This is a genomic window from Planctobacterium sp. AWM4_229, from assembly GCF_056160305.1.
On record NZ_JBSWWX010000006.1, the window covers coordinates 288,356 to 403,698 of the forward strand.

Here is a 115,343-nt window from a genome sequence, read left to right on the forward strand (position 1 = left end):
TTATGAGGGATGTCGATTCTCGCGTTTTACCGAAGGAGAAGCTGATAAGCTCAAATCACTGCCTGCTTATAATTTTGCCGTAGGTCAATGGCAATGTGGTATCAAGGCAGACAAAGATCATCACGTTTACGTTGAGCACCACGCCTATTCTGTACCTTATCAATACGCCAATAAGACTATGGATGCCAAAATCATGGATGATACGGTAGAGATATATCACGAGAGGAGCATTGTAGCGATCCACTCGAGATCTGATGTCATTGGTGGAGCAACTACTGACGTTGAGCACCGTTCTATCGCTCATCGTAAGTTTGCTGAACAAACCCTGCATAAATTTGAGCAATGGGCGGAAGAAATTGGCGAGGCAACACTGCAACTTGTGCGGGCGCAATTTGACAACAAGCCTGTCTACTCTGTGTCTGCATCCAGAGCCTGCATTGAGTTAAAAAAACTTGCGAGTCGATACGGTAAACATCGTTTTAACAATGCAAGCCAGTGCGCTTTGAATATTGGCTCAACGACTCTCACCAGCGTGAAGTCTATTCTGGAGAGCCATATCGATGAAGCGGAGCAGAACTTACCTGAGTAGCGCAAACTACCGCTGCATCAAAATGTCCGTGGTGCTGACTACTATGCCAATGGGAGAGCACCATCATGAACATTGAACAATTACAACTTCTGCTGCAAGAGCTGCGTTTACCGGGAATGGCTGAAGCATTGGAGCAGATATCTGCAACACCTTCTCTGAGAAAAAAGTCGTTTGAAGGGCAGTTATTTCATCTGCTGGATGCTGAAAAACGTTACAAATCCAGAAAGCGGCAGGAGCGACTCAGAAAGGCAGCAAAGATTAAACAGTCACAGGCGGATCTGGTAGATATCGATTATCGGCAACATCGAGGTATCGACAAATCCTACATGGAAAGTTTGATTCAGTGTGATTGGTTAGACAACTATCAACATCTTATTTTTACGGGAGCTACGGGCACCGGAAAAAGCTGGTTGGCGTGTGCTTTTGGCAATGAAGTGATCCGGCGCAATCAATCTGTTATCTACAAACGATTTGGATTGCTTCTCGAAGAGCTTGATATCGCCAGGCGGGATGGCTCTTTACCAAAGCTGAGAAATCAGTTAGCCAGAGCAAAATTGCTTATTCTTGATGACTGGGCGATGGTGCCGTTAACCGATATTGCTCGTCAGCAACTACTGGATTTAATTGAAGACATTACAGGCTCTGGCTCTTTGATTATTACCTCTCAATTACCTGTAGCGAAATGGCACGAGTACATTGGTGAAGCAACGTACGCCGATGCCATTATGGACCGCATTGTGCACCGCGCTCATAAAATTGAGTTACAGGGTGATTCCATGAGGCGACTCAATAAAGTCGTTGGAGGTTAATCATGACTGACGAGATTGTAATTGATGAGCTGGAAACACTGATAACCCCTATCGATGTAGATGAGCTTTACTTGCAACAGCTTTTTAGCATTTATCATCAACGCCTGATTGCCAACAAGGATGCGTGTGTAAAGCTTAAGCGTCGAGGTATCGATAAGAGCCTGATTGTACAGCGCCAGATTGGACTGTGCGACAGAAAGCTGAATCGTTATGTACAGCCATCAGACTGTCCTGACGGTGCCGGATTTCGAGGTGCGCTTCGCAGAGCGGGGCTAACTAAAATCAACGGCCATGAGTTATTCCGTGGTTGTGTGGTTGAGCCTGTGTTTGATGCACAAGAGCTGGTTGCAGCCTGCGGCATAAAGCTCATTTGTCCCAGTCGCCCGGCTCCAAGAATTATCCAGTGGTATCGGCGTAAGGTATATGCCCGCCCTGTTCAATTCAGGCTGATGGTCTGGGGAGCGCGTTATGTTGCTGACTAAGCCAAAGATACCGCTGCTCAGCAGCTGCATTTCCTATTATCTGTCGCTGTGTCTGGCAAAAGGACAAAGTGCAAATACGGTGACGGGCAAGCAGTATGCATTGTCGCTTTTTGAACGCTGGGCAGCACGCTACGGTATAGAACGCGCTGACGGTATCGATATTGATGTACTGGATAATTATCAGCAGCATCTCCATCTTTACAGAAAGCCACGGGACGGTGAGCCGCTGGCAAGGGCAACCATACGGGACAGATTGACAGCGGTAAAAGTGATGGTACGCATCTTGTTTACCAAAGGCGTGTTACCCTGCAACAAAACAGAACAGTTCGAACTTCCTAAAAAAGGACGACGATTACCGAAACCAATCCTCAGTGAAAGTGAGGTCAGGCAGGTACTCAATCAGGCCTGCTACTATGGCGCTCGTGGTATCCGTGACCGGGCCATCATGGAAACGTATTATGCAACTGGCATGCGCCGTGCTGAGTTACAAAGACTGGCACTGGATGATATTGACTTTGAGCAGTATCAGATTCGGATAAATCAGGGAAAGGGCTTTAAAGACCGATACGTGCCAGTTGCCAGAGGCCCCTGCCTCTGGATTTACCGCTATATCCGGGAAGTACGTGGTGGCCTGTGCAATGAGAATTCAGGAAAGGTGTTGTTTCTGGCCAATAACGGTAAGCCATTTCGGGTTGCTCAGTTATCTGAGCTTGTCACCCGATACATCCGACTTTCTGATATTCGCAAGAGTGGCTCTTGCAATCAGTACCGCCACGCGGCAGCAACACATATGGTAAACAACGGGGCTGATATCCGGCATGTGCAGGAGTTCCTGGGGCATGCGGACTTATCAACAACTCAGGTATATGTGCACGTGAGCATGGCGAAATTAAGGGAGGTATATCAAAGGACGCATCCGGCGGCATTAACTGATAATGGTCGCTTCCGAGACGAAAGCGATCATACTTAAATCACGCAAGAAAGCGCAGGAATACGGATGTTAACTCATGAACACGTATGCCTATTAGACATAAATGAAAGGCTATGTTATAGTCAGGTCATAACATATTGGAGGGAACTCTTGGACGCTGGTTTGAGAAACCTGTTGGATCTGCATGGAACCGAGGTTCATAGAGACGATGGTTATTGGTGGAAAATTGAAGTTTGGGAAACTCATATAACCAAAGAACGACCACATGGAATTCGTTACAACCTGACATTGCATAACAAATATAACAAACGCGTGTTTGGTATGGATAATTCGCACGGTGTTAAGCCCCCAAAGAAAAAAGGCTTCACTGGTAAAAGGCGAGATTATGATCATGTTCATAAATCTGCCTGCGATAAAGGAACGCCTTACGAATTTGTAGACTGTAGCACCTTACTGGAAGATTTTTTCAGTGGTGTAGATGATACGATTAAAGCAATAGAAGGTAAGTAGTTATGAAAGCAAGAATCGGCATTATGTCTGAGCAACTTGTACGTGCCAGAGTGCTTGCGATTGCTCAAGGTAAATATAAGCCAGCGGAAGATGAACCAAAGGTTTGGTACACATCTTTGAATGCTATTTCTCAGATACTCAATCCTGAGAACATTGCGCTGCTAAGATTAATTGATGAAGAAAGACCGGAGAGCCTGTCTGCATTAGCAGATTTATCAGGCCGTAAGAAATCGAATCTGTCAAATACTTTGAAATCCCTGAGTGAAAAAGGTTTTGTGCGTCTTGAAAAAGGTGAAGGGAGAAACCTAAAACCAGTGGCTTTATATACAGATTTTGAGATTATCACTAACAAAGAGTTAGAAGACACTCTCGCTGGTTTGGATCAGCGAGCAGCATAATCAGAATTTGAAATAATGTTTAAGAAGCTCCGCAAGGAGCTTTTTTTTGCTCTTTGAAAAATTGTTCCCTATCTCACACGATTAACTCATATGAACGGTCGGGTGTACGATTATAACCTTGGGCGGTTTTTGAGTGTTGATCCGTTTATCCATCTTCAGGGAGATAGCCAAGGGATAAATCCTTATTCCTACATCATGAACAACCCGTTAGCTGGGACTGATCCAACGGGATATGTTCCAATTATTCCTGTTTTAGTATGGGCTTACACAACCTATGAGACTGTCAACGACGCAAAAGACACATACGATAATTATCAAAATGGTGAAATCGATGGAAGTGATGTGGCTGGCGCAATGGCATCCAGCGTTGTTGAAAATACTATAGGTAAAAAACTCAAGGTTGCTAAAGAAGGGATTGAAAAAGCGCGGCAAGCATTTAAGGGGAATCGTGACAAGCCGGATACATCGATTCAAAATTCCAATAATGCATCGAATACTGACAGCAGTGGTGCCAAGGGAAATGGGGCTGAATCAACGCAAACAGCTAGTAATGCCCCCAAATCTGAATCAACAGCTGATATTGGTTCTCCTAAAGAAATTTCTAAGGCAAAGCGACGAGCTTCTAGGGAGGCTCAAAGGAAAGCCGGAATTCCTACATCTAAACCAGGGAAAAATTCTCAGAATCCGGGGGGACAGAACCAGCCTCGACATCAAGTTAAGGAAGGAGCTGATGGTAAACCTGATTCAGCAGGGGTTGTAGATGGTAGAGGAGACCATAATAATGGGGAAGGTCACACTCCTTACCATGTTGAAGCTGGTGAACTTAAATCGCCAGCAACTAATAAACAAGGGACTCCAAGGATTAAGAACAATAAGGGTAAGTCAAGTCAGAAAGTAAAAGTGGAATATGAAGATGATATTAAGCCGTAAACTAAAAAAAAATTGGCTCCTTTTAAAGCGAGAAAGGCTAAAGGTTGAAGATGAACTTACTAATAACTTGTCTTCGATTTTTGAAAAATCTGACTTTGAAAGATTTGATAGTGATTTGTCGATAACCCTCTGGGAGCGTTTGTGCAGATTATCTATTGACAACAAAGGTAAGTTGGTGGCGAATGGTGCAAAATATTTCGATGCTCCTAAGCCTTATGCTGAATACTTTAGTAAAATCAAGCAGTCCTTTTCTCACTGTGAGAATGAAGAAGTATATGTCTTGCCTAGCAACTGGGTTTATGCCGGTGGATTTACAATAAAATTAAAATCGCTAATTGAAAAATTAGACGAAGTGCTTTTTGCAACAGATGACGATTTGCAAATTTATTCTTCTGAACTTAACAATTCAATTATACTTTCGGGCGATAGACATGGAGAATTTTTATATCTATTAGAGGTTTACTGTCTAGGTAAAGAGTGGGAAAACCTGATTGGATAAAGGCAAAAATAGTTAACAGAATACCCGTCCTAAACTTCAAGAAACCCGCACTTGCTGCGGGTTCTTTTTTGTTCGTTTATTATTCGCAGTTTCACCAGCCGGAATAAAAGGGGTCAGAGCCGTTTTAAATGGTCTATACTGAAAGGTATGGGCCATTTTTGTTTTTGGAGAGGGTATCATGCCAAGAAAACCGCGCGCTTCAGCGGCTGGGGTGCCTGAGCATGTCATCCAAAGAGGTAATAATCGACAGGTTATTTTTGCCTGTGAGGATGATATGAAATGTTACGTCACCTGGTTAAAACAATACGCTAAAAAGTATGATGTTAAGGTTCACGCCTGGGTGTTGATGACCAATCATGTGCATTTGCTTTGTACGCCCTCAACAGCAACAGCCATATCGCAAATGATGCAATCTCTGGGGCGCATGTACGTGATGTATTTCAATAAGGCCTACAAACGAACTGGCACGTTATGGGAAGGTCGATATAAGTCCTGTCTGGTACAGGAGGAAACTTACCTTCTGCAACTCTATCGTTATATCGAGTTGAACCCAGTACGTGCCGGAATGGTGGAGGATCCGGCTGAATATAGCTGGTCGAGTTATCAATGTAATGGCTTAGGTAAAAAGAGTGAGTTGCTGACTCCTCATAGTTTATACCTTGCCATGGGGCAGAATGAGCAAGACAGACAAAGCAGTTACCGGGAACTGTTTCAACATCACGCTGAGGGTAAATTGTTGGAAGATATTAGAAAAGCAACAAATAAAGGCCTTGCACTGGGAAACGAAAGGTTTATCGCTGACATTCAGGCAATCACTGGCAAACGATTAACGGCAGGTAAAAGAGGGAGAAAAGTCGGCTGGAGGAAAGCAAGCAAAGAGGAATGATAAATAAAACGGCTCTGGCCCTATTTATATGCTATTTATATGACCCTATTTATACTATTTATAGAATGATATCAATTTAATATGGCAGAGTCGTTTGATTTTGCGGATTGTAATGCTTTTGTTTGGCGGTCAATTAAGGAGTTATTTTTCCAGATTTTGTAGAGTTGTGATTGATGAATGTTTGAGTAAAAAAATTCAAACTATCGCCAAATCTAAGGTAAAATCTGCGGCTATCTATTATTGCAATGAAGAACATAAGGACAGATCATGAAAACACTAATATTTGCAACGGCAGTGATGCTTGTATCTTTTTCCAGCTACGCAGGCTGGTCCGGAACGGGCAAAGTGGTTTCTTTAACTTCTCACAATGGTATGCACGTGATCAGCACAACCATTGAGGATATAACATGTGATGGCAGTGGCAAGTTTTGGTGGCCAACCAATGATGAGGATTCCGATGATATGTTGGCTATTGCCTTGGCTGCATTGATGGCTGAAAAAGATGTGCGCCTTGTGCATAATACTGAAACGCCAGAATGTGTCTTCAATGTATTTAATAAAGCCACGCATATTCAAATCAACGCCAATTAAAAAGCTTCCTTTTTACCAGTAAGTAGTTGCCAGGATATTTCGAGTCTTTCAATGGTTAATAAAACATATAAAGTTTTTATAGTGCTATTAAGTATTTTGCTAATGAGTTGTGCAACTCAACCCCAGTTATCGAACCGTGTAGAGGTTAAGTGGCCAGAGCCTGACAGATTACGTTTCTCGGGCAAAGGTTCTGGTGCTGGCATGATGCTTATGTCGTCTATGGGGCCAGCGGGTATTGCCGTTGGCATCGCTATAGATGAAGGCATAGGTAAAGAGATTGAAGAGCAGCTGTTGGCTGATGGATTCGATTTCAAATCCAACTTTCGCTCACAGCTAGAAAAGGCTACGTCAGCACCCGCTGAAGCGCCAACGGTTAGTGCAATTTCTGTTCTACGCTATGGTTTTAAAACCTTTGGTCGCGCAGATTTTTCAGATCCCATTGCCCCGGAAATTCAGCTGCAATTTGTTTATTCGGACGGTAGCAGTAAGCAAGTGCGGTATCCTGAAGATTTTGAGGATGACGTTGTCCTGATTTCTTTAGACAATGCAAAGAGTAAAACGTCCGTTGCTGGTAGCGCTCTGGAAGCCGCGCTGTCAACCGTTTTAGCAAAAGTGTCCTGCCATAGTTGTGCAGAACATTAATATTAAAGGAATGTTTAAATGACAAAGCAATTTTGGAAACCCATTTTTACGACAGTGATTCTAAAAGTTCTATTACTTGCTCCGCTCACTTCAAACGCTTCGGCGTATTGCACATTCGAGGAAGTCACAAATGTACGAACAGGCGGTAATAATGACTCGTCATGTTACATGTCTGTCAAAAATGGGGAAATAGGTGTCTCGCAAATTAAAATCTGTGAAAACAGTGATGGATCTGCAAGTGATCGGAACTTTGCGATTGCGACGACGGCGCTTGTAGCGAAAAAGCGGATTCAAATCTATTCGCAAAGTATTTCGAGTTGCGACGAGATAACCAAGTGGTTTAAAGATGTGACTTTACTGACATTATTGGCGGATTAAATTACATATGTCGGGGTTAGTTTCAGTAAACCTTACACCGTCGAGATTAAAGGTGGAGAGCATGTAGAGCTTATCTAAAAACAGGTTTGTGAAAAATAAAACGGCACTGGCCTTCATAACTTAAACTTTAATTCAGGAGTACATAATGAAAACAATTAAATTATTAACTTTTTTAGGCATGTTCTTGTCATGCAGTGCAGCGCAGGCTGTAAACGTTTGGACTGATGATAATGCCTGGGGAGAGGGGGTGGATGTCGCCCATGTTTATCTGCAATTTCTCAATGAACGAGTCGTATTCAAAACGAGTGATGGAACAAGCTATTCCTATTCCTGGGATTCTGAACCAACTGAGCAAGAAGCTATTTCTACCAACGCGCAAGCCGTTTATTCAATGCTGCTAACCGCCTTTGCCAGTCAAAAGAATGTGAGTGTGTACTACGATAACGAATCCAGTGTCAGAAACTTCACGCTGATCAATATTCACAAGTGATTGTTGTTGAATTTAAACAGCCCTTCGTTCAACACCTTTTCAATCTAGATCGGGATCTGTATGAAATTCGGTTTAATGTTACTGAGTGTTTTGTTAAGTAGCGGCGTGTCGGCTGCGACTATTTCTTCAGATTGGGTAAAGGTGAAGAGCGTACGGGCCATTGTTGACGGTAATGTATACCTTGAAACAGAATCTATTGCTATGTGTGAAACTGATACTTTCTTACTGAAAGTAGACAGTGAGCTTGCCAGTGCCAGTTATGCCGCTTTGCTTGCTGCAGCCACTTCAGGCAAAGATGTGAAGCTGCAAACCTGGAAAACCTGTGCCGAAAACGACGGCTGGGGAACTGAAGTGCAAGCCATAACGGTGCAATTTTTCTGATGAGTTTGTTGCCGATTAAACAGCTTTGTAATCTAAAAAGTTTGGGACACCTATGAAAAAACTAATTTTTTTGATGCTATTTTGTTTTGCTGCTTCGGTTTCAGCGAGTTCATGGACGGGGAATGTAATAGTGGAGGAGATCTATCCTTCGCTGGATACACAAAGCGTCCTGTTTAAATTTACCAATATGCAGAATCCGACGGAGTGCAATGGTTTTAACTATTACATCTTGAAAAAAGATAACCTGATGTTTGAACAATTGTTTGCCTTGCTGATGTCTGCACAAGCCAGAAAGAGCTCGGTCAATGTGCGTTTGCACGGCTGTGGTGGCAACAACAATGAGTTTCCATTGATATACACCCTAATATCGCAGTGAATCCAGTTGGGGCTCGGGGTTAGGTGAGCTGAAACCTGACACCGTCCTCATTTGCATTGGCAATCAGTGTTCCGTGGAGAATTAGCGGCTGTTTTTAGTTAAAAACGGCACACGCCCAGTGATAACGATTGAATAGGCGAAAAAGCCTAAAGCCGAAAAGATAAGAGTGCTGATACCAATTTCTGTCCACTGAGCAGTTGCCAGATTGTAAAGCAAAAAACCAATAACCATCAGGGTGGGGCTGGCGCATAGACCGATCATAACTCGGACATTGGCGGGCAGTTTGGATTGTGAGACTGACATAATAGATTCAATAATTTACCAGCGCTCAGCTTAATCTGGATTGCGCTTAAATTCCAGGACAAAGCAGGTTCCATGGCCATATTCACTTTCGCAATAGATGCTACCTTTTAGGCGCACATCGATCAGATTCTGAATAACGTGTAAGCCCAGCCCTTTTGCGCCTTTGTTTCTGGCAGTGGTATAAAACGGATCGAAGATGCGTTTTAGTTTATCTTCCTGAATACCGCAGCCATTGTCTTTTACTTCGATGCGAAGCTTATCTTCTCGCTCAGTAACCAGTATTTCGATGCGCCCGCTGAGCCGGCCTTCGAAGGCGTGAATGAGCGCGTTCATCAGCAAATTTGTGAGAATTTGTGCGATGGTACCAGGATAATTGTCCAACCATAGCTCTTTTGGACAAGTGAACTGTAGTTCAATATTTTGCGCTTTGAGTTGTGACTTAATACTCAGAGCAATTTCTTCGATGTAACTGTGAAGTTCAAATTCGCGGCGCTGATCAGACACTTGATCCACCGCAACCTCTTTGAAGCTGCGCACCAGTTGTCCGGCTTTTTCCAGGTTGTTTTGGATGAGGGCGGCATTTTCACTGATTTGTTCAATGTGCTGACGCATTTCGGTTTTTCTGATTTTGCCTTCTAACAGGGATATTGCTAATCCCGTGCTATTGTCTTGTAGTGTCGATGCTGCGGTGATACTGATACCCAAAGGGGTGTTGATTTCATGAGCAACCCCTGCCACCAGGCTGGACAAAGCGTGGAGTTTTTCTGATTCGATGATTTGCTTTTGGGCTGCAACTAATTCATCACTGCGCTGCTGCACCAGGCTTTCTAACTTGGCTTGTTCACGCTTTAAAGCGCGAGTGCGCAGCTTTATCCATATCAGGACTATGCCTAAAACGAGCGCGACGCAAAGGATTTGGAACCAGTGGCGTTGCCAAACAGGGGGAACAAGAGCAATGTGCAGTGACGCCGGCTTTAAGCTCCAGATACCAGCGCTGTTGGCTCCTTTTACCTGAAACTGATATTCACCCGGTCGCAACCCCGTAAAGCGTATCGTGGGTTCGAATATAGGAGCCGACCAATCGTCATCCAAACCGAGTAAGCGATATTGGTAGCGGTTATTTTGGGGGGCCACTAAATCCAACGTGGCAAAATCAACTCTAATCTCCCGTGTTGCAGAGGGCAAAACTAACGTTTGATTATCTTTTGGGGATTGCAGTTTTTGAGGTTTACGGTCTATCCAAAGTTGCGTTATATGTGTTTTTGGGGGAGCCTTTTGGGTGTTCAACTGAGACAGGTTTACGGTGGTATAACCACCACGACCACCGAATACAAAATGGGCTCTGTTTAAACTTACTTTACTGTTGCTGCTGAATTCAAGACCGTGTAAATCGTTTGTCTGAGAATAATTAACAAAATACTGTTCTTTGCGACGGAATTCATGCAGGCCAAAATCCGAGCTGAGCCAGAGGTTGCCGTTGTGATCCTCCAGCAGGGCACGGATATTAGTATTAGCCAAGCCGTCCTCCACATCATAATGAATAAAGTTAGCGTTTTGTTCGTCGAGACGATCTAAACCGGCCTCTGTGGCTACCCAAATTTGATTGTCACGGGTTTGATAAATATCGTTGATACTGTTACTGGATAACTCAGCTCCTCCGAGATCACGGTTCTCGTAGCGAATGAATCTTTCTTTAAAGGGAACATATAGGTTTAATCCACCGCCGTTCGTTCCTATCCAGATGCGCTTTTGACGGTCTTGATATATTTTTGTAGCGGCGTTATAACTCAGTGAAGTCGGCTCATTAGGGACATTTTTAAAGTGTTGAACTTCGCCATTTTTTACTTTTACGACGCCTTCCAGTTTTAATGCCAGCCACATCGCACCATCATGATCAAAAAACACTTGGGAAATACCAGGCGAATTGATACCCGGTAAACCGTGATAGCGTTCCACTTCTCTGCGGTTTTTGGTAATACTAAACAGCCCGTCCTCAGAGGCTAACCAAAGTGAGCCATGACGGTCTTCTGTGATACCCCAAACTCCCTTTATGTCCAATGTTTTGGTGGGGTAAAACGGTTCTGGCGCACTACCTGTGGACTGTTGCAAATAGAGTCCATCTTGGGTACCTATCCATACTTTTTCTGTACTATCAACGTAAAGGCTCAATACTTGAGAGAGGCTGCCAGCCACCCCTTGTTTATCGATGTATTGGGTGGTGGCACTGAACAAGCCCGGTTTAAACTGGATTTTTGCCAATCCTCCGTAGCGTGTGGCAACCCACAATAAGCCATTGTTATCAAACCGTATGGCGCGTAAATCATCCTGGCTCAGGATGACAAAGTTCCCTTCAGAAGTAAGGGGTAAAAAGCGCTTCTTATCGGGCGAAAACAGGTACAGGCCTTTTTGTGCACCTACCCAGATATGGCCGTTTGCATCCTCCTGGATGGCAGTAATACCCGAGTGTATGGGAGTATTTGAGGGTTCATAAGCACTAAAAACACCCGTTTTACTGTTAAATTCGCCAAAACCTATTTCCGTGCCTACCCAAAGTCGTCCGGCTCGGTCAGTGTATAGTCGGCGAATCAGGGAGTTGTTCAGGCTATCGGGCTGTCCCGGTGTGTGGTAATAGCGTTGGAAGCGACCTTGCTGTCGATCCGTGAGTTTGTTTAATCCGTCACTGGTGCCAGCCCAAATATAACCTTCGGCATCTTCAGTAATAGACCATACCCGGCTATGGCTGATACTTTGCGGATCGCTTTTATCGTGTAGGAAGCTGCGAAAGCTTTTATCCTTTTCGTTGAAAAGCGCCAGCCCACCGTTGTAGCTTCCAACCCAGATCCGCCCCTGTGAATCTTCATATATGGTTTGTATTCTGTTGGAGCCAATACCATTCCCATTGCCATCATTTTTGAAAACTGCCAGCGCTTGCAAGTTTTTGTCATACAATGCCAGGCCTTTCCCCCAGCTGCCTAACCAAAAACGGCCCTTGCTATCGATAAAGGCGTTACTGCTATCGGTAGTTGCTATGGTGAAATCGCTTGCTCCCTCGGCACTGAAGGTGTTGAATCTGACGCCGTCGTAGCGCACCAATCCCTTTGGGGTGCCCAGCCATAAAAATCCTTTTTCGTCCGTCATTAATGAATAGACACTGGCAGCAGGCAAGCCCTCGGCTACCGATAACCTCTCAATGGAGGTAAATACCGCCTCATTGGCAATCGCGCGCAATGGCAGCCCCATAAAAAAGGAAATAAACAGTGTTATCACAAGATAAGAAGTAAAGCAGGGTTTAAAAACGCGCAAGGAATATGTCACCAAGGTTCAGATGTCTATCATTTATCCTAGCAGACAATAGTATCTGAACAAGATTGTGCTTTTGTGACGTGATAGGTTACGACGCAATCACGATTGATTTGGTAATAGCCTCTTTTTTTGCTAAACCTCAAACCCGATAATTATAAATGAGTTTATCGGGGTTTAAGTTAATGATCCGAACTAAGTTTCCGCTTTCCTTCAAATTAAGTTTCTTATTCTCAGTCGCTAAATATGTAATAAATAGTTACTAAATTGGTCGGAGGATGAGTGTTACTTCTCTATTTCGGTTCTTCGTATTGCTGAAGGTATGATTTTGTGATTAAAGTTATATGATTTTGTAACTATTTACTTGGTAAACCTTTATGCCTTTTTTATTCCTTAAAAAATACATTGCTGGTTGCTGGTCATTTAAGAAATTGCTGTTTTTTTTGATGTTGCTGCTAGGCTTTTCAGTGAACGCTCAGGAGAATCCTTGGGCCAGTTGTGTTTCTGCAATTGATTACACGCATGCGCCAGGCAGTTCTGAAGAGATACGAGTTTTTGATAAATTTCAGCGCGATATAACCCACGCGGGAATTGCGTTGATGGATTGGGAAGGGTTTGTCGATAATCCGCATTTTGAGTTCACATTACATCCTCCTGAAGGTGTGGTTTTTCCAATATCGGTAGAGATCAGGGCGAATGATGCACCGCGACTTTATTTGTTACAACGTAATCGTTTTGAACACCCCTATGATATATGGGATTACTTTTCGGTACACAATGAAACCGGACCGCTTTGGGGAGTTGAACTGAGAAGTTGGAAAGGGGAAAACATATTAGGTGGGGTGTCTCACGATCTGAGTGATGAAGCTCTCCGGGAAATAGGGTTAATTCGAGAATACCGTGTTTTTTATGAGCATGACTTTCCATTGCGATTGTTCACAGGTATTCACCCAGACAGAGAAGCAGGGGATGAGCAGTATCAATTGCAAATAAAAATGGTTGATCAGGAAGTCAAAACCTACGAGCAAACTGTCAATGTATCCGTTTGCGATCAAGATATCCCCGACAGGGAGGTGGAATTTCAGTTTCATTTGGACTATTCGGCAGATTTTGATGGATACCTGGAAACCACAACTGATGGTATGAAGGTCAAAGAGGGGCATGAACGAATTCTCAATGATTTGGCCTATTTTTTTGAAGATATGCAGTTTGATACCATCGAAGAAGGGGGCTGCAGCGCGTTTGTTAATTGGACGGTGGAAGATCAACCGGGATATAAAGCGAACAGCAAAGCATATAGCAATGGCTACTATCTTTTTATGGCTTCTCATAGTGGTGGTGGTGGACTTTCAAGTACTACAGTACACACTTCCAATGGTGAAGCTACAGATTTTCCAGCTTGTGGTTTTTGGGGCACCAACCCTAGAGATGAGCTGAGTACTTACGTCAATACTCGAATTTACCTACCTGAGGATGATTGGTGGCGCACCAGTACTTATTTTAAAGTTTGGGGGCGAGACGGTGAGTGTTTAGGCGATTCGCTAGGTGATCCAGGAAACGGCTGTATTGAATGCCCAGATGATGAAGAATGGTGTGGTCATATACGGGGGGATTTCTACTGGCCAAACTTGCACGAACTCAATCATGGCCTAACCATGAGTACGGCTTGGCCCCGCTGGAAAGAATGGTTTGATAGTGACACCTTATGTATCGATGATGAAGCCTCGATAATGCAATTTGGCTCGTGTTTACCCATGTATAAAACTGATCACGTTGTGACCTCTGGTTTGCGCACTGAATCCAATAAGCCACCCGATATTGGGCGTACTATGTTCAAGCGCTACGATTTGTTGCTGATGCAAGCTGTGGGTTGGGAACTGAGAGATACCACCATGCTTACAGCTCTCTCCATTTATTCCAGTGAATTTGAGCAAGGTCAAGTTGGAGAGACGTACGAAGCACAAGTTGAAATAATGGGGGGGATCCCGAGTTATGTTGTTCGAGTTGTATCGGGCTATTTACCACCGGGTTTAAGTCTCAATAGTTTCAATGGGAAAATTCAAGGTACACCAACTCAAGCTGGAGATTTTGATTTTGAAATCGAAGTACTGGATTCAGATCAATACAATGTGCTGAGAAGAAATGGTGTTAAAAAACAGTTCAATATGGTGATTTATGATTAAGAAGCAGAAATTAAATCGCCTTAGGCTCATTTTCATTGGGTTAACAATGTGTTTTGGGACATCTGTTTTGGCGGCGAGTCCTGAAATATTATCCCCTTTGGGTCCGGAAATCTTAGAGTCAGAATCTGAACCTCTTGGGGAAGGAGCGCTAGTTACGTTTCGTTGGAGTCACCCACCCGAAGCGGATGTCAACGACTGGGCAATATATGTAGGCAGTACGGTAGGGAGTTGGGACTATCGACGCATTACCCACATGAATCGCTATCATTACGTCTATGAAACGTTACCGGAAGAAGAAGCACTTAAAGTGGGTATCCCAGCCGATGGTCGAACGATTTATGTCCGTTTTTTCTGGATAACTGAGGAAAATGGTACACAGTATACCGACTTGGAATACATTACTCCCAAATACAATGTAATAGACATTGATGGCGATGGATTGAGCGAGTTTATGGATGAGGATGATGACGGTGATGGTGTTAACGATGTGGATGACGCTTTTCCCAATGACGCTACCGAGACATCTGACTTTGATGGTGACGGCATTGGAGACAATGCGGATCTTGATGATGACAACGACGGAGTTGCAGATATAGACGATTGTGAGCCTTTGGATGCTAGCAACAGTGAAAACTGTGCAGAACCCGGCGATGGCAACGACACAGCATTCACCGCTTATGATTACACCGGGGATGGCAAAGCCGATGTAGGGGTGAGACGAGCCAGTAATTTTTATCAGTATATCGCCAGCTCAGATGATGGTGACATTTTGCGTCACCAGTTTGGCCGAAGTAGTGAAGATATTAGCGTCAGTGGTGACTTTGATGGGGACGGTATTGCAGATGTTGCCGTTCGTCGTCCCTCGAATCAAATGTGGTACATCTTGAATTCCTCCGACAGCGAAATCCAACGCATCAATTTTGGATTGCAAGCGGAAGATATCCCTGTACCCGCTGATTACGATGGCGATGGCATTACCGATATCGCCGTGAGACGTCCTTCTAATCAAATGTGGTATATCTTGAATTCCTCCGACAGCCAAATCCAGCGTATTAACTTTGGTTTGCAAAACGAGGATATTCCAGTTCCCGCAGACTATGATGGCGATGGTAAGGCCGATGTCGCTGTGCGGCGGTCGTCAAATCAAATGTGGTATATATTGAATTCATCAGATGGCGAAATTCAACGCATTAATTTTGGGCTGCAAGAAGAAGACATTCCGGTACCTGCGGATTACGACGGTGATGGCAAAGCCGATGTTGCGGTGCGCAGAGCGTCGAATCAAATGTGGTACATATTAAATTCTTCTGATAATGACATTCAGCGCATTCGATTTGGCTTACAGGAAGAAGATATTCCGATTCCTGCTGATTACGATGGCGATGGTAAGGTCGATATCGCTGTCAGGCGGCCATCCAATCAATACCAATATATTCTGAGAAGTAGTGATGGCGAAATTGACAGAGTGTTGTTCGGCAGAGATGCCACCGATATGCCACTTGCTGCACCCGTAATGACCAGAATGTCAGCCACCGTAAATTAATATCTTAATAACAGGGAGCGACCGCTCCCTGCATTCCAGACTCTTGCCTCGCTTATTTGTCCTGAACGACAAGCAATAGCGCCTTCGATTGTCGTATACAATCTCTTCTCATTGGTATGCCAAAAATGCATTTTGGTATAGCCAGATCTTGTTTTCCTGACCGATTTATTACTTATTTAATTGATTCATTGATAAAACTCTTGCCTTGTTAAGTAAAGAAATGGGGTGGTTGAACATGCTTATTACCAAAGATGAATCTGTACATTTAGTAATGGGCCACCCAACTAATGTTTAATTTTTACCTTCTTAAAGTGTTGATATTATTGGTTTTTTAATTTCTTTTGTCTTTTTTTTACTAACGCTTTTCATGCTTTTTAATAAATTTCTTTCGTCACGTGTTAACCGATTACTTGATTGGTATTATAAATTGGTTGACAAAATGGTAATACAAAATTACTGTTTTAACGTGTCTCTATGTGGCGACTAATGGTAAGCATATTGACTGCAAAAGAATGAATCGTATTTTTTGCGTGTGGTTGGCCAGGTTTGTAAGCCGAAGTTTGAAAGACGCAGAAAGTGAAAAGTGCAAGTGTAATCAGGAGTAATTCATGTCTAAACCTGTTATTGGTTTTATCGGTCTTGGCCTTATGGGCGGCAACATGGTGGAAAATCTGCAAAACAAAGGATATCCACTGATTGTTATGGATCTGAACAAAGACGCTGTCGCAAAATGTGTTGAGCGAGGCGCACAAAGCGCAGCTTCGGCACAAGAGCTGGCTGCGGGTGCAGATATTGTGATGTTGTGTTTGACCACTTCGGAAATCGTCGAAAAGGTCATTTACGCTGAAAATGGCATCTTGGCAGGCATCAAACCCGGCGCAGTGTTAGTGGATTTCGGAACCTCCATTCCCGCATCCACACGTAAAATTGGGGCTGACCTGGCGCAAAAAGGCGTTGGCATGATTGATGCTCCACTTGGACGTACCCCAGCGCATGCGAAAGATGGGCTGCTCAACATTATGGCCGCCGGTGAATTGGACACCTTCAACAAAGTTAAACCTGTACTGGAAGACCAGGGGGAAAATGTCTTTCATCTTGGTGCACTTGGCGCAGGGCATACCACAAAGCTCATCAATAACTTTATGGGTATGACAACCGTTTGCGCAATGTCGCAAGCGTTTGCTGTGGCACAACTTTCAGGTGTTGATAAGCAGCAACTGTTCGACATCATGTCTACCGGGCCTTCCAGTTCTCCCTTTATGCAGTTTTGTAAAAACTATGCGGTGGACGGCGTCAGTGATTTGGGCTTCTCTATCGCCAACGCCAATAAAGATTTGCATTACTTTTTACAAATGCTTTCAGATCTGGGCACCCAATCGGATATTGCCCAAGGTAGTTCAGGCTATCTGCAGGCAGGCGTCGACGCTGGAATGGGCCGAGGCAATGTGCCTGAGATTTTCGATTATTTCCTGAAACTCGAAAAATAATAGTTCTGCCGTAACAAGGTGAAGTGGTCGCTATGCAGTTGCTAAAAAGTAAGATGTTGAAGTGGTTTTGGTTGTTGGGTTTTCTGACCTGTTCGGCGACCGCAAACGAGTATTTTGTTGCGGATCAACAGGCCTATCAAAATATCCTGCCAAAGCTGGTGGCAGGGGATACCGTGGTACTCAAAAACGGTGTTTGGCAAGATTTCGAAATCTTGTTTGAAGGTCAGGGTACTGCCTTTGCGCCGATTAAATTGCAAGCCGAAACTAAAGGCAAGGTGATTTTGTCCGGGCAGTCCAATCTGAGGTTAGCAGGACAGTATTTACAGGTTTCTGGCTTGGTGTTTAAACAAGGGTATACGCCTACCAGTGCAGTGATTGCTTTTCGTCGCGATAAAAACAATCTGGCCTTTCGCTCGCGGGTAACCGAAGTGGTTATTGATAACTACAATAATCCCGACAAGCAAGAGTCGGATTATTGGGTAGCCCTGTACGGTCAATACAACCGCTTTGACCACAACCATCTGGTGGGTAAACGCAACAAAGGGGTAACCGTCGCTGTCAGGTTAAACAGTGCGGATAGCCAGAACAATTACCATCAAATTGATCATAACTATTTCGGCTATCGCCCGGTATTTGGCTCTAATGGTGGTGAGACATTGCGCATCGGCACCAGTCACTTCTCTTTGACTGACTCCCACACCTTGGTGGAAAACAATTACTTTGAGCAAACCAATGGCGAAGTAGAAATCATTTCGGTGAAATCGGGTAAAAATATCTTGCGTGGCAATGTATTTTACGAGGCGCGTGGCACGTTGACCTTACGCCATGGCAACGGGAATCTGGTGGAAGACAATATTTTTATTGGCAACGGGGTGGATCACACGGGTGGGATCCGCGTTATCAATAAAGATCAGATCATTCGCAATAATTATCTAGAAGGGTTAACCGGTTATCGTTTTGGTAGTGGATTTACCATCATGAACGGTGTGCCTGACTCGCCCATCAATCGCTATCATCAGGTAGAGAATGCCCGGGTGGAACACAACACTTTTATAAATGTTCAACACCTACAACTGGCGGCCGGAAGTGATGCTGAACGCAGTGCGGTACCGATCAACAGTCAATTGACTGATAACCTGGTGTTTAATGAGTCTGGCGTTCAACCTTTCACCGTATTTGATGATGTCAGCGGAATTAAGATAACCGAAAACGTTGCCAATAGTGCTCCTGTTGCTGCTGTAGATCATGGTTTTGAGGTACGAGAATTAGCCATGCAACGGCTAGACAATGGCTTGCTGTATCCGCTGTCCGAGCAAATTCAATCAGGTGTTAGTCGAGATCTCAAGGTCTTGAAAAAATCAGACGTGGGTGTGGGCTGGTACTCTAAAACGCCAGCTATCATTGCTTTTGATTCCGGTAAGGTTATTCCGGTCAGTACCACTTCTGAAGCGCTAATGTCTGCGGTTGTACAAGCTAAATCGGGTGATACTCTGCTGCTGGAACCCGGTGCGTACATCGTACCTAAATTGATCACTATTGATAAAACCCTGACCATCAAAGCCAAACAAGCCCAACAAAGCATTCTTTCATTTGAGCGCAGCAGTTTGTTTGAGATCCGGGATGGCGGCAATTTAAAGCTGGATGGTCTGACGTTATCTGGTGTACACAGTCCTGATGCGGCGGGCAATACGCTTCTGCGCAGCAAAAAATGGGGCATGGTGCACAATTATCGTTTGCAGGTGCTCAACTGTGTGATTGAGGAGTTAAACGTCAATCATAGCTTTGATTTTTTTGCCACGGGCAAGGGCGCGTTTGCCGATGAAATCATTCTGATCAACAACGACTTTAGTGACATCAGTGGCAACATTTTGCGTCTTAACAGTGAAATTGAAGATCTGGGTATCTACAACGCTGAATATGTCACCTTGCAGAACAATCGCTTTAGAAATGTGGCCGGAGCAATCGCGGCACTTTATCGGGGGGGCACCGATGAAAGCACATTCGGTCCACATTTCACCTTTGACAACAACCAACTTGAAAAGGTGGGCTTTGGTAAACGCAATAAACAAAAAGCCAGTGTATTTTTGCACGGCGTACAGGTGGCCAATGTTACCGCTTCGCGCTTTGAGCAGTCTGCCCCTATTGTTATCGAGCACACCGTTGGTGAACCGAAATCCCGCATCGTCGGCAATGAGTTTATTACTACTGATGCACCTGAAATAACTGAGCTACGGGTGTCTGGGCCACACACTGCCGTGTTGGAACAGAATCAGATTATTCAGTCGTCTGAGGAGAACCGCTAAGATGTACCAAGCGCTGGCCAGGTTGATGAAAAAATCGCTACAGGCGTTGGTTTTACTCTGTCTCGCTGGCTGTGTTTACACGGCGAGTGTGCAGGCTCAACATCCAAATCTGGTGCTCACCAGCGAAGATGTGCGCGCAATGCGAGAGGCTGTAACTCAATCAGGCGGTTTCGCTGAGGCTTATCAGGAACTCGTTAGTCAGGTTGAAGGCCAAATGTCCCAACCAATCCAGGTGCCCACGCCACAAGATGGCGGTGGCGGTTACAGCCACGAACGGCATAAGAAAAACTATCAGCTGATGCACAACGCGGCGGTGTTGTATCAATTAACCGAAAACACCGTATATGCGAAGTTTGTTGCTGATATGCTGCTTCAATACGCCGCAATGTATCCCGATTTGCCGCTGCACCCTAAGCGTAAAATGAATTTTCAAAATCCCGGAAAGTTGTTTTGGCAAAGCCTCAATGAAGCGATGTGGTTGGTGTATACCATTCAGGCTTATGACATGATCGCTGCAAGCCTTGAACCAGCTGAGAATGCATCTATCACGCAAAAGTTATTGCGCCCGATGGCTTTGTTTTTGTCAGAAGGACAGCCTTCCACATTTGATAAAGTACATAACCACGGCACCTGGGCAACGGCTGCAGTGGGCATGACAGGTTATGTTTTAGGTGAGTCTGAATGGGTAGAGAAGGCATTATATGGCTTGGACAAATCGGGAAAGTCCGGTTTTTTAAAACAGCTGGATGAATTGTTTTCACCTCAGGGATATTACAATGAAGGGCCTTATTACCAGCGCTTTGCGTTGTTGCCTTTTATCACTTTTGCTCAGGCAATCAACAATAATCAACCCCATCGGGATATTTTTAAACATCGCGATGAGGTGTTACTTAAAGCTATCGATACCACTGTTCAGCTCAGTTACAACGGTTTGTTTTTTCCTATCAACGATGCCATCAAATCAAAAGGGCTAGACACGATTGAACTGGTGCACGGTGTGACACTGGCTTACAGCATGACAGGTGATACCGGTTATTTGGATATCGCACAAAAACAAGGACAAATTGTACTCACCGGAGCTGGCTTAAAAGTGGCACAGGCCCTGGAAGCGGAGTTAGCTACGCCTTATCAGTTCAAATCGGTGGCCTTTGGTGACGGTGCTGATGGCAAACAAGGTGCACTGGTAGTAATGAGAAGTGCTGACGCCAATCAACCTGGCGCAAACAATGGCAGTGCTGTTTTGTTTAAACCCGCTGCCCAAGGCTTAGGGCATGGTCACTTTGATAAACTGACCTGGCAGTTTTATCACAAAGGCGCAGAAATCGTATCTGATTATGGCGCAGCGCGTTTTCTGAACGTTGAAGCTAAATATGGCGGGCGTTATCTGCCTGAAAATACCAGCTACGCCAAACAAACAGTGGCTCACAATACCTTGGTGGTGGATGATACCAGCCACTTCAACGGTGAGTTGGACAAGGCCAATCGTCATCATCCCACTCTGAAGTTATTTGCAACAAACCAGTTTGGCACGGTGGCCAGTGCTCAAATTGATAGTGCTTATGCCGGGGTGAATTTAGAGCGCACCATGGCGTTATTGGATATTGCCGGACAAGCTAACCCTGTGGTGCTGGATATTTTCAATGTGAGCAGTGATAGCGCACGTCAGTTAGATCTGCCTGTGCACTATCTCGGGCAACTGATCAGCAGCAACTTTAAACGCCATGCCTGTACCAGTCAGTTATCGCCCTTAGGCAGCGCCAACGGCTATCAGCATTTGTGGCTCAAAGCCCAAGGTAAGCCTGGTAAAGGTATGGCTAAGGTCACCTTGCTCAATGACAACGGCAGTTTTTATACTTTGAGCACCTTAACCCAAGGCGATGAGCAGTTCTTGTTTACCCAAATTGGTGCGAACGATCCGGACTTTAACTTGCGCAATGAGCAAGCCGTAATCCGTCGTGTTGAGGGAGTCAAACAGCATACTTTTGTTTCTGTTTTCGAACCTCATGGGGACTATAACCCAAGCAAAGAATACACCCTTGATGCCAGTAGCAAACTTTCTGCAATCCATTATGAGACAAGAGGTGAGTTACTTCTTGTGCACCTTGTTCTCGATGGCACTGACTACCTGATAGCGATAGATAAGCGCAAGCGAGCAGAAGGTGTCAAAACCGCATTTAAATTTAAAAATCAATCCTATTCACTCAGTGGCCCCCTGGCGGTCTACCTGATGAACAATGACCTGGAGTAAGTGTTATGCAAAAGCAAAGTGAGCATTTCCTGTTTGCAAATGAGACCGAAATTGAAGACTTAGGAGGCGGCCTGAAGCGGCAAATGTTGGGCTACAATCAAGAAGTGATGGTAGTGAAGGTCTGGTTTGATAAAGGCGCTGAAGGTTACGTGCACAAACATCGTCACTCCCAGGTTACCTATGTCGAATCAGGGGAATTTCACTTCAGTATTGACGGCGAGGTGAAAGTACTTAAGCCAGGTGATAGCTGCATGATCCCACCTTATGCGGAACACGGTGCGGTATGTCCTACCGGTGGTGTTTTGATTGATACTTTCAGCCCTGCTCGGGAAGACTTTTTGGAGGCATAAGCTGTGAAATTTCAAGGTTTACGTTGGTGGGTGATAGCGCTCATTGCTATCGCCACCATCATTAATTACATCGATAGACAAGCCTTAAGTGTGCTGTGGCCAGATATTGTCGAAGATTTATTCCCTGATGAGTCGGCGCTGGAGCGGAAACAGATTTACGCTAACATCTCAGTGGTGTTTGTGTTTGCCTATGCGTTTGGACAAGCGATATTCGGTAAAATTTTTGATTGGGTGGGTACCCGTATCGGTTTTGTGTTGTCCATCGGTGTCTGGTCTTTGGCCACTATTGCCCATGCGTTTGCGCAAGGCGTAATGAGTCTGAGCATATTCCGCGCTATTTTAGGTGTGGCAGAAGCTGGAAACTGGCCAGGTGCGGCTAAATCCAATGCCGAATGGTTTCCCACGAAAGAGCGGGCTTTGGCACAGGGTATTTTTAATTCGGGTGCGGCCATTGGCGGCATTATTGCCATTCCTCTGATTGCCTATCTGACAGTTTATTTTAGCTGGCAAATGGTGTTTGTGGTGGTGGGCTCTTTGGGTTTCATCTGGCTGTTGCCGTGGTTAATTTTAGTTAAAGCGCCGCCGGGTAGCCATCCCTGGATCACTGAAGAAGAGAAACAGTATATTCTCACCGGACAAAAGGTCACTACTGAAGAAGTTGTGCAAGATGCTGCTGAGCAAGAAGAGTATTGTCCTGATTTGCGAGAGTTATTGTCGCGCAAAGAAAGCTGGGGCGTGATCATTGCGTCTGCGGCAATAGATCCAATCTGGTGGCTCTTTGTTTTCTGGATACCGATTTACCTCAATGAAGTCTATGCCATGGATGTTCAGGCCATCGGTATTTATGGCTGGGTGCCTTATGTCGGTGCTATGTTTGGCGCCTGGTTTGGTGGCATTCTGGCACAGAATCGTTTGAAGGCAGGCTGGGACACAGATAAAACCCGTAAACTTACAATTACCCTTGGTTGTTTGATCATGCTTCCCGCGTTGTTGGCAATGGCCAATCCTGGTGAGCCCGAAATTGCGGTATTGATCATGGCGGTGATCTTGTTTGGATTTCAAACGGCTATTGGCAATGTACAGACGCTACCCAGTGATCTGTTGGGCAAAAAAGCGGTGGGCACCTTGGCGGGCTTTGCTGGCATGGCAGCCAAACTCGGTGCGGTGGGTTTAACTTCATTGGTGCCGGTATTAACTGCGGATGGCAATTACACTTCTGCCTTTGTTATTGGCGCGACCTTGGCGATTACTGCGGTGGCGGCTGTATGGTTCTTGATCCCCAAAATTACACCGCTGAGCAAGGTGAAATAGCACCATGAAAACCATCTATTTTATGGGAGAGTGCATGATTGAGCTCAAGCCCATTGAACAGACGCTGATGCAACAATCCTTTGCTGGTGATGTGTATAATTCTGCGGTGTATTTGAAGCGCAGTTTTCCAGACATCAACTGCGCCATGGTCACGGCTGTAGGCGTAGATGCTATGAGTGATAACATGCTGCAGGTTTTTGCCCGGGAATCGTTGGACACGCAATTTGTTTTTCGTCATCCGGAAAAGGTCCCCGGTTTATATCTCATAGCTACTGATGTGTCTGGTGAGCGCAGTTTTACCTATTGGCGCAGTGATTCAGCAGCCCGAAAAATCCAGGACTTCTTAGTGCCCGAGGCGGTGCGACAGCTTGCAAGTGGCGACATGTTTTTTCTCTCCGGGATTTCACTGGCGGTGATTGAAGAGTCGGCGCGGGGAGGCTTTTGGCGAACTCTTGAGGGACTGAAACGCGCCGGTGTCAAGATTGTTTTTGATCCCAATTATCGCGCCAGACTGTGGCGTGACAAAGAGCAAACCAGAAAACAATACGACAGTGCTTTTCGCCTTGCGGATATTGTTCTGCCCGGATTAGAAGATCTCAGCGAGTTATATGACTTTGATTCAATGGCTCAGGTACTGAGGTTTTGCCAAGGCTACGATATTACGGAAATCATCATTAAAAACGGTCCAGAATCTGTGGTTTCCTGGTGTGATGGTCGCCATGCTGAGCATCAAGTCACACCTGTTGAGAAGGTCATCGATACCACATCAGCTGGCGATGCATTTAACGGCGTGTACCTGGGGGCGCGGCTTTCGGGTATTACCCTGGATGCAGCAGTGCAACTGGCCGCAGCGGCTGCTAGCACTGTGATCCAGCACCCGGGGGCTATTGCGCCAAAACAGGCTTTTATTAATGCCATGCAGGAGGCCGGACTGACACCTGCTTAATACGCATAAGCACCTTTAATCCGTCGAGCCATCGGCGCAATCAACACACAACAAAGAGAGAACGAACAATGACCTGTTTTTCGGAACTGATGTCAGGGCAATCGCTATTGCCAATTATTCAGGCCAATACCCCAGAGGAAGGTATCAATATAGCGCATGCGATGAGCAATGCCGGACTTAATTTAGTAGAGGTGGTGTTGCGTACAGAGGCGTCGCTTGAGGCGATTGTGGCAATTAAGCAGGCGCTGCCTTCTCTCAAAGTCGGCGCAGGTACGGTGACTGATGAGGGGTTATTAAGGTCCGCTCTTGAGGTAGGTTCTGATTTTATCGTGACGCCCGCGGTGTCCGAAAAATTATTGGCTGCATTAGCTATTACCGAGGTTCCTGTGTTGCCAGGCGTATCTAATAACGGTGACATTATGTTGGCTAAAGAAGCCGGGTTTGAAGAATTGAAGCTCTTTCCGGCGGAATTGTCCGGCGGTGTGCCTTTCCTGTCAGCTGTGGCGGCGGTATTCCCACAATTGCGATTTTGTCCCACCGGCGGTGTAAAGCCCGCTAATCGACGAGACTACCTTGCGCTGAGCAATGTGTTTGCTGTGGGGGGAACCTGGGTAGCAACTCCGGCATGGGTGCAACAACAAGACTGGTCTGCAATTACTACTGCGTGCCAAGAGGCCCTTAACTAAATCTATAGAAGAGAATGGTTATGAATCTGAGTCAAATTAAACCCGGCGTTGTTGTTTCTCAGCAAGTGACAGAGGTCTATCAAGACGCCCGAACAAAACAGTACGCGATTCCCGCGGTTAATGTCATTAGCACTCAATCAATCAACGCAACGCTGGAAGCTGCCCAGGCAGCCAACTCCCCGGTGATCATTCAGCTGTCCAATGGCGGGGCACAATATTTTGTAGGTAAAGGACTGACTTTACCGGGTCAGGGCACTGCTGTTCTGGGCGCGGTGGCAGCGGCCAAATATGTGCATGAAGTCGCTGCCAGCTACAATGTTCCGGTGATGCTGCACACGGATCATGCCGCTAAAAAATTGCTGCCCTGGATTGATGGATTATTGGACGAAGGCGAACGCTTTTTTGCTAAGACAGGTAAGCCACTGTTTAGCAGTCACATGTTAGATTTGTCAGAAGAATCGCTGCAAGAAAACATCGATATCTGTACCCACTACCTCAAAAGAATGAGCCAAATGGGTATGACTTTAGAAATTGAACTGGGCTGCACCGGAGGCGAAGAAGACGGGGTCGACAACACCCATCTTGATAATTCTGCCTTGTATACACAACCAGAAGATGTGGCCTATGCTTACGAGCGCCTGAGTGCTATCAGCCCACATTTTATTATTGCCGCGTCATTTGGCAATGTGCACGGTGTATATAAGCCAGGCAATGTACAACTTACCCCTTCTATTTTGCGTGACTCGCAAACTTTTGTATCTGAAAAGTTCCAGTTGCCCGCCAATAGCCTCAACTTTGTCTTTCACGGTGGCAGTGGTTCTGAACCTGAAAAAATTGCTGAAGCCATTGGCTACGGTGTGGTGAAGATGAATATCGACACCGATACACAATGGGCTACCTGGCAAGGGGTGTTGCAGTATTATCAGCGACACGAAGCCTGGTTGCAGGGACAAATTGGCAATCCGAATGGGGCAGATAAACCCAATAAGAAATTTTACGATCCCAGGGCATGGTTACGCCAGGGAGAATGCGCAATGGTGGCGCGTTTGCAGCAGTGCTTCACTGATCTCAACTGCCAGAACAGGTATGTATCATGCGCAGACTAATACCCGTATTGAAACAAGATGGGGTCGACAGCGAATTAATCATGCTGATCCGCACCATTTTAGCTGCTACCAAAGAAATTGCATTTCGCGTCAGTCAGGGAGAACTGGCGGGCATTCTGGGCTCGACACTGAACGAAAACATTCAGGGTGAAGTGCAGAAAAAGCTGGATATCGTTGCTAATCAATTGCTCAAAGAAATTTTATTAGATGATGAATCGGTCCGTGCTATCGCTTCTGAGGAGGAAACTCATGTGGTAGGCGGGCACCCGCAAGGTGCTTACATCGTGGCCTTTGATCCGCTGGATGGCTCATCCAATATCGATGTTAATGGTCAGATAGGCACGATTTTTACTGTATATCCGGCCCGTGACGATGTGCCCTATGATGATGAACGCCAATTTGCACAACCCGGAAAACAACAGGTTTGTGCCGGCTATGTATTGTATGGACCTTCGTCGATGTTGGTGATGAGTACCGGCGGACCGACGCGCTGTTATACCCTGGATAACACCCATGGTGGTTTTTTACTCACCCAAGAGCAGTTACAGGTGCCCGACGACAGCCGTGAGTTTGCGGTAAATATGGCGAATTACCGGTACTGGGGGTATCGCACTCAGCGTTACTTTGATCAGTTGTTATTTGCGTCTGAGGCATACAAAAACAGTTCTATTCGTTGGAATGCGGCCATGGTGGGGGATATGCACCGGATATTAAGTCGCGGTGGATTGTTTCTGTACCCTGAAGACGAACGTAATGGCAACCAAAACGGCAAAATTCGATTGCTTTACGAAGCTAATCCTCTGGCTTTTTTATTGCATCATGCGGGTGGAAAAGCCACAGCACAAGGATGCGACATACTGGCTATGCAACCTCAGACATTGCACCAAAGAGTGCCGGTAGCCGCAGGCTCAGCCAAGCAGGTTAACGACTTTAACAACCTGGTGACAGTGGAGTCAGCAGCATGTTAAATCGGAAATTCGCCGCCATTATATTGTTCGTTTTATCCTGCCAGGTGCCTATTGCCAATTCTAATGAGAGTGCCATAGCGAAATCTCAAGATAAGGCTTCAGCGGAAGCAATGCCGCAAAGCCATATTCAATTGGGGGCGGGGATACTATTAGGTGACTGGTCCGGGTTGACGGCGGCCAATAAACCTGGACAGAACTTTGACCTACTGGGGTGGAGTTTAACCTTACCGACGGATCTCAATGAGGATGGCAAAGCTGACCTTATCTTTGAAAAACCATTGAGTAACGGGTTCGAATTGAGTCCCTTGTTCTACACCGCGAAAGACGGCGGCATGGTGTTTGCCAGTCCAAATCAGGGGGCCAAAACCTCAAAAAATACCAAATACCCCAGAACCGAGCTTCGAGAAATGCTGCGCCGTGGCAACACCCGTATTAAAGTCAAAGGGATCAGTAAAAACAATTGGGTATTCAGCTCTGCGCATGGTTCAGTAAAGCGCGATGCGGGTGGCGTTGGCGGGACGTTAGAGGCTACGCTGGCGGTAAATCGGGTATCTGTCACGGGAGATAAATCCAAAGTAGGGCGAGTGATCATTGGTCAGATACATGCCACAGACGATGAGCCAATTCGGCTTTATTACCGCAAATTGCCGCACCACGAACGAGGCTCAGTCTATTTTGCCCATGAAATCAATGGCGGCGACGATATATGGGTTGAAGTGTTAGGGTCCCGCTCCAGCTCAGCGGATGATCCCGAAGAGGGTATCGCGCTGAACGAGAAGTTTAGCTATAAAATATCTGTCGAAGATGAATCCCTCTATCTCACCCTGATACGTCAACAAAAGCCCAATGTTCACCAGCATCTGGACATGAGCAACAGTGGCTATGGTGACAATAGTCAATACATGTACTTTAAGGCCGGAGTTTACAATCAAAACAATGGGGGAGAGCCGCGGGACTATGTACAAGCTACCTTCTATCATTTAGATACCAGCCATTAAGTCATCTATTGTATTTATGACCACATCACATGGCATTGACTAGAACTCAGGAGCGGTTTATCGCTTCTGTGCACACTTGTCAGACACTGCCGCACTCTGCGCTATCAATCGCTCGCCTTTCCTTCTCAATTTATTGGTAATAACCACATTCCCTATTGGTAATTGTCGCCACTTAATTTCAAATACCAATAAATGTTTTCCTTGTAAAAAAATTGTTAGTTAATTGGTGCGAAAAAGTGGTAATTGTTAAATTTGTATGTTTATACTGTCCAATAGGTTAACAATTGAAGTGGTAAAAAACCTTAAATTGGTAATAACAAGCGATTTTTTAAAATTCATCATTGCAACCAAATTATCGGGTTTCCACAGATCAGTAATACAGAGAAGAAACGCATTATGAACTCTAAAAGGTTTGCCTTGTGTGCCATTGCCCTCGCGCTGGCAGGGTGTGGTACAGGCTCAGACTCAGACAATAACCCCAACAGCCGGGGTTCAATCGCTTTGCAAGGAATTGCACAAACAGGTGAAACCCTCACTGCAACCGTATCTGATCCCGACGGAATCTCTGGTGCAGTGAGTTACATCTGGTACGCCGATGGGGAAATCATCGAAGGTGCCACTGGTGCTTCTTTTACGCTTACTGATGCGCAAATTGGTCTTCCAATTACCGTGCAGGCATTTTACACAGATGATATTGGTATTAACGAATCTCATATCAGCACCGCGACAGATGATGTGGCAGCGATTCCTTTTGAGGGCAGTGTTTCTATTTCAGGCGATGCACTGGTGGGCGCAACCCTAACCGCTTCAGTGAGTGACGATAATGGCTTGGAAAATGCGGTGATTGCCTATCAATGGTATGCCGATGACATGATGATCATTGATGCTGTACAAGCAAGTTTGCTGCTTACCGAGCAAGAGTACGGCAAGGTGATAACTGTTCAGGTGAATTACACCGATGACCGTGGTTTTGCTGAATCGTTACAGTCAATGGCCACTGATGTGGTATCTCGTGTTAATACGCCGGGTAGCGTGGTAATTGTTGGTACCCCAACGGTGGGTAACGTATTGCAGGTGGAAGTTGAAGACGAAGACGGCGCAACGGGAGATATCAACTATCAATGGTATGCCAATGGGGAAGCTATCGCTGGCGCAGAATCTGCCACTTATATTGTTGAGTCTGATTATATTGGCCAGGTGCTGACAGTCATGGCGATCTATGTCGACGACAACGGTTTTGCAGAGGAAATTTTGTCAGAGCCTACTATTGAAGTGGCGAGTGTGGCTGTTGATGAAGCCGGTAGCATTGTCATTATCGGAGATAAACCTTATCTGAGCTCCGCTACTTTGATGGCACAAATCAGCGACAACAATGGTGTCGACGAAGCGAATGTCACCTATACCTGGTTCGCTGACGAAGTGGCAATTGAAGGCGCCACCGATAACTCTTTTACTCCTGCAGAACAAGCCGGTGCTGTAATTTCGGTTATGGCCAGCTACACAGATAATGACGGCTTTAGTGATTCGGTGAGCGCGACCTTAGACGGCGTTATATTTACCCAAGTGGTATCGGATGTAACCGCCCTTACCAATGCTGTGAACAGTGGTTTATCCGACAGCAGTGTCATTGGGCTGAATAGCAATGTTTACAGTGAGCTCGATGAAATTAGTTTGACTACCGGTGTGGTGCTCAAAGCGGTGGAGGAGCAGACTCCGGTGATCACTGGTGAAATTTGTATTCACGTCGCAGATGGGGTCAGCGGGGCTGGTATTGAAGGGATTGCGTTTAGCGATATTGATATCAAGCCAGACTCCATCTGTGCAACAGAGCAAGATGCGATAATTTACTCTGAGGGTGACAACTTTGTCTTTACCCAAAATACCCTGTCAGATGATCAGTCAGAGTTAAATCAAAGTGAGATGCATTGGTTAATGATTGCGGGCAGTGATGCACTGATTGAGCGCAACAGCTTTTCTGGCCGCAACAATGCAGAGAAAGGGGCGGTGATTAAACTGGCTTCTTCTGGTTCAGGCCATGTGATCCAATACAACTTGTTTAGCAACAGCAGCGACAACCCGAATTTTGACGATTCCAGTTTGTACCTCATCAATTTGGGCAGTACCACAGGTAGCGATTCGGCGGACATGGCTAATTTCACGGTGCAATACAATCGCGTTGAAAACTTTGTCACCGGGCGTCGCATGATGCGAGTGCAAACCAGCGGTGCCACAATTCACGGTAATACGGTCGTCGACGTGAACGGCGGGATTTCTCTGGAAGATGGCGGATTTAATACGGTGACGGATAACATCATTATTCGCACCACGGACATCGATAGCTCCAATGACAGACCCAGCGGTGTTTTGATGACACCCATGGGACATAAGGTAGAAAATAACTACATAGCCGGGATCCGCTCTACTAACAAAGAGGCGGGTGGTATCGTGTTTACGGCTAACCCATTCTCGCAAGCCGATGGCGGTGTACCTAACGCGGGCAACCAGACCATTCTTGATGGTACTGGTGACTTAACCTTGTCGGTAAAAAACAATACGGTGTTGAACTCCATTCAACCCATCGTGTTCAGCACGGAAATAGGCTCCAGAGCGCCAGTTGGGGATTGCGATGAGCTGACGGCAGATAATTCTCCGGTATTGTATGGCTTGACCAAGAATTTCTTTGTCATCGATTTTGACGCCAACTTGATTGCCAATGGACTAAATGATGATCCGCTAGCACAAGGCTTATTCTTGCCCTTTGATGCCAGTAGCAGTGATCACTCCTTCGAATACGATTGTGACTTGATCAACCACAACGAATCACTGTTTTCCAATAACTTTGGGTTTAGTGATAGTTATGCCTCTGGTGATGTGGAAGACGACTATTGGGTGGATATCCGAGAGATGAACGGCAACGGCAGCTTTGACAGTGATGGCGCAATCGATCAAGACCCTGCAGCCAATGGCAAAGAAGCGCCTGAGCTTGTTACCGCTGACAACACACTAACCGAGACCGATCCAAATGGTGCACAGGCGATTGCCGGGGCTAAAGGCCTATACTACATCACTGCGGAGCAGGTTGGCGCGGGTTCCACCTGGACGGCCAGTGATGATTAAGAGTGCGGCAATGAATTTTAGTGATTTCCTTTTTTTAAACGACAGTTTGCCTTTAGTGAACGCAATCAAGATATCGGAGTAGCTACCATGTCGTTTCCAATAGAACAATTAAAGACGAATGTAACCAATACTAAATTGACACTTTCTCCTGTTGCCAAAAGTTTGAAAATTTGCCTGATGGCAAGTATGGCCAGTTTTGCTTCCGGCGCTTTGCACGCTCAGGAAAATCAGGCTGAAGTAGAGCAAGAAGAAGCCGAAGTGATTGAGGTGGTGGGTACCCGTAAAACCATTCAGGATCAAATCTCAATCAAGCGCGAAGCCACCACGGTGGTGGATGGCTTATCTGCTGAAGATATCGGTGATTTACCGGCATTGTCTATAGGTGAAGCCTTAGAATCCATCACCGGTGCCGCGTCCCATAGAGAAAATGGCGGTGCCACTGAAATCACCATACGCGGCCTTGGTCCGTTCTTGAGCGCCACCCACATTAATGGCCGCGAAGCCACCAATGGCAGCGGCGATCGCTCGGTGAATTTTTCTCAGTTCCCATCAGAACTGGTGAAAAAAGTAGCTATTTACAAAACCCAGGACGCCTCAATGATTGAAGGTGGGGTTGCCGGTGTGGTTTCCCTGGAAACCCTCAGACCTTTGGATTTTGGCAAACAACGGGTGCAGGGTGAGGTAAAATTAAACTACAACCCTGATGAGCAGAATGTTGAAAATTCGTTGCAAAGTGACTTGGGGTATCGCGGTACGTTCAGTTATGTTGATCAATTCCAGTTGGATAACGGTCAGGAAATCGGCTTGTCTTTTGGTGTTCAGCGCCAGGATATTTCCCAGCCTGAAGCCGAATATCGCAGCTCAAGCCCCACCGGTTCTTCTTTGTGGGCTTGCCTTAACGACCCGTACAATACCAATGAAGGTTTTTATCGCAGTAGTGCTGGCGATTGTGAAGATCAGGTGAGCGGCAGTCGCAATCAAGGCTACAATACTGATATCGACCCGGCCACCGGGCAGGCGGAAAGTGCCGGTACTCCTTATGCGTGGACCGGCAGTAGCCGTAGTTATCGCCAGAACGAAACTTCGGATGAACGTGATGCGCTGTTTTTTGCCGTACAGTATCAGCCTCGTGATGACTGGGAAATTAATCTGGATGCGCAGTTCTCGGATCGCATTCAATCTGAAGCGCGACATGATCTGGTATGGCTACAAAAACGCGCTACGCCGGGCGTTACCGGACCTACGTTGGTGACCAATCAAGTGGGCGGAATCTTACATTGGGAGGGTGAAGAGCGATTCGAGTCAGCAGGAGAACAGTTCTCACGTGAAGAAAATTATCGCGGTGTAGGTTTGAATGTTGAGCACTTTGCCACTGATAAACTGGCTGTGACTTTTGATGTTTCTTACTCTCAAACCAAGCGTGAAGAATTGCAAATTTCTAATCGTGGCCGTACAGCAGATAGACCTTTCTTTACCTGGGATATGGGCGAGTTCATTCCACATATCACAGTGACCGACTTTGATGTGACCGATATCAGCAACTTCACAGACAGTTTACGCACCAGAATCGATAGAGAAAACGTGCGAGAGAATGAAATCGTTGGGGCGAGACTGGATTTCGATTATGAGTTAGACGGGGGCGCCTTTACCAATATTCAAGGTGGTATCCGCGCGTCAGAAATGACCTTTGTACAATTCGGTGGTTCTCAAGGCAATGGCTCGCGTACCCAATATACTTTGGACACTGGCGTGACTTCGGCACTTGATGTGTTACAAGGCTGCCAGATAGCATTCCCGGAAAGCAGCTTTTTATCCAGCGTCTCAGATGGCAATTTGATTACTCATGTTGATGCATCAGGCAATGTGGTGGAAAGCGGCACGGGAGCCTCCTGGGCTACCTATGATAACGTTTGTTTTTCGCAAGCGCTGGTGGCGTCCAACGGTGGTGAGTTTGCTTATCCCGAAGTGCAATATGAAAACGCCGGTACTATCGACGTAACAGAGAAAACCACGGCAGCTTATATCATGGCTAATTATGATACTGAGCTGTGGGACAAGGTGGTTCGCGGTAATTTTGGTGTGCGTTTGGTGGATACTGACGTGACTTCTATTGGCTTTAGAAATTCTTTTGAAGTTGTTGCCGACGACGCAGGGTTTTTAAGTATCGTTTCGGGCGATTCACTGGAGCGTATTGAAGGCGGCGGTGATTATTTCGAAGTGTTGCCCAGCTTTAACTTCGTTATGGATTACAGCGATACCATTTTGATGCGCGCCGGTATCTATCGAGGCATGTCCAGAGTTGATCCCGGTGATATGGGTTACAACCGTTCATTTATCACGGATGAATCCAACCCTACCTCACTGTCGGATTTGTTTGTTGCGGCGAATGGTTCGGGTAACCCCGATAGTCAACCTTTAATGTCCTGGAATTACGACTTAGCGCTGGAGTATTACCCCAATGAGGATACGATTTTCGCCCTAAGTTTGTATTACAAACAATTCCAGGGGGGCTTTCAGCAACAAACCGTCATTGAGGACTTTGTGGTTGATGGTCAGACGGTATCACTGCCTATTACCAACTCAGTGACCAACGATGAAACGAGTAATTTATTCGGCGTAGAAGCGTCGGTTGCCTACCGCTGGGAAAGTGGTGTGGGGGTAAAACTTGGATATAACTATGCCGATACCGATTTTGAATTTGAAGACAGTAATTATGGCAATACTTTTGTTACCGATGTGAATGGCACTGTAACGCAATTAACTGACGGCATTATTCCGCCGGGTTCGGTACCGGGATTCTCGGAGCATGTATTTAGTGGCCAACTGTATTACCAAATTGGCGATCTGGATACGGCTATTATTTATAAGTATCGCAGTGAGTATTTCCAGCCTTATACCAGTAACGGCACGCGCTTGCGTTACGTTGATGAAGTTGGTGTATGGGAAATGCGAGCGTCTTACAAGGTTAACAAAAACATTCGGGTAAAACTGGAAGCTATCAATCTGTTTAGCGCGCCTAAGTCACAGGATTTTTATGTTCAGGATAATCTGGGTGAGGTCAACGATTATGGCCCTAGGCTATTCGCTGGGATCAGTTTCAAGTATTAACCTGAATTTATCGAGCAGAGGGGCTCAAGGCGATTGGATCCGCTATTGAGTGTTTTTGGAGCCGCTAATTCCCGTTAGCGGCTTTTTTATTCTCGAAATCACAGCGACCAGTTGAACGAGGTTTTTTGTTCAGATACTTGCCATAGTTTTGACAAGGATTTTTTATCTAATACAAAGCCTCCAAGCTTGCATTCAGCAACAGGTCCCCCAAAGTTTAAAAACCCAGTTGGACCATAATAAGCAAGCTCCTTGAGGTTGTTTTCTACCGCACACATCACTTCAGGATATGAGCCTTTTTCAGCACTTTGGGCCAGGCCAACTTTTACCATTAATGCCCAGGACATTCGTGTTGCCAAACTCGCACTATCACGGATTAGCGTTGTGTTTGATGCACCGGGATGACACACATAAACTTTTACTCGTTTACCTGAAAGCTTTATTTTGTTTTGTAACTCGTAAGCGAACATCATTTGCGCTAACTTGCTTTGGCTATAGACTTTGTTGGGGTGATAATTCTTTTCCCAGTTCAAGTCATCAAACTGAATGGCTCTGAGCCCCATCTTGTGTCCTTCACTTGACACAACGACAATACGACCTTGTGATGCTTCAATTCTGTCAAATAACAAGCCGCACAATAAAAAGTGTCCGAAATGATTAACGCCTAATTGGCTTTCAAAGCCATCTTGAGTAAGTTGCAGTTTGGCTATTTGTGCAATAGCTGCATTGCAAATCAGAGCATCTATTTGCGCTACAACTTTGAGTATTTCAGCCGCTGCACTGCGCACGGAAGCGAGATTTGCTAAATCAAGCAGGATAAAATCCACTTTCGCCGATTCGCCAAATTCCTGCTTCAGCTCAGAAATCGCGGCGTCTGATTTTTCCGCGTTTCGGTTTAACATCACAACTTTGGCGCCTTTTGACAGTAATATCCTTGTCGCCTGGAATCCTGCACCAGCGTTGGCGCCAGTAATGAGATAAGTTTTACCTGCCAGTGAACTGATCTGTTTTGGAGTCCAGCCTTCAGTGGCAAATTGAGTCGATTTAGTCATAATTTTACTTTTAACAGTGATAGCGTTGATTGTTTTTGCACTATAGAGTCATTTGGGTTGCTATATAAGCTGCAAAGCTCGCTAAAAATTGCCTATTTGTATCTTTGTGTTGAAATTCAGAGGATTGAGATTAGTCTTCTTCTGTTCTATATCAGGGATATTTGTTTATGAGCCATACACTTATTGAGCGTTTTATTCATGCCAGAGTTAAAGACAGTGGCATGATTGAAACCGGGATCAAAGGCGTACAACTGTTTAAATTGACTGAACCAGTACGTTGTGCTCCTGCCATATATGAACCGTCGATAACAGCCATTTTGAGTGGCAGTAAAGAAGCGATTTGGCATGGAAAAAATCATCTTTATGATAATAGTAGATACATCTGCTGTACTATGCCGATGCCAATTGAAGCGGGCGCTCCCCATGTATCACCTGAAAACCCTCTTTTAGGTGTATATGTTTCTATTGATACTCAGGTAATGACAGAACTGGTTCTCGAAATTGAAAGTACCAGAGGCGTGCTCCGCATGCCTGGACGGGAGCATTCTCCGTCTGGAATATTGACCTCAGTATGGGACAATAGTTTTACTGAAGCACTTACCCGATTGTTGTTGTTGACCGACAATCCCATTGACCTGGCTGTGCTCTATCAAAGCCGATTGCGAGAATTTTACTATGCCGTGTTAAATGGAGAGGCTGGACACGCATTTAGATGTACATTTGGTGTTGAAAATAAAATTGCTCGTTCAATTGCATTTTTATCTTCGCACCTTGGTGAAACGATCACTATCGAGGATATGGCAGATTCCATCGGGATGAGCCGGGCTGTATTTCATCGCAAATTTAAACAGGCCACGAATATGTCGCCAATTCAGTTTATTAAATCAATGCGGCTTAATAATGCCGCAAAGAGAATATCGGAAGGGGCCAGTGTTAACCTCGCAGCATTGGAGGTGGGTTACTCAAGTGTTTCTCAGTTCAGCCGGGAGTTCAAGCGATTGTATGGCGCATCGCCGAAACAATGGAGTCAAGCTAACATAAAGGTTCTAAATGAGAGCAATCGCTAACCTGGCTGGTTTACTAACATTAACAATGTATAGAAGCATGAGATTACAATGACTAAAGCCCCACAATTACGTTATGGAGCTTTCGCAAGTCTATTTAATCTGCGGGCAACAGGGCTAATTTTGCAAAGCTTACACTCACGTAATCACCATTCTCTTTGTCCGTCTTCCAATCTCCCGTACCTTCGCAACCTGCGTACCAGAATCCCTCTTGAGTTTTAACGCTGCATTGGTTGTATGCGCCTGCTTTAAAGTAATGCCAATCACCCGCATAGCCCGCTGGATTATCTTTGTTATCTGGCGTGCCATAGGCGTCAACGTTGTTCGCCAGATTAATTTCATACTTCATCTGAGGGTGACCTTCAGCCTCGAAAGTCAGATGCATGATATTGCCTTTGACGTTAACTTCGTAACTAAAGAATTCACCTAAGGCAATCCCTTTGTCACCGGGTGCTTGGGAATTCTCCCAGGTGTTGCCCCATACCGGATAGGCGATATCTGTGCGGTCCGGGTTATCTTTTTCCAGGTTGCGTTCATAAGTCCAGAACACTGAACCTGTGTCATGCTCTGGCCACTTTTTGTAATAAATTTTTAGTGGTTCATTGCCCCAACCAAACCCCGTGTTGTCTTTTATCAATTGTTTGTCTTTTCCTGCGTGGATCTGGCCTACCACCACTGAGTAAGCAGGATACTTTTCGGGCAACTGCGCATTCCGGGCTACATGATTCACCTTCAGGGTTGCCTGTAAAATGCCGCCGGTGGCGCCAAACTGATCAGCAGAGGTATGAGCCTGCAACGCAAAATTATTGCCTGGGGCTTTGGTTTTGATTTTTTTGTTAGTGCCGCGCAGCATTTGACGCAGTTCACTACGAGTATTGGTAGAGGATACGGTGGTAACGGCTTTATTTGGAGCTTGAAACACCAGCAATCCTGCTTTGTCGACATAGAAGTAATCCTGGTGGTGATAATGCTGGATAGCGGCAACATCAATTTCGTCCACCTTCCCGTTCTCATCCAGATCCATAGGTAGTGTTATTTTCCAGTGGCTTAAATCAAACTTTTCAGCTGGGTATATGGGTTCAGCAAATGAACCATGGGCGAACAGGCCTGCTACGGAGAAGGTCAATAGTGAATGATTAAACTTTGAATGCATAAGATACCTCGTCATCTTACCCTGCATGGGCATTCACGCACATTTGAAAGTTCTTAGCAAAAGGCGTGATGGAAAAATTTAACTACCAGAACACCATTTAAACCTATTAATTACCAATGATCAATATTGGTAATAACAAAAAATTAATATTGGTTTTACATTTGTCTGGTTTTGGTTTATACCTTTGCCTCGTTGTTTTTGCCACTGCGCATCATTGCCCGGGTGGGGTTCAAGTGCGCATTTTAGTATCTGGCTTGATTAACTGAGGGGAGGGTGTAGCTGTGGTTATTGGCACGTTAAGACTGTTTGTGGTTGCTTCATTGCTGGTGATGAGCCTGTTAATGAGTAACCGAGTATTTGCGCAAAATATCAAAGTAAACAAAGTGATAGGTGAAAAGGAAGAGCTGGTATTTTCCATTTTGCAATTGGCACTGCAAAAATCCAGCCCCGAGAGTCGTATTATACAGATGAATAATGAGATACCCGTGGGTAGGTTAGTGGAAGAAACCGATGCCGGCAGAATTGATTTGATGTGGGCTGGCTCGTCGAAAGAGTTGGATAACAAACTATTAGCAGTGCGTATTCCCTTGCTTAAAGGCTTACTAGGACACCGTATATTTATTATCAGGGACGGGGAGCAAACGCGTTTTGATCCCATTCAGGAGTTGTCGCAATTAAGCCGCTATAGTGCTGGGATGGGGCACTTTTGGGGCTCTACCAGAGTACTTCGCGAAGCTGGCTTACCAGTAGAGACCAGTGTTAAATACAAGAACTTATTTCACATGTTAGACGGGGGGCGATTCGACTATTTTCCCAGAGCCGCCCATGAGCCGTGGTCTGAAGTTAAAGCCCATCCGGATCTAAGCCTGCAGGTAGAGAAGAAGCTACTATTGATATATCCCTACGCGATGTATTTTTATCTCAAAAAGAGTAATTTAGAACTACATGAAACTCTGCTAAATGGGCTTGAATTGGCCATCGCAGATGGTAGTTTTGATGAGTTATTTTTCAGTAACCCAATGATCAAATCAGCCGTAGAGGAGTCTGGTTTTAGTCAGCGTACCGTGATGCGTATTGCCAATCCGGATATGCACCCCGACACTCCTATTGAGCGGGCTGAACTCTGGCTGGATGTTGCCAGCTTATAGCGTTTATCACTATTTTCACTTAGCAAGTGGCTAACCCTGTTTAACCCAAAGCGGAGAATTGATCTCCGCTTTTTTATTTCCGTTCGCTCGTCTTTTGTTTTCAACAATTCAAAAAACACTTTTTCCAATTATTAGCAATTCTGCAAGTAAACTTTAGATATACCAATAACTTAGGTATTGGTTTTCTTTTTCTCCTGTGATTTTGGTTATTGGTAATATCAAAAATTGATTAAGTGGTAATTTAAAATGTTAACCAAAAGGTTGACCAAAGATGGTTCTGGTGTAAATATAATGTGAATTCTTTGTAAACCAATCAGTTTGAAGGCAGAGAATTCCTTTTTAACAAGCAACACACACTGGAAACAAAAATGAGACCCAATTTATCTAAACTTTCATTAGCGATAATGTCCGCCATTTCGTTACAGGTCAGCATGAATGTGTTGGCACAAGAATCGTCGGATGATGCAGAGGCGTCAGACAACACCGAAATTATTGAAGTCAAGGGTATGCGCAGTTCCCTCACCAGCGCGTTGGCCGAAAAACGCGAAGCCAATAATCTTGTCGAGGTGATTCAGGCAATCGATATTGGCAAGCTACCAGACCAAAACCTGGCGGAAGTACTGGAGAATGTCACCGGTATTCAAATTACTCGAGAAGCTGGGGTCGGTACCGGCGTTCAGATACGTGGAACAAACGCCAATCGCACGGAAATTAATGGGGTATCTACCGTGGGGTCTGGTTCGGGTCGCGGTGGCATTGATTTTGAGGATGTTTCTTCGGCAATCATTGCAGCGGTTGAAGTGACCAAAGCGCCCGAGGCAAAAACCATTGAAGGATCCGTGGGTGCTACCATTAATTTACGCACTATTCGCCCATTGCAACTTAACGACCGTTTATTATCCGTGCGTGTGCAAGGTGAAGATAGCAGTCTCTCGACGGATAGTGTAACACCTCGAATTTCAGGGGCCTTTGGTGACAACTGGGAATTGGATAACGGCAAGTTTGGTGTCGTGTTAAGTGCCAGCTACGCCGAGCAAGATGTGACTGCCTTCAGACCCCGTGCCGATCGCGATAATTTGATTGCCTCTGACAGTGGTGCAGCAAGTGCTCAGTCTTTTGATTTTTTGCCAATCCAATTTTTGAATCAAGACTATGATAATTATGAGTACGAAACCAAGAACCTGGCGGGTACCCTTGAGTGGGCACCTGACGATAATACCCGATTTTATTTTGATGCCGTGATCAACGATCAAGAGCGCCGTCAGGAAAGTTCGCGCGTACAGGCGTCGGGTGTGAGCTCGCTGAATAATATTTCTATTCCTGATGCTTTCGAAACCGTCAACTTTGGCTCGCTAGGCGGTACAGATTTAGGCAGTATTCAAGCCGCGTTAACGGGAATTATTCCAGTGGATTTGGCAGATGATGATGACGATCCGAATCTGCGTTTTTCCAGTGACACCAACTCTCGTATTACTAAAAGTGAAATTTTCAGATTAGGTGGTGAGTGGCAGACGGATAAGTTCTCTGTTGAAGTTGAAGTGTCTAGCTCCAGTTCAGACAGCAATACACCAAGCTTTAACACCACGTTGAACTTTATCAATCCCAATGCGCCACTTGATGCAGGTGGTGGCAATGATAATAGTGTACCTTTTGCCTATGATCTTTCTGGTGGCTCGCTCGCTTTTGGAGTTGCCTTTGGCGCAGAGTATGCTCCCACTGTTGAACAATTGTTAGATCCGGCAAATGTCGTACTACGAGATGTGAATATCGGCCAGGATATTGCGGAAAATACTGAAGATGCATTTCGCGTAGACGTGAATTACGATATCAGCGCGTACAACATCAACTCGATCGATTTCGGCTATCGTTATAACAAAACCAGTAGTTTACGAGATCAGGTGCGTTCCAATGTAGGGTTGCGTTCTATGGATGACAGTCCGCGCGGTAATCTGTTCTCCGATGTGTTGACTGCTGGACCGGATAATTTTAATGCTGCAGATGGCAGATCTTTATACGTTGGCGACTTTTTATTGATTAATCCGGAAATGGTAGCTTCTGATCCGGATGGCGTATTGAATACCCTGAATGCGGCAATTATTGCCCACGGTGGTAGTCGTTCCATCAGCTCTCCCTCTTCGCAGGTGAGCGGATTTTTTGATATCGAAGAGGAAACTCATGCTCTGTATGCCCAGGCAAATTTTGAGATGGGTATAGTGCGCGGTAATTTCGGTGTTCGCTACCTGGAAACCGAAGTTAATTCCTTAGGAAACTCCATTACTGAAGATGCCGACGGTAACGAAATCGTGGAGCAGGTTGTCAGCCAGGGCGACTACGATTTTATTTTACCGCGTTTTAATATTGTGGCAGATGTGCACGAAGACGTTGTGCTACGGGCCGGGATTTCCAAAGATATTCGCCGCCCAGACTTCGATGACTTATCGACTTCGGTAACCTTCAGTACCAGTCCGAATCCGGCAGTTGCTATTGGTAACCCTAATCTGGAGCCGGAAGAAGTGCTTTCCTTTGATTTTTCTGCTGAATGGTATTTTGCACCTGCCAGTGTACTGAGTGCCGGGATTTTCTATAAAAAGCGCAAAGATTTGTTTGTCACTCAACAATCAGACCCATTTGAAGATCCGGTAACAGGTTATCGCGATATTACAGGTCCAGACTGTGAAGCCGGAGGGATTTTTAATCCTATTGCGGATATCAACGTTTTCGGACCTGAGGCTGGAGTAGGGGTCTGTGTGCCTATTTCTACGGTGATCAACGATACTGGTGAAACCACACAAAAAGGGATTGAACTGGCTTTTCAATACGATTTGTCGCAATTCGAAGAACAGTTAGGCTGGGCTTCAGGTTTTGGTGTTTTAGCCAACTACACCAAGCAAGAGTTCTCTGGTGGGGAAGCAGAAAACTCCGCAACGAGTCGTGCCAGTAATGTCTTTGCTGCTACCACTGGCGTGGATGGCATTTCAGTCTCCGCCATTCAAGGTCTTATCGATCTCTCTGAGAATGCTTACAATCTGACGGTGTATTACGAAAAGTACGGCTTGTCGGCCCGCGCCCGCTACACCTGGCGTGAAGCTTATCGCTCTACAGATTTTGGTAGCACCAGCAGTTTCCCATGGGGCTTCCCGGTGGTTCAAGAGGACAGAGGCCAGTTAAACGCCAGTATCAGCTATGATGTTAATGAAAATCTCAATATTGGTATTGAAGCGGTTAATCTGACTGAGTCCGATGTAACTCAATCTTGTGTCAATGAAGGAGCATTGTTGTGCTTCCAGGGATTGACTGACCGTCGCATTACCTTTGGTGGTAGTTATCGTTTTTAAAGCAAGGCTATAGAAAAACAAAAGCAAGCCATCGGCTTGCTTTTTTTATGCTTAAAGTGCCCTCGTTACCGGGGCATTTCTTAGTAGTCGTGTTATTGAGCCAGGTGTGAGATGGAATACAGACCGCGAGTCTCATCTGTTTTGCGTTTTATTTCTTCCAGCGCTTTGCGTTCGCTGGCGTCAAACAATGCATTGATCAATCGATTGAAGTGATCATGCATTGCTTTTCTGGCTGCAGATGAATCGCGTTTTGCAATGGCATCATAAATTGCTTTGTGTTCTTTGAGTCTTTGCTCAACACTCTGAGAACAGACGTCCTGGTAAGCGGCAATGATTTGCGGTCGTGAGCGTCGCAACTCCCATAAGTTTTTGACGGACAATAAAATGGCTTTGTTGCGAGTGGCGCGAGAGATAATTTCGTGAAACTGCTGGTCGGCTTCATCAGCGGTTGCCGGCGACTTCATTGCTTCTATCGTGGCACCAAGTGCGACTAATTCCTCATCGGTAATGGTGGCTGCCGCTAGCGCTGCCGCTTCTGCCTCTACTAGTGCTCTGGCTTGGGTGAGTTCAAAGGCACTAATGGTTTTTAAGATTTGATCCGATTCCTCAGCGTCTGTCACAAATACGCCAGAGCCGGTTTTCACCTCAACACGTCCTCTGACTTCCAGTGCGATAATTGCTTCGCGTATGGTAGGGCGGCTCACATCAAAAGCTTCGGCTAATTCCCGCTCTGCCGGAAGACGACTTCCAGTTGAGTACTCGCCTTTTTCAATCAAGGATTCCAGTTTATCAACAACTGTCCAGAAACGTCTGCGGCTTTTCATCTTAATTATCTCTTTTCTGACTCTATTGGTAATAATTACCCAAGCTACTCAAATTTGTCTGTTAGCGGCTTGTTATGTGAAGCTTGATATCTACCGCATTAACCAAAAATGGGTTTTTAAGGCTTCAGTACACTAAATTGGTAATTGCACTAGTACTAATTGGTAACATATATTTGTTGACAAAGATTGTCAATTTGACATTGGCCTAATTTGCCCTCTAAGTCTCGTTTTTTATGGCTTTCTCGGCAATTTCAAGTCACACCAAAAACAGGGTACTCATAGTCCATAAAATGGCGGCGCCAAAAGCGGCCATACTGGCGGGGACAATTTGTGTTTTCACGTGATCCATCAGGTCACACCCTGTGGTCATGGCGCTGAGGATGGTGGTATCCGAAATCGGCGAGCACTGATCCCCAAACACACTTCCATTGAGCACGGTGGCAAAACAAATCATCATAAATAACTCTGGATTAGCCAGCGCCTGTGCATCGGCAATAGCCCATGCCAGTGGCATAGCCAAGGGAAATGCAATGGCATAAGTGCCCCAGCTCGTTCCCGTAGAGAAGGCGATTAACATAGTGAGGATTTGTAAAATTACCGGCAGTGCCCAAAATGGCACCTGCTGCCCTAACAAATCCACTAAAAACAAGCCGCCGCCGATTTCTTTGCTAATGCCACCAATGGTAATGGCCAGCATCAGCACCACGGAGGCAACAACAACGCCTTTCAAACCATTGCCAAAGCCATCCATGATATTGCCCAAGGTCATGCCTTTTAAAAGTGCCAACGCGACACATAGGCCAAGCGCCGAGCCGAATGCCCAATGAATTTTAGGTGATCCCAAAAATACAAAGGTGAGCACGGCCACCAACAACAGCGTGACTAAAGGTAAAATAAACTCCATTGGCGAAGAGCGGTAATTGTCGGGTACTTGTGGTTCGTGCAATTCTTTTGCGCTAACTGGTTTTGCACCGGGGGCATCTAACTCACCAGTGTCCTGGCTACGCTGCCATGCGGTTCTTAAAGGCTTTCCGGCAAAGTTAAAGTAGTTAAGGCTCACAAGTAGGGTACCGATTATCGCCAAAATGGCGTAAAAGCTGAAAGGAACGCTACTAAAGAAAAACGCAATGCGGTCTGCTTCGGTTGCTAAGAAAGCTGCGCCGGGCACAAAAATCAAGGCTTGCACATAAGCGGGCCAGGCATTAAAAGCAATCAGTGATGCGATGGGGGAGGCGGTAGAGTCTACGATATAGCTCATTTCTTCGTGACTCACCTTGGCTTTATCGGCCATAGGTTTAACCGTAGTACCCACAAGCACGGTACTCATAGTGCCCCCCTGGAAAAACAGTACCCCTAAACACCAGGCGATAAATTTCGCTGAACGTGGACCTTTAACAAAGTGACGAGTCATATATTCAGCAAAAGCCTGGGCAGCTCCGGTTTTAGACCACATGCCCAGTAAGCCCCCCAGCAACCACAAATACAATATTAGAATCGCGGCTGCATTGTCGGTGCCGACACTGGGGATCAATACATCACCGGTAATATCGAATTTACCCAACATAATCGCGCCTACTAAAATGCCACTGAGCAGTGCCGCAACCGGTTCTCGGGTTAACAGACACATCAAAATCGCCACAATTGCCGGTAATAGCGACCAGGCCCCCAGATGATAGTCAGCCTTGAGCATTACGATGTTTTGCGGATCGCTATTGAGGTAAACCCACTGGGTTTTTACCTCAGGTGCTTCTGAAATATTATCCAAGGCTGCCTGGCGTAAGGGGGAGGACTCGTATGCAATCGCCTGTGGAACGATTTTCTGTTTGCCCCGTTCAATGTAAACCGTTTGGTTGTTGTCGTTCTGGAAAATATCATAGCTGAGGCGCTGCTCTTTCCATGTCGGAGGTACAGCAAAAAAGCAATATATGGCTGCAGCCAAAGCCAACAAGAAAAATAACCCCGCGGAGTTTTTGTTCATTGCTTTGAAGGAAAAATTCACTATTACCGAGCCTCTTTCTGGTTGATCAAAATTTCAGGATTGCCACTATACAGAATATGGTAAACAATTGACCTTATAAATTGCTTAACGAGTGCCTTCGCGCTTCAAAACTCAGGAACAGAATATGAAAAAAACGCTTATTGCTATGCTGGCTGGACTCATTGTCGGGCAAGCGACAGCCCACGATCGCTTTGAGAATGTCGAAATTAAAGCGTCAAAACTCTCTGACTCAGTACACATGCTCACCGGCGCTGGCGGGAATATCGGTGTTTCAGCGGGAGACGATGGCGTGTTGGTGATTGACGATCAGTTTGAAGAGCTGGGACCGAAAATTCGCGATGCCATTAAGGCGATTTCTGATAGCGAGATTCGTTACCTGATCAATACCCATTATCACGGTGACCATACAGGCAGTAACGCCTGGTTCAAAGACAACGAAGATGTCACCATTTTTGCTCACGACAATGTGCGCGTGCGTCTTATCGGCGACAACAAAGTCTCAGGTAGCGCTTTGCCGGTGGTGACCTACGAGCAAGGCGTGAAATTTCATCTCAACGGCGATGTGATCCACGTCATTCATACGCCTGCCAGCCATACCGACGGCGATAGTTTTGTCTGGTTTGAAAAGCAAAATATCATCCACGCTGGCGACATGCTGTTTAAAGACTGGTTCCCCTATATCGATTTGGATGGTGGCGGTACTATCGAAGGATATATGAATACTTTGCAGGCAATGATTGATGCCTCAAATGATGCCACCCAAATTATTCCCGGACACGGTCCTTTAGCCAGTCGTCAGGATTTGAAAAACTCACTTAACATGATCAAAATCACGGCAAAAGAGATTAAAGCACGCAAAGACGCCGGCATGAGTATTGAAGACGCCGTTGCTAAAGGTTTGGGGAGTGAATGGGCCAGTTGGTCTTGGGATTTTATTACCACTGAGCGTTGGATTAAGACTCTTTATAACGGGCAGTGAGCTAAACGCTTTATTCGAAAGGACACGCAAGTGTCCTTTTTTCTTTTCGTTATTCAGACCAAACGGCGTATTCATTGCCTGCGGTGTCGGTGAAGTGAAAACGTCGACCACCAGGAAATGAGAATATGGCTTTGATTATTGTGCCGCCAACTTGTTCGACAATGGCTTGGGTGTTTTCCAGATCTTCGCTATACAGCACCAACAAAGGGCTCCCTGCAGCGGTTGCAACTTTGTGTTCGGAAGCGAAAAATCCACCATCAATACCTTGAGCGGTGAAACTCGAATATCCCTCGCCGTAATCGATGAACTCCCAGCCAAAAACATCTCTGAAAAAAGTTTTGCTGGCAGCAATGTTTTGGGTGGGAATTTCTATATAGTTAATATTATGATGTCGATTCACGTAACAATCTCTGGTTGCTTTTTTTGGCCAGTTTAAGGCATAAACTAATGCAAAGCTATCAATCTCAACAAGCCAACTTTTCTCATGTTCAACAGTTGCAAAGTTGGTTTGCCAATGAGCAAGAGTTAATCATCTGGGGAGGACCAGGATTGAAGTTTGGTCTTAGCTCCGATGAATTCGCGCAACAAATTAAACTATCAATTTTGGCCAGCCATGTGTTAGTCGTGAGGGATGAAGTGTTGGCATTTGGTCAGTTTTATGTGCGATTGGGCCGACATCATTTCGGACGTCTGGCGGTGGCACCTCAGCACCGAGGTAAACGCCTCTCGTACCATTTAATTGCTATGTTGGCGGATAAGGCGAGGAATGTTCAAACTGGCAACGGTTATTCGCTTTTTGTTTGGCCTGACAATGCCCCCGCCATCCGCACTTATCAAAATATTGGCTTCAACTTTGCTCCTTATCCACAACAGATCCCCGAAGGCTTTAGCACATGCTTGTACATGACAACTGAATCGCTCCTGCTGCCAGCCGGGTAAGCTGCCTCTTTCATCAATTACTACCGTTATATTTAGCTGTTCGGGCAAACGAATAAGCGAACACATAATGTGTTCGAACACCTTGTTAAAGTGATTAAATTCTTTAAAAACAATATGTTATGTTTTGGCCTTGTTTTTGCTGTGTAGAGAAGAAGCAATACGTGAGCTTGTTATTGAGCTCAAAGCAAAACAAGGATTCCTGCAATGTTAAGAGATACCTCCGGCCAAGATAGGGTCATAGTCAGAAACGTTTCTGGCAAGCGCAAGGTTGTGCTTATCAGCTTCCTGGTGATAGGGCTTGTCGTGGCACTTATCGCCAGTATGGTGAAGTTTAATCAGTTGTTTGCCTCAGATATGTCCATTGATGCCGAACGACTGCGGTTTGCACAAGTGATTCGGGGCGATCTATTGCGAGATATCGCCGTGCAGGGAAGAGTCGTGGCGGCGAATAGCCCAACACTCTACGCCAATTCAGGCGGCATTGTTACATTGCACATTAAAGCCGGCGATACCGTTGAAGAAAACCAGGTATTGGCTGTGGTGGACAGCCCGGAGTTAAAAAACCAGCTCGCCCAAGAGTTGGCGACGCTGGAACAGCTGAAGTTAGAAGTAGGGCGTCAAAACATTCAAACTAAAAGCGCGCGACTGAATAATCGCCAAGCTATTGAAGTGGCCGATGTGGAGCTGGAATCGGCGCGTGTTGAAAAACAGCGAGCTGAAATAAGTGTCGCTGACTCACTGATAAGCCAACGGGAGTTTGAAGAGAAAGTCGCGGAATATAAGCGAGCGTCTTTAGTGCACAAACACGCCACTGAAAACTACGCTATTCAGGAAGAAAATATGGCGCTGGAACTGCAGGGCATGCAATCACAATTGGCGCGACAGCAGCATGTAGTAGATGAACTGAATCGACAAATCGCACAGCTGACCCTTACGGCACCTACCAGTGGCGTCATCGGCAGTGTTTATGTGCGAGAAAAAGACAATGTCGCCGCCAATAGCGCGTTGATCACCGTAGTGGATTTAAGTGTCCTGGAAATTGAAGCCGCGATCCCGGAAAACTTCGCGGATGACATGGGGGTGGGCCTGGCTGCCATGATCAATGTAAACGGTACTGAGCTAGCCGGACAGTTGGTTGCCATCTCGCCTGAAGTGAGTAATGGCCAGGTGGAAGGGCGCATTCGATTCAACGAACAATCAGCCCAGAAACTTCGCCAGAATCAACGGGTGAACGCCCGCATTCTGATTGAATCCAAACAAGACGTGCTCAAAATCAAACGCGGTGAATTCCTGGAATCCAGTGGTGGCCGTTTTGCCTACCGTGTCCAGGACAAGAATGCTCATCGCCAGCCGGTGCAATTTGGCGCCCGCAGTATTACCGAAGTTGAAGTGCTCAGCGGTTTACAGGAAGGGGATACCATTATCATCTCCAACACCAGTCAATTCAGAGAACAAAGTCAGCTTTATTTGATTAATTAGTTGGCTAATTAGAAGACACATATTATTACGAGGAATCAACATGTTAAAAATGGAAAATGTCAGCAAAATTTATCGCACTGAACTTATCGAAACCCATGCACTGCGCAAAGTCGATTTGCACATTAAGGCGGGCGAGTTTGTGGCGATCACCGGGCCATCGGGATCGGGAAAAACTACGTTTTTGAACATTGCAGGTTTATTGGAAACCTTTGAAGAGGGTGACTATTACCTTGATGGACAAAATGTACGGGGCATGACCGATAACCAGCTGTCAGACCTGCGCAACGAAAAGATTGGTTTTATCTTTCAGAGCTTTAATCTATTGGCAGACTTACCCCTGTATCAAAACATTGAAATTCCCTTGCGTTATCGCGGCTTATCCCAGACTGATCGCAAACAGCGCGTAGAGCAAGCATTGGAAACGGTGGGACTTGCCTCCCGCGCAAAGCACTTACCCACGCAACTTTCTGGTGGACAACAGCAACGTGTGGCCATTGCTCGAGCCATTGCCGGCGAGCCCAAGTTCTTACTTGCCGATGAGCCTACAGGTAATCTGGATTCATTGATGGCCCAGCAAGTGATGGAACTGCTGGAGAAGATTAATCAAAGTGGCACCACCATTATCATGGTGACCCATGACGACAAGTTAGCCAGACGTGCCCACCGCAACATCCAGATTTTTGACGGTCAGGTTAGCGATATTGAATACAGCGTCACCGACGAAATTGTAAAGAGCGCCTAGGAGAGTCTTATGTTTAGATATAATTTCTCGCTGGCCTTGGCGAGTTTGCAGCAGCGTCCGGGACTGACATTTTTGGTCGTGCTCACCATGGCCATTGGGTTGGGTCTCTATACGACAGTGCAAACTATGGCGTATTACAACAGTAGTGTGCCTATTGCTCACAAAAGTGAAAATGTATTTTTGGTGCAAATGGACAACCGAGAGCAATCGGCAGAACCCATCACAGAACAAACGCGCATGGTGAACACCACCTATAAAGACGCCATGAACTTGAGGCAATGGGATGTGCCCGGTGTGGATAGTTCTATCAACTGGAATAGCAATGGTGTGATCAATGTGTTGGACAACAGCGTGCCCGCTATTCGCTCCGAAATTCTGGCGACAGACAAACAATTCTTCACCATGTTTGAAACCCCGTTTTTGTACGGCAGTGGTTGGAGTCAAACAGAAGACGACAATGGGGCGGGAGTTATCGTGATCAGTCGCGCCATGAACGATCGCTTGTTTGGTGGCGAAAACAGTGTCGGCAAAGTGCTGCGTGTGAACACGCTAAACCTGAAAGTCGTGGGCGTGATGGCGGATTGGACTATTACTCGGCGCTTTTATGACCGCAGTTTTGCGCCGGGTTATTTACACGAGTTTTTTGTACCGTTTAGCTTTGCGCTGAACAATGACCTGCCGCGCAACGCCAGATTTGAGTGTTGGGCAACGGAAGCAGAGCAGAGTCGCCAATTCCGCAATGAAAACCTCGAGCAACTGCTGAGCTCCGAGTGCAGTTGGATTAGTTTTTGGACACAAGTGCCTGATGATCAGATTAGCGCTTACCGCGCTCAAGTGGGCAATTATATTGCAGCGCAAAAAGAGCTGGGGCGCTTTCCTCGAGAGTCACAATATTACGTGACGGATCTGCAGGAGCAAGTGGCTTATTACGGCAGTCGCAACGGTTATATCAACACCTTCAAGATGATCTCCGTGCTGTTTTTTGCCGTGTGTTTGCTCAATGCCGTAAGCATCTTATTGGCCAAATTTATTCGTCGCAGTCGAGAAGTGAGTTTACGCCGCGCGCTGGGCGCAAGAAAAGCCACCATCATTTATCAATATGTCCTTGAAGTGATATTGCTAGGCGCCATGGGCGGCGCACTGGGTATCCTGATTTCTAAGGTTGGCCTATGGGGCATGCTTAATATACGACTTTATGCCGTTGACTACACCGTCACAGCAGAAAGCATTGCTCATCAGTATCAGCTTAATTGGCTGCTGATTGGTGAAGCCTTTCTTACCAGCATTTTGTGTGCACTAGTGGTGAGTATGTATCCAATATGGCGGGTATGTAACATCTCCCCGGCCACCCAATTAAAAGCAGAATAGGAGAGAGTAAAATGGAAATTAAAGCCATTCTCTTGAGTTTAAAACAAAACAAATTTATGGCATCCATCATGGTATTGCAGATTGCTTTTACCATGGCGGTTCTCAGTGTTTCGGTGTTTCTTGCGGCAGCAACCATGAAAGAGTGGAACCTGCCTTCGGGTATTCCCCATGATGACATTATTCGTGTTACCCCCAGGTTTTATGATGAAAATGTCAATGTATCCGCGGCGGTTGTGGAAGACCTGGAGCGGCTGAGGAGGGCACCTGGCGTGGTTGCCGTAACGCCATCGGATCAAATTCCCTTTGCCGCCGAAGATGTGCGCGAGGTATACCTTTCAACTGAAGAGGAAGCACAGTCTTATCAGAGCAATATCTTCAGTGCGGATGAGCACCTGATGACGGTACTGAATTTGAATGTATTGGAGGGCCGTTCCTTTACTTTTTCTGATGTCATCACGGACGCGGATATGCCTGCCAGTGAAGTGATGGTGAGTCAATCAATGGCAAACGCACTGTTCCCCGAAGGTAGTGCGCTGGATAAAACCGTATGGCTCAATAAAGGCGCGGATGCGGTTAAAATCGTAGGTATCTACAGTGATTTTATGAACGGCGAAACATTGAATTACTATGGAAAGTCCTATCAAACTATGATTCTTCCTCGCTCGGTATGGCAGTACGGTGCTGAGCCCCATTACCTTATTCGCATGGAGCCCGGCACGGCAGCGCAACAATTGGAGGATATCGCTACGACTTTTTATCAGGATCAAGGGCGGTATTTGGCCAAGTATGAGGTGCTTTCTCGAATTCAAAAGCGTATGTATGACGGGCGCGGTAGTCGCGCACTCACCTTCCTTGTGATCAGCTTGGTGCTGGTACTCATTACGTCATTTGGGATTGCCGGATTTACTTCGTTTCAGGTGAATCAACGACGCAAGCAAATAGGTACGCGTCGTGCGCTGGGAGCCAGAAAAAGCGACATCATGGCGTATTTTTTAACGGAAAATAGCGTTATTACCTTGTTTGGTTTGTTGTTGGGAACGGTGGTAACCCTGGTGTTTAGTTTTGAGCTATCCATGATTGAACAACAAAACATCTTAGATTTTGTGTTGCTGCTTGGGATCGCCTTGCTATTGTGGCTGATTAATATCATTGCGGTGTGGATACCTGGTCGTAGAGCCGTTAAAGTACCCCCGGCCATCGTAACTCGCGGTGCTTGATGGATAACCGCAAGTTCGTTGGTTGTCGCAGAATTGTGCTGTGCCGCCAAACTGTGCAGTGCAGCCAAACTGTGCAGTGCAGCCAAGCCACGCGGTTTGGCTCTACAGTGTATAAATCGAAATAGAAGAATGAAACAGGAGTTCCAATGCAAGCCAGAGTATTAGTCATAGATGACAATGCGGATGTCGCTAAGGCTATTAGTGTATTGCTGCATCTCAATCACATTGAGACACAACATGCGGCAACACCTGAAGACGGGTTGAAAGCGCTACAAGACAGCCATTTCGATCTGGTGATTCAGGATATGAATTTCACTAAAAATTATACCTCTGGCGAAGAGGGTATTGCACTGTTTCAACAGATACGAGACCGTTTTGCGGATATACCCATTATTCTCATCACTGCCTGGACAAGCCTGGAAACCGCAGTGCAACTGGTGAAATCCGGCGCCAGTGATTATTTAAGCAAGCCCTGGGATGATGACAAATTACTCACCACCATTAACAACCTGTTGGAGCTTTCGCAGCTACAGCAGGAGCAAAAGCAAGTGGCGGTTGAGCGGATTCGTCAACGAGATGCGTTAAGTCAGCAATTTGATTTGTGTGGCATCCGTTATCAAAGTGAGGCAATGGCTCAATTGCTCAGGATGACTACCCAAGTGGCAAACTCAGATATCGCTGTCTTGATAACTGGCCCTAATGGCGCGGGTAAGGAAAAAATCGCTGAGATATTACAGGCCAATTCGCCTTCCAAAGACGGCCCTTTTGTGAAAGTTAATGTCGGCGCATTAACGCCGGAGCTCATGGCGGCTGAGTTGTTTGGTGCGGAAGCAGGCGCTTACACCGGTATCACCGAACGCCGCAAAGGACGTTTTGAACTGGCCCACGGCGGCACGCTGTTTTTGGATGAAATAGGCAATCTTTCTATGGATGGTCAGATTAAGTTGCTGAGGGTATTGGAAACCGGTGAATTTCAGCGCATTGGTGGCAACGAAGACATCAAGGTCAAGGTGCGCATTATTAGCGCCACCAATACTGATCTGCCCGCGGCTATAGCACAGGGCACCTTCAGGGAAGATTTGTATTATCGACTGAATGTGATTGAATTAAATTTGCCGCCGTTGCAACAACGAAAAGCAGATATTCTACCACTGGCCGAGTTCTTTCTGGCAGATAAGGCCAATCTTAGTAGCGAAGCGGCTGCTGCATTAAAGCATTATGCATGGCCCGGCAACGTTAGAGAATTAAAGAATGTGATGCAACGGGCCTCTTTGTTGTGTCAGGGCAATCAGATCCAATTGTCAGATCTGGGGCTGGAGCTTGAAAAACAGGCGGAGCGAGCTTTATCAAAAGATGAAGACTTAACAGCCGAAGATATCCGCCGCGCGATAGCCGAGTCGGGTGGGGTTATCGCCGATGCGGCGCGTTTACTTGGTTTGGGACGTTCAGCCCTGTATCGACGCATGAAAAAGTTTGAAATTGATCTGTAGCGGGTGAGATTCAGGGAAAACCCAATGAAAAAGTCTTTCTACTGGCATCTTTACCTACAAATCGCAGTATTGATTGTATTGTTTGGTGCCAGTTTATCCTATATCAGCCAGGCATTTGAGCATCCGGGGCTCTGGATGTTGAGTGCAACATTGCTCGCCTTGGGGTTGTTTGCCTTGCTACTCAGGCACGCGATGCGCCCACTCACTGACATGCTGCGCTCGGTGAATGATGGTGTGAGCGCGTTTCAAGAAGAGGATTTTAGCCTCACTATCCATAAAAATGGCTATCGAGATATTGAGAATATTGCCAGTCTTTACAATCAAATGGCGGCAATACTGCGCTCAGAACGCATGAATATTTTCCAGCGTGAGTTGTTATTGGATAGTGTTATCCAGTCAACCCCGGTGGCAATGTTATTGGCAGATGGTCGCCATCGGGTGGTGTACAGTAATCACGCCGCTAAACAGTTGTTGAAAATCCAGAAATCACCAGAGGGTTTTGCCATCAACGAGCTGGTGGCCCAATTGCCCGGTGCATTGCAGCAGGCTGTGCAGCGCCAGCAAGATGGACTGGTAACCTACATGGATGACGACCAAACGTTGGTGTTTAACGTTAACTTTCAAAAGTTTAGCCTCAATGGTCAAAGCCATACCCTATACCTTTTTAAAAATCTCAGTCAGGAGATGGGGCGCAAAGAAATTGAGTTGTGGAAAACGGTGATCCGGATGATTAGTCACGAGTTGAATAACTCGCTGGCGCCGATTTCTTCATTAACTCGTTCAGCCCGCCGTATTGTAGCAGAGCCTGAGCATCTTCACTTACTCAATGATGTGTTGGAAACCATCGACCGACGCAGTCAACATTTAAGCGGCTTTATCAAGCAGTATGCGGAATTTGCCAAAATGCCCCCACCGCAAATGGACAAAGTGGACCTTCAGCGCTTTTTTGAGCATTTGAAAACATTACTTGATGTTAACTGCGAGCTCTCGGTTCATACTCCTCATGCTCGCTTTGATGCGGCGCAGATTGAGCAGGTACTGATTAACCTGGTTAAAAATGCCAGAGAGTCCGGGTCCGAGGAGAATGCCATTGGGTTTACGCTGTCTCAGCAGGCGAGCCGTTTAGTATTTGTGGTGTTTGATCGTGGCCCGGGTCTCAGCGTTGAAGAGTTACAACAGGCATTATTGCCATTTTATACCACCAAAGAACAAGGCTCTGGCATTGGTCTGGCATTATGCAATGAAATTGTCGCAGCCCATGGTGGCAAGTTGCGACTGTATAATCGCGACCACGGTGGGCTGTGTGTTAGCTTTGAGTTTCTCATGCAAGACGAGTGATAGTATCCATTACATAATTTGCCATCGACGGTGGCACATTCAGATAGTCTTCCTGCCAGATTTGTGACATCTTTTTCTGGTCAATGTTTCCACCCGACAAAATCACCAGACAGCTTTGCGGCTGACTGGGTTTGCTGTCTCTTAACCAATTGATTACGGCTTCCATAGTCATGGCGCTAGTCGGTTCAACATGCAATTTTAGTAGATGCTGTAACCATTGTGTCCAATAGGCAATTCGTTGTTCTTCTACTTCATAAAATCCATCGGTTTGCTGTAACAGCGGGAAAGTATTCTGTCCCACTGCTGGCGTGGCTGCACCATCGGCAAGGGTATTGGGTGGGCCGTCCAATGATTCGATTTTTCCCGAGCGCAGCGAGCGCGCCGCGTCGTTGGCATTGAGCGGTTCAGCGCCAATCACCTGAATGTCTTCATTATAACCTTTAGCCGCCAATAAGGTACCTGAGAGCAAGCCGCCACCGCCACAAGGGGCAAAAACAGCGTTAACCTTGTCTTTCACCTGATGTAATGCCTCGTAACATGCGGTGCCTTGGCCCGCGATTATATCGGGGTGATCGAAAGGTGGGATCCACATGGTGCCGGGTTGCTTTGCCGCTTCCTGCACGGCAGCGTCGGCCTCCAATCGCGTAGCAAATTTTACTACAGTGGCACCGTAGGATTCCGTCGCAGCGGCTTTGACTTTGGAAACAGATTCTACTGTGTAGATGGTAGCGGGTATATTAAACGTGGCCGCGGCATAGGCTATGGCTTGTGCGTGATTGCCGGAGCTATTAGCAACGATGCGCTCAGGTAAGGCGTTGTCTTGCTGTAATTTTGCCAGCACATTATTGGCTCCGCGAAATTTGAAGGCTCCCGTTTTTTGCAGGCATTCAGCTTTAAATAAGATGCGATGACCCAGCCACTGATTTAGTAACCTGGACTCCATGATGGGAGTCTGGTAAACCGTATCTTTAATTCTGCTATAGGCATCGATAATCGCTTGGTGATCCAGCACTCTTGTTCCTTGGTTGGAAAAAACAGGCAAAAATTTATCATAGCTTTTCATATTCGCCTAAAACAGACAGCGCAAAATCACAGTTTGATACACCTCGCCTTATTGTTGCCACTATTTGTCGCAATTGAGCATAACTGAGCATGGTAACTGCTGGTGATAAACGTTAAGATGGTGACAATTAAGCGTGAGCTATGTGCTCTACGTTATGTTTCAATGTTCCAGTCAGAGAGCAGCCAGTTTTGGCTTGTCGAGAGAAGGTATGTCGACAGATAAATTTGATAATGTCCCCAGAATTGTTCTGGAAAAAGAAGACAGGGATTCATTTCAGCGCACTCGCGCCGCCCAGAAAACTAAACCTGAGCCCACGCCGGAAGCCGCTCCACCTGCTAAATCATCGGGCGGACTGATACTTCTGGTGCTGCTGGTGGCACTCGGTGGCTATGGAACCAGTTATTGGTTGTATACCGAACAGCAAAAAACTGTTAGGCAACTTACCGATGCCGGAGAACGAATTTATGAACTGGAGCGCAAAATTTCTGCTACCGGTGAAGAGTTGGATCAGTCTGCGGTTGCTTTGCGTGTGCAGGTAAATGAGCTGAAAGATAAAACCGATGTCTTATGGCAGGAAATGGATAAGCTTTGGGCTTCAGCCTGGCGTCGTAACCAGACCGAAATTAAAGAGCTGCAAACTCAAACTAATAACGAATTCAGGACGCAAAAAAGTACATTAACTGCGATGCAATCTGACATTAGCGATTCCAATACCAATATGGCCGTTATTCAGGAGCAGGTGAATCAACAGTTGGCAAAGGCGCAGGAAATTAATAGCTCGTTAGAAGCCGTAGTGAAGCAACGGGCAGCATCCGAACAACAGATCCGCGATATGGGAGATCAGGTTGCAACAGTGGCGCTTCGTATTGAAGCGTTAATCGAGCGAATTGACGAGTTGGAATCCCTCAAACAAGAGGTCTCTAATATCAAAAGTCAAACTTCTGCCCGAACACAACCACAACCGGTGAACACCGGTGGCACCGCTGCTACTAACCAAAACGGCACGCCTACAGGCTAAACCGCAACGAATTTTCCAGCACCAAGGCCGGTATCACGCCGGCCTTCTGATATTATTACAACGCTTTCTCAACTCCTTGATAAACAAGTCTCTTCGCTCAGGTGAAATTAAAATGAACGATTTGGCGTAGCTTATTTTGATGCGTCGAAAAGAGAGTGCCGGAGAAGATAATGGACTCAGGCTGCGTTTGATGTCCTTGATGTCTTTGTAATAGACTTTTTGGTGTATCAACTTGCCACATTTAATTTCCAGGTAGTCTGGATGTAGCGTGTATTCGCAGGGCCATATCAGAAACCACAAGGCGCAAAATGACAGAACCAAAATAGCTGAATAGGTAAAAATGTCGGCAGGCTGCAAGCTTGCCGCCTGATTTTTCACAAATGTACCTATTAGCAAGATGGCAGGCAATAAAAAGAGTAGCGCAGCCATAAACCACCAATCTATCCTTGAGCGCCATTTCGAATTTGAATAATTTAAACCTTTCATAATAGAAATCCTTCCTTAAAATGAACGAGTAAAAATTGTACCACTTTGAATGTGTCTGTGGTGAAGGAAGTCGAATGGTGAAAAAGTTGATATGCTAGTGCTTCAGAATTGAGGAGTAACGACTTTGGTGAAAAAGCCTATCAGCAGACCGATTGATCCTTGTCAGGCTGTCTGTCGTTTTAATGAAGACGATGTATGTATTGGATGCTTTCGCGAGCGTGATGAAATCAACAACTGGCGCTTTATGAGTAACGAACAAAAAGCCACAGTTGTGGAAAGAGTTAAGCCTAAAATTAAAGCCAGACTTGAAGAAGAGAAACAGCAAGGCAGAATGCCCGCGAATCAGCGCTTTCGCTACTGAGGCCCTTTATTTAAAGCCTTATAGAGCGATATCAACTCATACTTTAGTTTGAACTTCTGCATTACATTTTGCTTGTTGGGCAAATCATTGCCACAGTGCGCATTGGTGTTTGCAATCAACAAAACGGTTTGTATGACAAAGTTTATATCCCGCTATTTAAATCAACTCATTTTGATCCCTTCAATCATTATCCTTATCGCTACCTTAGTGGGGCTGACGGTGAATTGGAGTGATTACTCCAAAGCCGTGCAGTCGCAAACGTTGGTTCATTATGTGCGGGTTTCCATGGATCTGGTGCATGAATTACAAAAAGAAAGGGGAATGTCGGCGGGCTTTTTAGGCTCTGGCGGACAACATTTCCGGTCAGAACTGCGCAGCCAGAGAGACCTCACCAATCAGCGTTTCAACGATTTTAAATATTAATTGGAATTGGTATTAGACATCAGGACTTGTTATCCATAGATTTGTAAATCGTTTCCACCAGGTACGCCAGATTCCTGTCAAAATCTTTGTATTGTTCTCTATACGTAGGCCCAAAGCTTTGCTCAAACGATGCGGTTATCTCGGGTAGTGACGTTTGAAGCTCGAATCCCTGTTTAATATGGGCCAGTGCAGCGGTTAAAAAACGAGAGTCTCGCGTAATACTTGCAGTATCAGTCGCGGCACCATGGCCGGTTAACACAACGCCAGGTTGTAGTTCCAGAACATTATTCAGAGTAGCAATTAACCCTGCAAGATCACCGTGATGGGTCATAATGGGCAGCCATTCAGAACTTAACACATCGCCGCCGATAATCACTTCCTCTTCAGGAAGCCAGATTAAGAGGTCGCCGGGAGAATGACCGTCATCGGCAAAAATAAACTCCACTGATAGATTACCCAAAGAGCGAGTTTGTTGTTCGAGGATGTGCTTGTCAGGAATAACAATGGCGCTGTTACCAGTTTGCCCTTCAGTCATGCGGTTGAAGGCCTTTACCACAAAAGAGGCATCGGCTTGCATCTGCTTGGTACTGGCTTGAGTTGCAATCATTTCCACATTTGATCCTTCAAATGCGCCATTACCCAACCAATGGTCAGCGTGACTATGGCTATTCACTAGCCAGCGAATGGGTTGTTTGGTAACGGTTTTGATGGTGTTGATGATTCTTTTACCAATTTTCTCCGAAGAGCCTGAGTCAATAACCAGAACGCCATCACCCGTGACTACAAAGTGACTGTTGGAGTTCCAGCCTTGGTTTTCTTTTGAAGGCAGCCCGTAGTGGGGAGAAATGATGCTATAAACGCTATCGCTCACTTGCTGTACCGGAAGTGTTTCTGCTGACTCATTTGCTTTAGTGGATAACGAAGCAATCGATATGAGTAACATCAGAATTGCGAGGTTAATCTGTTTCAAAGTAAATCCTTTTGGTGTGTATGAATTGGTTTTGCAGTGTTATATCCGGTAAGAAAAAAAGCACAAATGTTTTGAGGTGGAGTTGTCATTTAGGAGGGTGAGCAACAGTTTGATCTCGCATAATTAAAATATTCGCGAAAGTTTCCGGACACCTGTAGGCAGCCTCCAATGTTGTTATTTAAGTAATTTATTCGCCAGTGTTGGCAAGGTGAGTGGTCAATGTTTGATACAAATCTCGCAGTTCAAAAGGTTTGCCCAGATAGCCTGAAAAGCCCAATTGCTTATACTCTTTGATATCTTGCGACATGACATTGGCGGTGAGAGCGATAATGGGGATTTCAGGGGCTATTTTATGGATGATGGCAAAGGCTTGTTTACCATCCAACACAGGCATCTGAATATCCATCAGGATCAGATCAGGATGTTGCCTATTAACTTCATCAATCGCGATTCTGCCATTGTCAGCAAAGCGTAATGTCGCGTTTGTCGATTCCAGCATGGAGCAGATAATTTCCTGATTGATGGCGTTATCCTCAGCGATCAGTATCTGTTTACCTTGTAAATCCGGTTGCTGCTCATCAACGCTCTTCGTGCTTATATCGGTTTCATTTTCTACCCTTGTTAAGGGTAAGAACACAATAAAGCGCGTTCCTTTACCTTCAGTGCTGGCAACACGAATATCGCCTTGCATCAATGAGATCAGGTTTTGTGTAATGGACATTCCCAGCCCGGTGCCACCAAACTTTCGGGTGATAGACGCATCAGCTTGAGAAAACCGTTCGAATAGTGCTTTAACCGCTTGTTTAGACATACCTATTCCAGTGTCTTGCACCTCAAAAATTAAGCCGGATTGCGCATCTCTCTGAGCTTTTCGAAGGGCAATGGAGACACCACCTTGTTCGGTAAACTTTACTGCATTGGAGACCAGGTTCATTAATATTTGGCGGATCCGCACCGGGTCGCCAAGCCATGTTTTAGGCAGTTGCTCGTCCTGACTCAGTGTGAGGCTAATATGTTTCTCCGAAGCCACCGGTAACATGTCTGAGAGCACTGATTGTGTAACGCTCTCCAGAGCAAACGGAATATGTTCAATGTCTAGTTGTTGAGCTTCAATTTTTGAATAATCTAAAATGTCATTAATGATGGTGAGCAAGGATTTAGCTGAGTAGATAGCTTTATCTATCAGTTTGCTGTCCTTCTCTGTTTGCTCTTCCCGCTGCAAAATCTGGAGTACGCCCAATATGCCGTTCATGGGGGTTCTGATTTCATGGCTCATATTAGAGAGAAATTCACTTTTCGTTTTGGATGCTTCTTCGGCTTTTTCTTTCGCTTCAGCAAGGGCCAGATTGTTGCGTGCGATGTTGTTTTTGGTGCGCTCTAGTTTTCGGGCGTAGCGGCTATTAAAAAAGCCCACGTTAAAGCAATACAGATACACACTAAGGGCAGCAATGATTTGCGCCATTACCGAGGTGCTACTTGACACCTCGAACCCCCACAATAATCCGCCAGCAAGGCAACCCACAGCCAGACTTAAAATGGATTTGAAATAGAATCTGAGTCCTCCCACCATCAGGCCATTTAAGGTGGTTACTATTAATAAGGCAAACACAACCCAAACCTGAAATCCGACGGCGGCACACCATAATCCGTAAAACAAGGCATCGAGATACAGGTTTAAAAATTCAGCGTGATTTTTTGACGGTGATAAGCGCCCGTGTAGACGCGCCAGGTGGGGCCAAAGCAGACAATTTGCAAAGATGAAGAAGGTAACCCAAGGGGAAAGCGTCGGATAATAAACCGCGATGAGCATCGCTGCCATCATTAGGTAGCCAATGATTCTTGGGGCATACATCCTTTTTGAAAGCGACTTCCCTGGCTTTTTTAGGGCATCAGATCGCATCTTATATTCGCGTTAACCTGGGCTGAAAAAGTTAAATTTATTGATACTTAACGTCAAAGAGAAAGTAACTCGGTCCTTGGGTAGATCCATTCGATTGGTGACCAATAATTTACAACATTTCGTCATAAGTTAAATATTTTACTCCAGCCTAAATGTTTTTTGAGAATTTAACCAGTGCGCCAGACGGTTTACCGTTATTCATCTCAATCAAAGATCGTAATGGCGAAAATTAATATGAAAAATCCATTGCTTGAACTATCGTTTAAAGAGATGAGGTATAATTGAAATCAACTGAGTTTAATTTTCTATAAGAGCCAGCCCAAAAGCTGAGGCTATCATCATAATGTTATACGCTAGTATCCGAAAAAAAGTGCATCTCATCGGATTGAGTTTTTGTCTCTTTAGCAGTGTCAGCTTTGCTGAGGAATTGGTATTGCTGACTCATCACTTTCCACCCTACAATTTCGTTAAAAACGACAAATTTGTTGGTATAAATACGGAAATTATCAGCAAGGCACTCAAGGAAGAAAACCTTGCTTTCAGGATAGAGAATATTAATTGGGCCAGAGCACAACAAATCGTGCAAAGTACCCCTGATACTGCGTTACTGGCCGCCGGGCGTAATGTGGAACGGGAGCATAAGTATGCATGGGTTGGACCACTGGTGTCCTCTACGCCTTATCTTTTTAAACTGAGTTCGCGTGACGATGTCAGTGTTGACTCATTTGCTGATTTGAAGTTCTACCGCATCGCTTTAACCCGACGCGGGGTTATGGTGCCAACATTTAAAAAACTGGGACTTAAGGTTCCTGAAAACCTTATTTTAGTTTCAGGTGCTGAAGAAACTTACGGTATGCTATTTCAGAAGCGCGCTGATTTGATCTTGGGATCAGATTTGACCATGCCTTACAACCTACGTAATTTGGGCTACGAACTCACGGCCCTTGAACCTGTGATTCAAATAGATTACGAAGGTACAGGCAATCATCTGGCCCTACATAAATCCTATGCTGCTGAGAAAATCGAGCGCCTAAATGCCAGAATAGAGAAAATGTGGGACAGTGGAGAGGTGGATGCGATTATTAATAGCTATCGCCTACTGCCCAAAACGAAAAAAGACTAAGTGTTTGAGTCAGCTAGTGAAGCAATTATTGTGCTTTAATCGAATGGGCAGTCAATACTTCACTGCCCGAATAAATGCACCGGCAAATGCAAAAGCCTCGCGGGGCTTGTTTCTGAGCTCCTTAATCACACTTACTCAGCGTGCAAAACTTTTCATTTTGTCATTTTTCCTGGTTGCGCATACAGAAGCGGCAACTTACCATTTTGTTGCTATTGAACATTTGGTAGAGCAAGAAATTGGCAAATTATTGCTTCCGCGGATTTATGAGCGTGCGGGGATAGAAATCACCATAACGTCGTTGCCTGGCAAGCGCGCTGAATTTGAAGCAACCTCAGGTTTGCGTGACGGTGAGATCATGAGGATTTTTAGTTATGGCGAAGAGAATCCAACCGTGCTGCGAGTGCCGACCGCTTACTACCAGCTACAAACTATGGCCTTTACCAGAGACGGCACGGGGATATTGATACAAAGCCGAGATGATCTCAGACATTACTCGATTGCTAAAGTAAGAGGCGTCAAGCATACCAACCTCATCAGTGAAGGATTAAAGCAAGTTTCAGATGTCAGCAATACAGTAGAAATAATGCGACTGCTGGAACAAGGGCTGGTTGATGTTGGATTGACCAATACCCTCGATGGCGTGATGACCATTCAACAATTGGGTTTAAACGATGTCTCTCCCCAAGGAGCTCCCTTGGCCACGCTTAACCTTTACCATTACATCCATCAAGATCACCAGGAATTGGTTGCTATTATCGATGAAACAATCAGGCAACTCAGGGATTCTGGAGAACTCGCTATAATGATCGCTGAAGCAGAAAACCAGATCATGTTGAGCTATAAGCTGCAGAATAATTAGTGAGCAGAAGACCCCATGAAAAAAGCCGCTGGAGAATGAATTCGCCAGCGGCTTTTTGGTGCTTTATTTCAGCTTTTAACGCAAGGTGCGATCAAAGAAATTGGTAATGGTATTGTACAAATGTATTCCGGTTTGTTTACCTCTGATACTGTGTTTTTTACCCGGGTAATCCATTACTTCAAACGGAATGGCCAGATCCTGCAAGTGTTTGTACAACATGGTGGAGTGGGTGAATAACACGTTGTCATCTGCCATTCCGTGATAAATCAACAAATCACCTTTTAAATTTTCTGCATAGGGAAATACTGATGAGCGAGTATAGGCCTCAGGGTTAGTGGTGGGGTTACCCATATAGCGTTCGGTGTAATGAGTGTCGTACAAACGCCAGTCAGTGACTGGGGCGCCAGACACACCTGCGGCGAAATAGTCAGGCTCTTTAAACATGCTCATTAACGTCATGTAACCACCGTAGCTGTGGCCATACACACCAACTTTGTCTTTATCTACATAGGGCAGGGTATGTAAGAATTTCACACCCGCCACCTGGTCTTGAACTTCGATTTCCCCCATGCGTTCATGAATAGGATCTTCAAACGCCTTGCCACGGTAATTGGAACCGCGGTTATCAACGGTAAATACCACGTACCCTTTATCAACCCAATGCTGCATTAGCAGTCCACGGTTCCCATACCACTTGTTTTGTACTATTTGAGCGTGTGGCCCACCGTATAAAAATACGATAGCAGGGTGCTTGCCACTGATTTCTTTGGGTGTCCACATTCTGTAGTGTAGCGTGACGTCATCCTGGGTTTTGATGGTACCGAATTCAGGCTGCACCCATTGCTCCTGATAAGCTGCCAGTGGGTGACTGTCGTCAATGGCATTTTCGCTTAGCCAGGTAAGGTGCTCCCCAGACGCTTTGTGCAGACTTACTTGAGGTGGCGTATTGATGGTAGAGAAGTTATCTACGTAAATGCTGGCGTCTTTTGAAAAAGCAATGGAATGAAAACCGGAACGTTGGCTCACCTTGGTTATGTCACCGCCCTTTAACGAAACCTTGTAAAGGTGACGCTCAACCGGCGTATCTTTGCGACCGGTGAAGTAGATTTGCCCGGCTTTTTCATCAATGGCGGCAACAGAATCCACCACCCAGTCACCGGAGGTCAATTGTGTAAGCTGCTTGCCTTTGTTATCCATCAGGTAGAGATGCTTAAATCCATCTTTCTCTGAGGCCCAGACAAAAGCATCCTGCTTTTTGAGGAAGTACAAGTCGTCGTGCAAGTTAATCCAGGTTGAGCTATTTTCCGTCAATAGAACCGATACCTTATTGCTAACGGTGTCGACGACTTTGAGTTGCAGTTGCTTTTGGTCGCGACTTTGCTGCTGGAAGCTAAATTGTTTGCTGTTATTGAGCCATTTACCGCGGGCCAGATAGATATCTTGCTCTTGTCCCAGGTCTACCCATTGGGTTTGTTTTGTGGCTACATCATATATTGCCAGTTTTACAGTAACATTGGGGGTACCGGCACGGGGATAACGCTGTTGTACAACCTTGACATTGTCTGCGTAAATTTCGGTGCGAGTGATGATATCTACCGGCGATTCATCAACCCGGATAAAGGCAATTTTAGATTCATCAGGTGCTACCCAGTAGCCAGTCATGCGGCTCATTTCTTCTTGCGCCACAAACTCCGCCATGCCGTTTTTAATGGCGTTGCCACCATCCGTGGTTACCTGAGTCTCTTCACCCGTGGCGATATTTTTAAGGTACAGGTTTTGTTCGCGAATGAAGGAAATGAAGGTGTTTTTGGGTGAAATTTTGATGTCTGTCTCAAAGCTTTCCGTCTCTAAGATTTGTTGCGCTTTAGCGCTGCCCATGGGGTAATACCAAGCATCTCCTGCCAGAGGGAATAACAAGGCTTTGCCGTCACTAGACCATTGATATTCCATGATACCCGTGCCGTATTCGCGACGGCGCTCTCGGCGGGCTTTTTCTTCATCGGACAGCTCTTCTTTACCGGAGTGCAAATTGTCGGCGTCAAATAATACCTGGGTTTTACCGCTTTCAACGTTGTATTCCCAAAGGTCGTAGCGTTCGTAATCGCTTACCTTGCCCTGAATAAAAGTAACTCTCTGTCCATCGGGGGAAACTTTCAATTTGGCTGGTGCGCTGCCTTCAAGGGCGGGAGAGGAAAATATTCGTTCAATACTGAGTTTTTCTGGCGCTTGCGCATGTACCAAAGTACTGCTCATGATCAGGCCAGAAAGCAGGGTGAGTTTTTTCATGCTTCAGAGTATCCTGTAGGCAAATTTAGTAGTGGATCTGGAGTGCTTCATATTAAAGTTGTTGTTCAGCGAATAATATGGTTAATAAACCAGCACAGATCAGTAAAATCAGCAATATATTGCATTATGGCTAAGTTATAACATGCGAGCACAAAACCACAAAACCGCTTTGTTACTAGGTGCGACAGGATTAGTCGGTCAGCACTTACTGACTTTGTTACTGGATGACCCCAGGTACGACCGAATTATTTGTTTGGTGCGCACTAAACCCACTGGGGAATATGCCACCATGAGCAGCGCCGGTAAGTTGCAGTTAGAAGTTGTGGACTACGAAAATTTGTCAGCTTGTAGCTCGTATTTTGGTGCTTCACATATCTATGTATGCCTCGGAACTACCATTAAAAAAGCGGGTAGTGAGCAGGCGTTTCGCCGGGTAGATTACGATTACGTGCTGCAGGCAGCACAGTTAGCTAAAGCCGAACATGCGCAGAGCTTCGCGTGGATATCCTCTGTTGGTGCCGACGCCACCAGTTCCAATTTTTATTTGCGGGTTAAAGGTGAACTGGAAAACGCCATCGCCAACATGACTGAATTGCATGCTAAACCGGTTCAGCCTTCGCTATTGCTGGGTGAGCGGGATGAATTTCGTCTTGGCGAAAGGTTAGGTGTTTGGCTCAGTCCGCTATTATCCCCTCTAATGCTGGGTTCCTTACGCAAATATCGCCCGGTCCACGCTATTGACGTCGCCAGACAAATGATGGCCTTGCAGCTGTGGGACTAATAGATGTTCCGCTGTAAACGATTTACGGTTGTGCAAGATAAATGTGCCATGAAAGTGAGCACCGATAGCTTATTATTGGGCAGTTGGTGTCAGCCGGGAGCCGCGAACACAATACTTGATATTGGCACAGGAACGGGCATTTTGAGTTTGATGATGGCACAAAAGAGTCATTCAAATTGCCAGATTACGGCTGTCGAAATTGATAGCGATGCCGCACTTCAAGCACAAGATAATTTCCAGGCATCACCATGGCCAGACAAGATCACTTTACATCATGCAAACTTCGCTAGCTGGTGGCATCACAACCGCCAACAATATGATGTGATCCTCGCCAATCCGCCGTGGTTTGAGCATGCGCCCTCTGCTGCTCATAACGCCAGCAATCAGCAACGGGATGCAAAGCGCACCGTGGCAAGACAGCAAAGTCAGCTCAGTCTGGAGTCATTGTTTCAGTCAGTGGCGACACTATTGGCCAGTGCTGGTCATTTTTATTTGGTATTGCCGACTTCAGCTGAATCTCAGGTAGAAATGCTGACAGAAAAGCTTCACTTTGAGCTATTAGCGCGACTGGACGTAAAAGCCACGCCAGCTAAGGCACCCTACTGTCAACTGTGGCATTTAGGTGTTCAGAGCGCAGAATTAATCGGGGATGATGTCAGTTCTGGTCCAGAAAAAAGCCTCAACGACGAAAGCATTCAGGAAATAATCATCCGGGATGATACAGGTGATTACACCGATGCGTATAAAACATTGTGTCGAGATTTTTATCTGAATTTTTAATTATAAAAAAGCGTTTTTAAAAACTGATTCAACTTAAACCTTTCGCACATAGCAGCAGATAACCTAAGTAGGAAATAAATCCGTTACAAATTTCGGATTTCCTTTTTTCCAGGTGTTGCTATATTAAAGATGTGGGCAGTTAAAACTGTGCATTTAACAACATCAAAAACAAATCAGGACTTTTTCCACGGACAGGATAACCTTTGAAGGGGAGCTGTTATGAGCGAGAGTCAATTACCTTCATGTATCAGCCATCTGACCGATTCGCTGCAGGTGGTGCAATTCTATTGCCGGAATATTCCTATTCAGGTGCCTAAGTTTGCCGTTTATGCGGTGTTGGATAATCCCGTATTTGACAAAATCGTCTATCGCGAAAATCGCAAAGTAGGCATGATAAAACTGGGGCGTTATCTGGTACCGGTTATTGATCCCCTGCACGGCCGTCTGGAAGAGCGCCCCAATCACATCGTGGTGATCAGCCAAAGTAAGGGCAATAAATTTGGTTTGTTTGGCTACCCCGCAGACGAGGTAAAAGACAATTTATTGTTGCCATTTTACCATCGTTCGGTGCGCAAAATTGTGAAGGATTTTGTGTAACTAACCGAGGCGATTATTGCCTTATACCAAGCGAACCACTATCCACAAAGTTGTAGGTGGTGGTTGCTACTGTATACCATCCAACGGGCCCACATGAATGCGAATAGGCTCTAACGTCGTATTGAGCTGCAAACGCAGTTAACAGCATAGAATACATTTTTTCATATTCGGGATGACTGGCAGGGATATACAAACGATCGGCGATAGTACATTGGCTGGGGTTACCAAACTCACCAAAAACCATAATACCGTTGCCCCTCTCCAGATCTATTTGAGTCACTTTTGCCCAGTTTGAGTAGCCTCCGGCTAGCGTTAAAAATGGAGTAAAAATGAACATTAGAAGTAACACTTTTAAGTTCTTGCAAGTTACCTTTTTAGTTTTCATCAGCATTAGATTCGTTTTCCAGATTAAATCTTAAGAGTATAGTAGTCAAAGCTGTCGATCATTTTATAGCCCAGTTGCTCATAAAGCGCTTTTGCCTGAACGTTGTCTTTTGCCGTCGCCAGCTTAATCGCATGCGCTTTGTTTTTCTGAGCAAACGCTTGTGCTGTCATCATCAAGGCTTTTGCTACTCCTTGCTTGCGCGCTTTTTCAGTGACATATAAATCATTCAGGATATAAACCTGCTTCATGGCAACCGAAGAGAAGGATGGGAACAGTTGGGTAAATCCCATGCCGTTGTTATTTTCATCTAACGCGATATAAATAACGGAGTCTTGTTTCACCAGGCGCGCTGAAATAAAAGCTCGCGCTGAATCTAAATCGCTACGTTGTTGATAAAACTGGCGGTACTGATCGAATAAGTCTGCACATTGTTCAAGTTGGTCATGGGTAACTTGTTGTATTTTCATCAGGAGCTCGTTAGTTATTGTTGTCGGGATTCACCTTCCATTCTATCTAATGCCGTCCCCAATGCAGCAAAATAACGCATAAAGTGAGCAGCAATTTCAGAGCGCTGTTGTGGCTCAGGGTAGATCCCTAGTTTCGCTTCAGTAGATTGTTTGGTGCCTTGTACTAAAAACGCGTTTTTAACAGGCTGATCTTGCACCCAGGCTTCAAAGGCCCGGGCACACACCTCTTGCGGTTGCGCATAATAATAAGTGTTGAGAGATTTATCCGCTGCCGCACTTTTAATAAACAGGTCGCTGAGTTCGTCACTGTTGGGTTTGAGAAAAATATGCTGGTAGCAGTTTTCCAGCAAATGATTAATCGGGTGTTCAATGACCTGAATATTTTTAAGCCATAATACGGAAGCAAAGTCTGTATGCCGGGCTTTCTGGAATAGCTTTTGACTGATGTAATGATCAAAAGCATGAAACCATTCATGGGCCAATGCGCCGCCCCCGGCATTTTTCGCCAGCGCCAACGTTCGCGTACCGGCATTGTAGTGGGCGGAACTGTATTTTTGTCCACCTTTGCCAAAGGCCAAAGATAGTGTGCCGTTTAAAGAAATAACCTGTTCCGGCACCTGGAGTATGGTCATCAGATCGCAAAGGGCATCAAAAAACAAATTGGCTGCGATTTGTTGCTCTTGTTTGGTCACCCAGTTGCCAACTGTGGCGGTTTTAAAGCCGAAAATCTTAATGATGTCATTAAAAGAGACATCCGCACCGTCGCGGTGGCTGGGCCCATTGCGATAATAGGATTGATGTAACCGGGAGGCTTTCTGAGATTGGCTCAAACTTGTAAACAAACACTGCAATTTAGCGCGATGATAGCAGTATTTTGAGGCAATTTAAAAAACAGTCAGTCGTTACTAAGTATGAAGCTGCATTTTCGATAGTCACAAAATATAGCGAGTAAAACTCGCTATATATGCATAGCAATGAACGCTCTTTTCGTACTAGCTCAGAAGCAACACCAAAATATAAAGCAACGGAATTAAGCCCGATAGCCAAGACAACGAACGTATATAAGGGAGCCCCAATAAAACACTCAATATATAGATGCTTCTGGATACCATGATAACAATGGCTAAAAAGCTTAATTGGGCGACGCTAATTTCACTCGCTTCCAGGCAGATGAATAATCCGCAAAAAAACACCAAAAACTCAGTTTGATTATCTTTTGCTCGTCGAGCTCTAAGCTGGCATTTTTGCTCTGTTTTTTGCGCGTCTAGGTTAGATAAGGCATAAGCCAATCCGTAACTTCTGGTGCGGTATACAACTTGTAAACCTAGTAGCATGAAATAAAGCACCAGGTTATAAAGCAATGCAAGATAAAAAGGATCCATAAATACTCCTTAATTGTTTAATGACACGCTTGTTTCGTCGGTTTCTTAACGAGGGGGTGGGGTGTTTGTCGATAATAACTGCTGGTCTGCTAGATGAATTTGTTGCCAGTCACCACTTTCATAGGCGTAAACCGGGGCCCGAAAGAACTCAGGAAAGCGCTGCTGTCTTTGAAAACTGTCCAAATCTGGTGAGCGTGTGAACAACATTTTTACAAAGAAAAGCAGCGCGTTAGCGACAGATTTAAAAGTACGATTCTGTAAATCTGATTGTTGCAAATGACGCTGCAATATAATCTCGAAGCTTTCGGCATGCACCCCCGTAAGCTCAAACACCAGGTCATTGACCCCCTCTTTTGAAGCAAAAACTCCGTGTTCTAATTCTTCAAGATAATAATTAACATTTACCATCTGGTAGGTATCAAATCCCATGGCCTTTAGAGACTTAAACAACATTTTCTTGCTGATAGTCATAGGCCGGATTTTTCTTCCCAGGGCTTGTGAATAGCAGTCAATGACATCCTGGTGGGAAATGAGCTTAGGCCCTGTTATCCGATAGGTCTTGAATTTATGGTTGTCGGGGTTTTGCAAAATTTCAGCAATAACCCGGCCCTGGTCTTCCTCTGAAGGGGGCGCATTTAAGGCTTTGTGCGCAAGCTCATGCTCAGTTAACAAGGTGGGATAAATGCCCAGTTGAGTCACCATCTCTAAGGTGAAAAAATAGGTAAAACCAAACAGGCCGGTATTGATAAAAGTGTAAGCCGTATTTTTATGCAGGTTTGCCAGTTGTTTGGTTAACCATTGTTCACGTGTGTGAATTGCCGGATGGGCCGCTGAGGCTAACCATTGGTTCATATAGACAACATGCTCCACTTCAGCATGTTCTGCCGCTACAATGAAATTTGCAGTTTTTAATAAGGCATCTTGTTCAAACGGAGCGCAAAAATAAGCACCAGAAACGCCGTTAAGTGCCGATTCAATATCCCGGTAATCATCTAAGTTTCCCTGTACAATTTCCGCACCCAGAGATTGTAGCTGTTTCGACTTCTCTGACTGAGTGTTTCTTACTACAGCTTTGACAGCAAGCCCGCGTTTTAGCAGTGCCAGTGAAGTAGTGAATCCGGTATTTCCATTGGCTGCGGTCACCAGTATTTTTTGTGTCATATCGTTATCTCCTGAAGCTCTAGAGCACATGTTGCACTCATCAGAAAACTTATTTAAGCTTCAAATTGGACAAAAAAGCTCCATATAGGACATTTGTATGCAGGTCTTGAAAGTCAACATTTTGGTGAGTGAAAACGCGCTATTTTCCACTGTGTTTGGGCCATTCGATATGTTCATACAGGCAGGTGTTTTCTGGAATAAGATCCATGATTTACCACTGACACCAAATTTTGATGTTTCAATTACGGGACTCACAGATAAAGAAATTACTGGGCTAAGCGGCGCGAAAATACGGCCTCACAATAGAATTTCAGATGATGATGACTTTGATTTGGTGATAGTGCCGTCAGAAGGAATGAATATTCAACCACACAGCCAGAGTTTCAAACGCAGAGTCGCTTACATCAAACTGATGCACGATCGTGGGGCAATTGTTGCCAGTATCTGTACGGGCGCCTTTTTATTGGCTGCAACAGGATTGTTAAATGGCAAAACAGCCACTACCCATTGGGCACTAGAGCCACTGTTTAGAGCGGCTTTTCCTGAGGTTAAACTGGATACTAATTTATTGATTGCAGAGGAGGGGAATTTGTTAACTGCGGGTGGAGTCAGTGCCGATCAGGACTTGTGCATGCGCTTGATTGAAAGGTGTTGCGACAGAGACGTAGCGCTGCAAACGGCGAAGTGTACGTTGGTGGATTTTCACAATAATAAACAGTCGAGTTTTAAATCTTTTGTGATCAACAAAACCCACGGTGATAGTGCCGTTTTGCTCTGCCAACAACATATAACAGACAATTTGCATCGCTCCATAACCATCTCTGAGTTGGCAATTGTCAGCAACTTAACCACTAAAACATTAAATCGAAAATTTAAGAAGGCCACCAATTATGCGGTCAACGAATACATTCAACATCTCAAAGTAGAAGAGGCTCGTCGAATTTTGGAGACTGAGACGGTCTCTTTTGAGCATGTGGCGCAATTGCTAGGTTATGAAAATGTCAGCTTTTTTCGGCGTTTATTTAAAAGGCTGGTTGGGATATCCCCCAAAGAATACCGAAGATTATTTAAGGGGGGGGATCAAACTCGTTAGCATTGAGGCAAGAAAATTAGAAAGAGGAAAGGGATATTTACCAATGCCTCTTCCTTTGGCATCTTTAATTCATGACTTCATAGGTCATCATGGCCATGTCAGCGGCCTGCTCCCTGGTATCGATAAGCGCTTTGTACTCAGATGAGTCAAACCAGGCATCCACTTTTTCCTGAGAAGGAAATCGAGCAATAACCACTTGTTGAGCGTTATAACCATTACCATTGAGCACCCGACTTAACGTACCGCGAAGAACGAGTTCAGCCTCATGCTCGGAGGCCAACTGCTTAGATTGAACCAGGTATGACTGAAACTTATCAGCGTCTTTTACGGTAAAAGTAGAAATCATAACTACAGACATTTTAATTCCTTAATTGAGTTGTGTAGGAGAATTACTTGTTGAAAATCAGCAAGCAGTAACATCAGGGTCACTCAGTTGGCGAAATTAAGTAAGATTCAGTTAAGACATTAAAAGTCCATTTGGGACAAGTGTAGGTGCTCGACAAAGAGGCTAAGACAAAAATAACAGAATAAAAAAGGCCAGCAAAATGCTGGCCTGTGTAGAGTAGAAATACTCGTTTTAATCCCCAAATTCCCGGATAACGGTGTTGAGGGTATCTTTGGCATCGCCAAATACCATTCGGGTGTTATCTTTGAAGAACAGTGGGTTATCCACACCGGCGAAACCGGCTGAGGCGGAGCGTTTCAGCACAAATACGTTCCTGGCTCTGTGCGCCTCAATGATTGGCATGCCATAGATAGGACTGCCTTTCATTTCTTTCGCGGCCGGATTAACCACATCGTTGGCACCGATAATAATGGCGACATCAAAGCTGTCCATACGCGGATTAATGGCATCCATTTCGTACAGCTGCTCGTAGGGCACATCGGCTTCGGCCAGTAATACGTTCATGTGGCCAGGCATGCGACCTGCTACCGGGTGAATAGCATAAGCTACTTCTGCACCATTTTGCTCCAATAGTTCCTGTAACTCTTTAACCGCATGTTGCGCCTGAGCTACCGCCATACCATAGCCGGGGATCACTACCACACTTTGGGCTGCCTCTAAGACATAAAAGGCGTCTTCAGCTGACAGTGATTTAATTTCACCTTCGATTTTTTCACCGGCTTCAATGGGTTTAGCAAAACCGGAGAGCAGGATATTCATCAATGAGCGATTCATGGCTTTACACATGATTTGCGTCAGAATAATCCCGCTGGCACCCACCAGTAAGCCCGCCACAATCAGAATATTGTTCTGGATAGCAAGACCTGCGGCGGTAGCGGCTAATCCGGAATAGCTGTTGAGCAGTGAAATCACCACTGGCATATCTGCACCGCCAATCGGGATGGTGGCCAGGATGCCAAATACCAGAGCTAAAGCGATGGCGATGTAAAACCATTGCAAGTTAAAGGGCTGTGTGGCAATGACAAAAGGCAGTGCAATAGCGGTGATGATAATCAACCCATTTAGCCAGCGCTGGCCCGGAAAAATTAAGGCTTTACTGGCCATTCTGCCGCCTAGTTTAGCCCAGGCAATCAAACTTCCACTGAAGGTGACGCCACCGATGAGTATGGAAATATAGGCAATTACCATAGTGGTGATTGTCAGGCTGTTGCTATTGCTAATGGTGAGCGTCGATAAACCCAGTAGCAAGCTCGCCAGGCCGCCAAAACCATTAAACAGGGAAACCAGCTCTGGCATGGCGGTCATCTCCACCCGTTTTGCCATCCAGGCACCGAGTACGCCACCGATTAAGATGCCGGCAAAAATTAACTCATAGCTGATGATATCCTTGTGCAGCAAAGTCATGACGATGGCGATAAACATACCCAGCGCGGAAGTGAGGTTACCCTTCTTAGCCGTGGCAGGGTGGCTCAACAATTTGAGGCCCACAATAAACAGGATGGCAGCAATAACATAGCTGATATTCACTAAAATAAGCATGTCCATTATTTGGCCTCCTTATTCTTTTGTTTGGACTTAAACATGGACAGCATACGGTCAGTGACCATGTAACCACCCACCACGTTTACTGTGGCAAAAATAACCGCGACCACACCCAATATGGTGGTAAGTTGGGTATTATCGGAGCCTGCCGATACCATGGCTCCAATCAAGGTAACACCGGAAATCGCGTTGGCACCCGACATTAACGGGGTATGCAGGGTAGCAGGGACTTTGTGAATCAGTTCAAAACCCAGGAAGCCTGCAAGTACCAGGATAAAGAGTAAGTAAATCAGTTCCATCAGGCGTCTCCTTCAGTGGCGGCAAAGTGTTTTATGAGCATGGCATTACGCAATTCCTGCTGATGGACAATCACGCAACCATCTAAAATGTCGTCTTCCAGGTCCAGTACAAAGCGCTTTTGCTCTTTGTCCCAGTATTCATCCAGCAGATTAAACAGGTTGTTGGCGTACAAATCGCTGGCATCTTTAGGCACCTGATTGGGCCAGTTGCCAGTACCGACAATTTTTACGCCGTTTTTAACTACGGTTTTACCCGGCTCAGAGCCGGCGACATTGCCGCCATTTTCCGCCGCCATATCTACCAGCACACTTCCGGGTTTCATACCGGCAATATCTTCCTCGCTGACGATAAGAGGCGGTTTACGACCGAACAGTTGCGCGGTAGTTATTACAAGGTCTGAATCGGCAATCGCCTGACGTTGCCCTTCTTTTTGTTTTTGCATCTGCTCTTGTGTGAGGGCGTTGGCATAACCCTGACTGGTTTGTCCGGTTTCACCTAAATCAATTTCCAGAAATTTGGCTCCCAGCGACTGCACTTGTTCTGCCACCACAGGGCGCGTATCGAAGGCGGTCACACTGGCACCAAGTCGCTTGGCTGTGGCAATCGCTTGCAAACCTGCCACACCCGCACCAATGATAAATACCTTGGCAGGTTTTACTGTCCCCGCCGGGGTCATCATCATAGGGAGGATGGTGTCTAACTGGCTGGCCCCATTGAGCACCATCACATATCCTGCCAGGTTGGTTTGGGAGCTCAAGGCATCCATTTTTTGTGAACGTGTGGTGCGCGGTATCATTTCCACGCTGATGGCGGTGACTTGCTTCGCTTGTAATTGCTCTATCAGCGGTTGCTGGAAGAAAGGATCTAAATGTCCAATCACCAATGCACCCGCTTGCAGGTGCTCAATATCATCCTGGGTTGGCCTTGTAACATACAAAACGATATCGGCTTCTTTAAGCCCTGACGCCCGGTCGTCACTGATTTTAGCTCCGGCTTCAACAAAGCTGGCATCATCATAGCCTGCCAATAATCCAGTACCTGTTTCCACGGTAATTGAAGCACCAGCCAGAGTTAACTTTTTAACTGTGGCGGGAGTTGCGCTGCATCTGCGCTCCAAAGAAACATTCTCAGAATCTTGTGCGATCCCGGGTGTTTCATTCACAACAAATATTTTCATTTCGACTCCAATAACGATGGCTTATGTTACAGAGTATGAAAATCCGGCGGAAAAGCTAAATTACTTATTTAGATGGCGATTATAGATTTTAGTGATAAAGGTCGGACCAGATGGTTTTCAGTACGATAAATAAGCGCTCAACAGCTGTAATTATTACTGAGTAAGATTCTTGCTCAAATCAAAAATGAGTGAAATTTAACCTGTTTTTTAAAAATCTGTCATACTTTGTGTACAAAATATAGTCAGCTGAACAATAATAATAACGGTAACAGCCTATGTATGTATTAAGACTCAATCAAAGTACCATGCCTTTGGGATGGATCACTATCGAAGAAGCCTGTAAGCAATATTCTCTTGGCAATGTGTTGTTTGAATTGGGCACCGCTAAGCGAACTTTGCTCGGCGGCCATAATCGGAACGGCGAGCAAAGCCAACTGCAAATTGCTTCCATTATCGGCTGCAAGGGTAAGGTGGTTAATCAGAATGGTAAAATCCCTTTGTGCAATCGCTGGCTTTTTGCCCGAGATAATTACACCTGTTTGTATTGTGCCCATCAATTCCGTCCGGGCCAGTTAACGCTCGACCACATAGTACCGCGTTCCCGTGGAGGCAAGAAAACCTGGATGAATTCGGCAACAGCCTGTAAACGCTGTAACGTGCAAAAAGGGGCCCGCACGCCAGAAGAGGCCAATATGCACCTTATTGCTATACCCTTCAAACCCAACATGTATGAGCAACTCTATTTGCGTAATAATCGCATACTGGAAGATCAAAAGGAGTATTTGAGTATGCAGTTTTCATCCAAGCGGGACTGGTTAGGTGGCAAGTTGGTTGCCTGATTCCGGCTATTTAATGAACTAAATTCTCCGGTTGCTCGTTTAAAACACAAGTTGTCAAACGGGGAACAAACATGAACTTACACATAGAATCCTTTGAAGGGGGCTTTTATCTGGCCTCGATTGAGGGCGAAAACCGCACCTGGTATCTTTACGATGAGCAAAATCATCCGAAGAAATTTAACTGTATCAATGAGATAAAGTCTTTTCTGGACAACGAGCGTTTCGAAAAAGTGTGGTTAAAGCAAAATACGCCGTATGATGAGATGTGCGGCATGACTCCAGACCCTGAAGCGTTGAAAATGGAAATTGAATGGCATTAGCGTTTAATTGAAAACCCCATCCGTGAACTAGTCCAGAGGTTGCAGGATAAATGTGTCGCCCACTCGTCTGGTTGGGGAAGGCGTAATTTGCAACAAGTCTTGCAATATTTTGAGTTGTTCAAAGTCCAGCGGAAGAGGGGCCTCGTTGGGCTGATAGGTTGCCCCCATAGGGTAATCAACACCTGGCGTCTTACTCATTTCAACGTGTGTTCCCATAATAGCGGTAACGGCTAACGATGCTGTGTATTCATATAAGCGTTGGATACTGAGACGGTATTGTTGCCAGTTGCGCACGTAAAGCCTGCCGGGATACAGACTATCTCCCGTGAGTAGCCATCCAGTTTGTTCGTCGAAAAGCGCAATAGCATCCTCACTGTGACCGGGTATAGGTATAAGCGTGAGCTTTCGGCCACCCAAGTCAATCAATTTAGTATCATCTGGCCAATTGAGGCCTTTTGGACCGTAGCCAAAGTGCGCCTTTACGCCACTGAGATTGGGGGGAATGAGCGTGGTTCCGGGGCGATTCTGAAATTGTCCATCTGCGGCAACATGGTCACTATGGCCATGAGAATGTAACACCAATAGTGGCATGGAATGGTTGCTTGAACTCACTGATGACACTAGTTTCTGCACTTCATCGTAGAGAGGAAATTCATTGGCGTTGGCCGTGGCACCAGTATCCAGGAGCAGGGCCCGTTCCTTACCAATGAGCAGATAAATGAAAGGCGCTTCGTAATGCAGGCATTTGTTCTGACGAAGCACAAACGTTTGGGCATTGTATTGATAGGATTCAATCGCCGTAGCCTGCTGGATAAGACAATTTGCTGCGCCGTGCTGCCACTGGTGTTGCTGTAGTTTCTGGAGATCATTGTCTGTAACAGTTGTGTGGGGCGTTGAGTTAGCCTGGACACTGATAACCCAAGTGAATAATAGACGTAGCAAGCTATAAGTAAGATTGGTCATAATGTGTTATTGCAAAAAATCCTGAAGCTCTACATACAGGGGGCGATGTTGCTGACAGTGCCTGAAGTCCACTGTCAGTGTTTGATTGGCCTCTGAAACCAAAACATTTATCGGGCTTTTGTATGACTCAGCACAGTTTTCGGCCAGATAAATAGCATCAAAGGACGGAGCTTGTCTTATCTGGTGCACCAATAGCTGCCGGTTTGACGGCAACGGGATCAGTTGCCACTGAGTAACCGGAGCGGATTCTGGTAGAGATGTAGAAAGATGTCTTCGATAGATTAGCTGTTCAAATTCTACAGTGTCTTTTAACCATTGCTTACCACCACGCTCAAAGTGACCTTGAAATACTGTGGCCTCAAGGGAAAAAGACTCTCCCTCTATTAACCTGTTGAGATCAAACGGTTCGGGTAGCAGTGTTAAAGCCGCCGTGGGCTGCGCAGTGCTCTTTTGAGACATTAAATAACCGATATACTGCGCCGCGTGTACCACTTTTATTTGGTATATCAACTGGTAGTCGTGTGGTGCTCGATACAGTGGTAAGTGGCTGGCGAAGAGCTGTTGACCATCAGTAAACAACACCATGCCATGAGAGCCTGAACGTTGATGGTGGGTATGTTTGTCAGTCTTGACATTGTCTGCCTGAGAGTTGAAAGCCTGGGGGGCATCTGCCCAATTAGGCATCGAAATAAAAATGGTTAACAGGCTGAACAGTGTGAGTAAGCGAATTCGGAGCACAAGCGTTTTTCCATCAGTGACACATCAATAATCGCTATTGTCTGATACTGGCTGTTATAAAAACATCGAAATAGAGTGCATAAATGTTTCCTATTGGGATATGGTATTACTTTGATTGTGTATGTTTGGTGAATTGTGGACCTCAACGATTTACGCTATTTTTTGACCGTAGCCCGCAGTAATAACCTGCAAGTCGCGGCCAAAGAACTCAATAAAACACCCGGTGCTTTGTCTAAAGCGATACGTCGCATTGAGGCATTGACCAATACCCAACTGTTTGAGCGACAAGGCAGGAACATTCGCTTAAACCTGCAGGGCGAACGTTTTTGTGATTACGCTCGGGTTATAGTGCATGAATCTGAGCAAGCCATTAGTGCTTTTGGACAAGGGCAACATAAAACCATCGTTAATGTTTCTGGACCTGTGGTGTTATTGCAATACTTACTCCCTAAGGTACTGGACTGCTTACCGGATAATCAGTTTCAGGTGCATATTGCGGCGCAATGGGAAGGAGAGGCGCTGAAACAGGTAAGTGATGGCTCTGCCCATTTGGCCATCGTTACTGCCGAAGCGATTGCCAGTGGCAATACAGATCTCGCAAAGGTTGCTTTGGGTGAAACCGAATTTGCTGTTATGGCAGGGCCTGCTCATCCATTGCTGCTGCAGCATCGCAATAACACCCTTTCTCATGAGAATATTCTCCAATACCCTTTTGCTTGTCCGGCGGTTTCGCCGTTTTGTGGTATTAAGCGGGGAATCGGCTCCGATGGCTGGCGAGATGATGTTTTATCGCGAGAGATTGCTTATCGATGTGATGATTTCAGCACCTTGTTGATGTTGGTACAACAGGGACGTACTTTGGCCTATATGCCAGATTTGTGCGCTGCTTCCGGGATATTAAAGCGCTTGAATGTGAGTGAACTACCTTGGCATTATCGAGAAAAACTCTGTCTGGTGTATAAACCAAGTAAAGCCTCAGGCTGGTTAAATCGCTTTATCTCAGAACTGCAGAGCCGGCTTTCCACAGCATGACCTAATCAAATAGCCTCTTCAAAGACGTTTTCCACAATTAAGTGATATTAAACCCTTGACCTTATATATAACTATAGGGTTTATTCTTGATTGTAACCTTGAAACACCGAAGAGAATGTTATGTACAAGATTGGACAACTGGCTAAGGCGGAGGACATTACGGTAGAAGCGCTGCGCTTTTACGATCAGCAAGGGATCTTATCGCCAGGTTTGCGAGCAGATAATGGCTATCGCTTGTACAGCGAAGACGATAGAGTGCGTCTGCGTTTTATTCAATCTGCCAAGAATCTGGGTTTTACTCTCAAAGAAGTGAAAGAGTTGCTGGATATCAAAGTTGAAAAAGGCGCTCATACTTGTGGCGAGGTAAAACACATCGCGGAGCATAAACTGGCGGATATTCAGCAAAAAATTCAACAATTACAACGCTTTGAAACAACTCTTAAAAAAGTGGTGGCCACCTGTTGCGGTGGGCCTGAGAGTGCCGAACATTGTTCTATTCTGGAAGCAATAGAGGAGAAGGTAGCATGAACCTGTTAATTAATTTTTGGGATTTGTTGGTGCTGTCTGCTCCCTGGCTATTGTTGGGCTACTTTATCGCAGGGTTGATGAATGTATATTTACCTAAAAAGTGGATGGAAAGTCAGTTGGGTAAGGCGTCTTTTGGTCATTCGGTTAAGGCGGCGTTTATTGGTGCACCTCTACCACTGTGTTCATGTGGCGTGATCCCGACAGCCTTGGGATTGAGAAAGCGCGGCGCATCCAAAAATGCCACTGCGTCATTCATGGTAGCAACCCCCGAAACTGGCGTGGATTCGGTATCGGTCACCTATGCCTTAATGGGACCTTTAATGGCAATAGTGCGACCCATCGCGGCGATAACCAGCGCGATTGTTGCGGGAGAACTTGTACGTTTGACCGACAAAGAAGGGGTAGCAGTTGAAAAACCGAAAGTACACAGTTGCTGTGGCCATAAGCATTCTAACGATACCACAGAAGATAAAAGCTGGACTGCGGTGTTGCAGTTTTCATTTGGAAAGTTATTGGGAGATACCGCTACCTGGTTGCTGGTGGGCCTGGCCTTTGCTGCCATGGTACAAACCTGGGTACCGGAATCTCTCTTTGTGCAATGGGGTGATAGTATTCTTACTATGATGTTGATGATTGTAGTGAGTATTCCTATGTACATCTGTGCTACAGCGTCTACACCTATCGGGGCTGGATTTATCTTGGCGGGCGTCTCTCCCGGTGCTGTGTTGGTGTTCATGCTTACTGGTCCCGCTACCAATCTTGCGACTTTGGGCGTGTTGGGAAAAGAGCTGGGTAAGCGCGCCATTATTGCCTATCTGCTGGGCGTTATATTGACGGCTGTGGCAATGGGCATAAGTCTCGATTATGTGTTGCAACAGACCGGCTGGCAAGTGAACGTTGCTGAGCAGTTGCATGAACATCAAGATAGCCTGTTGTATACCATTAGTGGCATAGTATTGAGTGTTTTAATGCTGCGTTATTACGCCGTTAGTTTTAAGCAACGTCTTGTTTCTTCCCGAATGGAATCAAGTAGCCCTTAACTCTACAGGTGATCTGTTTATGGTGATTAAAAGCACTGTGTTATTTTGTATTTTTGCCGCAGGCACAAAGAGGGAACAATTGCATAACTCGGGTTTATCTTTTGTAAAAAAAGTCACTCATTCCAGGTTTATTAAACGCCTTACCAGGTGGACTTTTTGTTTTGTGGTGATATCGCTTTTTAGCGGATGCAGCACAGTCCCGAAAAGTTATGAGCATAGTGAATTAGCGAAAAAAATGAGCACTTTTTTCGCTATATACGATGCCCGGGAGGACTTCAAACAATTGCTCTCGCACTACGCAAGTGACGCTGTACTGATTGATGTTGTTTATGGTCATTGCGCTAAAGGCAAGCAAGCTATTCGCGAATTTCTGAGGTGGGGTGATCCGCTTCTAAAATTAAATGAGGGCAATAGTCTGTCAATTCAAAAGCAACTTTTGGATGGTGATACCGGGGTGACAATCGGCACGTTTGAGCCAATTAACTACGACGGGCAATCATATAGCCATTGGAAATTCGTGATCATTCAGACATTTGATGAAAATGGACTGATCCAGAAACAAGTCGACTGGATAAACTATCTGCCCAGAGAAGATTTTCCGGGAGGCGCTGATATTAATCTTTTAGATCCTTTTGGAGAGCAGCAAGATTGCAATATGTCGAGCAGTTAAAGCTACTTGCATAGCGTCGACACAAAAACCTCCTGCGCATTCATCCTTGAATAAATTTCTTCTATGAAAACGCAGGAGAAACGGGAACCGTGTTTTTACTCGTAGCGCAATGCCTTGATGGGCGTTGCTCGCGCTACTTTGGTGGCTTTCCCTCCAACTGTCAGCCAGGCGATCAACAGGGCCAACAAACTCGCAACCAGGCAGCTGATGAACACCCATAATTCACTGATACGGTAAGGGAATGCCTGCAGCCAATTGGTCATGAGCAATGCAGCAACGGCACAGCCCAATAAACTGGCCAGCAGCACTGGCTTGGAGAACTGCCAGGTGAGTAGTTTGACAATATCCAATACGCTGGCTCCCATGACTTTTCGAATGCCGATTTCCTTGAATCGGCGCTCGGCCGTGAAGCTGGCCAAGCCAAACAATCCGAGACATGACACCACTACCGCTAGTGCTGAGGCTACTGCCAGTAATTGCGCTTGTTTTTGTTCACCCTGAAAATCGCGTTCGATGACTTCACTGACATAAGTGCGCACAAAGGGCAGTTCAGGAACATGTTGTTGCCAATATGAAAGCAGTGATTGCTCCGCCTTTTGCGGTGAACCATCAAAGCGTACCGCTAAAAAGCCAATACCGCCGTAGTCCACAAAAATATAGACTTCCGGTTGAATTCGCTCTCTCACGGTACGGTAGTTGATGTTGTTGACTACTCCCACCACCGTGGCAAAAATGGTGATATCGCCGAATTGGTATTCCAATTCTTTACCCAATATTTCTTCATTGGAGCTATAGCCAAATTGCTGCACCGCTTCTTCGTTCACCAGGGTATTGATTTGTCTGATATCCGGATTCTGCAACAATTCCTGAAAATCAGGGCGGATGTCTTTGGCGATATTGATATCAAAATAGCGACCGGCCACGATTTCTGCGTTGAAGGTATCCAGAAAGCCTTCATCGACATTTCTGAAAGGAGTATTCTGGCTATAGCGGGAGCCATCTTCGCGGTTGAAGGACACACCCAACTGCCAGTTGTTGGCCATCGCCGGGAACATATTTATGTAGGTGGCTGCCTGCATATCAGGTAGTTTCAGTATCTGTTCCCGGATAAGCTTTTGTCTTGAGGATTGGGCAACGGGTTCCCGGCCGACACCATGTAACATAACGATCTGGTCTTTGTCGTAACCCACTTCCATATTCATGGCGTGTTGTCGTTGTGCGAACATCACTATGGCGCAAACAATCAGCGCAATGGATATGGCGAATTGGGCCACCACCAGCAGATTGCGCAGCATGACACTGCCTGAAGTCTCTGCCGATTTATTGGCTTTTAGTACCTTGGCTGGATGGAAGGCGGATAAAATCAGCGCCGGATAAATGCCGCCCAATATACCCACCACAAAGACCAAAAGTAGCATCACCAGGGTATTGGAACCCATGTACTCAAACACCAGGTCTCGCTCTAAAAACTGGCTATAAGCGGGCAAAGCCAACTCCACAAAAACCAGGGCAAAGATCAGCGCGATGGCAGTCAGGAAAATGGTCTCACCTAAAAACTGCATAATGAGTTGCGGCCTTGAGGCCCCCATGACTTTACGCAGTGCCACTTCTTTTGCGCGTCGGGTAGAGCGCGCTACAGACAAGTTGGTAAAATTGATACTGGCAATCAGCAGAATCACCAAGGCAATACTGGTAAAGATGGCAATATTGGTTTGCCTGCCAGGTTCACTCAGGTAAATATCGAAGAGTGGGCGAGCTAAAAAGGCAATCCAATCTTGAGGCTCAGCATAAGTTTCCTGGATAAATTCCGGCAAAATCACTCTGTCTTTCACCAGTTGTTCTAAGCGTCCATTGATATCTTCTACACTGGCACCAGACTTTAACGTAACTAAAGTCAGGTTATTGCCGCCCCCCCAATCGGTATACATCCAGGACTGAGTTTCGATGTAATCTTCTTCAACAATTTTAACCAGTGCGGTCAAGCCCTCTATGCTGGTGTTATGGGCCACGTTTTTGTATACCGCCCCTACGCGGAAATCCTTTACCACTCCCCAACTGTCAATGGTGATCACCTCGCCAATTGCATCCAGATTGCCGAAATATTTGATGGCCAATTGTTCAGATAAAGCGATACCCGCATTATCGTTAAGCGTGCTGGCTAAGTCACCGCGTAAGGTTTCAAACGCCAAAATATCGATGACTTCTGGATCCACAAAGTACAGCGGCTCCTCGTAGATGTCGTTGCGAGTTGTCACTATCGGCCATTGTCGATTCAGCCTGGCTGTGGCTTCGATCTGGTCGGGAAAATAATCCAATAAAGTGTGTTTTAATGGGCCCGGAGCTACATTAAAAGATTGCGGCTCACTGCCTGGAATGGAGTAGGTTGATTCAATCACGTAGGTGCGCTGCGGAGCTGGCCATTGCTGATCGAATCCGGTCTCATCTTCAATAAAAATAAACAGTAACAAACAACTGGCGAGACCTATGGCCAGGCCGAGAATATTGATCAAGCTATACAGCTTGTCACTAATGATATTGCGCCAGGCAATTTGCAGGTAGTTTTTAAACATAGTTCACGTTCCCTCAGGCTGCTTTGACGCTTTCGGTGACTACTTTGCCATCGAATAAATTAACGGTACGCGTGGCGTAATCGGCATGTGCCGCACTGTGAGTTACCATCACAATAGTGGTACCTTCTGCGTTCAATTGTTGCAGCATTTCCATCACTTCCTGGCCATGGGCACTGTCCAGGTTTCCAGTGGGTTCATCGGCCAGGATCATCGCCTGGTCACCTACCACAGCGCGAGCCACAGCCACCCGTTGTTGCTGTCCACCGGACAATTGTCCGGGCATGTGATTGGCGCGATGGGCAATGCCCACTTTGTCCATCACCTGCAATACTCTGTTGCGACGTTCATGGGCGGGGATGTCGTGATAGAGCAGGGCTAATTCGATATTTTCCTGTACCGATAGTTCATCCACCAGGTTAAAGCTTTGGAAAATAAAACCAATATTGTGTTTACGGATGGCACTTAACTGACTTTCTTTGAATCCAGAAATTTCCTGATCAAGGAAGTGATATTCGCCACTGCTGGGACTGTCCAGCATGCCCAGAATATTCAGCAGAGTAGATTTACCACAACCGGATGGTCCCATAATGGCAACAAATTCACCGTGTTCTATATCCAGGCTTACCTGATCAAGCGCCGTTGTCTCGATATCATTAGATTGATAAACCCTGGAAATGTTGTTTAGCTTAATCATGATTCGTTCCTTTCAATGTTGGTATGGTTCATAGGCTGAGGTTGAGTCGTTCTATCTGTTGATATTCGCCATAAGATGACACGATGACGCGTTCATCTGCAGCCAGGCCAGAAATGACTTCAATGTATTGATTGTTACGTCGACCAGTTCTGATATTGCGCTTCACTGCTTCGCTGCCGTCTTCCGAAACTACGAATATCCAGTTGCCACCGGTGTCCTGAAAAAAAGCGGCGTTGGGGATCAAAATGGCGGGCTCAGCATCACTAAGCTGCAGCCTGGTTTGCAGTGTTTGACCGCGGCGAATATCACCGGGTTTTTGGGCATCGAATTGCAAGTCCACTTCAAATTGTCCATTGCGCACTTGCGGATAAATTTTACTGATGCTCAGCGAGAAGTTTTGATTGTTACGGGATAAGGACGCTTTTTGCTCCAGATCCACTCGGCCCAGATAAAATTCGTCTATAAAAGCACTTACCTTGAAGTCATCCGGTGTATCAATCTGTCCCAAGCGTCCCCCTCGGGCGATACTCTGGCCTATTTCAGCATCGAAGCCAGAGAGCTTGCCAGCCACTGGCGCGCGGATATTCATGTTTTCCAGATTTTGTCGGGAAATTTGCAGTGCTTTTTCCAGTTGCTCACCGGTTGATTTGAGAAACGCCAATTGTTGTTGCTGCATCAGTTCATCGGTGCGCTGGCTCTCCAGGGAAACCGTTAAGGTGTCGGTGTACCAGGCAAGCGTGTCTCTGGTGTCGTCCACCTGATTTTTGGCGATCAGATTGTTATTCAATAATTCTTGCTCGTGGTCTAGTTGGCGGGTAAGCAAGCGAATTTGATGATTAATATCTAACAAATTGCGTTTGTGCTGCAGACGATTTTGTTCCAGCTGTAGCTCAATGGAGCGTATGTTGTTGAGTTGTTCCGCCACCAGGGCTTCATTGCTGGTTACACTGAGCTGCAGCGAAGTATTGGATAAACGGGCAATCATGTCACCAGCCTCTAAACTGGCTCCATCTTCAACAAAAATGGCTTCAACCCGGCCACCTTCAATAGCGTCCAGAAAAACCGTTTTGGCAGGGGTGACGCGACCGCGCAACGGGATAAAATCTTCGAAAATACCGCGTTCTACGGTTGCTATGTTGAGGCGATTTTTGTCCACTGTTAAGGCTCGTTCGCCGGTTTGGCTAAGCCCCCAAACGAGAGCGGCCACAACAATAGCGGCGCAAGCAAAAATAAGAGCCTTTTTCCATGGTGCACTGCTGGCAATGATTTTTTTGTCCATGCCAGCGCCAGAGCGAGACTTGTTGGCTCGTCCAGCCTCGGGGATCTGAAAGGTTTTTTTGTGCTGAGCTTTGAGTTCCATCGCGTATGACGCCAATTGTGTGTGACAACTGTTATCCTTAAAACAAGTCTTGTGCCAAAGTCTAAGTGTCTGAATTTATTGTTGAAAATTAGTTTTTATGGAAGCGATGGCAACTAATAGTGTACGAATTTGAACAGTTGGTGTACGTTAATGAACAGTTTGAAAAGAAAACGAATCCAGCGTGAACAATAAAATTCTAATCGTAGATGATGACGAAGACATTCTTGTGGCCAGTAAATTATTGCTCAAAAGGCATTTTGATGAAGTGATGATCTGCAATCGCCCTGAGCAAATTCCGCAGCTAATGGCACAAGCTCAACCCGCCTTTGATGTGATTTTATTGGATATGAATTTTGGTCCGGGTGAAAGCAGCTGCGAGCAAGGTTTTAGTTGGTTACGGCAAATACTGGAGATCGACCCCCAAGCCGTCGTTGTCCTTATCACAGCTCATGGTGCTATCAACCTTGCTGTTGAGGCGATGAAGCAAGGCGCTACCGACTTTGTGGCCAAACCCTGGCAAAATGAAAAGTTATTAGCCACTGTCTCTGCGGCATGTCAGTTACGTCAAACTCGCATGGAAGCAACGCAACTCAAACAAACCAATAAGGCGTTAAGTGCGGCAATTGCGGGTAGCGAAGCACATCCTATGTTGGGGCGTTCAAAAGCACTAGAAAAGGTTAAACACATTGTATCTAAAGCGGCGGCCACTAACGCCAATATGCTGTTATTGGGAGAAAATGGTACAGGTAAAGAAATGCTGGCCCGCACTATTCACGCCAACAGCCAGAGAGTAGACAATGTTTTCATGAGCATCGATTTAGGCGCTGTACCGGAAAACCTGTTCGAAAGTGAGCTATTCGGACATAAAAAAGGGGCTTTTACCGATGCCAGAGAAGACCGAACCGGAAAAATTCAGGCAGCCAACGGGGGGACGCTGTTTCTGGATGAAATCGGCAATTTACCCTTGCATTTACAAACCCGATTGTTAACCGTATTGGAGCAACGAAAAGTCGTACCGCTTGGCAGTAATCAACCCATAGAGGTGGATATTCGTCTGATTTCTGCTACTAACTTGAGTGTCGAGAAATTGCAGGATGAACAGTATTTTCGACAAGATTTGTTATTTCGACTCAATACGGTAGAGGTTACCTTACCTCCTCTGCGAGAGCGCAAAGAAGATATCGAAGAAATTGCCCAGCACTACCTTGCACTGTTTGCCCGTAAATACCAAAAAACGGGCTTAAAATTATCACCTGAAAGCAAAGCAACTTTGCTGGATTACCATTGGCCTGGCAATGTGCGAGAGTTAAAGCATGCCTTGGAAAGAGCAGTCATATTAAGCGACACCGAGCATTTGAATATTCAGGACTTTCAACTGCAAAAAACATTGCCGGATAATCAGAACTCGGCAATGGAAGAGCGGGATTTGAATCTTGAGCGCATGGAAAAACAGGTGATCCAGCAAGCTTTGCGCAAGCACAAATACAACATATCTCATGCAGCCAAGGCACTAGGTTTAACCCGGGCAGCGCTGTACCGCAGGATGGAAAAACATGATCTTTAAGCGTTACTCCAGTCAACTTTTCTTGCGAGTGCTAGTGCTGGCAAGCAGTTTGTATGCCTTTGCTCATTTGTTGCAGTTGCAAGGCTTTTTAGTCACCCAGTGGGTGCTGGGTGGCCTGATTGTGTTGCAGTTTTGGGGGATTCAGCAGCAGATAACCAGAACGAATCTTCAGATCGCTCGATTTTTACAAGCCTTGCGCTATCGAGACTTTTCGACGCGATTCGATTTTAAGGGCTACGGTGACGGTTTTGAGGAATTGGGCAGGGAGATTACAGAGACTATTCAACAGGAACAACAGCGCCGTGAGTTACAGGAACAAACCACCCAACGACTCAAGTCAGTTATTGAGCAGGTACCTGTGCCACTGTTGAGTATTCATGCTGATGGGCGTTTGACCTTGTGGAATAACGCTGTCCGGCGTTTGTTCAACAGTAGTAGCCTGACGCGAGTTGAGGATCTGGAACGATTTGGTACTGAGTTTTTGCACGTGATGCAATCTATATCCGGTCCGCAACGCCGTTTGGTGAAGTTCGTCGCTGATGGTATCGAGCATCAACTGAGTATCTCTGTGCGGGAAGTGATACACGGAGGCAACCGCGATAGAGTCATTTCGCTACAAGATATTGCCTCAGAGCTGGAAAAGACTCAAATTGATGCATGGCAAGATCTGGTGAAGGTACTGACCCATGAAATTATTAACAGCATTACGCCAATATCCAGCCTTGCCGGTACGGCAGATAGCATCCTGGCGGAGTTACCAAAAGAAATGGCAGGGGATGATCTTGACGATGCCAGGCAGGCCATTTCCACGGTAGCGAAACGCTGCGAAGGATTGCAGAGTTTTGTCAATAGTTATCGCAGCATAACCCACTTACCTGCACCGGTAAAAAAGCCGGTTAAGATTGTGCAGTTGCTCACCCGAGTACAAAGCCTGTTCTCACAGCAGTGGCAGGAGCAGCATATCTTATTTCATCTGGAGGTGGCTGATCCGGAATTGGAAGTCAGCGCCGATCCGCAAATGTTGGAGCAGTTGTTTATCAATCTGTTTCAAAATGCCGAACAGGCGAAATCGGCCCCAGAAACTCCTTTGAACCTGACGGTGAAAGTCGCATTAAACAAACGCAGTAAGCTGGTGGTCAGTATTTGCGATGATGGTTGTGGTATTGCCCCGGAGATAAAAGACAAAATCTTTGTGCCTTTTTTTACCACCAAAAAATCCGGCTCTGGTGTGGGGCTGGCGCTTGCCCGACAAATCATGCTGGTGCACGGTGGCAATATTCGGCTGGAAGAGCCACGAGGTCAAGGTGCAGAATTCACGCTGATTTTTCCTTGAATAAACAGCAATAACCTCTAAGTTTATTATAGGTACATTTAGTTACCCGTATTGCTGATATTTTCCAATCACAAGCGATGCCGGGTGTTTGTTTTTAGGGATAAAAAAGGTGACGCAAAATCATAGTGTATATCTCAAATCTTCAGAATTTTTGCTAATTATTGCACTGGTTTTAGTATTAGTTATTGGTATTATCTCTCGCCCCCTATTGGTAGGTTCGCAGCCAACTGCAGAAGCCGCTAATATAACCAATACCGAGGTTATCCAGGGAATTGATGTGTCCCATGACCAGGGGGAGGTCAATTGGAGTCAGGTGGTTGGCAGTGGTATACAGTTTGTGTATCACAAGGCCAGTGATGGCATCACCTGGCAAGATCCAATGTTCGACAAAAACCTGCAATCCTTGAGCGCTTTAAAAGTTGATATTGGCGCTTATCACTTTTTTGAAGCTGAGGATGATCCGCAGAAACAAGCGCAAAATTTTTTAAACACCATTAAAGGCAAACCTTTGACGTTGGTCCCCATGGTGGATGTGGAAACCACCAAAAACCAAACAAGCGGTGAAATTCAGCAGCGCTTGAAAACCTGGCTAGAGGTGGTGCAGAAAGCCACCGGGTGCACACCTATCATTTATTCCTATAAAGATTTTTGGCAGGACAATATCGGCCCACAATTCAATCACTATCCCTTTTGGTTGGCGGATTATAGTGCCATGATGAACGCTCCCGAGGGCGTCGAAAACCTGATCATGTGGCAATACAGTGAAACCGGGCGGGTGCCGGGCATAACGGGTAATGTGGACCGAGACCGATTGCTTAGCGGTGAGTCCGGAATGACCGCACTACGCTGCGCATATAAGGGGCAATAAGATGGCTAATTCGCAACTCAGTGGCAAAAATGCCATCATTCAGTGGCTTCATTCAAGGCGTTATTTGCTGCTGCTCAATGTCAGTTTATTGCTTTTGTGGGTTTGTTATTCGCAGGGCTGGTTGTCAGGTGTTGCCGTCTGGTTTCAACAAGGGGCGTTGGTAAAAGCCAACTCTGAATATCTTGCTGGATTAGAGTCGCGTTTGTTGGCTGATTATATGGGGCTATTGGGTTTAAGTGCCGTTGTTGATGTGGCCGCCAGCAGTCAGTTTGGCCTTTCGTTTATCTTCGAGATGAACGTTCAGGTGGGCGAGTTACTCAATAACCTCGCTGATATTCTCGATAGAGGTAAGGGCTATTTATTAATGGCGATGGCCGCGATTGGTGCGCTGGAAGCCATAGCTTTGGTGAGTGAATACCTGGCTCCTTATTTATTCGAATTATTATTGCTTATTGTGTTTTTATGGAGTCTGACCAGTTTACTGTTTCAAAGTGCAATGCACTCGGTGATCATGGGGCAAGTGGTGAAACTCATAACAGTCTTGTTTTTGATTAGTCATCTTGCGATACCCTATAGTATTCACCTGAGTTCAGGCGCCACACAAGTGGTTAATAAGCTTTTGGGGATGCAATCCAGCCATCAATACTTCTCGCACGTCGCTGAAGAGCTGAGCGGTCAATCTTCTGTAGCTGCGCAGGCTGATTTAAAAGACAAAGGTAAATCGGGCGTCCACTTTTTACACAAGGCCGCGGCCGCCAAGCTAAATCAAAAGGTGCAACGAAGTTCACATATCGTGATGCGCTCTGCAGCTCATCTGCTGTTAACGCTGGTGGTGATCCCCGGGCTTTTATTGTTGTTTAACATTATGCTATTGCGCTATGTCATTGCCAGTATTGGCAGGAGGTACGCTTTACTAAAAGCCTCCTGATAAGTGCAAGTCTGGATGCATGGGCTATGCTATGGAAATAAATGAAACTAACTGCATAGCATTATGAGATTTGATGCACCACTTAATGTCACGCTGGAAAAGCTGTCACATGGAGAATTGGCCAATAATTTTCCATTAAACTTAGAGTCTTCAAGCATTATATCTCTGCTACAAATAAGTGCTGAAGCAGCGGAAGAAGAAGTTTTCTGGATGCATGCCGACTCGCGAATTTTTTACGTAAATCACAGTGCCTGTAAAACACTGCAATATCAACGCAACGAACTTATTGGCAAGTATGTTTGGGAGTGGGATCCACTTTTCCCGAGAGAAGTGTGGCCAACTTTTTGGGCGGAGATAAAAGCCTCCGGGCAAGTTCAGTTTGAAACCCAGCACCAAACTAAGTTTGGCGACATTTTGCCTGTCAGCATTAAGGCGATCTATTTCAATATTGACGATCAACAAGGCCTTATTGCTTATGTTCGAGACTTGTCGGAACAAAAAGCACAAGAGGCCCAATGCAGGAATTATCAAAAAGAACTGAAACAACTGCAGTGTTTCGCGGAGCAGCCCAATGATCTGGGAGAAAAGGGCTGGCTCAAAAACATGGCTGAGCGCCTCTGCAAACTTGAGGCTGCCGCCAATATTGGTACCTGGGAAGTGGATCTTACTACTAATAATCTCGTCTGGAGTGAGCAGACCCGACGTATTCATGAAGTTGATGACGAATACGAGCCTAACGTTGCAGAGGCCATAAATTTTTATAAAGCAGGGCAAGACCGGGCAAAGATAACCGAATTGTTTAACAACGCCGTAAATGCCAGTGTTCCTTGGGATGTTGAGTTGACCATAGTCACTCAAACGGGCAGAGAGCGCATTGTTCGGGTTATCGGCAACGCTGAATCAGCCAACGGACAATGCGTTCGGGTGTTCGGGGTGTTTCAAGATATCACTGACAAGTATGGTATGCGGCAGGAATTACTCGCCAGCCAAAAAAGTATGCAAGATATCATGGATCACTCTCCAGCCGTGGTGTACGTCAAAGACACTGAAGGCCGATATCTGTTTGTAAATAAAAAGTACGAACAGGTATTGAGTATCCCGAGAAACAAAGTTTTAGGTAACAAAGATACCGATTTTTTACCGCCATCAGTGGCACAAGAAGTGATGGCTAACGACAGACGGGTCATTACCACCGGTGAACATCATGAAATAGAGGAGGAGATCCCTCAGGAGGAAGGCTTTCGGCTTTACATCTCGGAAAAATTTCCACTGTTTGATAGCGATGGTGAAATTTATGCTATGTGCGGTATTTCAACGGATATCACTGAACGGCGGCAGCAAGAAGAGCAACTGCGTCGTACTCAGAAAATGGATGCCCTTGGCAAATTAACGGGGGGGGTGGCTCATGACTTTAATAATCTGTTGGGGATTATAGTTGGCTATGCCAGCTTGATTGAGCGCAATGCCATAGCGTTAGATGGCCCCATCCACAATCATGCGCAGCACATCAATAAAGCTTGTACGCGAGGTGAAAAACTCACTCGGCGTTTATTGGCCTTTTCTAGCAAACAAAGCGTGCAAAAACAAGTTGTTAACCTCAATGATGTACTACAAAACAATGTCGATATGCTGCAGAAGATAATGACGGTCAGTATTGAGTTGCAGCTGGAATTAAGTCCTGATTTATGGTGGTGTGAGCTTGATGTTTCAGATTTTGAGGATGCATTGATTAATATGGTGCTCAATGCGATCCATGCTATGGAGCACAAGGGCACCTTAACCATCAGTACGCAAAACAAGATCTTTCAGGCGCCGAAGAAAAAACAACGTAGCGATACCCAATTTGTGCAGCTGGCTATTGAAGACAATGGTTGTGGTATGAGCCAGGACATACAGGAGCAATTATTCGAACCTTTCTTTACCACCAAAGCGGAGAAGGGCACAGGCCTTGGTTTAAGTCAGGTGTATGGGTTTACCCAGAGAAGCAAAGGCTTTGTTGAAGTGCACTCTAATCTCGGACAAGGCACCCGTTTTGAATTATATTTTCCTTCTAAACCATCACCAGACAGAACAACCGAAAACGCGCAACACCAAGAGCAGAGTCGGTTACAAGGTTCAGAGTCAATACTGGTTGTGGATGATGAGCGAGAGTTAGTGGAAATATCTCGATTAATGCTCAGCGCTTATGGCTATTCGGTATCCGGTTGTTACAGTGGCGCTGAGGCCATTCAAAAAATGCAAGAACAGACTTTTGACCTGGTGATTTCCGATGTGATCATGCCACACATGGATGGCTGGGAATTAAGCAGCAAGATCATGGAAGACTTCCCCAATACAAAAATCTTGCTAGTGAGTGGTTATATTGGTGACCGTTGTGCTGATACGCAACCCCATATACAAGAAGAACAAGTGTTAACTAAGCCGTTCAGCAGTGAAACTTTGTTGAAGCGAGTGAAAGCGTTGTTGGATACTTGAAGCCCTGGATTCAACGAACTTGAATTCAGATTTTGGGTTATTTGCAGCAGCATTTTTAATATCTCCTTAATAACATATGTTTTTTTTCAGATAGTTTGATTTTTGCCGATTTTTACTATTTGGCCCCTTTTGCTTATATTTTTGTTGATAAAATCATAAGGTTATGGGTTTTTGTTGTTTTGTCAGGAAGTTGAAATGCCCTTCAGAAATTTGCTAACGGAGGCGGAAACCGACGCTTAGAATATTTTTTGAAGAGCCATCCTATTTCCCCTCCTGGAGCGCCACTGCCATTCTTATCGAATCACATGCCACTGGGTTTGACGGCCGGCTAAGTACCAGACGGTAGTGCCGTCGAACAGGGCGCTTTGCTCCAGTTTGATTTGAACCCACTGATCATCCCATTCGGGGACTTGTGCTTTGATATTGCCTTCGATGGCATAGGCAGTATTGGGGTAGAGTAACCAGTCTCCTTGAATCGGAGTGTCACCCTGGTTGTCCCACATACCAATCGTTGGGCCTGAGGCATGTCCTACAAAGCCCAAGGGGTGGGTGTAGGTGCTGCTGAGGATGCCTTGCTGTTTACTGTTTTTGTGGGTATCTGCCAGAATCTGATTTCCGGTTTTACCTGTTTCAAATGCGTCAGTGAGCAGGTCCTGCCATTGGTTGCCGATTTTGAGTGCGCTAACCAAGCCTTGCGGAACGGATGACTCTCCCAGTTTTAGAACGTAGCCCATTTCCTGGGTATCAGTACACAACTGCAAATAACAAATACCTACATCAGTGTGCAGTACATCCCCCGGCAATACGGTACGCGGTGATTTGCCCATAAATACATCTTGCTTTGAGGTTGCATCGCCGCGACGCTGGATATTGACGTAAGGCTGGAACCAGGGGCGTACCTGCAGTTCCTCGAATCGTTCCCGGATATACCAGGCAATATCGTCGGTAGTGGTGATGCCGGGTGTAATAACCTTGTTGGAAAATGCTTCAGCGATAACGCCTCGAGCAATGGTGACAACTTGCGGATACACCTGGATTTCTTTATCACTTCTGGTTTCCATCCAGCGCACCACTAAATCTTCGGCGCTCACCAGGCGTTGTTGGTATTTTGTTGGCAATACGGATTTGAGTTTGTTGTGTAAACCGACGCTTAAGCCATCAGCCAATGCCCAGTTTTCGCTGCTATTAATGCCAATGCGCTGTGGGTCGCGCTCTGCAATGATCTCTGCCAGTCGTTGCCACTGTTGTTCTTTGCTACCGCCTTGCCAGACGGTAGGGTACAGCTCACCAATGGGATATCGACTGACACTGAAGCGTTCTACCGAACCGTCGGGTAGCTTGTGAAATACCAAAATAGTGGTTCGGCGGGCGGCAAAGGTGGGTTGTGGCACCAAAGTATAAAACAGGCGATCTTCACCGTATTCGCGATTGATAACCAACCACATATCCAGATCCGAATCTGTCATAAGTTGAGGTAAAAGATTATTCAGCCTGTCGGTTACCATGGCATTAATCGGTGCAACGCGCTCTTTAAAAGATAAAACCTCGGGCATTGCTGTAATTGTTCGACCTTGCTCTTGAGACCCGCTGGCAAATGAGAAAATACTGAAAATGAGCAGTAAATATCGAATCATTGGATGTTCCTTATTGTACTTATTGCGAAATTGGAAATTAGGTGACGGCTACCAAGTTTCGCCTTGAGCGTACTTTTCATCCAAAAGTTTGTCAAAACTGGTATCCGGTGAAGTGGTTTGTTTGCGGGCGGCGTCTATGGTTTGGTTTAAACGCAACACCAGGCCTTCTATGATTTTGTCTTTAATGCACTCGCGAATATGACTATTTAGCGATTTAAAGTGAAAGGCGGTTATCTTCATGGCGACGACATTGTCGCTCGCCGCAGTGACCGTCGCCACGCGAGGATCACCCACTATAAAGCCGACTTCACCTAAAAAGTTTGGAGGCTGTACATTGGCAATCACTTGTTCATTGCGCCAGATGGACACCTCTCCGTGCATTAAGATAAAAAAAGCGTCATCTCGCTCTCCCTCTTCCATTATCACTTCCCCCTGACTGAAACTGACATAGCTTTTAGGCATAGCCAATATCATGTCTATTTCAGCTTCACTGAGCTTTTTGAATAAGGGAATTTTTTTTAAGATCCCAGCGAGTTTTGCTTTTTCCATTACTGCTCTTCCAATACCTGTCCCACTAAATTAATAGCGGGCGCTCGGTAAAAATCAAGCAAACATTAATTTATGGAAGTTTGAGGTGACGGCCACCATCCAAAGGTAAAACGCGGCCGGTAATATAAGTATTCTGCAATAAAAATGAGACGCTTTCGGTAAAGCATTGCTCTCCCGGTTCTGTGCCTAGTAAGGACTTTTGCAACGCTTTTTCGCGATATTCGGCATCGTCCCATTCGTTAAATTTGATGAGGGCGGGAGCGATTGCGTTAACTTTTATACGCGGTGCCAGATCTCTGGCAAAAGACATTGTGAGGTTTTCCAGGGCAGCTTTTGATGCGGCATATGCCATGTGTTTAAAACTACCTATAGTAGCCACCTGGTCACTAATATGAAGAATATCACCTTGGTCTTCAATTCTTTCTGCTAGTGCTTTATTGATGAGCAAAGGGGTTTTTACGTGTACCTGCATCATGTCGTCCATGATATCGGCTCCGTCCTCAGCATTGTAGGGTTTTGGATCCCGAGACCAGGTTGATGCGTTGTGTATCAAAGCTCTGAGGTGAGTATAGCGCTGCTTTATTTCGTCAATAAAGGTTGTTATCCCTTGGTTACTGGAAAAATCGGCATAGAGGCAATCGATGCCTTGTTGTTTAAGTTTCTGGATAACAGGGCGCTCCTGACGATAGCTAATGACCACCTTATATCCTTGTTGATTAAGAGTTTTGGCCGTGGCCAAACCAAGACGCTGTGCGCCACCTGTGATAATTACGGGGTTGTCAGAAATCATATTGTAGTAGGGGTTTTTCTAAATGAGTATTTGTGGTTAAGGATACCCTAAAATGCACTGAATAACTGCTTCAGGGTTTGTGCTTGCCTGCGGCTCAATTCTATCATTTGTCCTGAATTCATGATGGCGACATAAGAGCCGGTTTTCATTCCCGGTTCAATACGTTCTATAGCATCAACCCGGATCAACTCTGACCGACTGGCTTTGAAAAACACCGTGGGATCCAAGCGTGACTCTACTTTTGACAGTGAACTGTGCACCCATGACTTGCCTGATGGTGAATAGACGGCACAGTGATTACCAATGCTCTCGAAGCGTTCAATTTCGGCCAGTTTAACGATTCGGTTTACATCACCGAATTTGAGCAACAGGCCATGATGATCGGGTAGGTAGTTTTCAGTATGGGAAGTTGTGCTATCTGCCGAAGCCGCGCTCGTATCTCGCTGTAATTTTTTAATGCACTGTGCCAGTCGTTGTGGGTTGATGGGCTTAACCAGGTAATCCACGGCATTCAAGGTGAAGGCATCCACTGCATATTGATCAAAGGCGGTGCAAAATATGAACTGGATATCGGAGTCGATTTGCTCTGCCAGTTCCACGCCTGTCATGCCCGGCATTTGCACATCCAGAAACACTAAATCGATATCGCAATTGCCCAGCTTTTCCAAAGCTGCCTCCGCATTTGCGGCTTCTGCCACAACCTGAATGGTATCCTGATATTCTGACAGTAAACGTTTAAGCTCAGCTCTGGCCAGGCGTTCGTCATCAACAATAAGTGCTTTAAACATAGGGCATATCCAAGATTACCGTGAAACTGTCAGCGGATTTCGTGATGTGTAATTGCGCACTATCTGCAAACATCAATTGTAAACGTTGGCGAGTGTTTTTCAGGCCGGTTTTAGTACCTGGCATTTGCTGTTCCTGAGCAACGCTATTACTCATAATCAACTGCCAGCGTTCGGGAGCAGTTTTTTGGGTTTTCAGGCTCAATAACCCTTCGCTAGCCACAGGGGCAATGCCGTGTTTAATCGCATTTTCTGCCAAGGTTAACAGCAGCAAGGTGGGCAGTTTTTGCTGTTGCGTGTCTGGGGCAATATCGATGCTCATTTGCAACCTTTCTTCCAGACGCACTTTCTCAATGTCCAGATATTGTTTTGCAATACGCCATTCTTCTTCTAGTGTGGTTGAAGGTTTCAAATGAGCCTGTAAATGGGTGCGAAACAATTCGCTCAGTTGGGTTACCAGTTCCGCGGCTTTGGTTTTATCTTCAAAAATCATGGCCCGGATACTATTTAGGGTATTAAACAAAAAGTGGGGATTTAACTGGTTGGTTAATTGTTGAATGCGCGCTTCCTGTACTTGTTTTTGCAGCTCCCGTTTGCTTTTTGTGGCGTGCCAGAAAATATAGAGAAGCGACCAGAGTAAATAGAGAATAATCTGGTTGAGCAGAGCGATTACCCAGATCTGTGGTGTGTTAAAATCTACTTGATGTTCTTTGCCATTGATCACTATGGTCATAGAGTCGGTTTCCAGATCACCAAAGTAGCTGGATGCATCAAAATGGTAAATGAACAGCACGTGTAATGCGGATATACCTGCCAATATTGCCAACAATTTAAAACAGCGTTTCAGGTTGACACTGTATTGGATAAATTGGGTTTTTAAATAGCCTCTGAGTACATAATGGCAGAAGATTAAAAATAATAATCCCTCGGTCAGGCCGCGAGCCACGTACCCGGCTAAGCCACCCAAAGATTCATCCAGTCCTAACACCAAAATGTTGGACAATATGTTGAAAGTGGTGACAGCGAAAACCAGCAACTGAGCAATCGCATAGGGGGTGGAGTAGTTTCTGCTCAGTCGCCAGTAGTAGGCAACAAAACGTTTAAATTGAGGTCCGGTGATCATTGTCTTTTGATTCTTGTTATTCGTATCTTAGCGCATCAATAGGGTTGAGTTTGGCGGCTTTCATGGCTGGTGCCAGGCCAAACAATACCCCAATTGCCGTGGTGAATCCAAGAGAAAGTAAAATGGCCCATACCGGGACTAAGGTGTCCGACAACCCGGGGATCATCATGGCTAGCATGGCGGCAACGCCGTAGCCTAATAGCAGCCCAAGAATGCCACCGAACAGGGATAATACCAGTGCTTCGATAAGAAATTGCGTCATGATGAAACCCGGAGTCGCACCTAACGCTTTTTGGGTACCTATTTCTCTGGTGCGCTCGGTTACTGATACCAGCATGATATTCATCACGCCAATGCCACCTACCAGTAAGCTGATGCCAACCACACCACCTGCTACCAATGTGACTGAGGTGGTAATGGTTTTAAACTGGGACTTGGTGCGCTCAGCGCTGACAAATTCAAAGTCGTCAGCCTCATTCTCGGTGAGATTGTGACGTTTGCGTAAAATCTGACTGATTTGCTGCTTAATAGCCTCTTCATCCGCATCCGGCTTGGGACGATACATAATGTCCACATTCCGGGTAACCTGTTCGCCGCTCAAAGATTTGAGGGTACCAAATGGAGCGATGATGTAGTTGTCCTGGTCAAATCCAAACAGGGTTCCTTGCTTTTCGGCTATGCCAATGATGCGAAACCATTCGCCATTAAGGCTGATAAATTCACCGACAGGATTGCCTTCGATATTGAGTTCTTTGACGATAGTTGCGCCGACAAAGGCTACTCGGCGGCGACGCAAATCATCACTTTCAGATAAAAAGCGCCCGGCTTCGGGAAAGATTCTGATCACTCTTTGATAAGCGCTGTCGGTGCCTATGATCTGGGTTTGGGTCACATTGCGACCATACTGTACACTGGCCCCAAAACTGAAGGCTTTCATGGAAACACTGATATCTTCCAGGCCCTCTACTTTACCTTTGAGAGACTCAAAATCGTGATAACTCAGGGTGTTTTCAAAGCCCAGTAACATATCTTCCCTGTTAGTGTGAGCGGTAATGGTGACTACGTCACTTCCCAGATCATCAAGTTGTTTGGTGATGGATTGGGTGAGCCCTTGCATTATTGCCACCACGGCAATGACCGCCGCGACACCGATAATAATTCCCAAGGTGGTAAGTGTACTGCGCATCGCGTGGGCTCGAATGGCGTGAAAAGCCGCCATACTGCCTTCGTAAACGGCTAAAAGATTTTTAAACATATAAATGATTCCGAATGTCTGAGTGTATTTCACCATCCACAAGCCTGATGACACGCAGGCAATGATCGGCAATTTCCTGCTCATGGGTGATCAGCACTATGGTGTGTCCCTCGTTGTGTAATTCATCAAACAGGCTCATCACTTCTTGTGTGGTTTGGCTATCAAGGTTCCCTGTTGGCTCATCCCCCAACAAAATATCCGGTTGGGTTACCAATGCTCTAGCTATCGCAACCCTCTGACGTTGACCGCCGGAAAGCTGGTTGGGGAAGTGTTGGATTTTGTCTTTCAAGCCCACTCGCTCTAGTGCTTCGGTGGCCATTGCCAAACGCTGTTTATGAGGAATAAAGCGGTATACCAAAGGCTGCATGACATTGGCTAACGCTGTGGCTCTGGGTAATAAATTAAAACTCTGGAAGATAAAGCCCACGGATTTATTTCGTAAGTGGGCCAATTCTGTTTCTGGCAATTGCTCTATTGCTTTGTCGGCCAATAAATATTCACCAGAGCATGGCGTATCCAGACAACCCAGCAGGTTCATCAGAGTGGACTTACCGGATCCCGAAGGGCCCACAATGGCCACATAATCGTTTTTTTTGATGTCGAGATTGATATCTTTCAGTGCATAGAAGGTCTCATCTCCACAGGGATAGCTTTTCACTATATTCCGCAGTTGAATGATACCCTTATCGGTGTTTGACCCCGATGAGGGCGACTTGTTTTGCGCCCACATTAGCTTTTCTCCCTGATGGATATTTTACTGTCGCTTTGCAACTGTGACATTGTGCGAGTGGGGCCAATAACAATTTGCTCACCAGCAGCCAACCCGGTAGCGATAGCCTGTTCCGTATCCGAAGCCATTCCCAAGGCCACGTTTTTGCGCACAACGCTGTTGTTTTCAACCACCCATACATAGGGTTTATTTTGTTCGTGTTGCACCGCTGCGATGGGAATGTTGGTGGTTTGCTCACCGACAGCAGTAATGATTTCGGCACGACAACTCATGCCCGGAAATACCGGCAGTTCACTGCTTTCCAGTAACACTTTAACACTGAAGGACAAGCCAGGATTTTGACCATGATGCTTAGCACTGGTGCCGATCTGAGTAATTTTTCCGGTAAATGGATGTTTAGGCCACGCAGCAGCGTAAATCTCAACTTGTTGACCCAAAGCAATGGTGGCGATATCCGCTTCATCTACTCTGATTTCAGCCAGAATGACACTAGGATCCGCAATGGTCATTAAGTCGGAGCCAACAATATTGGTGGTGCCGGCAATGACCGTCTCTCCTTGCTTGATATCCAGACTGGATACCAATCCGCTCATGGGCGCAATAAAGCTGGTTTTAGCCAACTGGTCTTGCACGAATTTGAGAGTGGCATGAGCCTGTTCCAGATTGGCTTGTGCCGCTCTCACTTGAATGCGAGCAAGGTTTACCTGGTTGAGTAAATCATCCACCACTTCTTGTTGCTGTAATCCTTGAGTTAACAGTCGGGACTGGCGCTGCCATTGCTTCTCCAGGTTACTCAAGGTTTCCTTGGCTGCTTCTATCGCAATTTGTCTGGCGGTCACTTCCGCTTGCGCTTTTTCAGTCTCAGCCTCAAATGCTTCAGGGTCCAACTGCAACAGTAACTCTCCTTGTTGCACCATGTCGCCTTCTTCCACGTACAGGGTTTGTACTCTTCCAGAGACTTGCGGTCGGATATTTATTTGTTCATTGAAAATAAAGTTACCGGAAGCCAGTACGGTCTCTGCAAGATAGCCTTCAGTGGCGGTTGACACTTCCACCTCAAAAGCCTGCTGACTGGCTGATAAATTTTTCCAGCTGATGAGTGCCACCATGGCAACCGCAAGACTGCTAAAGATGATAGCTTTTTTCATATTTGTGCTCCGCGATTAGATGAAGACTGCCCAGATGGCAAAAATGGCAAGGTACGGTGCGGCTGACAGACTTGTGGCTTTTAGCATGGTCATGTTGCACCACTGCATTAAACCTTTGGCACCCAATAAGATACTCCACAAGAAAAACACATTGGCGGCCTCAGCAAACTGAAACCAATTGTGTTGAACTGGCAGATTGAGGAACAATTGATTAACGGAAGTGTAGTTGGGCAGATTTATGGATAGATCACCGCCGCCAGCACTGACAAACAATGCAATAAATCCAATCAATTGCAATGCCATAGGCATCTGGGTCCAGACGCTAAAGGCAAACCAATCTCCATAAGTGGCTTGCTCATCCCGACGGCCGACGAGTTTGAAATACAGCGCTAGTACGGCCAGCATAATTATTAAAAACACGACGCTGAAAATGGCCCCTAAGGTGCCGGTGTGAGGGGCATTTTCCAACATGAACTGCTCAACTTGCGCTTGCTCTGTTGGGGATTCAAAGCTCATTTGCAGCAATTGTTGGTCCACTATCCATTGGTCGCTCATCCCGGAGTAAAACCAGAGGATACTGCCAGCGGTAAGAGTAACCAGTAGTAGCAATGCCAGCCAGGTGATGCCTCTATTTTGTTTTAACGTGCTGAAAACATCCTTAGGGGCAGCATAGATATCCAGTAGTGCCGCGGGTGCAGATAAGGTGGCCATGAGTTATTCTCCTTGTTTATTTTTGAAGCTAAATGCACTAACAAAGGCGGAAATGAGTCCAGCCCATAGCAACAGGGTTGTGGATTGTGAAGCCACCATCGCCGGGTAAAGCGATTGCATTACTGACAAAAACAACCAGTTTCCCGAAAACAGTAGTGTCAGCATCGGTGCCAGATAGTGCTTAGCGCCGGTTTCAAAATGCTGTTCGCTGTTCGTGTGTGTCAAATTCATAACGACCTCCTTCAGTGCCGTACCAGATTGCAATAAGGAGTATTTTTTAGGGGAAGAAAAGTGATAGGCGGTAAATTCAGGTGATAATTGGTAAGAATTGAGCAACTTTTCAGTATTACTGTTAACCCTTTCACATTTACCTTTAATTAAGCTGCATTGTGGACGATATCCTTGCTATAAGAGTATTGCTGATTAAAAATGAAGGGTGCCGGGCACTGTTGCGCAGGAGTATGACTGTGAAAAAATACATTTGGCTAAATACACTGATGGTGTCGATATTGACCTCACCGGTAGTGTTAGCGACTGACGACGTAAACGGAGATGGGCAGGCTGACTTTACTCTCTGGCGTCCTTCGAATCTCACTTTTTACAGTAAATCTCCACAAGACAATAGTATCTTGACCCGCAGCGAATTGGGACAAGGCACAAGTGGCGTACCTTTGACCGGTGACCTCAATGGTAATGGCTTAACCGACTTCGCTGTTTGGTATGAAGATACCGGGCTATGGCACATTCGTTACGATGACGACAGCCAAACTACAGTGCAGCTAGGGCAAACTGGTGACATTCCCTTTATTGCAGATCGCACCGGGGATGGTATTGATGAAGTCATCGTGCGTCGTCCTTCCGAGGGGCGTTGGTATTACCTCGCTTCTGAAAATGGCGAGTTGAAACAAGTAGATTATGGCCGGTTGGCTACTGATACCCCACTTATTGGCTACTTTGACGCCGATGCGCGCGCCGATTTCGCTATATGGCGAGATGGTACCTGGTATGTGCGACAAACTTCCAGCAACACAACTGTGCGCACTTTTCTAGGTCGGCAAGAGACTGATTTAAAGCTGCCCGCTGATTATGACGGTGATGGCCTGAGTGATATTGCAATTTGGCGTCCTGCCACCGGCACCTGGTATATCTATTATTCCTCCGGCAACTACCCAGAAGGTGGTAGTCGCTACGAACGGGTTTTTGGCAAACAAAGTACCGACATTCCAGTGCCAGCGGATTACGATGGCGATGGCAAAGCTGATTTAGCTATTCGCCGACCTGCCACGGGAGAATTTATTTATCTTAGTAGTCTGGAAGGCTCGATTAACCGCTTTAACTTTGGACGAGAGTCCACCGATATTCCCGCTTTAGCGCCCTGGTCAATTAAGGTGTTAATGCGCCAACAAGACGCCGACTCAGATGATAACCCCTCGCAGATTGATGCTGATGAGTATTATCAACAAAATATCTCCGACGGTATTGTGCAAAGCCGATGTATCGCATGCCATATATCAGGTGGAGCCGCTGACGGGCAGGCGAGATTGATATTCGAGCGCAATACGGAAAGTGATTATCTTGCTATCAATCAGCAACGCATCGCTGATTTCCTGGCGTTGGATGGTGTTGATAGCGACTACTTTTTGGGTAAAGCCAGTGGTGGCCTGGGGCATATCGGTGGTACCCAGTTGCCTGCTGGTAGTGAGGAATATCAAGCCTTTGAAACCTACCTTGTTTTGCTAACCTCGGACTCCGGCTCAGGCGACGAAGATGATAACGACAATGGTAGTGGCGACGATGCGGGCTTTTGGGCTAATGCCTCCATGTTATCCGCAGATTTGAGTTATCGCAGAGCATTATTGTTGCTCACGGGAAGAGTTCCAGATTTAAGCGAAATGGACAATCTGGCTGCTGCGGATGATACTGCATTGCGTGAAGCTATTTTAAACCAGCTAACGGGGGAAGGCTTTCATGAGTTTCTGGTAACGGCCGCCAATGACAGATTGTTAACTGACAAGTTTTTTGAGCGTGGTATGGAAGTACTGGATGACAGCTATTTTCCGGAAATTGCGGCGCGTAATTACGAAGCCGGATTAGAACAATCTCAAGAGGCAACAGACGCTTACTGGCGCTGGCGTCGTGGGGTCGAGATTGGCATTTTACGTGCTCCGGTGGAATTAATCGCCCATGTGGTGGAAAACGATTTGCCATTTACTGAGATTGTGACCGCGGATTATATGATGCTCAACTCTTTCACCAATGAGGCGTTGCGAGGCGATGCTGATGTGGTGGGAGATGACGCTTGGCAGTTTGCCCCCGGACAAATGACAGGGGCCATGATCCACGACGAGAGTTTCGATGGTGAATGGACTCAGTTTGGCTTGAATATCATCAGTGAAGGCAGCAATATCGAATGGCCGCATGCAGGATTATTGAATGATTTGGCCTGGTTAAACCGCTACCCCTCCACCGCAACGAATCGCAACAGAGCGCGTTCTCGTTGGACTTACTATCACTTTCTGGACTTTGATATCGAAAAGTCGGCACAGCGCACGCAAGACCCTGATGCTTTGGCTGACACCAACAATCCGACCCTGAATAACGCCAACTGTACCGTGTGCCATCAAACACTGGATCCGATTGCCGGGGCGTATCAGGACTATGGTGACTGGGGTAACTACAAAGACCAGTGGGGTGGACAGGATTCATTGCCCTGGACTTATAAATGGCCCGAAGATGACGACTCTCTTTATCAGGAGGGGGATACTTGGTATCGCGATATGCTAGCCCCCGGCCTGGAAACCAATCCGGTTCCGCAAGGACAAGACAGTATACAATGGCTGGGACAGCAAATTGCCGCAGATGATCGTTTTGCCATCGCCATGGTGAAGTTTTTCTGGGAAGCTATTTTTGGCAGTGACCCCTTAACTGCACCGCAATCATTGGATGAAGCCGACTATTCTGCCAAAAACGAAGCTTTCATGGAGCAAAGTGCTTTTATTTTGACGCTCGCTGAACAACTCAGAGAACACGGCAGCTTAAGACAAACCATTGCCGATTTAGCGATTAGCCCTTGGTTCCGTGTGGCAGGGCAATCAGCTAATGCCGATGCCGCTTTGCAATACGCAGTGGCTGGCAGCGAGAGATTGTTAACACCGGAAGAGTTGGAACGCAAAACCCGCTCCCTGACCAATTACCTTTGGAATCCGTGGTTGGACGGCTGGAACCACGGTATGTTGCGCACTGAATGGAATTACAATTACAACATCATGTACGGCGGTATTGACTCCTTTGGCGTGACCAAACGCGCTCGAGACATGACGTCGATTATGGCCAAAGTGGCTACCGCCCATGCCGCAGAGGCGTCTTGTCCCACGGTGTTGTTGGACATCAACCAAACACAAGGGCAACGCCGATTGTTCAACGGCATCGAACGCAGCACGGTGCCGGGTATTCTCATTGAGCGGGATGCTGAAGTAGATGGTTTAGGCTCTGAACAAAGTGAAGCTTATGAACTCAATTTTAGCGTTGAGGCTGGTACAAATAACATCATTTTGGCTTATACCAATGATACCTGGATTGGCGAGACGGGTTCCCACCAAGATTTGATTATGGATCACATCTCTATCTATGACGCTCAAAACAATGCGTTGCTGTCAGTAACGGCAGCTGATTTAGATATCGTATCGGGTACGCCAATGGATGGGATCTGTTCCAATACTACCTGGAATCACGCTGAGGATACCAATCGACCTACAGACAGAGTGTTTTGGGGCAATTGCTCGGTGACCTTACCCGTAGAATTTGATGAAGCGGGTGATTATACCCTGGTGATGGAAGCTTATTATCAAGAATACAACAATGATGGCGCACTGGAAGACGGCGATGACAGAGTTATCGGTTTTGCCAATGTGGCAATGAGTGTTGGCGTCTTAGACCCCATAACCCAATCCAGCCCTACAGGTGATGTACTCAGAGACAAAATGGTGGAGTTGGTACAGCTTTTCTGGGGGCAAAAGCATGACCCTCAAGACACGGAAATTACCCGCTTGATGACACTCTTTAACGAAACCATGGAAGATAAGCGCAGCCGTTCTGGCAGTGGTTTGATTTGGGAGTGGGATAATGGAACAAGCTGTAATTTTGATACCAGTGACTGGGATACGGAAGAGCAGTGGGGCGGTAATATCGTTGGGCAAGACCCTTTTGGTGCACTTGCGGGATGGCGAGCCGTCATGGTTTATCTGATGACTGACTATCAATATCTTCACGACTAGAGAGAGCCAACATGAACAGACGACACTTTTTTAAAACGCTTGGACTGACTTCGGTTGCAGCCTCTCTGCCTGCTAGTTTTAACTTGTTTGCTGCTCCCGCCGATTACAATGGTAAATTTCTCATCACGATACAGGCCGAGGGGGGATGGGATGTCACTTCGTTCTGCGACCCGAAGATCAATACCGGTGATATATTTATCAATAATTGGGCAAGTAATGGCGAGCCAGGCGAATCAGGCAACTTACGTTATGCTGCTTTTGCTAACAATCAATGGTTTTTCGACAAGTACTACCAGGACATGTTGGTAATAAATGGTGTTGACGCGCAAACCAACAGCCATACTGCAGGTGTTGTGCATAACTGGAGTGGACGCTTATCCGATGGCTTTCCCTCTTTAACGGCTTTGTTTGCAGCGCAATATGGTGGCAGTTTACCTGTAGCCTATATCAGCAATGGGGGGTATTCCGCCACAGGGGGGCTAACCCGTTACACGCAACTGGATAACATTCAAGCTCTGAATAATGTTATCTACCCCAACAGAGCGCGTTGGGGTGACAATAATTATCTGCATGATAATGATTGGGCCCGCATTGAAGTAATGAAAAATCAACGCTTAACGGAACTTCAGCAAGCTCAGGAACTGACAACCTTACAACAACGCAGCCGGGGTAATTTCGCCGCAGCTGTGGAAAACGGCAGTATATTGTCACAGTTCTCAACTGCATTGGAAAATGTCGGTGATTTACAGGAGCCCGTGGATGATGGCAATTTTCTTTGGTCATCGTTAAGTCGACAGGCTCAAGTAGCAACTTTGGCAATGGGCTCTGGAGTGTGCGTTTCTGCGGATTTAATCATGGGAGGATATGACACTCATGAAAATCACGACGCCCAGCATGACTGGCTCTTTACTGAGTTGGCCAGGAGTATCGATTTCCTCTGGACCTATGCGGAACAGCAGGGCATTGCAGATCGTCTGGTGGTTATGGTGGGATCTGACTTTGGGCGAACGCCTCATTACAACGACGGCGAGGGTAAAGATCACTGGCCCATCAGTAGCTATATCGTGATGGAAAAAGGGGCCGCTTATACCAATCGCACCGTGGGAATGACTGACGAAGGGCATAATGTCATACCTATCAATCCTGCGAACTGGCAGTCTGATGAACAGTCCGGCAGCATTATCCACCCCGCCCATGTGATGACAGAACTAAGGGAATATCTGGGCCTTGATGGTCTGGCTCTTGAAAATAATTTCTCGCTTAGCGCTGATACTCGGTTCGGTTTTTTTGATAGTTAGTTATTATTACTAATTGGTATTAGAGCTCGGCAAGTTCAGCGTTGATCTGGGCAACCCATTGGGCAATGCGCTCATCAGATTGCTCATATTGGTTTTCATCATCTAGCGACAAACCGACAAAGAATTCGCCGTCCTCAGTGACGGCTTTGGAAGCGCTAAACTCGTAACCTTCATTAGGCCAATAACCAATGACAGTGCAATCCTGCAGAATCACTTCATCATGCAGCATACCCAATGCGTCCTGGAACCAATCGGCATAGCCCAACTGATCACCCATACCGTAAAGCGCGATGGTTTTACCCTTTAGATTAACATCGGCGATATCTTGCCATTGCGACTCCCAATCCTCCTGTATCTCTCCGAAGTCCCACGTAGAAATACCCAAGATCAGTACATCGAACTCAGCCATTTTGGCAAGATTCGTGTCTTTTATATTGAACAGCGGGATATCTTTTAATTCTGATACTGAGGCGAATTCAGCAACAATTTTTTCTGCTGCCATCTCGGTGTAACAGGTGGTTGAACCATAAAAAAGGGCAATTTTCATTTATGCTGTTCCATTGGACTGCAAAGGGGGCGCAGTTTAATGAAATTCGTCGATGCTTTCCAGTTGTACTGAGTATGTGGGGGCGGTTTATATCTGGTCCAGCATGATTACATTGCCGTCAGGATCCCGCAGCATAATATGAGAAGGACCATCCCCTGACTCGGCTTCCTTGTCCAGTTGCACCCCATTTTCTTTCAAATCATCTTGAAGTTGATGCACATCTTTAGGGTTGAAGGTAAAGATGTTGCCTTGAAACATACCCTGGAACAGACCAATCATATTTTCGCCGTTTTGCATGATCAGCCATTTGGCCTCCATAGAGCCACACCCAGGTACAGGTTCGAAACCCAATTTTTGGTAAAAATCTCTGGATTGCTGAATATCCTCGACTGACAGGCTTAAGCAAAACTTTCCGAGTTCCATCTGTTGTGCTCTCTTTACAGGGGTTAAAAAACACTCACAGTCTAGCAACTCTGTCTGTTTTGTAAGCACTTTTTTGGAAAAAATTACGAATTTTTACGATTTTTAGCTCGGACTGTTCAGGGCGGTCAAAATAGGCGAACATGTGGAATGCTGAAATTCAAAGATAGTTCGTTATCACATACATAGTGCAATGGTAAAGAAACATAGAACCCCCAAGCTTGATGAAGCCAATCTGCAATTGATAGAAGAGTTTCTGGATAGCATTTGGATAGAAAAAGGCTTGAGTCAAAATACCCTGGCGTCGTACCGTACTGATTTGCTCAAAATGAGTGAGTTCCTGTTTAAAAGCAATTTTGCCTTTTCATTGCTTAGTTTTGACCAATATCAGGTTCACGAGTACCTGGGACATCGCTATGATTGCGGCTTGTCAGAGCGCAGCACAGCCCGTTTTTTAAGTAGTTTACGGGCGTTTTTAAGTTGGTGTCAGGAAAATAATTTGCGGGAAGACGATCCCATCTCCTTGATACAGAATCCGAAATTGCCAAAATCATTGCCAAAAGCGTTGACGGAAAAACAGGTAGAAGCGTTGTTGAGTGCGCCGCAAACGGATGAAGATCCGGTACAACTTCGAGACAAAGCGATGCTGGAGTTGCTCTATGCTTCCGGCTTGCGAGTAACAGAGCTGACGAGCTTACAATTAAACCAGGTGAGTTTGCAGCAGGGGGTGATCAGGGTTATTGGTAAAGGCAATAAAGAGCGTCTGGTACCAATGGGCGAGGATGCTATTGAGTGGATAGAGCGCTTTATGTGTCAAGGACGAGGCTTGTTGCTTAAAAACAATGTTGATGTGTTATTTCCCAGCAGTCGAGGGGTACAAATGACGCGACAAACTTTCTGGCATCGCATTAAGTACTACGCCAAAAAAGCGGGAATAAAAGCCGAGCTGTCACCACATACATTGCGTCATGCCTTTGCCACTCATTTGTTAAATCACGGTGCAGATTTACGTGTTGTGCAAATGCTATTGGGCCACAGTGATCTTTCTACTACCCAAATCTATACACACATCGCTACAGAAAGGTTACAAAAGTTGGTGGCACAACATCATCCAAGGGGCTGAAATTTACCTCGATATGTTCTAGACTGGACGCAGCTAAAAAACTCTATGCAATTTATTTGCATATCTGGGGTCTATATCAACAAAGGTTGTTTATTCCCTGGAATAAGGTGGACAAAGTAGTATATGAAAAATTGGATTAAAGTGGTTGGGTTAACTTGCCTTTTGGCAGGTGGGTTGGTTAACGCTGAGCAAGAGCCAGGAACGCTTGCCAAGCAAAAGATTGAGTCGATGCTGCGCATGTCAGTGAGCAGTGTGGCGGATTCTCCGGTAGATGGTATTTTGCAAGTGATGACCGAGCGCGGCTTGTTTTACGTCAGCAGTGATGGCAAATACCTGTTGCATGGTCGTATCTACAATATGGATGACGGCATGCGCAACGAAACCGAAGAAGCATTGGTGGGTGTGCGCAAAGAAGGGATCGCTAAATTCAATGATGACGTTATTGAATTTAAGGCCAAAGATGAAAAGTATGCGATAACGATTTTCACCGATATCACCTGTGGTTATTGCCGCAAGCTGCACAATCAAATAGAAGAATACAATGCCATGGGCATTACCGTGCGTTACCTGGCGTTTCCACGTGGAGGCTTAGGTAGTAAGTCTCATGATGACCTGGTGTCTATTTGGTGCGCAACGGATCCTAGAGAAGCGATGACAAATGCCAAAGCAGGTGGCTCAGTAAACGCTAAAGAATGTGAAACTAGTGTCGCTGAACAGTTTGCTTTTGCGCAGCAGGTAGGGATAACAGCGACTCCGTCGATTATTATGGAAGATGGCACACTTGAGCCTGGCTATCGTCCACCAGAGCAGTTGTTGCAGCTGTTGGCTTCGCTGTAAATTCTCCAGTATTTGTTATCAAGGCCAGTTCGCTGGCCTTTTTTGATCACTATTTGCGAATATTTTCTTCAATGTTAAAGATTACCCGGCGCAAGGCGCCATCTGAGTTACCTGAATTGAGCCACTGGCCTGAAACCATGACGCGACTATTTGCCGCGCGCGGTGTCACCTGCGATAACGATTTACAGTATCAAGCTTCCGGATTACTGCATTATCAACAGCTTTCGGGCATGCAAAAAGCGGTTGAATTGTTGCAACAGGTATTGGCAAGTCAAGACAAGATAATCATCGTCGGCGATTTTGATGCTGACGGTGCCACCAGCACTGCTGTGTTGCTCTTGGGGTTGCATCAATTCGGTTTTCACAATGTCGACTTTCTGGTGCCTAACCGCTTTGATTTTGGCTATGGCCTGAGTCCTGAAATCGTCGATGTTGCCGCTGCCGAAGGAGCAAAAATACTGATCACCGTAGATAATGGTATTTCCAGTATTCAAGGTGTGGCGCGTGCCAATTCTCTGCAAATTCCGGTGATCATTACGGACCATCACTTGCCGGGAGAGCAATTGCCCGACGCCGCCGCCATTATTAATCCCAATTTGCAAGATTGTGAGTTTCCGTCAAAAAATCTGGCGGGTGTCGGTGTAGCGTTTTACCTGCTAGTGGCCTTGCGTGCTCACTTTGAGCAACAGGGTTTGTTTCAACAGCGGCAACTGAACAAACCCAATCTTGGCACGTTACTGGATTTGGTGGCATTGGGAACCGTCGCCGACGTTGTGCCGTTGGATAACAATAACCGTATTTTGGTGCACCAGGGAATTCAGCGCATCCGCTCCGGCAAATGCCGGCCCGGTATCAGTGCGTTATTGGAATTGGCCAAGCGACAGCAAAGCGATATTGTTGCCAGCGATCTGGCTTTTGCCGTGGGACCCAGGCTCAATGCCGCAGGTCGATTAGATGATATGACTGTAGGAATTCAGTGTTTATTAGCTGACAATGCGGGAGCGGCGCGTAGCTTTGCATTTCAGCTGGATCAGCTCAATCAAGAAAGGCGCAGCATTGAATCAGAAATGCAGCAAGAAGCACAACACATCCTCTCTGAAATGCAACTGGCAGGTGAGCAATTGCCCGATGGCTTAGCCTTATATGAACCCCATTGGCACCAGGGAATTGTGGGTATTTTGGCCGGCAGAATTAAAGATAAGCATTTCAGGCCTGTGGTGGCATTTGCCCAGCAGGATGAGAATACTCTCAAGGGATCCGGACGTTCTATTCCCGGTCTGCATTTTCGAGATTTATTGGAAGAGATCAATAATCGTTATCCGGGCCTGATCATCAAGTTTGGTGGCCACGCTGCTGCTGCAGGTTTGTCTATAAATACCGAAGATTTCCAGCAGTTTCGCACCGTATTTGCAAGCTTGTGTAGCGAGTGGTTATCACCAGAGGCGTTGAGCGGAGAAATACTGACAGACGGGGAGTTGTCCAGACAGGAGTTTAGCCTGGATTTTGCCAGAATGTTGCGTTCTGCAGGGCCTTGGGGACAAGGCTTCCCGGAACCGGTTTTTGACGGGGTTTTTAGTTTGATATCACAACGCATCGTGGGTGAGAAGCACCTGAAAATGCAGGTGAAGAGTGCCGATGGTTGTTTGCTGGATGCCATCGCCTTTAACGTTGATCTGACTCAGTGGCCCAATCACAGTCGTGATAAAATACAGTTAGTTTATAAGCTGGATGTTAATGAATTTCGCGGACAACAATCAGTGCAGTTATTGGTGGATGCACTGACTCCTTATTGAACAAGCCTTATCGGGAAAAATATGAAACTAGTCAAATTGGTATTACTTTTTAGCGTCTTTATCTCCACATCAGTTTTTGCTGCACAAGGTCTTATTGCAATAAAAAGCCAACATTCAGTGACTCAGACACTTGATAACCTAAGCCAGGGCCTTACAGCTAAAGGCATGACAGTGTTTAGTCGGATTGACCATCAGGCGGGAGCGTCAAAGGTTGGCAAGCAGCTACGCGCCACTTCCTTACTCATTTTTGGCAATCCCAACGTGGGTACGCCATTGATGCAATGTCAGCAGAGTATTGCTATGGATTTACCGCAAAAAATGCTGGCCTGGCAAGATGAGCAAGGACAGGTTTGGTTGGGGTATAATGATCCACTGTATTTGGCACAGCGCCATGATATTGATATGGACAGTCCTTGTTATGCAGTGCTGGAGAAGGTGAGTATGGTACTGGAAAATTTCGCGCAAGCGGCCAGCCAATAAATTAAAAATGAGCGGCTAACAAAGGGGCATTATTGTGGAAAAGCAAACCAAAAAGCTGCTTGAGCAACACACCGCTTTGACTCATTCGGAGAATCGCAAGGTCATTTCTCATGTGCAGCGGGAACAAGATGATTGGGTGCTACATACCTTGATGATTGAAGGCGTTGAAGTGCCGTTTAAGTATCGCCGCAAAAAGCACTACAAGAACTTAAAAGGAGCGCGTGTCAATCTGACTTACTATCCCGATACGGAAGAAGTGGCGGGCATGGAATTCGAGTACATGCGGGTTGTGCGATTACGCACAAGTTGACAAGAAGAGCGTGTAAATGGCTGAATTTCTGGTTGAGCAGTTTTTACTGCACGCAACCCCCTATAAAGAAACCAGTGCCTTGGTCACTGGCTTTAGTCGTGAATTGGGAAAAGTGCGTTATGTGGCCAAAGGAGTTTATGGTAAAAGCAATAAATACAAGGGATTAACTCAACCCTTTACGCTGTTTTCTTGTCGCTTACAAGGCAATGGGGAGTTAAAATCCAGCTTTGCTACTGAGGCCCTGGCAAGAGCCATTCCCTTACATGGCAATGCGCTGTATTGCGCCATGTATTGCAATGAGGTGCTGGTGCGGGTACTACCACCAGAAGAGCCAAATGAAGACTTGTTTGCCTTTTATCAGCAGACATTGAATCAGTTGTCACTGCAAGAAAATCCGGAACCCATCCTGAGAGAGTTCGAGCTTTTTTTATTGCAGGAAATGGGCGCAGCTTATGATTTTGGCAGTGATGCGACTTCGGCTGAACCTGTGGTTGAGGAGTACGTATACGATTATGTGCCTGAATACGGCTTTACAAGAGCGGGCAGCAACAGGCGCCAACAGCAATTTTATGGTGCGGATTTGTTGGCTATAGGCCAGCTTCACTGGACGCCTGATAGTTTGAAAGCGGCAAAACGCTTCACTCGTCTGGCATTGAGTCCGTTTTTAGGTAATAAACCGCTAAAGAGCCGAGAGTTATTTCAAAAACCTCTGTAAAATAAGTAATACAAGAATTGAAGGGACCAACATGAATGATATTTATTTAGGGGTGAACATTGATCATATTGCAACCTTGCGCAACGCAAGAGGTACGCATTACCCGGATCCTGTTCACGCTGCGGATATCGCCGAGCGAGCGGGTGCCGATGGCATCACCGTGCACCTCAGAGAAGATCGACGCCACATCAAAGATCGCGACGTGCGTTTGTTAAAAGAAACCATAAATACCCGCTTGAACCTGGAAATGGCTGTGACTGATGAAATGGTCAATATCGCCACTGAAGTTAATCCTGTGTTTTGTTGTTTGGTGCCGGAAAAACGCGAAGAGTTGACCACCGAAGGTGGACTTGACGTAGTTGGCAGTCTTGAGCGAGTCAGCGATGCCTCTGCAAAATTAATGGCGCAGGGGATTATCGTATCTTTGTTTATTGATGCTGATAAAGCCCAGATTGATGCCGCCAAAGCCACGGGCGCTGAATATATTGAAATTCACACTGGCCAATACGCCGAAGCTCAATCAGAGCACGAACAACAAGTTGAGCTGCAAAAACTCAAAGTGGGCATTGAATACGCTGATTCCATTGGCCTCAAAGTCAATGCGGGCCACGGACTGCATTATCACAATGTTAAGCCCATTGCCGCCATTCCACAGTTGATCGAATTGAATATTGGCCATGCAATTATTGCCAGAGCCGCTTTTGATGGTTTAGCCAAGGCGGTAACCGACATGCGCAATTTAATGCAAGAGGCGAGACGCTAGTCGTCAGCAGCTTATGGTTCAGGTTTTTCGCCCGAAAAAGGGCCCGTCCAGGAAACGCTCGGCTAACGGTAAAGCTGCACTGCGCAACACAGGCAAACAACATCGGGTCACGATTGATCACCTTGAGCACGAAGCCAAAGGCGTGGTACCCGGCGCTCCCGTCATGTTTGTTTCCGGAGCATTGCCGGGGGAGTCTTGCCGGGTACAGGAAAGCAGCCATCAGAAAAATGTGATTAAAGCAAATGTGCTGGAAATAGAACAGGCTTCGCCCCATAGAATCGAGCCATTTTGTCCTCATTTTGACACCTGTGGCGGCTGTCAAACACAATACGCTGAACCTGAATATTTACTCTCAGAAAAGCAAAATGCCGTTGCCAAATTACTGGCTAAATTGACCGGGTTAAGCACCAGATATTTACCCTGGAACGCACCATTAATCTGCAACAGTCGCGGTTATCGACGCAAGGTTCGATTGGCTGTAGACGCCCGAAATCCTGAGCAGATCAAGCTGGGCTTTCGCGGAGAGGGCAATGAGGTTGTATCTGTCTCTGAGTGTCAGGTGCTGGAACCTGAACTGCAAAAACTGTTGCAGCCACTGAATCG

The 115,343-nt window shown here is 45.9% G+C and carries 108 protein-coding genes (2 of these 108 running past the window's edge); 70 read left to right on the plus strand and 38 right to left on the minus strand.

Annotated elements, in window-relative coordinates; genetic code table 11:
* The 15 genes from istA to ACXAGP_RS15285 form a co-directional block, all read left to right on the plus strand.
* On the plus strand, positions 1–589 hold the 3' end of the coding sequence (gene istA, locus ACXAGP_RS15215; protein WP_475262413.1) for an IS21 family transposase. The gene continues 887 nt to the left of window position 1, outside the view; 589 of the gene's 1,476 nt are visible here — the last part of the coding sequence; the start codon falls outside the window, past its left edge; the stop codon is at positions 587–589.
* Between the two features lie 65 nt (positions 590–654).
* Positions 655–1,398, plus strand: a complete 744-nt coding sequence (istB, locus tag ACXAGP_RS15220; protein WP_475262414.1) for an IS21-like element helper ATPase IstB — start codon at positions 655–657, stop codon at positions 1,396–1,398.
* A 2-nt stretch (positions 1,399–1,400) separates the two neighbouring features.
* Entirely contained in the window at positions 1,401–1,880 is a 480-nt protein-coding gene (locus tag ACXAGP_RS15225; protein ID WP_475262415.1) for a hypothetical protein, read from the plus strand.
* Positions 1,867–2,850, plus strand: a complete 984-nt coding sequence (locus ACXAGP_RS15230; protein ID WP_475262416.1) for a tyrosine-type recombinase/integrase — start codon at positions 1,867–1,869, stop codon at positions 2,848–2,850. The genes ACXAGP_RS15225 and ACXAGP_RS15230 overlap by 14 nt, the downstream gene beginning before the upstream one ends.
* A 111-nt stretch (positions 2,851–2,961) precedes the next feature.
* Complete coding sequence (locus ACXAGP_RS15235) at positions 2,962–3,321, plus strand: toxin-antitoxin system TumE family protein (RefSeq protein WP_475262417.1); 360 nt, start codon at positions 2,962–2,964, stop codon at positions 3,319–3,321.
* A 2-nt stretch (positions 3,322–3,323) separates the two neighbouring features.
* Positions 3,324–3,719, plus strand: coding sequence for an HVO_A0114 family putative DNA-binding protein (locus ACXAGP_RS15240; RefSeq protein WP_475262418.1), 396 nt, complete (start codon positions 3,324–3,326; stop codon positions 3,717–3,719).
* A 129-nt stretch (positions 3,720–3,848) separates the two neighbouring features.
* The gene (locus ACXAGP_RS15245) at positions 3,849–4,649 is read left to right on the plus strand and encodes an RHS repeat-associated core domain-containing protein (protein ID WP_475262419.1); all 801 of its coding nucleotides are present in this window, start codon (positions 3,849–3,851) and stop codon (positions 4,647–4,649) included.
* Entirely contained in the window at positions 4,633–5,148 is a 516-nt protein-coding gene (locus tag ACXAGP_RS15250; protein WP_475262420.1) for a hypothetical protein, read from the plus strand. Before ACXAGP_RS15245 ends, ACXAGP_RS15250 begins: the two co-directional genes overlap by 17 nt.
* A 178-nt stretch (positions 5,149–5,326) precedes the next feature.
* Positions 5,327–6,034, plus strand: coding sequence for a transposase (locus ACXAGP_RS15255; RefSeq protein ID WP_475262421.1), 708 nt, complete (start codon positions 5,327–5,329; stop codon positions 6,032–6,034).
* Positions 6,035–6,301: 267 nt separating this feature from the next.
* On the plus strand, positions 6,302–6,625 hold the full coding sequence (locus tag ACXAGP_RS15260; protein WP_475262422.1) for a hypothetical protein: 324 nt from the start codon (positions 6,302–6,304) through the stop codon (positions 6,623–6,625).
* A 102-nt stretch (positions 6,626–6,727) separates the two neighbouring features.
* Positions 6,728–7,267, plus strand: a complete 540-nt coding sequence (locus ACXAGP_RS15265) for a hypothetical protein (RefSeq protein ID WP_475262423.1) — start codon at positions 6,728–6,730, stop codon at positions 7,265–7,267.
* A gap of 18 nt (positions 7,268–7,285) precedes the next feature.
* Positions 7,286–7,645 (plus strand): hypothetical protein, encoded by a 360-nt coding sequence (locus ACXAGP_RS15270; protein ID WP_475262424.1) that lies wholly within the window; start codon positions 7,286–7,288, stop codon positions 7,643–7,645.
* Positions 7,646–7,790: 145 nt separating this feature from the next.
* A complete protein-coding gene (locus tag ACXAGP_RS15275; RefSeq protein WP_475262425.1) occupies positions 7,791–8,135 on the plus strand; it encodes a hypothetical protein in 345 nt (114 codons plus the stop codon).
* Between the two features lie 60 nt (positions 8,136–8,195).
* Positions 8,196–8,516 (plus strand): hypothetical protein, encoded by a 321-nt coding sequence (locus tag ACXAGP_RS15280; protein ID WP_475262426.1) that lies wholly within the window; start codon positions 8,196–8,198, stop codon positions 8,514–8,516.
* Positions 8,517–8,568: 52 nt separating this feature from the next.
* Positions 8,569–8,892, plus strand: a complete 324-nt coding sequence (locus ACXAGP_RS15285; RefSeq protein ID WP_475262427.1) for a hypothetical protein — start codon at positions 8,569–8,571, stop codon at positions 8,890–8,892.
* An 81-nt stretch (positions 8,893–8,973) separates the two neighbouring features.
* On the opposite strand, the gene ACXAGP_RS15290 is transcribed toward ACXAGP_RS15285, so the two are convergent.
* Together ACXAGP_RS15290 and ACXAGP_RS15295 are read right to left on the minus strand one after the other, a co-directional pair.
* A complete protein-coding gene (locus ACXAGP_RS15290) occupies positions 8,974–9,195 on the minus strand; it encodes a hypothetical protein (protein WP_475262428.1) in 222 nt (73 codons plus the stop codon).
* Between the two features lie 30 nt (positions 9,196–9,225).
* Entirely contained in the window at positions 9,226–12,423 is a 3,198-nt protein-coding gene (locus tag ACXAGP_RS15295; protein WP_475262429.1) for a two-component regulator propeller domain-containing protein, read from the minus strand.
* 449 nt (positions 12,424–12,872) lie between these two features.
* Between ACXAGP_RS15295 and ACXAGP_RS15300 the strand changes: the two genes are divergently transcribed.
* From ACXAGP_RS15300 to ACXAGP_RS15365, 14 genes are all read left to right on the plus strand, one after another.
* Positions 12,873–14,678: an Ig domain-containing protein gene (locus tag ACXAGP_RS15300; protein WP_475262430.1), complete on the plus strand. Its 1,806-nt coding sequence runs from the start codon at positions 12,873–12,875 to the stop codon at positions 14,676–14,678.
* Positions 14,679–14,745: 67 nt separating this feature from the next.
* On the plus strand, positions 14,746–16,221 hold the full coding sequence (locus ACXAGP_RS15305; protein WP_475262431.1) for an FG-GAP repeat domain-containing protein: 1,476 nt from the start codon (positions 14,746–14,748) through the stop codon (positions 16,219–16,221).
* A 608-nt stretch (positions 16,222–16,829) separates the two neighbouring features.
* Positions 16,830–17,708, plus strand: a complete 879-nt coding sequence (locus tag ACXAGP_RS15310; protein ID WP_475262432.1) for an NAD(P)-dependent oxidoreductase — start codon at positions 16,830–16,832, stop codon at positions 17,706–17,708.
* 32 nt (positions 17,709–17,740) lie between these two features.
* On the plus strand, positions 17,741–20,011 hold the full coding sequence (locus tag ACXAGP_RS15315; protein ID WP_475262433.1) for a chondroitinase-B domain-containing protein: 2,271 nt from the start codon (positions 17,741–17,743) through the stop codon (positions 20,009–20,011).
* A 1-nt stretch (position 20,012) separates the two neighbouring features.
* Positions 20,013–22,259: a heparinase II/III domain-containing protein gene (locus ACXAGP_RS15320; RefSeq protein WP_475262434.1), complete on the plus strand. Its 2,247-nt coding sequence runs from the start codon at positions 20,013–20,015 to the stop codon at positions 22,257–22,259.
* 5 nt (positions 22,260–22,264) lie between these two features.
* Positions 22,265–22,609, plus strand: a complete 345-nt coding sequence (locus ACXAGP_RS15325; RefSeq protein ID WP_475262435.1) for a cupin domain-containing protein — start codon at positions 22,265–22,267, stop codon at positions 22,607–22,609.
* Positions 22,610–22,612: 3 nt separating this feature from the next.
* The gene (locus ACXAGP_RS15330; RefSeq protein WP_475262436.1) at positions 22,613–23,920 is read left to right on the plus strand and encodes an MFS transporter; all 1,308 of its coding nucleotides are present in this window, start codon (positions 22,613–22,615) and stop codon (positions 23,918–23,920) included.
* A gap of 4 nt (positions 23,921–23,924) precedes the next feature.
* Positions 23,925–24,866 (plus strand): sugar kinase, encoded by a 942-nt coding sequence (locus ACXAGP_RS15335; RefSeq protein ID WP_475262437.1) that lies wholly within the window; start codon positions 23,925–23,927, stop codon positions 24,864–24,866.
* 68 nt (positions 24,867–24,934) lie between these two features.
* The gene (gene eda / locus ACXAGP_RS15340) at positions 24,935–25,552 is read left to right on the plus strand and encodes a bifunctional 4-hydroxy-2-oxoglutarate aldolase/2-dehydro-3-deoxy-phosphogluconate aldolase (RefSeq protein WP_475262438.1); all 618 of its coding nucleotides are present in this window, start codon (positions 24,935–24,937) and stop codon (positions 25,550–25,552) included.
* A 20-nt stretch (positions 25,553–25,572) separates the two neighbouring features.
* Positions 25,573–26,658: a class II fructose-bisphosphate aldolase gene (fbaA, locus tag ACXAGP_RS15345; protein ID WP_475262439.1), complete on the plus strand. Its 1,086-nt coding sequence runs from the start codon at positions 25,573–25,575 to the stop codon at positions 26,656–26,658.
* On the plus strand, positions 26,646–27,626 hold the full coding sequence (locus ACXAGP_RS15350) for a class 1 fructose-bisphosphatase (RefSeq protein ID WP_475262440.1): 981 nt from the start codon (positions 26,646–26,648) through the stop codon (positions 27,624–27,626). Before fbaA ends, ACXAGP_RS15350 begins: the two co-directional genes overlap by 13 nt.
* Positions 27,620–28,624, plus strand: coding sequence for a polysaccharide lyase family 7 protein (locus tag ACXAGP_RS15355; protein ID WP_475262441.1), 1,005 nt, complete (start codon positions 27,620–27,622; stop codon positions 28,622–28,624). Before ACXAGP_RS15350 ends, ACXAGP_RS15355 begins: the two co-directional genes overlap by 7 nt.
* A 396-nt stretch (positions 28,625–29,020) precedes the next feature.
* On the plus strand, positions 29,021–31,741 hold the full coding sequence (locus ACXAGP_RS15360; protein WP_475262442.1) for a poly(beta-D-mannuronate) lyase: 2,721 nt from the start codon (positions 29,021–29,023) through the stop codon (positions 31,739–31,741).
* 87 nt (positions 31,742–31,828) lie between these two features.
* On the plus strand, positions 31,829–34,849 hold the full coding sequence (locus ACXAGP_RS15365; RefSeq protein WP_475262443.1) for a TonB-dependent receptor: 3,021 nt from the start codon (positions 31,829–31,831) through the stop codon (positions 34,847–34,849).
* Positions 34,850–34,947: 98 nt separating this feature from the next.
* Here the strand turns inward: ACXAGP_RS15365 and ACXAGP_RS15370 are convergent, their stop codons facing one another.
* On the minus strand, positions 34,948–35,898 hold the full coding sequence (locus ACXAGP_RS15370; RefSeq protein ID WP_475262444.1) for an SDR family oxidoreductase: 951 nt from the start codon (positions 35,896–35,898) through the stop codon (positions 34,948–34,950).
* A 167-nt stretch (positions 35,899–36,065) separates the two neighbouring features.
* On the opposite strand from ACXAGP_RS15370, the gene ACXAGP_RS15375 reads away from it, so the two are divergent.
* On the plus strand, positions 36,066–36,965 hold the full coding sequence (locus ACXAGP_RS15375; protein WP_475262445.1) for an AraC family transcriptional regulator: 900 nt from the start codon (positions 36,066–36,068) through the stop codon (positions 36,963–36,965).
* Between the two features lie 94 nt (positions 36,966–37,059).
* Here the strand turns inward: ACXAGP_RS15375 and ACXAGP_RS15380 are convergent, their stop codons facing one another.
* Complete coding sequence (locus ACXAGP_RS15380) at positions 37,060–38,115, minus strand: polysaccharide lyase family 7 protein (protein WP_475262446.1); 1,056 nt, start codon at positions 38,113–38,115, stop codon at positions 37,060–37,062.
* A gap of 281 nt (positions 38,116–38,396) precedes the next feature.
* Between ACXAGP_RS15380 and ACXAGP_RS15385 the strand changes: the two genes are divergently transcribed.
* Positions 38,397–39,263, plus strand: coding sequence for a diguanylate cyclase (locus ACXAGP_RS15385; protein ID WP_475262447.1), 867 nt, complete (start codon positions 38,397–38,399; stop codon positions 39,261–39,263).
* 368 nt (positions 39,264–39,631) lie between these two features.
* Positions 39,632–42,598, plus strand: a complete 2,967-nt coding sequence (locus tag ACXAGP_RS15390) for a TonB-dependent receptor (protein ID WP_475262448.1) — start codon at positions 39,632–39,634, stop codon at positions 42,596–42,598.
* Positions 42,599–42,690: 92 nt separating this feature from the next.
* On the opposite strand, the gene ACXAGP_RS15395 is transcribed toward ACXAGP_RS15390, so the two are convergent.
* Positions 42,691–43,422 (minus strand): FadR/GntR family transcriptional regulator, encoded by a 732-nt coding sequence (locus ACXAGP_RS15395; RefSeq protein WP_475262449.1) that lies wholly within the window; start codon positions 43,420–43,422, stop codon positions 42,691–42,693.
* Between the two features lie 256 nt (positions 43,423–43,678).
* Positions 43,679–45,400 carry a Na+/H+ antiporter NhaC family protein gene (locus ACXAGP_RS15400; RefSeq protein ID WP_475262450.1) on the minus strand — a complete coding sequence of 574 codons (1,722 nt, stop codon included), beginning with the start codon at positions 45,398–45,400 and terminating at the stop codon, positions 43,679–43,681.
* Between the two features lie 145 nt (positions 45,401–45,545).
* Between ACXAGP_RS15400 and ACXAGP_RS15405 the strand changes: the two genes are divergently transcribed.
* Positions 45,546–46,400, plus strand: a complete 855-nt coding sequence (locus ACXAGP_RS15405; protein WP_475262451.1) for an MBL fold metallo-hydrolase — start codon at positions 45,546–45,548, stop codon at positions 46,398–46,400.
* A 49-nt stretch (positions 46,401–46,449) separates the two neighbouring features.
* Here ACXAGP_RS15405 and ACXAGP_RS15410 read toward each other — a convergent pair whose 3' ends face one another.
* Positions 46,450–46,800 (minus strand): VOC family protein, encoded by a 351-nt coding sequence (locus ACXAGP_RS15410; protein WP_475262452.1) that lies wholly within the window; start codon positions 46,798–46,800, stop codon positions 46,450–46,452.
* A gap of 47 nt (positions 46,801–46,847) precedes the next feature.
* Here ACXAGP_RS15410 and ACXAGP_RS15415 point away from each other — a divergent pair, with 47 nt between their 5' ends.
* The 7 genes from ACXAGP_RS15415 (at position 46,848) to ACXAGP_RS15445 (ending at position 54,973) form a co-directional block, all read left to right on the plus strand.
* Positions 46,848–47,339 (plus strand): GNAT family N-acetyltransferase, encoded by a 492-nt coding sequence (locus tag ACXAGP_RS15415; protein ID WP_475262453.1) that lies wholly within the window; start codon positions 46,848–46,850, stop codon positions 47,337–47,339.
* Between the two features lie 204 nt (positions 47,340–47,543).
* Entirely contained in the window at positions 47,544–48,818 is a 1,275-nt protein-coding gene (locus tag ACXAGP_RS15420) for an efflux RND transporter periplasmic adaptor subunit (RefSeq protein ID WP_475262454.1), read from the plus strand.
* A 40-nt stretch (positions 48,819–48,858) separates the two neighbouring features.
* The gene (locus tag ACXAGP_RS15425; protein WP_475262455.1) at positions 48,859–49,560 is read left to right on the plus strand and encodes an ABC transporter ATP-binding protein; all 702 of its coding nucleotides are present in this window, start codon (positions 48,859–48,861) and stop codon (positions 49,558–49,560) included.
* Positions 49,561–49,569: 9 nt separating this feature from the next.
* Positions 49,570–50,928: an ABC transporter permease gene (locus ACXAGP_RS15430; RefSeq protein ID WP_475262456.1), complete on the plus strand. Its 1,359-nt coding sequence runs from the start codon at positions 49,570–49,572 to the stop codon at positions 50,926–50,928.
* An 11-nt stretch (positions 50,929–50,939) separates the two neighbouring features.
* Positions 50,940–52,145, plus strand: coding sequence for an ABC transporter permease (locus ACXAGP_RS15435; protein WP_475262457.1), 1,206 nt, complete (start codon positions 50,940–50,942; stop codon positions 52,143–52,145).
* Positions 52,146–52,291: 146 nt separating this feature from the next.
* Positions 52,292–53,635, plus strand: coding sequence for a sigma-54-dependent transcriptional regulator (locus ACXAGP_RS15440; protein WP_475262458.1), 1,344 nt, complete (start codon positions 52,292–52,294; stop codon positions 53,633–53,635).
* 24 nt (positions 53,636–53,659) lie between these two features.
* Positions 53,660–54,973, plus strand: coding sequence for a sensor histidine kinase (locus ACXAGP_RS15445; protein ID WP_475262459.1), 1,314 nt, complete (start codon positions 53,660–53,662; stop codon positions 54,971–54,973).
* Here ACXAGP_RS15445 and ACXAGP_RS15450 read toward each other — a convergent pair.
* Positions 54,957–55,985 (minus strand): serine/threonine dehydratase, encoded by a 1,029-nt coding sequence (locus ACXAGP_RS15450; RefSeq protein ID WP_475262460.1) that lies wholly within the window; start codon positions 55,983–55,985, stop codon positions 54,957–54,959. The two genes, ACXAGP_RS15445 and ACXAGP_RS15450, sit on opposite strands and share 17 nt — an antisense overlap.
* A 259-nt stretch (positions 55,986–56,244) precedes the next feature.
* On the opposite strand from ACXAGP_RS15450, the gene ACXAGP_RS15455 reads away from it, so the two are divergent.
* A complete protein-coding gene (locus tag ACXAGP_RS15455; protein ID WP_475262461.1) occupies positions 56,245–57,054 on the plus strand; it encodes a hypothetical protein in 810 nt (269 codons plus the stop codon).
* Between the two features lie 33 nt (positions 57,055–57,087).
* On the opposite strand, the gene ACXAGP_RS15460 is transcribed toward ACXAGP_RS15455, so the two are convergent.
* Positions 57,088–57,540, minus strand: coding sequence for a PH domain-containing protein (locus ACXAGP_RS15460; RefSeq protein WP_475262462.1), 453 nt, complete (start codon positions 57,538–57,540; stop codon positions 57,088–57,090).
* Positions 57,541–57,667: 127 nt separating this feature from the next.
* Here ACXAGP_RS15460 and ACXAGP_RS15465 point away from each other — a divergent pair, with 127 nt between their 5' ends.
* Positions 57,668–57,901, plus strand: coding sequence for a DUF1289 domain-containing protein (locus tag ACXAGP_RS15465; RefSeq protein ID WP_475262463.1), 234 nt, complete (start codon positions 57,668–57,670; stop codon positions 57,899–57,901).
* Between the two features lie 132 nt (positions 57,902–58,033).
* Positions 58,034–58,324 carry a nitrate- and nitrite sensing domain-containing protein gene (locus ACXAGP_RS15470; protein ID WP_475262464.1) on the plus strand — a complete coding sequence of 97 codons (291 nt, stop codon included), beginning with the start codon at positions 58,034–58,036 and terminating at the stop codon, positions 58,322–58,324.
* 19 nt (positions 58,325–58,343) lie between these two features.
* On the opposite strand, the gene ACXAGP_RS15475 is transcribed toward ACXAGP_RS15470, so the two are convergent.
* Positions 58,344–59,294, minus strand: coding sequence for an MBL fold metallo-hydrolase (locus ACXAGP_RS15475; protein WP_475262465.1), 951 nt, complete (start codon positions 59,292–59,294; stop codon positions 58,344–58,346).
* 187 nt (positions 59,295–59,481) lie between these two features.
* On the minus strand, positions 59,482–61,194 hold the full coding sequence (locus ACXAGP_RS15480; protein WP_475262466.1) for an ATP-binding protein: 1,713 nt from the start codon (positions 61,192–61,194) through the stop codon (positions 59,482–59,484).
* A gap of 343 nt (positions 61,195–61,537) precedes the next feature.
* Here ACXAGP_RS15480 and ACXAGP_RS15485 point away from each other — a divergent pair, with 343 nt between their 5' ends.
* Together ACXAGP_RS15485 and ACXAGP_RS15490 are read left to right on the plus strand one after the other, a co-directional pair.
* Positions 61,538–62,317, plus strand: coding sequence for a substrate-binding periplasmic protein (locus ACXAGP_RS15485; RefSeq protein ID WP_475262467.1), 780 nt, complete (start codon positions 61,538–61,540; stop codon positions 62,315–62,317).
* Complete coding sequence (locus tag ACXAGP_RS15490) at positions 62,268–63,176, plus strand: type 2 periplasmic-binding domain-containing protein (protein WP_475262468.1); 909 nt, start codon at positions 62,268–62,270, stop codon at positions 63,174–63,176. The genes ACXAGP_RS15485 and ACXAGP_RS15490 overlap by 50 nt, the downstream gene beginning before the upstream one ends.
* A 75-nt stretch (positions 63,177–63,251) precedes the next feature.
* Here the strand turns inward: ACXAGP_RS15490 and ACXAGP_RS15495 are convergent, their stop codons facing one another.
* Positions 63,252–65,462, minus strand: a complete 2,211-nt coding sequence (locus tag ACXAGP_RS15495) for a S9 family peptidase (protein WP_475262469.1) — start codon at positions 65,460–65,462, stop codon at positions 63,252–63,254.
* 142 nt (positions 65,463–65,604) lie between these two features.
* Between ACXAGP_RS15495 and ACXAGP_RS15500 the strand changes: the two genes are divergently transcribed.
* From ACXAGP_RS15500 to ACXAGP_RS15510, 3 genes are all read left to right on the plus strand, one after another.
* Positions 65,605–66,243: an NAD(P)H-binding protein gene (locus tag ACXAGP_RS15500; RefSeq protein ID WP_475262470.1), complete on the plus strand. Its 639-nt coding sequence runs from the start codon at positions 65,605–65,607 to the stop codon at positions 66,241–66,243.
* A gap of 3 nt (positions 66,244–66,246) precedes the next feature.
* A complete protein-coding gene (locus tag ACXAGP_RS15505; protein ID WP_475262471.1) occupies positions 66,247–67,023 on the plus strand; it encodes a tRNA1(Val) (adenine(37)-N6)-methyltransferase in 777 nt (258 codons plus the stop codon).
* A 219-nt stretch (positions 67,024–67,242) separates the two neighbouring features.
* A complete protein-coding gene (locus ACXAGP_RS15510; RefSeq protein ID WP_338291462.1) occupies positions 67,243–67,620 on the plus strand; it encodes a hypothetical protein in 378 nt (125 codons plus the stop codon).
* Positions 67,621–67,633: 13 nt separating this feature from the next.
* Here the strand turns inward: ACXAGP_RS15510 and ACXAGP_RS15515 are convergent, their stop codons facing one another.
* From ACXAGP_RS15515 to ACXAGP_RS15535, 5 genes are all read right to left on the minus strand, one after another.
* Positions 67,634–67,957: a hypothetical protein gene (locus tag ACXAGP_RS15515; protein ID WP_475262472.1), complete on the minus strand. Its 324-nt coding sequence runs from the start codon at positions 67,955–67,957 to the stop codon at positions 67,634–67,636.
* Positions 67,958–68,028: 71 nt separating this feature from the next.
* A complete protein-coding gene (locus ACXAGP_RS15520; RefSeq protein WP_475262473.1) occupies positions 68,029–68,472 on the minus strand; it encodes a GNAT family N-acetyltransferase in 444 nt (147 codons plus the stop codon).
* 14 nt (positions 68,473–68,486) lie between these two features.
* Positions 68,487–69,302 carry a CLCA_X family protein gene (locus tag ACXAGP_RS15525; protein WP_475262474.1) on the minus strand — a complete coding sequence of 272 codons (816 nt, stop codon included), beginning with the start codon at positions 69,300–69,302 and terminating at the stop codon, positions 68,487–68,489.
* A 162-nt stretch (positions 69,303–69,464) separates the two neighbouring features.
* The gene (locus tag ACXAGP_RS15530; RefSeq protein ID WP_475262475.1) at positions 69,465–69,854 is read right to left on the minus strand and encodes an MAPEG family protein; all 390 of its coding nucleotides are present in this window, start codon (positions 69,852–69,854) and stop codon (positions 69,465–69,467) included.
* Positions 69,855–69,899: 45 nt separating this feature from the next.
* Positions 69,900–71,015: an NmrA family NAD(P)-binding protein gene (locus ACXAGP_RS15535; RefSeq protein WP_475262476.1), complete on the minus strand. Its 1,116-nt coding sequence runs from the start codon at positions 71,013–71,015 to the stop codon at positions 69,900–69,902.
* 97 nt (positions 71,016–71,112) lie between these two features.
* On the opposite strand from ACXAGP_RS15535, the gene ACXAGP_RS15540 reads away from it, so the two are divergent.
* Positions 71,113–72,108 carry a GlxA family transcriptional regulator gene (locus ACXAGP_RS15540; RefSeq protein WP_475262477.1) on the plus strand — a complete coding sequence of 332 codons (996 nt, stop codon included), beginning with the start codon at positions 71,113–71,115 and terminating at the stop codon, positions 72,106–72,108.
* 64 nt (positions 72,109–72,172) lie between these two features.
* Here the strand turns inward: ACXAGP_RS15540 and ACXAGP_RS15545 are convergent, their stop codons facing one another.
* From ACXAGP_RS15545 to ACXAGP_RS15560, 4 genes are all read right to left on the minus strand, one after another.
* Positions 72,173–72,466 (minus strand): DUF1330 domain-containing protein, encoded by a 294-nt coding sequence (locus ACXAGP_RS15545; protein ID WP_475262478.1) that lies wholly within the window; start codon positions 72,464–72,466, stop codon positions 72,173–72,175.
* Between the two features lie 219 nt (positions 72,467–72,685).
* Positions 72,686–74,059 (minus strand): NAD(P)(+) transhydrogenase (Re/Si-specific) subunit beta, encoded by a 1,374-nt coding sequence (locus ACXAGP_RS15550; protein WP_475262479.1) that lies wholly within the window; start codon positions 74,057–74,059, stop codon positions 72,686–72,688.
* Positions 74,059–74,355, minus strand: a complete 297-nt coding sequence (locus ACXAGP_RS15555) for an NAD(P) transhydrogenase subunit alpha part 2 (protein ID WP_475262480.1) — start codon at positions 74,353–74,355, stop codon at positions 74,059–74,061. The genes ACXAGP_RS15550 and ACXAGP_RS15555 overlap by 1 nt, the downstream gene beginning before the upstream one ends.
* Positions 74,355–75,533 carry an NAD(P) transhydrogenase subunit alpha gene (locus ACXAGP_RS15560; protein WP_475262481.1) on the minus strand — a complete coding sequence of 393 codons (1,179 nt, stop codon included), beginning with the start codon at positions 75,531–75,533 and terminating at the stop codon, positions 74,355–74,357. Before ACXAGP_RS15560 ends, ACXAGP_RS15555 begins: the two co-directional genes overlap by 1 nt.
* 275 nt (positions 75,534–75,808) lie before the next feature.
* On the opposite strand from ACXAGP_RS15560, the gene ACXAGP_RS15565 reads away from it, so the two are divergent.
* Positions 75,809–76,372, plus strand: coding sequence for an HNH endonuclease (locus ACXAGP_RS15565; protein ID WP_475262482.1), 564 nt, complete (start codon positions 75,809–75,811; stop codon positions 76,370–76,372).
* A gap of 71 nt (positions 76,373–76,443) precedes the next feature.
* Positions 76,444–76,692, plus strand: coding sequence for a DUF6482 family protein (locus ACXAGP_RS15570; RefSeq protein ID WP_475262483.1), 249 nt, complete (start codon positions 76,444–76,446; stop codon positions 76,690–76,692).
* A 27-nt stretch (positions 76,693–76,719) separates the two neighbouring features.
* On the opposite strand, the gene ACXAGP_RS15575 is transcribed toward ACXAGP_RS15570, so the two are convergent.
* Entirely contained in the window at positions 76,720–77,655 is a 936-nt protein-coding gene (locus ACXAGP_RS15575; protein WP_475262484.1) for an MBL fold metallo-hydrolase, read from the minus strand.
* A 6-nt stretch (positions 77,656–77,661) separates the two neighbouring features.
* Positions 77,662–78,393 (minus strand): hypothetical protein, encoded by a 732-nt coding sequence (locus tag ACXAGP_RS15580; RefSeq protein WP_475262485.1) that lies wholly within the window; start codon positions 78,391–78,393, stop codon positions 77,662–77,664.
* Positions 78,394–78,528: 135 nt separating this feature from the next.
* On the opposite strand from ACXAGP_RS15580, the gene ACXAGP_RS15585 reads away from it, so the two are divergent.
* The 4 genes from ACXAGP_RS15585 to ACXAGP_RS15600 all read left to right on the plus strand — a co-directional run bounded on the left by ACXAGP_RS15585 (position 78,529) and on the right by ACXAGP_RS15600 (position 81,663).
* A complete protein-coding gene (locus ACXAGP_RS15585; RefSeq protein ID WP_475262486.1) occupies positions 78,529–79,425 on the plus strand; it encodes a LysR family transcriptional regulator in 897 nt (298 codons plus the stop codon).
* Positions 79,426–79,545: 120 nt separating this feature from the next.
* Positions 79,546–79,953 carry a Zn(2+)-responsive transcriptional regulator gene (zntR, locus tag ACXAGP_RS15590; RefSeq protein ID WP_475262487.1) on the plus strand — a complete coding sequence of 136 codons (408 nt, stop codon included), beginning with the start codon at positions 79,546–79,548 and terminating at the stop codon, positions 79,951–79,953.
* Positions 79,950–80,993 carry an SO_0444 family Cu/Zn efflux transporter gene (locus ACXAGP_RS15595; RefSeq protein ID WP_475262488.1) on the plus strand — a complete coding sequence of 348 codons (1,044 nt, stop codon included), beginning with the start codon at positions 79,950–79,952 and terminating at the stop codon, positions 80,991–80,993. Before zntR ends, ACXAGP_RS15595 begins: the two co-directional genes overlap by 4 nt.
* 235 nt (positions 80,994–81,228) lie before the next feature.
* Positions 81,229–81,663, plus strand: a complete 435-nt coding sequence (locus tag ACXAGP_RS15600) for a nuclear transport factor 2 family protein (RefSeq protein ID WP_475262489.1) — start codon at positions 81,229–81,231, stop codon at positions 81,661–81,663.
* A gap of 95 nt (positions 81,664–81,758) precedes the next feature.
* Here the strand turns inward: ACXAGP_RS15600 and ACXAGP_RS15605 are convergent, their stop codons facing one another.
* The 3 genes from ACXAGP_RS15605 to ACXAGP_RS15615 are packed head-to-tail and all read right to left on the minus strand — an operon-like array spanning position 81,759 to position 86,287.
* The gene (locus ACXAGP_RS15605; protein WP_475262490.1) at positions 81,759–84,233 is read right to left on the minus strand and encodes an ABC transporter permease; all 2,475 of its coding nucleotides are present in this window, start codon (positions 84,231–84,233) and stop codon (positions 81,759–81,761) included.
* Between the two features lie 13 nt (positions 84,234–84,246).
* Positions 84,247–84,927 carry an ABC transporter ATP-binding protein gene (locus ACXAGP_RS15610; RefSeq protein ID WP_475262491.1) on the minus strand — a complete coding sequence of 227 codons (681 nt, stop codon included), beginning with the start codon at positions 84,925–84,927 and terminating at the stop codon, positions 84,247–84,249.
* Between the two features lie 28 nt (positions 84,928–84,955).
* On the minus strand, positions 84,956–86,287 hold the full coding sequence (locus ACXAGP_RS15615; protein ID WP_475262492.1) for an efflux RND transporter periplasmic adaptor subunit: 1,332 nt from the start codon (positions 86,285–86,287) through the stop codon (positions 84,956–84,958).
* A gap of 181 nt (positions 86,288–86,468) precedes the next feature.
* Here ACXAGP_RS15615 and ACXAGP_RS15620 point away from each other — a divergent pair, with 181 nt between their 5' ends.
* From ACXAGP_RS15620 to ACXAGP_RS15640, 5 genes are all read left to right on the plus strand, one after another.
* Entirely contained in the window at positions 86,469–87,851 is a 1,383-nt protein-coding gene (locus ACXAGP_RS15620; RefSeq protein ID WP_475262493.1) for a sigma-54-dependent transcriptional regulator, read from the plus strand.
* Positions 87,841–89,184, plus strand: a complete 1,344-nt coding sequence (locus ACXAGP_RS15625) for a sensor histidine kinase (RefSeq protein ID WP_475262494.1) — start codon at positions 87,841–87,843, stop codon at positions 89,182–89,184. Before ACXAGP_RS15620 ends, ACXAGP_RS15625 begins: the two co-directional genes overlap by 11 nt.
* Positions 89,185–89,293: 109 nt before the next feature.
* The gene (locus ACXAGP_RS15630) at positions 89,294–90,052 is read left to right on the plus strand and encodes a glycoside hydrolase family 25 protein (protein WP_475262495.1); all 759 of its coding nucleotides are present in this window, start codon (positions 89,294–89,296) and stop codon (positions 90,050–90,052) included.
* A gap of 1 nt (position 90,053) precedes the next feature.
* A complete protein-coding gene (locus tag ACXAGP_RS15635) occupies positions 90,054–90,980 on the plus strand; it encodes a hypothetical protein (RefSeq protein WP_475262496.1) in 927 nt (308 codons plus the stop codon).
* A 63-nt stretch (positions 90,981–91,043) separates the two neighbouring features.
* Complete coding sequence (locus ACXAGP_RS15640) at positions 91,044–93,455, plus strand: hybrid sensor histidine kinase/response regulator (protein ID WP_475262497.1); 2,412 nt, start codon at positions 91,044–91,046, stop codon at positions 93,453–93,455.
* Positions 93,456–93,748: 293 nt separating this feature from the next.
* Here ACXAGP_RS15640 and ACXAGP_RS15645 read toward each other — a convergent pair whose 3' ends face one another.
* From ACXAGP_RS15645 to ACXAGP_RS15690, 10 genes are all read right to left on the minus strand, one after another.
* Positions 93,749–95,089, minus strand: coding sequence for a M24 family metallopeptidase (locus tag ACXAGP_RS15645; protein ID WP_475262498.1), 1,341 nt, complete (start codon positions 95,087–95,089; stop codon positions 93,749–93,751).
* 48 nt (positions 95,090–95,137) lie between these two features.
* Positions 95,138–95,638 (minus strand): cyclic nucleotide-binding domain-containing protein, encoded by a 501-nt coding sequence (locus ACXAGP_RS15650; RefSeq protein WP_475262499.1) that lies wholly within the window; start codon positions 95,636–95,638, stop codon positions 95,138–95,140.
* Between the two features lie 70 nt (positions 95,639–95,708).
* Positions 95,709–96,428 carry a dihydromonapterin reductase gene (gene folM / locus ACXAGP_RS15655; protein ID WP_475262500.1) on the minus strand — a complete coding sequence of 240 codons (720 nt, stop codon included), beginning with the start codon at positions 96,426–96,428 and terminating at the stop codon, positions 95,709–95,711.
* 47 nt (positions 96,429–96,475) lie between these two features.
* Positions 96,476–97,216 (minus strand): LytR/AlgR family response regulator transcription factor, encoded by a 741-nt coding sequence (locus tag ACXAGP_RS15660; RefSeq protein ID WP_475262501.1) that lies wholly within the window; start codon positions 97,214–97,216, stop codon positions 96,476–96,478.
* Positions 97,209–98,336, minus strand: coding sequence for a sensor histidine kinase (locus ACXAGP_RS15665; RefSeq protein ID WP_475262502.1), 1,128 nt, complete (start codon positions 98,334–98,336; stop codon positions 97,209–97,211). The genes ACXAGP_RS15660 and ACXAGP_RS15665 overlap by 8 nt, the downstream gene beginning before the upstream one ends.
* Positions 98,337–98,352: 16 nt before the next feature.
* Complete coding sequence (locus tag ACXAGP_RS15670) at positions 98,353–99,591, minus strand: ABC transporter permease (protein ID WP_475262503.1); 1,239 nt, start codon at positions 99,589–99,591, stop codon at positions 98,353–98,355.
* Positions 99,584–100,321 (minus strand): ABC transporter ATP-binding protein, encoded by a 738-nt coding sequence (locus tag ACXAGP_RS15675; RefSeq protein ID WP_475262504.1) that lies wholly within the window; start codon positions 100,319–100,321, stop codon positions 99,584–99,586. Before ACXAGP_RS15675 ends, ACXAGP_RS15670 begins: the two co-directional genes overlap by 8 nt.
* A complete protein-coding gene (locus ACXAGP_RS15680; protein WP_475262505.1) occupies positions 100,321–101,469 on the minus strand; it encodes an efflux RND transporter periplasmic adaptor subunit in 1,149 nt (382 codons plus the stop codon). Before ACXAGP_RS15680 ends, ACXAGP_RS15675 begins: the two co-directional genes overlap by 1 nt.
* A gap of 15 nt (positions 101,470–101,484) precedes the next feature.
* Entirely contained in the window at positions 101,485–102,180 is a 696-nt protein-coding gene (locus tag ACXAGP_RS15685; RefSeq protein WP_475262506.1) for a YIP1 family protein, read from the minus strand.
* A 3-nt stretch (positions 102,181–102,183) separates the two neighbouring features.
* Positions 102,184–102,411 (minus strand): hypothetical protein, encoded by a 228-nt coding sequence (locus ACXAGP_RS15690; protein WP_475262507.1) that lies wholly within the window; start codon positions 102,409–102,411, stop codon positions 102,184–102,186.
* Positions 102,412–102,647: 236 nt separating this feature from the next.
* Between ACXAGP_RS15690 and ACXAGP_RS15695 the strand changes: the two genes are divergently transcribed.
* Positions 102,648–106,454, plus strand: a complete 3,807-nt coding sequence (locus ACXAGP_RS15695) for an FG-GAP repeat domain-containing protein (RefSeq protein ID WP_475262508.1) — start codon at positions 102,648–102,650, stop codon at positions 106,452–106,454.
* Positions 106,455–106,465: 11 nt separating this feature from the next.
* Positions 106,466–107,752: a DUF1501 domain-containing protein gene (locus ACXAGP_RS15700; protein ID WP_475262509.1), complete on the plus strand. Its 1,287-nt coding sequence runs from the start codon at positions 106,466–106,468 to the stop codon at positions 107,750–107,752.
* A gap of 19 nt (positions 107,753–107,771) precedes the next feature.
* Here the strand turns inward: ACXAGP_RS15700 and fldB are convergent, their stop codons facing one another.
* Together fldB and ACXAGP_RS15710 are read right to left on the minus strand one after the other, a co-directional pair.
* A complete protein-coding gene (fldB, locus tag ACXAGP_RS15705; protein WP_475262510.1) occupies positions 107,772–108,299 on the minus strand; it encodes a flavodoxin FldB in 528 nt (175 codons plus the stop codon).
* 87 nt (positions 108,300–108,386) lie between these two features.
* Positions 108,387–108,722, minus strand: a complete 336-nt coding sequence (locus ACXAGP_RS15710) for a VOC family protein (RefSeq protein WP_475262511.1) — start codon at positions 108,720–108,722, stop codon at positions 108,387–108,389.
* A gap of 190 nt (positions 108,723–108,912) precedes the next feature.
* Here ACXAGP_RS15710 and xerD point away from each other — a divergent pair, with 190 nt between their 5' ends.
* The 8 genes from xerD to rlmD all read left to right on the plus strand — a co-directional run.
* Positions 108,913–109,842 (plus strand): site-specific tyrosine recombinase XerD, encoded by a 930-nt coding sequence (gene xerD / locus ACXAGP_RS15715; protein WP_475262512.1) that lies wholly within the window; start codon positions 108,913–108,915, stop codon positions 109,840–109,842.
* A gap of 123 nt (positions 109,843–109,965) precedes the next feature.
* Entirely contained in the window at positions 109,966–110,679 is a 714-nt protein-coding gene (dsbC, locus tag ACXAGP_RS15720; RefSeq protein WP_475262513.1) for a bifunctional protein-disulfide isomerase/oxidoreductase DsbC, read from the plus strand.
* A gap of 71 nt (positions 110,680–110,750) precedes the next feature.
* Positions 110,751–112,472: a single-stranded-DNA-specific exonuclease RecJ gene (recJ, locus tag ACXAGP_RS15725; protein WP_475262514.1), complete on the plus strand. Its 1,722-nt coding sequence runs from the start codon at positions 110,751–110,753 to the stop codon at positions 112,470–112,472.
* 21 nt (positions 112,473–112,493) lie between these two features.
* Positions 112,494–112,952 (plus strand): DUF302 domain-containing protein, encoded by a 459-nt coding sequence (locus tag ACXAGP_RS15730; protein WP_475262515.1) that lies wholly within the window; start codon positions 112,494–112,496, stop codon positions 112,950–112,952.
* A gap of 34 nt (positions 112,953–112,986) precedes the next feature.
* Complete coding sequence (locus ACXAGP_RS15735) at positions 112,987–113,262, plus strand: hypothetical protein (protein ID WP_475262516.1); 276 nt, start codon at positions 112,987–112,989, stop codon at positions 113,260–113,262.
* A gap of 16 nt (positions 113,263–113,278) precedes the next feature.
* Positions 113,279–113,977, plus strand: coding sequence for a DNA repair protein RecO (gene recO, locus ACXAGP_RS15740; RefSeq protein WP_475262517.1), 699 nt, complete (start codon positions 113,279–113,281; stop codon positions 113,975–113,977).
* A 31-nt stretch (positions 113,978–114,008) separates the two neighbouring features.
* Positions 114,009–114,740, plus strand: coding sequence for a pyridoxine 5'-phosphate synthase (gene pdxJ / locus ACXAGP_RS15745; protein WP_475262518.1), 732 nt, complete (start codon positions 114,009–114,011; stop codon positions 114,738–114,740).
* A 13-nt stretch (positions 114,741–114,753) separates the two neighbouring features.
* On the plus strand, positions 114,754–115,343 hold the start of the coding sequence (gene rlmD, locus ACXAGP_RS15750) for a 23S rRNA (uracil(1939)-C(5))-methyltransferase RlmD (RefSeq protein ID WP_475262519.1). It continues 844 nt past the right edge of the window; only the first 590 of its 1,434 coding nucleotides appear in the window; the start codon lies at positions 114,754–114,756; its stop codon lies off the right edge, out of view.

Excerpts from the sequence above, each read along its gene's own strand:
- istB (WP_475262414.1), top strand. The coding sequence starts at position 655 with ATGAACATTGAACAATTACAACTTCTGCTGCAAGAGCTGCGTTTACCG.
- ACXAGP_RS15225 (WP_475262415.1), top strand. The coding sequence starts at position 1,401 with ATGACTGACGAGATTGTAATTGATGAGCTGGAAACACTGATAACCCCT.
- ACXAGP_RS15230 (WP_475262416.1), top strand. The coding sequence starts at position 1,867 with ATGTTGCTGACTAAGCCAAAGATACCGCTGCTCAGCAGCTGCATTTCC.
- ACXAGP_RS15240 (WP_475262418.1), top strand. The coding sequence starts at position 3,324 with ATGAAAGCAAGAATCGGCATTATGTCTGAGCAACTTGTACGTGCCAGA.
- ACXAGP_RS15250 (WP_475262420.1), top strand. The coding sequence starts at position 4,633 with ATGATATTAAGCCGTAAACTAAAAAAAAATTGGCTCCTTTTAAAGCGA.
- ACXAGP_RS15255 (WP_475262421.1), top strand. The coding sequence starts at position 5,327 with ATGCCAAGAAAACCGCGCGCTTCAGCGGCTGGGGTGCCTGAGCATGTC.
- ACXAGP_RS15260 (WP_475262422.1), top strand. The coding sequence starts at position 6,302 with ATGAAAACACTAATATTTGCAACGGCAGTGATGCTTGTATCTTTTTCC.
- ACXAGP_RS15265 (WP_475262423.1), top strand. The coding sequence starts at position 6,728 with ATGAGTTGTGCAACTCAACCCCAGTTATCGAACCGTGTAGAGGTTAAG.
- ACXAGP_RS15270 (WP_475262424.1), top strand. The coding sequence starts at position 7,286 with ATGACAAAGCAATTTTGGAAACCCATTTTTACGACAGTGATTCTAAAA.
- ACXAGP_RS15275 (WP_475262425.1), top strand. The coding sequence starts at position 7,791 with ATGAAAACAATTAAATTATTAACTTTTTTAGGCATGTTCTTGTCATGC.
- ACXAGP_RS15280 (WP_475262426.1), top strand. The coding sequence starts at position 8,196 with ATGAAATTCGGTTTAATGTTACTGAGTGTTTTGTTAAGTAGCGGCGTG.
- ACXAGP_RS15285 (WP_475262427.1), top strand. The coding sequence starts at position 8,569 with ATGAAAAAACTAATTTTTTTGATGCTATTTTGTTTTGCTGCTTCGGTT.
- ACXAGP_RS15290 (WP_475262428.1), bottom strand. The coding sequence starts at position 9,195 with ATGTCAGTCTCACAATCCAAACTGCCCGCCAATGTCCGAGTTATGATC.
- ACXAGP_RS15300 (WP_475262430.1), top strand. The coding sequence starts at position 12,873 with ATGCCTTTTTTATTCCTTAAAAAATACATTGCTGGTTGCTGGTCATTT.
- ACXAGP_RS15310 (WP_475262432.1), top strand. The coding sequence starts at position 16,830 with ATGTCTAAACCTGTTATTGGTTTTATCGGTCTTGGCCTTATGGGCGGC.
- ACXAGP_RS15315 (WP_475262433.1), top strand. The coding sequence starts at position 17,741 with ATGCAGTTGCTAAAAAGTAAGATGTTGAAGTGGTTTTGGTTGTTGGGT.
- ACXAGP_RS15320 (WP_475262434.1), top strand. The coding sequence starts at position 20,013 with ATGTACCAAGCGCTGGCCAGGTTGATGAAAAAATCGCTACAGGCGTTG.
- ACXAGP_RS15325 (WP_475262435.1), top strand. The coding sequence starts at position 22,265 with ATGCAAAAGCAAAGTGAGCATTTCCTGTTTGCAAATGAGACCGAAATT.
- ACXAGP_RS15335 (WP_475262437.1), top strand. The coding sequence starts at position 23,925 with ATGAAAACCATCTATTTTATGGGAGAGTGCATGATTGAGCTCAAGCCC.
- eda (WP_475262438.1), top strand. The coding sequence starts at position 24,935 with ATGACCTGTTTTTCGGAACTGATGTCAGGGCAATCGCTATTGCCAATT.
- fbaA (WP_475262439.1), top strand. The coding sequence starts at position 25,573 with ATGAATCTGAGTCAAATTAAACCCGGCGTTGTTGTTTCTCAGCAAGTG.
- ACXAGP_RS15350 (WP_475262440.1), top strand. The coding sequence starts at position 26,646 with ATGCGCAGACTAATACCCGTATTGAAACAAGATGGGGTCGACAGCGAA.
- ACXAGP_RS15355 (WP_475262441.1), top strand. The coding sequence starts at position 27,620 with ATGTTAAATCGGAAATTCGCCGCCATTATATTGTTCGTTTTATCCTGC.
- ACXAGP_RS15360 (WP_475262442.1), top strand. The coding sequence starts at position 29,021 with ATGAACTCTAAAAGGTTTGCCTTGTGTGCCATTGCCCTCGCGCTGGCA.
- ACXAGP_RS15365 (WP_475262443.1), top strand. The coding sequence starts at position 31,829 with ATGTCGTTTCCAATAGAACAATTAAAGACGAATGTAACCAATACTAAA.
- ACXAGP_RS15370 (WP_475262444.1), bottom strand. The coding sequence starts at position 35,898 with ATGACTAAATCGACTCAATTTGCCACTGAAGGCTGGACTCCAAAACAG.
- ACXAGP_RS15375 (WP_475262445.1), top strand. The coding sequence starts at position 36,066 with ATGAGCCATACACTTATTGAGCGTTTTATTCATGCCAGAGTTAAAGAC.
- ACXAGP_RS15380 (WP_475262446.1), bottom strand. The coding sequence starts at position 38,115 with ATGCATTCAAAGTTTAATCATTCACTATTGACCTTCTCCGTAGCAGGC.
- ACXAGP_RS15390 (WP_475262448.1), top strand. The coding sequence starts at position 39,632 with ATGAGACCCAATTTATCTAAACTTTCATTAGCGATAATGTCCGCCATT.
- ACXAGP_RS15395 (WP_475262449.1), bottom strand. The coding sequence starts at position 43,422 with ATGAAAAGCCGCAGACGTTTCTGGACAGTTGTTGATAAACTGGAATCC.
- ACXAGP_RS15400 (WP_475262450.1), bottom strand. The coding sequence starts at position 45,400 with ATGAACAAAAACTCCGCGGGGTTATTTTTCTTGTTGGCTTTGGCTGCA.
- ACXAGP_RS15405 (WP_475262451.1), top strand. The coding sequence starts at position 45,546 with ATGAAAAAAACGCTTATTGCTATGCTGGCTGGACTCATTGTCGGGCAA.
- ACXAGP_RS15415 (WP_475262453.1), top strand. The coding sequence starts at position 46,848 with ATGCAAAGCTATCAATCTCAACAAGCCAACTTTTCTCATGTTCAACAG.
- ACXAGP_RS15420 (WP_475262454.1), top strand. The coding sequence starts at position 47,544 with ATGTTAAGAGATACCTCCGGCCAAGATAGGGTCATAGTCAGAAACGTT.
- ACXAGP_RS15425 (WP_475262455.1), top strand. The coding sequence starts at position 48,859 with ATGTTAAAAATGGAAAATGTCAGCAAAATTTATCGCACTGAACTTATC.
- ACXAGP_RS15430 (WP_475262456.1), top strand. The coding sequence starts at position 49,570 with ATGTTTAGATATAATTTCTCGCTGGCCTTGGCGAGTTTGCAGCAGCGT.
- ACXAGP_RS15435 (WP_475262457.1), top strand. The coding sequence starts at position 50,940 with ATGGAAATTAAAGCCATTCTCTTGAGTTTAAAACAAAACAAATTTATG.
- ACXAGP_RS15440 (WP_475262458.1), top strand. The coding sequence starts at position 52,292 with ATGCAAGCCAGAGTATTAGTCATAGATGACAATGCGGATGTCGCTAAG.
- ACXAGP_RS15445 (WP_475262459.1), top strand. The coding sequence starts at position 53,660 with ATGAAAAAGTCTTTCTACTGGCATCTTTACCTACAAATCGCAGTATTG.
- ACXAGP_RS15455 (WP_475262461.1), top strand. The coding sequence starts at position 56,245 with ATGTCGACAGATAAATTTGATAATGTCCCCAGAATTGTTCTGGAAAAA.
- ACXAGP_RS15460 (WP_475262462.1), bottom strand. The coding sequence starts at position 57,540 with ATGAAAGGTTTAAATTATTCAAATTCGAAATGGCGCTCAAGGATAGAT.
- ACXAGP_RS15470 (WP_475262464.1), top strand. The coding sequence starts at position 58,034 with ATGACAAAGTTTATATCCCGCTATTTAAATCAACTCATTTTGATCCCT.
- ACXAGP_RS15480 (WP_475262466.1), bottom strand. The coding sequence starts at position 61,194 with ATGCGATCTGATGCCCTAAAAAAGCCAGGGAAGTCGCTTTCAAAAAGG.
- ACXAGP_RS15485 (WP_475262467.1), top strand. The coding sequence starts at position 61,538 with ATGTTATACGCTAGTATCCGAAAAAAAGTGCATCTCATCGGATTGAGT.
- ACXAGP_RS15490 (WP_475262468.1), top strand. The coding sequence starts at position 62,268 with ATGCGATTATTAATAGCTATCGCCTACTGCCCAAAACGAAAAAAGACT.
- ACXAGP_RS15495 (WP_475262469.1), bottom strand. The coding sequence starts at position 65,462 with ATGAAAAAACTCACCCTGCTTTCTGGCCTGATCATGAGCAGTACTTTG.
- ACXAGP_RS15500 (WP_475262470.1), top strand. The coding sequence starts at position 65,605 with ATGCGAGCACAAAACCACAAAACCGCTTTGTTACTAGGTGCGACAGGA.
- ACXAGP_RS15505 (WP_475262471.1), top strand. The coding sequence starts at position 66,247 with ATGTTCCGCTGTAAACGATTTACGGTTGTGCAAGATAAATGTGCCATG.
- ACXAGP_RS15510 (WP_338291462.1), top strand. The coding sequence starts at position 67,243 with ATGAGCGAGAGTCAATTACCTTCATGTATCAGCCATCTGACCGATTCG.
- ACXAGP_RS15515 (WP_475262472.1), bottom strand. The coding sequence starts at position 67,957 with ATGTTCATTTTTACTCCATTTTTAACGCTAGCCGGAGGCTACTCAAAC.
- ACXAGP_RS15520 (WP_475262473.1), bottom strand. The coding sequence starts at position 68,472 with ATGAAAATACAACAAGTTACCCATGACCAACTTGAACAATGTGCAGAC.
- ACXAGP_RS15530 (WP_475262475.1), bottom strand. The coding sequence starts at position 69,854 with ATGGATCCTTTTTATCTTGCATTGCTTTATAACCTGGTGCTTTATTTC.
- ACXAGP_RS15535 (WP_475262476.1), bottom strand. The coding sequence starts at position 71,015 with ATGACACAAAAAATACTGGTGACCGCAGCCAATGGAAATACCGGATTC.
- ACXAGP_RS15540 (WP_475262477.1), top strand. The coding sequence starts at position 71,113 with ATGCAGGTCTTGAAAGTCAACATTTTGGTGAGTGAAAACGCGCTATTT.
- ACXAGP_RS15545 (WP_475262478.1), bottom strand. The coding sequence starts at position 72,466 with ATGTCTGTAGTTATGATTTCTACTTTTACCGTAAAAGACGCTGATAAG.
- ACXAGP_RS15550 (WP_475262479.1), bottom strand. The coding sequence starts at position 74,059 with ATGGACATGCTTATTTTAGTGAATATCAGCTATGTTATTGCTGCCATC.
- ACXAGP_RS15555 (WP_475262480.1), bottom strand. The coding sequence starts at position 74,355 with ATGGAACTGATTTACTTACTCTTTATCCTGGTACTTGCAGGCTTCCTG.
- ACXAGP_RS15560 (WP_475262481.1), bottom strand. The coding sequence starts at position 75,533 with ATGAAAATATTTGTTGTGAATGAAACACCCGGGATCGCACAAGATTCT.
- ACXAGP_RS15565 (WP_475262482.1), top strand. The coding sequence starts at position 75,809 with ATGTATGTATTAAGACTCAATCAAAGTACCATGCCTTTGGGATGGATC.
- ACXAGP_RS15570 (WP_475262483.1), top strand. The coding sequence starts at position 76,444 with ATGAACTTACACATAGAATCCTTTGAAGGGGGCTTTTATCTGGCCTCG.
- ACXAGP_RS15575 (WP_475262484.1), bottom strand. The coding sequence starts at position 77,655 with ATGACCAATCTTACTTATAGCTTGCTACGTCTATTATTCACTTGGGTT.
- zntR (WP_475262487.1), top strand. The coding sequence starts at position 79,546 with ATGTACAAGATTGGACAACTGGCTAAGGCGGAGGACATTACGGTAGAA.
- ACXAGP_RS15595 (WP_475262488.1), top strand. The coding sequence starts at position 79,950 with ATGAACCTGTTAATTAATTTTTGGGATTTGTTGGTGCTGTCTGCTCCC.
- ACXAGP_RS15600 (WP_475262489.1), top strand. The coding sequence starts at position 81,229 with ATGAGCACTTTTTTCGCTATATACGATGCCCGGGAGGACTTCAAACAA.
- ACXAGP_RS15605 (WP_475262490.1), bottom strand. The coding sequence starts at position 84,233 with ATGTTTAAAAACTACCTGCAAATTGCCTGGCGCAATATCATTAGTGAC.
- ACXAGP_RS15610 (WP_475262491.1), bottom strand. The coding sequence starts at position 84,927 with ATGATTAAGCTAAACAACATTTCCAGGGTTTATCAATCTAATGATATC.
- ACXAGP_RS15615 (WP_475262492.1), bottom strand. The coding sequence starts at position 86,287 with ATGGAACTCAAAGCTCAGCACAAAAAAACCTTTCAGATCCCCGAGGCT.
- ACXAGP_RS15625 (WP_475262494.1), top strand. The coding sequence starts at position 87,841 with ATGATCTTTAAGCGTTACTCCAGTCAACTTTTCTTGCGAGTGCTAGTG.
- ACXAGP_RS15635 (WP_475262496.1), top strand. The coding sequence starts at position 90,054 with ATGGCTAATTCGCAACTCAGTGGCAAAAATGCCATCATTCAGTGGCTT.
- ACXAGP_RS15640 (WP_475262497.1), top strand. The coding sequence starts at position 91,044 with ATGAGATTTGATGCACCACTTAATGTCACGCTGGAAAAGCTGTCACAT.
- ACXAGP_RS15645 (WP_475262498.1), bottom strand. The coding sequence starts at position 95,089 with ATGATTCGATATTTACTGCTCATTTTCAGTATTTTCTCATTTGCCAGC.
- ACXAGP_RS15650 (WP_475262499.1), bottom strand. The coding sequence starts at position 95,638 with ATGGAAAAAGCAAAACTCGCTGGGATCTTAAAAAAAATTCCCTTATTC.
- folM (WP_475262500.1), bottom strand. The coding sequence starts at position 96,428 with ATGATTTCTGACAACCCCGTAATTATCACAGGTGGCGCACAGCGTCTT.
- ACXAGP_RS15660 (WP_475262501.1), bottom strand. The coding sequence starts at position 97,216 with ATGTTTAAAGCACTTATTGTTGATGACGAACGCCTGGCCAGAGCTGAG.
- ACXAGP_RS15665 (WP_475262502.1), bottom strand. The coding sequence starts at position 98,336 with ATGATCACCGGACCTCAATTTAAACGTTTTGTTGCCTACTACTGGCGA.
- ACXAGP_RS15670 (WP_475262503.1), bottom strand. The coding sequence starts at position 99,591 with ATGTTTAAAAATCTTTTAGCCGTTTACGAAGGCAGTATGGCGGCTTTT.
- ACXAGP_RS15675 (WP_475262504.1), bottom strand. The coding sequence starts at position 100,321 with ATGTGGGCGCAAAACAAGTCGCCCTCATCGGGGTCAAACACCGATAAG.
- ACXAGP_RS15680 (WP_475262505.1), bottom strand. The coding sequence starts at position 101,469 with ATGAAAAAAGCTATCATCTTTAGCAGTCTTGCGGTTGCCATGGTGGCA.
- ACXAGP_RS15685 (WP_475262506.1), bottom strand. The coding sequence starts at position 102,180 with ATGGCCACCTTATCTGCACCCGCGGCACTACTGGATATCTATGCTGCC.
- ACXAGP_RS15690 (WP_475262507.1), bottom strand. The coding sequence starts at position 102,411 with ATGAATTTGACACACACGAACAGCGAACAGCATTTTGAAACCGGCGCT.
- ACXAGP_RS15700 (WP_475262509.1), top strand. The coding sequence starts at position 106,466 with ATGAACAGACGACACTTTTTTAAAACGCTTGGACTGACTTCGGTTGCA.
- fldB (WP_475262510.1), bottom strand. The coding sequence starts at position 108,299 with ATGAAAATTGCCCTTTTTTATGGTTCAACCACCTGTTACACCGAGATG.
- ACXAGP_RS15710 (WP_475262511.1), bottom strand. The coding sequence starts at position 108,722 with ATGGAACTCGGAAAGTTTTGCTTAAGCCTGTCAGTCGAGGATATTCAG.
- xerD (WP_475262512.1), top strand. The coding sequence starts at position 108,913 with ATGGTAAAGAAACATAGAACCCCCAAGCTTGATGAAGCCAATCTGCAA.
- dsbC (WP_475262513.1), top strand. The coding sequence starts at position 109,966 with ATGAAAAATTGGATTAAAGTGGTTGGGTTAACTTGCCTTTTGGCAGGT.
- recJ (WP_475262514.1), top strand. The coding sequence starts at position 110,751 with ATGTTAAAGATTACCCGGCGCAAGGCGCCATCTGAGTTACCTGAATTG.
- ACXAGP_RS15730 (WP_475262515.1), top strand. The coding sequence starts at position 112,494 with ATGAAACTAGTCAAATTGGTATTACTTTTTAGCGTCTTTATCTCCACA.
- recO (WP_475262517.1), top strand. The coding sequence starts at position 113,279 with ATGGCTGAATTTCTGGTTGAGCAGTTTTTACTGCACGCAACCCCCTAT.
- pdxJ (WP_475262518.1), top strand. The coding sequence starts at position 114,009 with ATGAATGATATTTATTTAGGGGTGAACATTGATCATATTGCAACCTTG.